Annotated in this window: 75 protein-coding genes, 2 tRNA genes and 2 pseudogenes; 40 read left to right on the plus strand and 39 right to left on the minus strand. The window is 65.9% G+C overall.

Features of this window, described 5'->3' with window-relative positions:
• From ACO1P8_RS20180 to hrcA, 5 genes are all read right to left on the minus strand, one after another.
• On the minus strand, positions 1–799 hold a 799-nt coding region (locus ACO1P8_RS20180), incomplete at its 3' end, for an Hsp70 family protein (RefSeq protein WP_486297657.1).
• 94 nt (positions 800–893) lie between these two features.
• Positions 894–1,229 (minus strand): thioredoxin family protein, encoded by a 336-nt coding sequence (locus ACO1P8_RS20185; RefSeq protein ID WP_486297724.1) that lies wholly within the window; start codon positions 1,227–1,229, stop codon positions 894–896.
• Between the two features lie 62 nt (positions 1,230–1,291).
• Entirely contained in the window at positions 1,292–1,858 is a 567-nt protein-coding gene (grpE, locus tag ACO1P8_RS20190) for a nucleotide exchange factor GrpE (protein WP_486297658.1), read from the minus strand.
• Between the two features lie 123 nt (positions 1,859–1,981).
• Entirely contained in the window at positions 1,982–3,064 is a 1,083-nt protein-coding gene (hemH, locus tag ACO1P8_RS20195) for a ferrochelatase (protein ID WP_486297659.1), read from the minus strand.
• A 45-nt stretch (positions 3,065–3,109) separates the two neighbouring features.
• Entirely contained in the window at positions 3,110–4,117 is a 1,008-nt protein-coding gene (gene hrcA, locus ACO1P8_RS20200) for a heat-inducible transcriptional repressor HrcA (protein WP_486297660.1), read from the minus strand.
• A gap of 118 nt (positions 4,118–4,235) precedes the next feature.
• Here hrcA and ACO1P8_RS20205 point away from each other — a divergent pair, with 118 nt between their 5' ends.
• Positions 4,236–5,135, plus strand: a complete 900-nt coding sequence (locus tag ACO1P8_RS20205; protein ID WP_486297661.1) for an NAD kinase — start codon at positions 4,236–4,238, stop codon at positions 5,133–5,135.
• A 7-nt stretch (positions 5,136–5,142) separates the two neighbouring features.
• The gene (gene recN, locus ACO1P8_RS20210; protein WP_486297662.1) at positions 5,143–6,789 is read left to right on the plus strand and encodes a DNA repair protein RecN; all 1,647 of its coding nucleotides are present in this window, start codon (positions 5,143–5,145) and stop codon (positions 6,787–6,789) included.
• Between the two features lie 103 nt (positions 6,790–6,892).
• Here recN and fur read toward each other — a convergent pair whose 3' ends face one another.
• Positions 6,893–7,312, minus strand: a complete 420-nt coding sequence (gene fur, locus ACO1P8_RS20215; RefSeq protein WP_094840687.1) for a ferric iron uptake transcriptional regulator — start codon at positions 7,310–7,312, stop codon at positions 6,893–6,895.
• A gap of 212 nt (positions 7,313–7,524) precedes the next feature.
• Here fur and ACO1P8_RS20220 point away from each other — a divergent pair, with 212 nt between their 5' ends.
• Positions 7,525–8,109, plus strand: coding sequence for an outer membrane protein assembly factor BamE (locus tag ACO1P8_RS20220; RefSeq protein WP_486297725.1), 585 nt, complete (start codon positions 7,525–7,527; stop codon positions 8,107–8,109).
• Positions 8,110–8,210: 101 nt separating this feature from the next.
• Entirely contained in the window at positions 8,211–9,002 is a 792-nt protein-coding gene (dapB, locus tag ACO1P8_RS20225) for a 4-hydroxy-tetrahydrodipicolinate reductase (protein ID WP_486297663.1), read from the plus strand.
• Between the two features lie 58 nt (positions 9,003–9,060).
• On the opposite strand, the gene murB is transcribed toward dapB, so the two are convergent.
• A complete protein-coding gene (gene murB, locus ACO1P8_RS20230; protein WP_486297664.1) occupies positions 9,061–10,140 on the minus strand; it encodes a UDP-N-acetylmuramate dehydrogenase in 1,080 nt (359 codons plus the stop codon).
• An 88-nt stretch (positions 10,141–10,228) separates the two neighbouring features.
• Here murB and ACO1P8_RS20235 point away from each other — a divergent pair.
• Positions 10,229–10,304: transfer RNA gene (locus ACO1P8_RS20235), tRNA-Gly, on the plus strand.
• A gap of 313 nt (positions 10,305–10,617) precedes the next feature.
• Here the strand turns inward: ACO1P8_RS20235 and ACO1P8_RS20240 are convergent.
• A complete protein-coding gene (locus ACO1P8_RS20240; RefSeq protein WP_486297665.1) occupies positions 10,618–11,343 on the minus strand; it encodes a GntR family transcriptional regulator in 726 nt (241 codons plus the stop codon).
• A gap of 62 nt (positions 11,344–11,405) precedes the next feature.
• On the opposite strand from ACO1P8_RS20240, the gene ACO1P8_RS20245 reads away from it, so the two are divergent.
• The 5 genes from ACO1P8_RS20245 to ACO1P8_RS20265 are packed head-to-tail and all read left to right on the plus strand — an operon-like array spanning position 11,406 to position 18,132.
• Entirely contained in the window at positions 11,406–13,055 is a 1,650-nt protein-coding gene (locus ACO1P8_RS20245) for a GMC family oxidoreductase (protein WP_486297666.1), read from the plus strand.
• Positions 13,052–14,491: an aldehyde dehydrogenase family protein gene (locus ACO1P8_RS20250; RefSeq protein WP_486297667.1), complete on the plus strand. Its 1,440-nt coding sequence runs from the start codon at positions 13,052–13,054 to the stop codon at positions 14,489–14,491. The genes ACO1P8_RS20245 and ACO1P8_RS20250 overlap by 4 nt, the downstream gene beginning before the upstream one ends.
• The gene (locus tag ACO1P8_RS20255; RefSeq protein ID WP_486297668.1) at positions 14,488–15,642 is read left to right on the plus strand and encodes a mandelate racemase/muconate lactonizing enzyme family protein; all 1,155 of its coding nucleotides are present in this window, start codon (positions 14,488–14,490) and stop codon (positions 15,640–15,642) included. Before ACO1P8_RS20250 ends, ACO1P8_RS20255 begins: the two co-directional genes overlap by 4 nt.
• An 8-nt stretch (positions 15,643–15,650) precedes the next feature.
• The gene (locus tag ACO1P8_RS20260) at positions 15,651–17,111 is read left to right on the plus strand and encodes a sulfatase family protein (RefSeq protein ID WP_486297669.1); all 1,461 of its coding nucleotides are present in this window, start codon (positions 15,651–15,653) and stop codon (positions 17,109–17,111) included.
• A gap of 46 nt (positions 17,112–17,157) precedes the next feature.
• A complete protein-coding gene (locus tag ACO1P8_RS20265) occupies positions 17,158–18,132 on the plus strand; it encodes a Bug family tripartite tricarboxylate transporter substrate binding protein (RefSeq protein ID WP_486297670.1) in 975 nt (324 codons plus the stop codon).
• Positions 18,133–18,188: 56 nt separating this feature from the next.
• Here ACO1P8_RS20265 and ACO1P8_RS20270 read toward each other — a convergent pair whose 3' ends face one another.
• A complete protein-coding gene (locus ACO1P8_RS20270) occupies positions 18,189–19,100 on the minus strand; it encodes a LysR family transcriptional regulator (RefSeq protein WP_486297671.1) in 912 nt (303 codons plus the stop codon).
• Between the two features lie 136 nt (positions 19,101–19,236).
• Here ACO1P8_RS20270 and ACO1P8_RS20275 point away from each other — a divergent pair, with 136 nt between their 5' ends.
• From ACO1P8_RS20275 to ACO1P8_RS20295, 5 genes are all read left to right on the plus strand, one after another.
• A complete protein-coding gene (locus ACO1P8_RS20275) occupies positions 19,237–20,199 on the plus strand; it encodes an isocitrate lyase/PEP mutase family protein (RefSeq protein WP_486297672.1) in 963 nt (320 codons plus the stop codon).
• The gene (locus tag ACO1P8_RS20280) at positions 20,192–21,025 is read left to right on the plus strand and encodes an amidohydrolase family protein (RefSeq protein ID WP_486297673.1); all 834 of its coding nucleotides are present in this window, start codon (positions 20,192–20,194) and stop codon (positions 21,023–21,025) included. Before ACO1P8_RS20275 ends, ACO1P8_RS20280 begins: the two co-directional genes overlap by 8 nt.
• Positions 21,026–21,088: 63 nt before the next feature.
• Positions 21,089–22,045: a Bug family tripartite tricarboxylate transporter substrate binding protein gene (locus ACO1P8_RS20285; RefSeq protein ID WP_486297674.1), complete on the plus strand. Its 957-nt coding sequence runs from the start codon at positions 21,089–21,091 to the stop codon at positions 22,043–22,045.
• A 160-nt stretch (positions 22,046–22,205) separates the two neighbouring features.
• Positions 22,206–23,000 (plus strand): SDR family NAD(P)-dependent oxidoreductase, encoded by a 795-nt coding sequence (locus ACO1P8_RS20290; RefSeq protein ID WP_486297675.1) that lies wholly within the window; start codon positions 22,206–22,208, stop codon positions 22,998–23,000.
• Between the two features lie 204 nt (positions 23,001–23,204).
• Positions 23,205–24,539, plus strand: coding sequence for a DHA2 family efflux MFS transporter permease subunit (locus ACO1P8_RS20295; protein WP_486297676.1), 1,335 nt, complete (start codon positions 23,205–23,207; stop codon positions 24,537–24,539).
• 27 nt (positions 24,540–24,566) lie between these two features.
• Here ACO1P8_RS20295 and ACO1P8_RS20300 read toward each other — a convergent pair whose 3' ends face one another.
• The gene (locus ACO1P8_RS20300; protein ID WP_486297677.1) at positions 24,567–25,466 is read right to left on the minus strand and encodes a LysR family transcriptional regulator; all 900 of its coding nucleotides are present in this window, start codon (positions 25,464–25,466) and stop codon (positions 24,567–24,569) included.
• Positions 25,467–25,594: 128 nt separating this feature from the next.
• On the opposite strand from ACO1P8_RS20300, the gene ACO1P8_RS20305 reads away from it, so the two are divergent.
• Both ACO1P8_RS20305 and ACO1P8_RS20310 read left to right on the plus strand, forming a co-directional pair.
• On the plus strand, positions 25,595–26,077 hold the full coding sequence (locus ACO1P8_RS20305) for a GlcG/HbpS family heme-binding protein (protein WP_486297678.1): 483 nt from the start codon (positions 25,595–25,597) through the stop codon (positions 26,075–26,077).
• A 43-nt stretch (positions 26,078–26,120) separates the two neighbouring features.
• Positions 26,121–27,680, plus strand: coding sequence for an MFS transporter (locus ACO1P8_RS20310; protein ID WP_486297679.1), 1,560 nt, complete (start codon positions 26,121–26,123; stop codon positions 27,678–27,680).
• Between the two features lie 14 nt (positions 27,681–27,694).
• Here the strand turns inward: ACO1P8_RS20310 and denD are convergent, their stop codons facing one another.
• From denD to ACO1P8_RS20350, 8 genes are all read right to left on the minus strand, one after another.
• On the minus strand, positions 27,695–28,699 hold the full coding sequence (denD, locus tag ACO1P8_RS20315) for a D-erythronate dehydrogenase (RefSeq protein ID WP_486297726.1): 1,005 nt from the start codon (positions 28,697–28,699) through the stop codon (positions 27,695–27,697).
• Between the two features lie 22 nt (positions 28,700–28,721).
• Positions 28,722–29,522, minus strand: coding sequence for a 2-oxo-tetronate isomerase (gene otnI / locus ACO1P8_RS20320; protein WP_486297680.1), 801 nt, complete (start codon positions 29,520–29,522; stop codon positions 28,722–28,724).
• Between the two features lie 9 nt (positions 29,523–29,531).
• Positions 29,532–30,206 (minus strand): class II aldolase/adducin family protein, encoded by a 675-nt coding sequence (locus ACO1P8_RS20325; RefSeq protein WP_486297681.1) that lies wholly within the window; start codon positions 30,204–30,206, stop codon positions 29,532–29,534.
• A gap of 63 nt (positions 30,207–30,269) precedes the next feature.
• Complete coding sequence (otnK, locus tag ACO1P8_RS20330; RefSeq protein WP_486297682.1) at positions 30,270–31,604, minus strand: 3-oxo-tetronate kinase; 1,335 nt, start codon at positions 31,602–31,604, stop codon at positions 30,270–30,272.
• Complete coding sequence (gene ltnD / locus ACO1P8_RS20335; RefSeq protein ID WP_486297683.1) at positions 31,601–32,497, minus strand: L-threonate dehydrogenase; 897 nt, start codon at positions 32,495–32,497, stop codon at positions 31,601–31,603. The genes otnK and ltnD overlap by 4 nt, the downstream gene beginning before the upstream one ends.
• Positions 32,498–32,721: 224 nt before the next feature.
• Positions 32,722–33,966: a type II toxin-antitoxin system HipA family toxin gene (locus tag ACO1P8_RS20340; protein WP_486297684.1), complete on the minus strand. Its 1,245-nt coding sequence runs from the start codon at positions 33,964–33,966 to the stop codon at positions 32,722–32,724.
• Positions 33,963–34,340, minus strand: a complete 378-nt coding sequence (locus ACO1P8_RS20345; RefSeq protein ID WP_486297685.1) for a helix-turn-helix domain-containing protein — start codon at positions 34,338–34,340, stop codon at positions 33,963–33,965. Before ACO1P8_RS20345 ends, ACO1P8_RS20340 begins: the two co-directional genes overlap by 4 nt.
• Positions 34,341–34,441: 101 nt before the next feature.
• Complete coding sequence (locus ACO1P8_RS20350; RefSeq protein ID WP_486297686.1) at positions 34,442–35,371, minus strand: LysR family transcriptional regulator; 930 nt, start codon at positions 35,369–35,371, stop codon at positions 34,442–34,444.
• A gap of 478 nt (positions 35,372–35,849) precedes the next feature.
• Between ACO1P8_RS20350 and urtA the strand changes: the two genes are divergently transcribed.
• The 5 genes from urtA to urtE all read left to right on the plus strand — a co-directional run bounded on the left by urtA (position 35,850) and on the right by urtE (position 41,697).
• Positions 35,850–37,103 (plus strand): urea ABC transporter substrate-binding protein, encoded by a 1,254-nt coding sequence (gene urtA / locus ACO1P8_RS20355; protein ID WP_486297687.1) that lies wholly within the window; start codon positions 35,850–35,852, stop codon positions 37,101–37,103.
• An 18-nt stretch (positions 37,104–37,121) separates the two neighbouring features.
• The gene (gene urtB / locus ACO1P8_RS20360) at positions 37,122–38,747 is read left to right on the plus strand and encodes an urea ABC transporter permease subunit UrtB (protein ID WP_486297688.1); all 1,626 of its coding nucleotides are present in this window, start codon (positions 37,122–37,124) and stop codon (positions 38,745–38,747) included.
• 2 nt (positions 38,748–38,749) lie between these two features.
• Positions 38,750–39,916: an urea ABC transporter permease subunit UrtC gene (gene urtC, locus ACO1P8_RS20365; RefSeq protein ID WP_486297727.1), complete on the plus strand. Its 1,167-nt coding sequence runs from the start codon at positions 38,750–38,752 to the stop codon at positions 39,914–39,916.
• 44 nt (positions 39,917–39,960) lie between these two features.
• Positions 39,961–40,773: an urea ABC transporter ATP-binding protein UrtD gene (urtD, locus tag ACO1P8_RS20370; RefSeq protein WP_486297728.1), complete on the plus strand. Its 813-nt coding sequence runs from the start codon at positions 39,961–39,963 to the stop codon at positions 40,771–40,773.
• 225 nt (positions 40,774–40,998) lie between these two features.
• Positions 40,999–41,697 carry an urea ABC transporter ATP-binding subunit UrtE gene (urtE, locus tag ACO1P8_RS20375; RefSeq protein WP_094840476.1) on the plus strand — a complete coding sequence of 233 codons (699 nt, stop codon included), beginning with the start codon at positions 40,999–41,001 and terminating at the stop codon, positions 41,695–41,697.
• A 38-nt stretch (positions 41,698–41,735) separates the two neighbouring features.
• Here the strand turns inward: urtE and ACO1P8_RS20380 are convergent, their stop codons facing one another.
• A complete protein-coding gene (locus tag ACO1P8_RS20380; protein WP_486297689.1) occupies positions 41,736–42,794 on the minus strand; it encodes a DUF481 domain-containing protein in 1,059 nt (352 codons plus the stop codon).
• A gap of 348 nt (positions 42,795–43,142) precedes the next feature.
• On the opposite strand from ACO1P8_RS20380, the gene ACO1P8_RS20385 reads away from it, so the two are divergent.
• A tRNA-Gly gene (locus ACO1P8_RS20385) sits at positions 43,143–43,218 on the plus strand.
• A 302-nt stretch (positions 43,219–43,520) separates the two neighbouring features.
• A complete protein-coding gene (locus ACO1P8_RS20390) occupies positions 43,521–45,197 on the plus strand; it encodes a thiamine pyrophosphate-dependent enzyme (protein WP_486297729.1) in 1,677 nt (558 codons plus the stop codon).
• Here ACO1P8_RS20390 and ACO1P8_RS20395 read toward each other — a convergent pair.
• Together ACO1P8_RS20395 and ACO1P8_RS20400 are read right to left on the minus strand one after the other, a co-directional pair.
• Positions 45,109–46,161, minus strand: a complete 1,053-nt coding sequence (locus tag ACO1P8_RS20395; protein WP_486297690.1) for a LysR family transcriptional regulator — start codon at positions 46,159–46,161, stop codon at positions 45,109–45,111. The genes ACO1P8_RS20390 and ACO1P8_RS20395 overlap by 89 nt on opposite strands.
• A gap of 47 nt (positions 46,162–46,208) precedes the next feature.
• Positions 46,209–46,943, minus strand: a complete 735-nt coding sequence (locus tag ACO1P8_RS20400) for a FadR/GntR family transcriptional regulator (RefSeq protein ID WP_486297691.1) — start codon at positions 46,941–46,943, stop codon at positions 46,209–46,211.
• Positions 46,944–47,007: 64 nt separating this feature from the next.
• Between ACO1P8_RS20400 and ACO1P8_RS20405 the strand changes: the two genes are divergently transcribed.
• From ACO1P8_RS20405 to ACO1P8_RS20445, 9 genes are all read left to right on the plus strand, one after another.
• Positions 47,008–48,465, plus strand: coding sequence for an FAD-binding oxidoreductase (locus ACO1P8_RS20405; protein ID WP_486297692.1), 1,458 nt, complete (start codon positions 47,008–47,010; stop codon positions 48,463–48,465).
• A 59-nt stretch (positions 48,466–48,524) separates the two neighbouring features.
• Positions 48,525–49,415 (plus strand): LysR family transcriptional regulator, encoded by an 891-nt coding sequence (locus ACO1P8_RS20410; protein WP_486297693.1) that lies wholly within the window; start codon positions 48,525–48,527, stop codon positions 49,413–49,415.
• A gap of 154 nt (positions 49,416–49,569) precedes the next feature.
• Positions 49,570–50,493, plus strand: coding sequence for a TauD/TfdA dioxygenase family protein (locus tag ACO1P8_RS20415; RefSeq protein WP_486297694.1), 924 nt, complete (start codon positions 49,570–49,572; stop codon positions 50,491–50,493).
• 41 nt (positions 50,494–50,534) lie between these two features.
• Positions 50,535–51,506 (plus strand): tripartite tricarboxylate transporter substrate binding protein, encoded by a 972-nt coding sequence (locus ACO1P8_RS20420; protein ID WP_486297695.1) that lies wholly within the window; start codon positions 50,535–50,537, stop codon positions 51,504–51,506.
• A 255-nt stretch (positions 51,507–51,761) separates the two neighbouring features.
• Positions 51,762–52,988, plus strand: a complete 1,227-nt coding sequence (locus ACO1P8_RS20425; RefSeq protein ID WP_486297696.1) for an alpha/beta hydrolase family protein — start codon at positions 51,762–51,764, stop codon at positions 52,986–52,988.
• A 99-nt stretch (positions 52,989–53,087) separates the two neighbouring features.
• The gene (locus tag ACO1P8_RS20430) at positions 53,088–54,338 is read left to right on the plus strand and encodes an MFS transporter (protein ID WP_486297697.1); all 1,251 of its coding nucleotides are present in this window, start codon (positions 53,088–53,090) and stop codon (positions 54,336–54,338) included.
• A 28-nt stretch (positions 54,339–54,366) separates the two neighbouring features.
• Entirely contained in the window at positions 54,367–55,902 is a 1,536-nt protein-coding gene (locus ACO1P8_RS20435) for an LVIVD repeat-containing protein (RefSeq protein WP_486297698.1), read from the plus strand.
• Positions 55,903–55,912: 10 nt separating this feature from the next.
• Positions 55,913–56,902, plus strand: a complete 990-nt coding sequence (locus tag ACO1P8_RS20440; protein ID WP_486297699.1) for an amidohydrolase family protein — start codon at positions 55,913–55,915, stop codon at positions 56,900–56,902.
• Between the two features lie 91 nt (positions 56,903–56,993).
• The gene (locus ACO1P8_RS20445; RefSeq protein WP_486297700.1) at positions 56,994–57,926 is read left to right on the plus strand and encodes an IclR family transcriptional regulator; all 933 of its coding nucleotides are present in this window, start codon (positions 56,994–56,996) and stop codon (positions 57,924–57,926) included.
• A 514-nt stretch (positions 57,927–58,440) separates the two neighbouring features.
• Here ACO1P8_RS20445 and ACO1P8_RS20450 read toward each other — a convergent pair.
• Both ACO1P8_RS20450 and ACO1P8_RS20455 read right to left on the minus strand, forming a co-directional pair.
• Positions 58,441–58,764 (minus strand): annotated as a pseudogene (locus tag ACO1P8_RS20450) (MAPEG family protein); the annotation flags it as partial.
• A gap of 226 nt (positions 58,765–58,990) precedes the next feature.
• Positions 58,991–59,851 (minus strand): IclR family transcriptional regulator, encoded by an 861-nt coding sequence (locus ACO1P8_RS20455; protein WP_486297701.1) that lies wholly within the window; start codon positions 59,849–59,851, stop codon positions 58,991–58,993.
• A 113-nt stretch (positions 59,852–59,964) separates the two neighbouring features.
• On the opposite strand from ACO1P8_RS20455, the gene ACO1P8_RS20460 reads away from it, so the two are divergent.
• From ACO1P8_RS20460 to ACO1P8_RS20475, 4 genes are all read left to right on the plus strand, one after another.
• A complete protein-coding gene (locus ACO1P8_RS20460) occupies positions 59,965–60,948 on the plus strand; it encodes a Bug family tripartite tricarboxylate transporter substrate binding protein (RefSeq protein WP_486297702.1) in 984 nt (327 codons plus the stop codon).
• Between the two features lie 81 nt (positions 60,949–61,029).
• Positions 61,030–61,470, plus strand: a complete 441-nt coding sequence (locus tag ACO1P8_RS20465) for a GlcG/HbpS family heme-binding protein (RefSeq protein ID WP_486297703.1) — start codon at positions 61,030–61,032, stop codon at positions 61,468–61,470.
• A complete protein-coding gene (locus ACO1P8_RS20470; protein WP_486297704.1) occupies positions 61,463–62,473 on the plus strand; it encodes an aldo/keto reductase in 1,011 nt (336 codons plus the stop codon). The genes ACO1P8_RS20465 and ACO1P8_RS20470 overlap by 8 nt, the downstream gene beginning before the upstream one ends.
• Complete coding sequence (locus ACO1P8_RS20475) at positions 62,463–64,595, plus strand: beta-galactosidase trimerization domain-containing protein (RefSeq protein ID WP_486297705.1); 2,133 nt, start codon at positions 62,463–62,465, stop codon at positions 64,593–64,595. The genes ACO1P8_RS20470 and ACO1P8_RS20475 overlap by 11 nt, the downstream gene beginning before the upstream one ends.
• Positions 64,596–64,611: 16 nt before the next feature.
• Here the strand turns inward: ACO1P8_RS20475 and ACO1P8_RS20480 are convergent, their stop codons facing one another.
• From ACO1P8_RS20480 to ACO1P8_RS20545, 14 genes are all read right to left on the minus strand, one after another.
• Entirely contained in the window at positions 64,612–66,300 is a 1,689-nt protein-coding gene (locus ACO1P8_RS20480) for a thiamine pyrophosphate-binding protein (RefSeq protein ID WP_486297706.1), read from the minus strand.
• Entirely contained in the window at positions 66,297–67,523 is a 1,227-nt protein-coding gene (locus ACO1P8_RS20485) for an alpha-hydroxy acid oxidase (RefSeq protein WP_486297707.1), read from the minus strand. The genes ACO1P8_RS20480 and ACO1P8_RS20485 overlap by 4 nt, the downstream gene beginning before the upstream one ends.
• Before the next feature lie 4 nt (positions 67,524–67,527).
• Positions 67,528–68,904 carry an MFS transporter gene (locus tag ACO1P8_RS20490; RefSeq protein ID WP_486297708.1) on the minus strand — a complete coding sequence of 459 codons (1,377 nt, stop codon included), beginning with the start codon at positions 68,902–68,904 and terminating at the stop codon, positions 67,528–67,530.
• 34 nt (positions 68,905–68,938) lie between these two features.
• Entirely contained in the window at positions 68,939–70,651 is a 1,713-nt protein-coding gene (locus ACO1P8_RS20495; RefSeq protein WP_486297709.1) for a GMC family oxidoreductase, read from the minus strand.
• A 4-nt stretch (positions 70,652–70,655) separates the two neighbouring features.
• A complete protein-coding gene (locus ACO1P8_RS20500; protein WP_486297710.1) occupies positions 70,656–71,462 on the minus strand; it encodes an enoyl-CoA hydratase/isomerase family protein in 807 nt (268 codons plus the stop codon).
• Complete coding sequence (locus tag ACO1P8_RS20505; protein ID WP_486297711.1) at positions 71,459–72,097, minus strand: UbiX family flavin prenyltransferase; 639 nt, start codon at positions 72,095–72,097, stop codon at positions 71,459–71,461. Before ACO1P8_RS20505 ends, ACO1P8_RS20500 begins: the two co-directional genes overlap by 4 nt.
• Positions 72,094–73,542, minus strand: coding sequence for a UbiD family decarboxylase (locus ACO1P8_RS20510; RefSeq protein ID WP_486297712.1), 1,449 nt, complete (start codon positions 73,540–73,542; stop codon positions 72,094–72,096). Before ACO1P8_RS20510 ends, ACO1P8_RS20505 begins: the two co-directional genes overlap by 4 nt.
• Positions 73,543–73,582: 40 nt before the next feature.
• A complete protein-coding gene (locus ACO1P8_RS20515; RefSeq protein WP_486297713.1) occupies positions 73,583–75,181 on the minus strand; it encodes an AMP-binding protein in 1,599 nt (532 codons plus the stop codon).
• Between the two features lie 3 nt (positions 75,182–75,184).
• A complete protein-coding gene (locus ACO1P8_RS20520; protein WP_486297714.1) occupies positions 75,185–75,709 on the minus strand; it encodes a (2Fe-2S)-binding protein in 525 nt (174 codons plus the stop codon).
• Entirely contained in the window at positions 75,706–76,524 is an 819-nt protein-coding gene (locus ACO1P8_RS20525) for an FAD binding domain-containing protein (RefSeq protein WP_486297715.1), read from the minus strand. Before ACO1P8_RS20525 ends, ACO1P8_RS20520 begins: the two co-directional genes overlap by 4 nt.
• Positions 76,521–79,523, minus strand: a complete 3,003-nt coding sequence (locus ACO1P8_RS20530; RefSeq protein WP_486297716.1) for a xanthine dehydrogenase family protein molybdopterin-binding subunit — start codon at positions 79,521–79,523, stop codon at positions 76,521–76,523. The genes ACO1P8_RS20525 and ACO1P8_RS20530 overlap by 4 nt, the downstream gene beginning before the upstream one ends.
• Positions 79,524–79,535: 12 nt before the next feature.
• Positions 79,536–80,516 carry a tripartite tricarboxylate transporter substrate binding protein gene (locus ACO1P8_RS20535; RefSeq protein WP_486297717.1) on the minus strand — a complete coding sequence of 327 codons (981 nt, stop codon included), beginning with the start codon at positions 80,514–80,516 and terminating at the stop codon, positions 79,536–79,538.
• Between the two features lie 74 nt (positions 80,517–80,590).
• Complete coding sequence (locus tag ACO1P8_RS20540) at positions 80,591–82,081, minus strand: aldehyde dehydrogenase family protein (RefSeq protein ID WP_486297718.1); 1,491 nt, start codon at positions 82,079–82,081, stop codon at positions 80,591–80,593.
• A gap of 13 nt (positions 82,082–82,094) precedes the next feature.
• Entirely contained in the window at positions 82,095–83,282 is a 1,188-nt protein-coding gene (locus tag ACO1P8_RS20545; RefSeq protein WP_486297719.1) for a mandelate racemase/muconate lactonizing enzyme family protein, read from the minus strand.
• Positions 83,283–83,643: 361 nt separating this feature from the next.
• On the opposite strand from ACO1P8_RS20545, the gene ACO1P8_RS20550 reads away from it, so the two are divergent.
• Entirely contained in the window at positions 83,644–84,621 is a 978-nt protein-coding gene (locus ACO1P8_RS20550) for a tripartite tricarboxylate transporter substrate binding protein (RefSeq protein ID WP_486297720.1), read from the plus strand.
• A gap of 50 nt (positions 84,622–84,671) precedes the next feature.
• Here the strand turns inward: ACO1P8_RS20550 and ACO1P8_RS20555 are convergent, their stop codons facing one another.
• On the minus strand, positions 84,672–85,418 hold the full coding sequence (locus ACO1P8_RS20555; RefSeq protein ID WP_486297721.1) for an IclR family transcriptional regulator: 747 nt from the start codon (positions 85,416–85,418) through the stop codon (positions 84,672–84,674).
• A 161-nt stretch (positions 85,419–85,579) separates the two neighbouring features.
• On the opposite strand from ACO1P8_RS20555, the gene ACO1P8_RS20560 reads away from it, so the two are divergent.
• Together ACO1P8_RS20560 and ACO1P8_RS20565 are read left to right on the plus strand one after the other, a co-directional pair.
• Positions 85,580–86,839, plus strand: a complete 1,260-nt coding sequence (locus tag ACO1P8_RS20560; protein WP_486297722.1) for a CaiB/BaiF CoA transferase family protein — start codon at positions 85,580–85,582, stop codon at positions 86,837–86,839.
• A 22-nt stretch (positions 86,840–86,861) separates the two neighbouring features.
• A complete protein-coding gene (locus ACO1P8_RS20565; protein WP_486297723.1) occupies positions 86,862–87,944 on the plus strand; it encodes a TauD/TfdA family dioxygenase in 1,083 nt (360 codons plus the stop codon).
• A 150-nt stretch (positions 87,945–88,094) separates the two neighbouring features.
• On the opposite strand, the pseudogene prpD reads toward ACO1P8_RS20565, so the two are convergent.
• Positions 88,095–88,347: pseudogene (gene prpD / locus ACO1P8_RS20570) on the minus strand (2-methylcitrate dehydratase); the annotation flags it as partial.

Consider the following 88,347-nt stretch of genomic DNA (forward strand, 5'->3'; position numbering starts at 1 on the left):
CCGCTTCCTTCAGGCGCTGAAGGGCGAGCTTGTCGCTCTTCAGGTCCATGTTTTCCTTCTTCTTGAACTCGTCCGCCAGGTATTCGACGATCGCGCCGTCAAAGTCCTCGCCGCCCAGGAAGGTATCGCCGTTGGTGGACAGCACCTCGAACTGCTTTTCACCGTCGACGTCGGCGATCTCGATAATGGAGATATCGAACGTGCCGCCGCCCAGGTCATACACCGCGATCTTGCGGTCGCCCTTTTCGGCCTTGTCCAGACCGAAGGCCAGCGCGGCCGCGGTCGGTTCGTTGATGATGCGCTTGACTTCCAGACCGGCGATGCGGCCGGCGTCCTTGGTCGCCTGGCGCTGGCTGTCGTTGAAGTACGCCGGCACCGTGATCACGGCTTCGGTGACTTCCTCGCCCAGGTAGTCCTCGGCGGTCTTTTTCATTTTGCGCAGCACTTCGGCCGACACCTGCGGAGGCGCCAGCTTCTTGCCATGCGCTTCGACCCAGGCATCGCCGTTGTCGGCCTTGGAAATCTTGTAGGGCATCAGGTTGATGTCCTTCTGGACTTCCTTTTCGTCGAACTTGCGGCCGATCAGGCGCTTGACGGCGTACAGGGTGTTCTTGGGGTTGGTCACGGCCTGGCGCTTGGCAGGCGCGCCCACCAGGGTCTCGCCGTCGTCCATGTACGCGATGATGGAAGGCGTCGTGCGGGCACCTTCGGCGTTTTCGATAATGCGGACCTGGCCACCGTCCATCACAGCTACGCAGCTGTTGGTCGTACCCAGGTCGATGCCGATGATCTTGCTCATGATGGATTACCTTGAATTAGGTCGGTTCTAGGATTGGTAAAAAACTCGGTTAGCGAATAAGTGGGGCTGCCGCCAGGGTTTTCAAGCGTGGAATTCACCGCTTTTCCGCTTGCAGCCGTCCAATGGCCGCGGAAAACTCCGGCAAGCCCGGCCACCCCGTAATCCGGCCCAGCCGCTTGCCGGACCGGTACATCACAAAAGTGGGGACGCCATGCAGCGAAAACCGCCGGCCCAGTGCCACGTCGGCATAAACATCCGCCTGGAACCAGGTCAGGCCCAGATCCCGCAATGCATCCTGATGCAGCAGGGCGGCTTGCTTGAAGCGATTGCAGTTGTAGCAATCGGTGCCCCACAGGAATACGCAGCGCAGGTCATCGCCCGGCGCCTGGACGACCTCCCGGTCGAATCCGTCGCTGTCGACGGGGCGCATGGCGAAGACCTGGAACACCTGGCCGGGATCGAAAGCCTGGGCGGCGGTCACGACGCGCTCCGTCAGCCCTGCTGTCCCGCCGACACCACGACCAGGGCCGGCCGCAGCACGCGGTCGACGATCAGATAACCCTTCTGCAGGGTCTGGACCACGGTATTGGCGGGCTGGTCGGACGGCACCGACGAGATGGCCTGGTGCTGATGCGGGTCGAACTTGTCGCCGGCCACAGGGGCGATCTCCATCAGCCGGTTGCGCTCGAAGGCGGAGACCAGTTGCTTGAGCGTGGCTTCCACGCCTTCACGCAGGAACTGGACAGTCTGGTCCTGCTGCGCGAGCGCCGCCTCGAGGCTGTCCTTCACGGGCACCAGGCTTTCGGCGAATGACTCGATGCCGAACTTGTGCGCCTTGGAGACATCCTCCTGCGCGCGGCGGCGGATGTTCTCCGCGTCGGCGCGTGTGCGCAACAGCTGGTCGTAGTGCTCGGCGGCCTTGGCCTGGGCCGCTTCCAATTCAGCGCGCAGGGCCGACAGCAAATCCTGCTGCCCATCCGCGCCGTTCGCGGGCGTTGCGTCCGCCGCCGGCGACTCGTGGTCGGGCCTTTTCTCGGCAGGCTCGTTCTGTGCCGTCATGGATACATCCTCCGGGTGACAAATAACGTTTGCCATCCACTATGGGGGCCGATGCCCCCATTTCAAGGCGGGTTAAAGGGAAACGCCCGCCTGGCGCCCAAATAATTGAAATTATTCGTGTTTTTAAACAGTGCTGGGCCAGCCCTGCAGATTGCGCTGCACCAGGTCGGTCAGGGCGCGGATCCATGCCTCGTCGTCGTTGACGGCCGGGATATACCGCAGGCGCTTGCCGCCGGCGGCCAGAAACGCATCGCGGGCCTCGACCTGGATCTCTTCGAGGGTTTCCAGGCAGTCCGCCAGGAAGCCGGGGCAGACCACGTCGACCTCCGTCACGCCGTCCTGGGCCAGACCGATCAACGTGGGCGCGGTGTAGGGCTCCAGCCAGCGGGCCGAGCCGAAGCGGCTTTGGAAGGTGACCAGCGCCTGTTCCGGCATCATCCCCAGGCGTTCGCGCAGCAGGCGGCCGGTACGCAGGCAATCCTGATAATAAGGATCGCCCAGCTCCACCGAATAGCGCGGCAGGCCATGAAAGCTCATGACGAGCTTCTGCGGCCGGCCATGCTCGCGCCAGTAGTCCTCGATGCGACCCACCACCGCCTGCAGGTATCCGGGATCATCGTGGAAACGCTTGACGAAGCGCAGCTCCGGCTGATCGCGCAGGCGGGCCGCATGCCGGGCCACCGCGTCCACGGCAGTCGCCGTGGTGCTGGCGGCGTATTGGGGGTACATGGGCACGGCCAGGATGCGCTCGCAGCCGCGCCGGCGCAGATCGTCGATCGCATTGGCCACCGATGGCGACCCGTAGCGCATGCCCAGCGCCACTTCCGCCTGGATACCCCGCGCCGCCAGTTGCCGCCCCAGTCCTTCGGCCTGCCGGCGGCTGTAGACCATCAAGGGCGAGCCGCCGTCCATCCAGATGCCACGATAGCGCGGCACCAGTTTCTTCGGGCGCAGGGTCAGGATCAGGCCATTCAGGATGGGCCACCACAGGTAGCGCGGGATTTCGATCACGCGCGGATCGGCCAGGAATTCGCCCAGGTAGCGTCGGATTTCCTTTGCCGTGGGCGCCTCCGGCGTGCCCAGATTGATCAGCAGCACGCCGGTCTTGCCGGGCCCGGCATGGGCCTGCTCCGAAAACGGATCGGCCTGCTCGGGTTCCGGCAGGAAACGCTCGGGCCAAAGATACTTGAACGCACGCAGGAACACGCGGATACCTCGCCAGCCATGCCGTCCCCCGCAGGGACCGCCGGTTTATTTGTGGTTATGACTCAGGGCGTTGGACAGCAGGCGCGCCGTAATATCAACGATGGGAATAACGCGCTCGTAGGACATGCGGGTGGGACCGATCACGCCCAGCGTGCCGACCACCTTGCCGTCGACGCCATAGGGCGCCGTGATGACGGAAACTTCCTCCAGCGGCATCAGTTGCGAATCGCCGCCGATATAGATCTGCACACCCTGCGCGCGGCTGGAGACATCCAGCAGCTGCAGCAGGTCGGTTTTCTTCTCGAAAAGCGCGAACATCTTGCGCAGCCGGTCCATGTCCGAGGCGATGTCCGTCACGTCGAGGAGCTTGCGTTCGCCCGAGATCACCACCGCATCGCCATCCTCGACGGCCTCGGTGCCGGCCTCTACCGCCGCCTGCATCAGGCGCGAAATGTCGTCGCGCAGTTGCGCAAGCTCGGTAGCCAGCGTGCGCCGCACCGCATCGAAGGACTTGCCGGCGAAATGGACGTTGAAGAAGTTCGCGGCCTCCAGCAGTTCGTGTTCGGCGTAGTCGCGTTGCACGAACAGGATACGGTTCTGCACGTCGCCATCGGGGGTAACGATGATCAGCAGGACGCGCTGGTCGGAGAGCCGGATGAATTCGATTTGCCGGAACACCTGGGCCCGCTTGGGCGTCAGCACCACCCCCGCGAACTGCGTCAGGTTGGACAGCAGCGCCGCCGCCGCGTTGACCGCACGGGCGGGTTCGGCCGCCGGCAGGCTTTCGCGGATATGTTCCGGCTGGATGTCGTAGCTGCGCACCGCGAGCAGGGAATCGACGAACAGGCGGTAGCCACGCGGCGTGGGGATGCGTCCCGATGACGTATGCGGGCTATGGATGAGGCCGGAGTCTTCCAGATCCGCCATCACATTCCGTATCGTGGCGGGCGACAGGTCGAACACCTTGGAAAGGGTGCGCGATCCGACCGGCTGGCCGTCGGCGATATAGCGTTCAATCAACGCCTTGAGCAGTGCGCGTGCGCGGTCGTCCATGTCGCTATTTTATGGAATCTTTTTTACAACGGTGCCAATTTTGTCCCGCAAAGGCAAATATGGCCCCATATAATCGTTGAATCCTAGCCTAAACCCACCCCGGAAGCTCGCCTCCAGCATGCATTTCCCCACCGTCGCCCTCATCGGCAGGTACCAGGACACCGGCCTGGATGCGCCGCTACGCGCCTTGGCCCAGATGTTGACCGAGGAAGGCCGTGGCGTGCTTATCGAACGCGACACCTCCCACAATACAGGACTGGCGGAATTTCCCGTCGCCGGCATCGACGAGATCGGCCAGAGCGCCAGCCTGGCCGTGGTCATGGGCGGCGACGGTACCATGCTGGGCGCGGCCCGCTACCTGGCGCCCTACGGCGTGCCGCTGATCGGCGTCAACCATGGCCGCCTCGGCTTCATCACCGACATCCCCCTGCATGACGCCAAGAACGCCCTGGCGCGCGTCCTGGAAGGCAATTTCGAGGCCGAAGACCGCATGCTGCTGGAAGGCAGCATCTGGCGCGGCGACACCCAGATGTTCAATGCCTCGGCGGTGAACGACGTGGTGCTCAACCGGGCGGGCCGCGGCGGCATGATCGAAGTCCGTGTCGAACTGGATGGCGTATTCATGTATACCCAGCGGGCGGACGGCCTGATCGTGGCGACGCCGACCGGCTCCACCGCCTATGCGTTGTCGTCCAACGGCCCCATCCTGCATCCCGGCCTGCAAGCCATGGTGCTCGTACCCGTCGCCCCGCAAACGCTGTCGAACCGCCCCATTGTCATTCCGGACAACGGCGAACTGACCATGACGCTGACCGGCATGGGCCGCGTCGAACACGGCGCCTCCTGCCATTTCGACATGCAGACCTGGTCGGACCTGCAGCCGGGCGACCGCATCGTCGTGCGGCGGGCGCCGCACACCATCCGCTTTCTGCACCCGGAAGGCTATAACTTCTTCACCACCCTGCGCCGCAAGCTCCACTGGAACCTGATGCCGCAGGCCACGGACAGCGGAGAATGACGCTGCCATGCTGCGCACGCTGCATATCCGGGATTTCGTCATCGTTGAAAAAGCCGACATCCATTTCGGTGCCGGTTTCACCGTCTTTTCCGGCGAAACCGGCGCCGGCAAGTCCATCCTGATCGACGCGCTGGCGCTTACCCTCGGCGAACGCGCCGATGCATCCGTCCTGCGCGAAGGCGCGGCGCGCGCGGATGTCAGCGCGGTCTTCGACACGCCAGCCCATCTGCGCGAGTGGCTGGCCGAACGCGAAATCGATGCGGAAGAAGAACTCGTCCTGCGCCGCGTGGTCGACCCGCAAGGCCGCAGCCGCGCATTCATCAACGGCGTGCCGGCCACCATGGCGCAGTTGCGCGAATTGGGCGACAGCCTGGTGGACATCCATGGCCAGCATGCGCATCAAAGCCTGATGCGGCCGGACGCCCAACGCGACCTGCTGGACGCCCAGGGTGGCCATGGCGAACTGCGCCAGACGGTCGCGCAGGCCTGGAAGCGCTGGCGCCAGCTTGCCAGGCAGTTGGAAAGCGTGGAACGCGACAGCGTCTCGCTGGAGGCGGACCGCGAGCGCCTGCAATGGCAGCTCGACGAACTGGACAAGCTCGATCCCCATCCCGGTGAATGGGAAACCCTGCAGACCGAACACACCCGCCTCGCGCATGCGCAATCCCTGCTGGATGGCGCGTCGCGCACCCTTCAGGCGCTGGACGGTGACGACGAATCGGCGCACAACCGCGTGGTCTCGGCGGTTCATGTGCTGGAGCAACTGCGCCGCCACGACCCTGCCCTGGCTGGCGTGTGCGAAGAACTGGAATCCGCCCGCATCGCCATTGCCGAGGCCGTCTCGGACCTGAACAACTATGTCAGCCGGGTCGAACTGGATCCCGCCAGGCTGGCGCAGGCCGAGCAAAGACTGGGCGCGGTTTTCGAACTGGCGCGCAAATTCAAGACAGAGCCGGAAACCCTGCCCGCCCTGCGCGAATCGTTGCGCGGCCAATTGGCGGAGATGTCCGCGGCGGCCGACATCGATGCACTGCGTGCGCAGACCGAAGCGGCGCAGGCCGACTACGCCAAGGCGGCCGGCAAACTGTCGGTGGCCCGCCGCAAAGCGGCCAAGGAGCTCGGCAAGATCGTGACGGAAGCCATGCAGACGCTGGCCATGCAAGGCGGTCGCTTTGAAGTATCGGTCGAAAAAGCGGCGGCCGCGTCGGCGCAGGGCGACGACGCGGTGGAATTCCTGGTAGCCGGCCACGCCGGCACCACGCCCCGCCCGCTGGCCAAAGTGGCGTCCGGCGGCGAACTTTCCCGCATTTCCCTGGCCCTGTCCGTGATCGCCAGCCGTGCCGCGCGCGTGCCGACGCTGATCTTCGACGAGGTCGACAGCGGGGTGGGCGGCGCCGTGGCGGAAGTCGTCGGCCGCCTGCTGGGGGAACTCGGCCAACGTCACCAGGTGCTTTGCGTGACCCACCTGCCCCAGGTGGCGGCGCGCGGTGGCGCGCACTATCAGGTAAGCAAGGCGGAGAAAGCCGGCACCACGCATTCGCGCATCGTGGAGCTCGATGCCGATGCACGCGTGGAAGAGATTGCGCGCATGTTGGGCGGGATCAAGATCACGGCCACCACGCGGCAGCACGCCCGCGAAATGCTGGGCGCCTGATGAAGGCCGGGGTGGACTCGGGGCGCCCCCTGGTCGGGCACGAGGCGGCCGGCAGGGCCCCGCGGGCCACTACCGGCCCCGCAAGGCCCGGGGGCCGTCAAGGCTAGCGCCGACTGCCGCAGTCGCCGCAGGTGCCGTACAGTACCATCGCGTGGCTTTCCAGCAGGAAGCCGTTGTCCTTGGCGATTTTGTGCTGGCGCTTTTCGATATCGATGTCGTTGAATTCAACGACCTTGCCGCAGTTCGTGCAGATGAGGTGATCGTGATGATCCCCATCGTTCAGTTCGAAAACGGCCTTGCCGCTGTCGAACTGGCTGCGCGCCAGGATACCCGCCTGCTCGAACTGCGTGAGCACGCGATAGACCGTGGCCAGCCCGATTTCGACGTTTTCGCCGATCAGGGCGCGGTAAACGTCTTCCGCGCTAAGATGGCGCTGCTCCGCTTTGCGGAAAATGTCCAGGATCTTCAGGCGCGGAAAGGTGGCCTTCAAACCCATGGTCTTGAGGTCGCTTTGATCGGTCATGGTCCAGTAGAGAGAGTTCCGCGCCGTCGACCCGGCGGGAACCTGGGCGGCGTAGCCGCCGACCCGATTCCCCTGCGCTTTCGCGCCCTGTCGCCTACGCCACGCGGAATGACTTGATAAACCTTTATGATAACGGTTTTGCCAGTATCCATTACGGGGAACCCCGAGTGTCCAGAATCGTACGATCCACATCCCGCTGCCTGAGGGCGGCCATCGCCGCTACGGCGATCGCTGCCGCTCTCGCGGGATGCTCCTCCGGCAAATGGGGTTTTCCGTATATTGCGCCGGTCCAGCAAGGCAACTGGATCACCAGTGAACAGGTCGCCCTGCTGCGCCCCGGCATGACACGCGAACAGGTGCGCTTCGCCCTGGGCAGCCCCACGCTGACCAGCGTGCTCCACGGCGACCGCTGGGATTACCCCTACTACTTCAAGCCGGGCTACGGTCCCAGCCAGGAACGCAAGTTCACCGTTTTCTTCGAGAACGACAAGCTCACCCGCTGGGAGGGCGACAAACAGCCGGACGTCCAGCCCTTCCAGCTGGCGAACGAGCAGGCCACGCAGGCCAAGGCCCCCGGCAATGGCGGCGCCGCGCCGCAGAATCCGGCTCCGGCCAGCACGGGGCCTGTCGCCCCTGCCGGTGGCGGGCTGCCCGTGGGGGTTACCTCGTCCGGCAACAGCCCCGCGGCCGCCAGCTCGTCTGGCAATACGCCGGCCCAGGCTTCGCCCGCCGGGTCCGCACCCGCGGGCACGTCCCGCACCACGCAGCCCGGGACGCCTGCCGGGGCGGCGCAGTAGGCCGCGGCCGCTGCCCACGCAGCCGGCGGAACCAACGCCAATGCCGGCGGATTCCGGCAGATGCACGTAACGCGATAACTCACCAACGACAAGGAATTTCCATGCGCATCGCCATTGCCGGCGCAGGCGGCCGGATGGGCCGCATGCTGATAGAAGCGGTCCTGGAACACCCCGACATGACGCTGGCTGTCGCCCTCGATCGCGCGGGCAGCAGCCATATCGGCGAGGATGCCGGCGCATTCCTGGGACGCAATACAGGGGTCGCCATCACCGACGATATCGAAGCCCTGGCCGGTGCCGATTGCCTGATCGATTTCACGCGCCCCGAAGGCACGCTGCGACACCTCGACGCCTGCGTGCGGCATGGGGTCAAGGCCGTCATCGGCACCACCGGCTTCGATGACGCGGGTCGGGCCGCCATCGCGCAGGCCGCGCAACGCATCGCCATCGTATTCGCGCCGAACATGAGCGTAGGCATGAACGCCACGCTGCGCCTGCTGGAGGTCGCCGCGCGCATCCTGAATTCCGGCTACGACGTGGAGGTCTTCGAGGCGCACCACAACAAAAAAGTCGATGCGCCCTCGGGCACCGCACTGAAGATGGGCGAAACCGTCGCGAAGGCCTGGGGCGTGGACTTGCCGGATGTGGCCACCTGGACGCGCCATGGCGAAACCGGCGTGCGCGAGCCGGGCACCATCGGCTTTTCCGTGGTACGCGGCGGCGACATCGTGGGCGACCACACCGTCTACTTCTGCGGCATCGGCGAGCGCATCGAGATTACGCACCGCAGCAGCAGTCGCTCCACCTATGCACAGGGCAGCCTGCGGGCGGCCGCCTTCCTGCGCGACAAAACGCAGGGATTGTTCGACATGCAAGGCGTGCTGGGCCTGTAGCGCGATCGCGGCGGGTAGCCGCGACCTTGCCGGCACCGCCACGCCAGGCCGCGGCGGATCAAGGACGCACGGGCTCCGGTTCCAGCTCGACGCCATAACGCGCGTTGACGTCGGCCCGAATGGCATCGGCCAGTGCCATGATGTCCGCCGCGCGGGCCCCGCCCCGGTTGACCAGTACCAACGCCTGGCGGTCGTGTACGCCGGCGGCGCCCAGCCTGCGCCCTTTCCATCCGCATTGGTCGATCAGCCATCCGGCCGCCAGCTTGCAACGTCCGTCCGCCTGGGGATAAGCCACCACGCCGGGAAAGCGCTGACGCAAGGCGGCATACCGATCGGCACTGACGATAGGGTTCTTGAAGAAGCTGCCCGCGTTGCCGATTACGGCAGGATCCGGCAATTTTTCCCGACGTATCGCGCAGACGGCATCGAAAACCGCACGGGCGGAAACCCCCGCGCCATTCGCCGGCGGGGCTGACCGGTCGGCCCCGCTGCCCAGCGCAGGATGCCGTTGCAGATCCGGATAGTCCAGCACCGGTCGCCACGGCCGGGGCAGCGCGAAGCGCACGGCGACGATCGCCCAACGGCCCGGGGCGTCATGCTTGAACCGGCTGTCCCGATAGGCGAAGCGGCAATCCCGCGCCGACAGCTCCGCCATCTCGCCGCGCTCGATATCCCAGGCACTCAGGCCCAGGAAGCGCTGGTCCAGTTCGACGCCGTACGCGCCTATGTTCTGCACCGGCGCGGCACCCACGGTGCCCGGTATCAACGCCAGGTTTTCCAGGCCGTCCCAGCCGTGGCGCAGGCAATGCGCCACGAACCCATGCCAGTTTTCGCCGCCCCCGGCTTCGACGATCCAGGCGTCGGGCCGTGTGTCCAGCAGCCTGATGCCGGGGATCGCCATATGCGCGACCAAGCCCGCCATGACCGAAGGCAGGACGACATTGCTGCCGCCACCCAGCACGAACACACGCCCATGGCGCCGCGCCAGCGCCGACAAAGCAGGAAGCTGGCGTAGGGATTCAATGCGCACGTAGGCCTCGGCCGAACAAGCCAGGCCCAGGGTGTTCAAGGCCGTGAGGTCCGCCGCAATCGGCTTGAGCGTGTCCGTATCGGTGGATGACGCCGACGGGTTTGACATTACGTTTGGCAGCCTGATATAGTTTCGTTCTTGACTGATTTTACGCGATGCCGGTGTGCATCGAATGAGATCAGTCGCAAGACAAAACGCGGGAATAGCTCAGTTGGTAGAGCGCAACCTTGCCAAGGTTGAGGTCGCGAGTTCGAGACTCGTTTCCCGCTCCAGAATTCGATCGGCAGGGTTCCATCAAGGTTCAGGAATAACTGCCATCAGCGCCAAAAAAGGCCGCAGCAAGAAAGGAGCGAAATCGCGAGATTCGCTCCTTTTGTCATTCCGCGCTTTTTTCATTCCGCTCTCCTTCGTCCCGCCCTTCCTCGTCCGTCCTTTTTGGTTCCAGCATCCGGCAGGCGTCACCTCGATCCGCCCGCGTCCCGGTGCCGGCATTGCCGGCAGATCGCTCCCTCGCCAGGCAAGAATGGGGCACCCCGGCGCGCTGCCGAGAGCGGCCCCGCGCCCGCCGGGCGCGGCGAACGGCTCTTACGGCTGCAGCTCAATCTCCCACCGCACCCAGTCGCCCCGATAGATCACGTTCGCGTAATAGAGAATCAAACCTTTCTTGTCCAAAAATACGCGCGTCACATTGACCACCGGACTGCCGGCCCGGATGCGCAACAGGCGCGCGGTCTCGGTATCCGCCGAGCCGATGGACATCGTCTGGTGGGCCCGGTCTATCCGCACCGACTTCATCTCCATCAGCGTCGGAATCACCGCGCGTGAGCGGAATTCCTGCGGCGCCCGCTGGAAGATTTCCTGCAGCAGGTACAAAGCGATGACCGCGTAGGGCTGCCCTTCGGTGAAGTGCTGGCGGCGCATGAAGACGTAGCTCTCGCCGAGTTTTCCCACATCGGGGGTAGCGGGCGGTTTGCCATGGGACTCATCGAAGGTCAGCATTTCGGCGCTGGTGGACTCGTACATCGCCGCAAGCGACTGCAGCGAGGTCTTCATCACCACGGTGTTCGGACTTTCCGTCGCCCTTGCCACCACCGTGCCCAGCCCGCGCTTCGGCACCAGCAGGCCTTCCTTGGTCAGCAGCTGCACGGCCTGCCGCACCGTGATGCGCGCGACCTGGAATTCGGCCGCGAGCGCTTCCAGCGTCGGGATGCAAGTACCCGCGGGCCACTCCCGCTTGCCGATGCGTTCGCGCAATATGTCCGCTACCTGCAGATAAAGCGGTACGGGGCTGTCCGGGTTGAGGTTTGACATGGAGACGACTCAAAAGTACTATTAATAGAACTTTAGATTTTTAGATCTTTCACCCAGGCATTATGCAACATCGCACCCGAGAACGTCGTGGCTACGACTACATCATCGTCGGCGCGGGATCGGCCGGCTCCCTGCTGGCCAACCGCCTGACGGCGAATCCGGCCGTGCGCGTCCTGTTGCTGGAAGCCGGGGGACCGGACCGCAACTTCTGGCTGCGCCTGCCGGTGGGCTACTTCAAAACCATTTACGACGAGCGCTTCTCACGGGTCTTCCGAGCCGAAGGCGGGGCCGCGCTTCAAGGGCGCAAGATTGCCTGGCCGCGCGGCCGCGTGCTGGGTGGATCCAGCTCCATCAACGGCCTGATTTACACGCGCGGCCAGAAGGAAGATTTCGACGGCTGGGCCGAGGCGGGCGCCCATGGCTGGGACTATCAGTCCGTGCTGCCCTTCTTCAAACGCTCCGAGTGCTATAGCGGCCCGCCCACGCCCTACCACGGCACCGAAGGGGAATTGGGCGTTTCGCCTTTGCGCAACGACCATCCCTATTGCCAGTCATGGTTGCAGGCGGCGCAGGCCTTCGGGCTGCCCGGCAACGCAGACTTCAATGGCGAAACCGATTACGGCGTCGGCAATTACCAGCTGACGCTGAAGGGCCGTTGGCGCTCGAGTGCCGCGGCCGCCTTCCTCCGGCCGGTGCTCGGCCGCCCCAATCTGACGGTGATCACGCGGGCTCAGGTAAGCCGGGTACTGTTCGAGAACCGGCGCGCAGTGGGCGTGGAATGGATAAGCGATCGCCAGGTGGAGAAAGCCACAGCCGACTGCGAAGTCATCGTGTCCGCCGGCGCCATCCAGTCCCCACAGATCCTGCAGCTGTCAGGCGTGGGGTCCGCCAGCCTGCTGCGCAGGATGGGCATACCGGTGGTGGCCGATGCCGCAGGGGTAGGCGCGAACCTGCAGGATCATTACCAGGCGCGCACGATCGTCAGGCTCAAGACACGGAAGTCGCTGAACAACGATGTGCGCAATCCGCTCAGGCTGGCCTCGATGGGCCTGGACTGGCTGCTGTACGGGCGAGGTCCCCTTACGGTGGGCGCGGGCCAGGCGGGCGGCTTCGCCCGCACCCGGCACGCCGTCGGCACGCGCAGCGATATCCAGTTCGCCATCATGCCCTTGTCGGTGGACAAACCCGGCGAGCCCCTGCACCGGTTCGCGGGATTCACCGCCAGCGCCTGCCAGTGCCGCCCGGCATCGCGCGGCAGCGTGGAAATTACGTCCACCGATCCGTTCGCGGCGCCGCGTATCCAGGCCAACTACCTGGCCGAAGAGATCGACCGCCAGACGCTGGCGGATGGCCTGCGCATGTTGACGGAAATCTATGCGCAAGCACCCTTCCGGGACCTCGTCGACGCGCCGGTGCTCCCATCGCAAAAGCAGTTCTCGAACCGCGATCTGCTGCGATTCGCCTGCGAGCACGGCAGCACCATTTTCCATCCAAGCGGCACGTGCCGGATGGGCAGCGACGGTATGGCGGTGGTGGATCCCTCGCTGCAGGTCAATGGCGTGTCGGGCCTGCGCGTTATCGACGCCTCGGTCATGCCCAGCGTGACATCGGCCAACATCAACGCGCCCACCATCATGATTGCCGAAAAAGGCGCGAGCCTGGTCCTGGCAGCGGCCGGCGCGCATCCAAGCCACTCCGGAAATTCCCAATGAAATACACCTACGGCAACCTCGTCGATGGCGCCTGGCATCAGGCCGGCCCGACATTCACTACCCTGAACCCGGCACGCCCCGCGGAGACGATCGGACAATACAACCTGGCCGATATCGCGCTGGTGGAGAGCGCCGCGGCCGCGGCAGCCCGGGCGGCACGGGAGTGGCGCCGGCTGACGGTCGCCCAGCGCTGCGACCTGCTGTCCCTGTACATCGACGCCATCGAGGCCCGACGCGATGCCCTGGCCGAGGCCATTACGGCGGAACAGGGCAAGACGGTGCAGGAGAGCCGGGGCGAAGTGGCCAAGGCGTGCTCGGAAAGCCGCTACATGCTGCAGCATGCCATGGCCGAGGGCGGCTCCCGCCATGCCGCATCGTTGCGGCCGGGCGTGCGGAACCTGGTGGTGCGCCGCCCTCGCGGGGTCATCGCCGCCATCACGCCGTGGAATTTCCCGGTCATGACGCCCATGCGCAAGATCGCGCCGGCCCTGGCTTTCGGCAATGCCATTATCGTCAAGCCGTCCGAGTTCACGCCCGCCGCCGCTTGCCTGCTGGGCGACATCGCGGCGGACATTCTGCCCAAGGCGCTGGTGCAGGTCATCCATGGCGGTCCGGAGATCGGCCACGCCCTGGTCAGCCATCCCGGCATACACGGCGTGACTTTCACCGGCTCGGTGGCCACGGGCAAGCGCATCCTCGCTGCCACCGCAACCAACCTGGCCGAGGTTTCGCTGGAACTGGGTGGCAAGAACGCCGCGGTCATCCATGACGCGGACGACCTGGAGGCCTGCCTGGACCAGGTCGCGCAGGCCGCCATGATGTGCTCCGGCCAGCGCTGCACCGCGGTCAGCCGCGTACTGGCGCGGCGGGAGCTGCATGCCGGAGTCGCCGCCGGGCTGGCGCAACGCATGGCGGCAATGCGCCTGGGAGAGGGATGCGATCCACGCACCCACATTGGCCCCATGACGCATCGCGCCCAACTGGACCACGTCAGCCGATCGGTGCAGCAGGCGAGACAGGACGGCGCGTCGGTCGTCACGGGCGGCGTCGCGGTCGAGGTGCCGGGCTGCGAGGGCGGCTATTTCTACGCCCCGACCCTGCTGGACCAGGTGCAGCCCGGCTCGGCGGCGGCCCGGGAAGAAATCTTCGGACCGGTCGTCAGCCTGATCCCCTACGACACGCTGGACGAGGCGTTATGCCTGCTCAACGAAGTGGAATACGGCCTAACGGCCGCGCTATTCTCCAATGACGCTCGTGTCATCGCCCGCTTCGTCGATGAGTGCGAGACCGGCATGCTGCATATCAACCATGGCACGACGCCGGACAGCAATATGCCCTTCGGCGGCGTCAAGGCCTCGGGTGTCGGTGCGTATTCGGTGGGTCCCGGCGCCGCGGCCTTCTATACCACCGAACATTCCGTGTACCTGGGACGATGATGGACGGGATCGCGCTTCAATCCATACAGGCATCCGTCTACCGCGTGCCGGTCCCGACGCCCGTGCAGACCTCCTTCGGCGTATTGCGGGACCGCGCCGCGGTCGTGGTGCGCATTCTCGACGAGGATGGCATCGTCGGCTGGGGAGAAGTGTGGTGCAACTTTCCCACGGTGGGCGCCGAGCATCGTGCACGCCTGCTGATCGAAACCGCCGCCCCGCTTGCCCTGGCCGCGCCCTGGGCATCGCCCGCGGATTGTCATGCCACCCTGTCCCGCGCGCTCCATGTGCTGGCGGTGCAATCCGGCGAACCCGGTCCGGTGGCGCAGGTCCTCGCCGGGATGGACATCGCCATGTGGGATCTATGGGCCAAACGGCGCGAACTGCCGCTATGGCGCCTGCTGGGCGGCGAATCGGATCGCGTGGCGGTCTACGCCTCCGGCCTGAACCCCACCGCGCCCGAACGGCTGGCGGCCGAGAAAGCGGCCGCCGGCTACACGGCATTCAAGCTCAAGGTGGGTTTCGGTGCCGACATCGATGACGCCAATCTGCGCAACTTGCGCGGCACCCTGGGCGAGACCGCCACGTTGATGGCCGACGCCAACCAGGCCTGGGACCTGGCACAGGCCCGCGCCATGATCGCGCGGCTGAGCCGGTTCGACCTGCTTTGGATGGAAGAGCCGATACGCGCCGACGCGGCCATGGAAGATTGGCGTGCCCTGGCGCGCGACAGCGAAATCCCGCTGGCCGCCGGGGAAAACTTCCGCGCCGACGATTTCGAACGGTTCATGGATTCAGGCACGTTGAAGGTCCTGCAGCCCGACCTGGCGAAATGGGGCGGCTTCTCGCGTTGCATCGCGCTGCGCGAGCCGGCGAACCGGGCCGGCTCGTGGCTGTGCCCGCATTGGCCGGGCGGCGGGATCGGCATGCGGGCGGCCTTGCACTTCAAGGCCGCCGTCGGCGGCCCAGGTTATGCCGAGATCGACGCCAATCCGAATCCCTTGCGCGAGCGCCTGGCCGGCGGACTGCCCGCCGTGCGGGACGGCGCGATGCAGCTCGGCGACGCGCCCGGCCTGGGCGCCGATCCGGACCTGGACGCCATCGCCCCATTTCTGGTGGCGGAACAGACGGCAGGCCGTACGCACATCCGATGAGGACCGATATGAACAAGCAACCCAACATCATTCTGATCATGACGGACCAGCAGCGCTTCGACACCATAGGCGCGCTGGGCGCGCCATGGATGAAGACACCGGTCCTGGACAAGATGGCGCGCGAAGGCGCTGCCTTCGACAATTGCTACGTGACCTCGCCGGTCTGCGTGGGCTCGCGCGCCAGCCTGTTCCAGGGCATGTATCCGCATGCCACGGGCGTATTCACCAACTTCCATCCCTGGGAACCGACCTGGGTCGACTCGCTGGCGGACGCGGGCTACCACTGCGTGAACATCGGCAAGATGCACATCAACCCCTACGACGCCAAGGGAGGATTCCATCAGCGCTTCTTCGTCGAGAACAAGGACCGCCCGCTGTTCCTGGATGAGCACACGCGCGCGCTGTACGACGAATGGGACAAAGCCCTGCACGCGCGCAAGTTGCAGAAGCCCAGCCGCTATACGCGCCACAAGGCGGATCCGACAGGCTACAAACGCGCCCTGGGGGCTTTCCCCTGGGACATGGACGAAGACATGCATTCGGACATGTTCATCGGCGACCACGCCACATGGTGGCTGAAAGAACGCCAGTCGCAGAACCCGCTGTTCCTGCAGATCGGCTTTCCCGGACCGCATCCTCCGTACGACCCCTTGCCCCGCTACCTGGACATGTACCGGGACGTCGACATCCCCGTGCCGGAACCCACGGCGCGGGAGCTTGCCGCGCAGCCGCCCATGCACGCGACCTTGCGCGGCAACATGATCCGCAGCAACTACGACTCGGTCGCGTGGAAGGAACAGGCCAGCAAAGAGGAACTGCTGCGCGTCCGGCGCCATTACGCGGCGAACGTCAGCATGATAGACAGCCAGGTCGGCCAGATCATGGCGATGCTGGATGAAAAAGGCTACCTGGACAACGCCCTGGTCATCTTCACCTCCGATCACGGCGACGCGCTGGGCGACCATGGACATATCCAGAAATGGACGATGTACGACTGCTCCGTGCGCGTGCCGCTCATCCTCTGGTCGAAGTCCATGGTGAAACCCCGGCAATCCGACGCGCTGGTCCAACTGATGGATCTTGCGCCCACGATCCTGGAATCGGCCGGCGTGCCGGTGCCGCCTTCCTTCGAGGCCCGGTCCTTGTGGCCCATCCTGCGCGACGAGGCGAAGGACATCCGCTCGGCGGTATACGCGGAACTGGCCCGCGACCACATACAGACCGGCGCGGAATACATGGTGATGTGCCGCGATGCGAAATGGAAGATCGTCTACTACCTGGGTGAAACGGCGGGCGAACTCTACGACATGGAGCAGGACCCGGGCGAGCTGAACAACCTGTGGACCGCGCCCGAACACCAGGCCATGAAGGAACGGATGATCAAGGATCTGCTGGAGTGGTCGCTGCGCGGCGCGATCGGCAGCCGGCAACATCCGGCTTTGAAGCCGCAGCAGCCGATGCTCGTCTAGGCCGACGGGCATCGGCAAAAAACAACGAATCGAAAGGAGACAAATCATGAAACGAATCGCACTGGCGGCGCTGCTTGCGCTGATCGCAGGCACAAACGCTGCCGCGGTCCACGCGCAGGCGGCCTTCCCTTCCCGTCCCGTGAGCCTGGTGGTTCCGTTCCCCGCGGGCGGGGTGGTGGATGTCGTGGCCCGCATGGTGGGCCAGAAGATGGCCGACGCCCTGGGCACATCCGTGATCGTGGAAAACAAGCCCGGCGCGGGTGGCACCATCGGCGCGGCCTATGTTTCCCGGGCAAAGCCGGACGGCTATACCGTGTTGATGGGTGGATCCGCGACGCAGGTGTTCGGCCCGGCCCTGTACAAAAACCTGCCCTATAACGCGCAAACCGACTTCGTGCCCATCGGCCAGATCAGCTCGGGCCCGCTGGTCGTGGTGGTCGGACCGAAGGTCAAGGCGGACACCGTGCCGGAGCTTGTTTCCTATTTGAAGTCGCAGCAGGAAAAGGCCTTCTACGGCAGTAACGGCAACGGCACCTTTCCCCATCTGGCAGGGGAACTCTTCAAGCAATACAACGGTTTGTCGACCACGCATATTCCCTACAGTGGCGGCCCCGCGGCCATGACGGCATTGGTCGCCGGAGACATTGCCTTCTCCATCAACCACATTCCCGTCGTCCAGGGGCTCGTGAAGGGAAACAAGATACGCGCGCTGGCCACGACGGGCGCCAAGCGCTCGGTTGCCTTCCCCAACCTGCCCACGCTGGACGAGATCGGCATCAAGGGGTTCGAGGCAAGCGCGTGGTGGGGATTGTTCGCGCCGGCCGATACGCCCGCGCCCATCGTCGACAAGCTGAATACCGCCCTGAAGATGGCGCTGGAGGACAAATCGGTGCAGGCCAGCCTGGCCGCCCAGGGCGACGAGGTGCGCTACAGCAGTCCTCGCGATTTCGGCCGATTCGTCAAGGCCGAGACCGACAAATGGACGCAGGTCGTGAAATCGGCGGATCTGAAGATCGACTAGGGATCGACCGGGTCCTGCCAACACTGGACGGAGCCTCGCGCTGGCGAGGCCCGGCCCTACTCCAGCGGCGCGAAATATCGCGAATCGAGCATGACCCGCCGCGCAATGCCGACCAGGGCCTCTATCCCTTCGGACAGGGACGCGTTGCGGTACGCCGCGCATATCTGCAACGGCTTGAACGGCGTCGCCTGCCGATAGCTCACGACAGAACCGCGCTGGATTTCATTGCGCAGGATGCACGTGGGCAGCACGCCGACGCCCACGCCCGCGGCCACCAGCCGCCCCAGCATGGCCAGGCTATTGCAGGTACTGACCCGCAGCCCCTGCCCGCCTTCCCTTTCCCACCAGTTGACCATCATCTCGTGCAGGGGCGAGGGCTCCGGCATGCAAAGAATGGTGAGTCTCGACAGCGATACAGGATCGACGAACGCGTCCGGCAGCGAGGTGGAGCGGCTTCCCATCCAGGCCAACGGCGCGAGCGCCAACGGCTCCACATGCGTGCCGGTCAAATGGCCGGGGTCGGCCAGGATCGCCAGGTCCAGCCGGTTATGCGCCAGGCCGTCCAGCAGCACAAAACTATTGCTGACCGTCAATTCAACCTTGAGGCGAGGGTAGCGCTCGCCCAGCAGCGTCACGATCTTCGGCAGCACGGCGATGGCGATGGTCTCCGAAGACCCCACTCTGAGCGTGCCGTGCAGAGGGTCGCCCGTGCGCAGGCGGGTTTCCAGTTCGTCCAGCAGCCGCAGTATTTCGTCGGTGTAGTGCACGGCGACGGCACCCGCGGCGCTCAGCCTGGCCGCGCGCCCGTCCCGCTCGAAGAGCTTGGTGCCCAGGGCGTCCTCCAACTCGCGTACCCGTAAAGAGACCGTGGGCTGGGTGACGTTCATGTGCCTCGCGGCCGCCTGGAACGAGCCCAGTTTCGTAATGGCCGCCAATGCCTCGATCTGGGCCAGGGAATACCGACGCATCAGTTTTTCCTATGAAATCTGCCTAAAAACTTTAATTAGTTTAATAAATGACGCGTTGCTAGGATACGCGCACCAGCCTGGAGCATCGATTTCCGACTCTCGATCGCGCTCCGGGCCTGGCTCAGGAGACAAGGCAATGACCAAGACAAAACAACTGCGCGCCGCGATCCAGGCGCCGCAAATCCTCGTGCAGCCCGGAGTATTCGACGGCTTCAGCGCGCGTTTGGTGGAGCACATGGGTTTTCCCACGGCCTTCATTACAGGCAGTGGGGTAAGCGAGAGCCGCCTCGGCCAGGTCGATGTGGGCATCATGGGCATGGAAGAGAATGTGGCCGCCGTACGCAGCATTGCCGCCTGCTCGAATCTCGCGCTGCTGGCCGACGGGGATACCGGCTACGGTAATGCGATCAACGCCTATCACACGGTCCGCGCGTTCGAACGCGCCGGCGCGGCGGGCATCATGCTGGAGGACCAGGCCTGGCCCAAGCGCTGCGGCCACATGCGCGGCAAAGAGGTCATTCCCCAGGACGAAATGGTGCAGAAGCTGCGCGCCGCCTGCGAGGCGCGCACCGACCCGGACTTCGTGATCAAGTCGCGCACCGATACGCTGGCCACCCATGGCCTGGACGAAGTCATCCGGCGCCTGAATGCCTACGCGGAAGCCGGGGCGGACCTGCTGTTCGCCGATGCGCTGCTGGATGCGGGACAGATCCGTACGGTGGCGGCCAATGTGCCCAAGCCGCTTTGCGTGAACATGGGGTTCGGTATTCGCCAGCGCTCGACGACGCCGCTGTTGTCCGCCGCGCAATTGCAGGACCTGGGGGTGGCGGTTGTCATCTATCCGCGCCTGCTGACGGCCTGCGCGTTGGCCGGCATGAAAAAAGGCCTGGAAATACTGGGCCGGTCGCTTGCGACCGGCCAGCCCGAGGATCGCCCGGACGCCGCGCTGAGCTTCGAAGAACTGAACGACATCATGGGGATGGCGGAGGTCAAAGGCCTGGAAGAGAAGTTCCTGACCGACGATCAGAAGGCCGCGAAGTACGGCGGCGAGCCGGTCGGCGCGGTCCACGCCACGACGAAGGCGGCAGGCCATGCATAGCCCGGCCATTGCCTCCGGCGCATTGCCCCCAGGTTCGGTCGACTGCCATGCCCACGTGATCAGGAAGGATCTGCCTTTGGTCAGCGAGCGGCATTCGCAGCCAGGCCGCGATGCAACCGTCGAGGACTATCTGGATACGCTCACCGCCCACGGGGTGGCTTATGGCCTGCTTACCGCGCCGAGTTTCTACGGACCCGATAACCGGGTCCTGCTGGAAGCGCTGCGGGCATCCCAAGGCAGGTTGCGCGGCACGGCGATCGTGCAGCCCGATATCGACGAAGCCTCTCTGGCATCCATGCAGCGGGAGGGCGTGTGCGGCATCCGGCTGAATTGGGTGAAGCGGCACGCGATCCCGGATATCCGGTCCCGGGAATACGAGGGCCTGCTGGCGAAGGCCAGGAACCTGGGCCTGCATATCGAGGTGTATCTGGAAGGCGAATACCTGGCGCCCGTCCTGGCCGCCCTTCGCGCCAGCGGGGTGCGCACGGTGATAGACCATTTTGGCAATCCGCCCGGCAACGAGGGCGAACACAGCGAGGGTTTCGTGGCCTTGCTGGACGCGTTGGAAGCCGGGAATACATGGGTGAAGCTATCGGCGCCATTCCGCCTGCGCGGCAGCGATGCGCGGGTTCTAGCAACGCGTATCGTCGAGCGGTCGAACGGCGAGCGCGCCCTGTGGGCGACGGATTGGCCATGGGTGGGCCATGAGGACGCGGTGACGTACCGGCAATGTATCGAAGGACTTTTCGAATGCGTGCCGGATGGCGGCATCCGCAACCGGATCCTGACGAAGAACGCATACGAAGCGTTTGGATTCGGCGAGTAGCAAGGCGCGCGCCGGCCTGGCGCGTGGCATTTTCAATTCAGTACCCATCGAGGAGACAACACGATGAGAAAGCATAAGCTTCTGGTCGCCGCATTTTTTTCAATGATCCTGGGCGCGGGCAATGCCGCGCTGGCCGGCGACACCATAAAGATGATCATTCCGACCGCGCCCGGCGGCGGGACGGACTCCCTTTTCCGGGCCGCCGCGCGTTACGCGGAACCCTATCTGGATGCGACTATCGTCGTGCAGAATGTCGGCGGCGCGGGCGGCGCGATAGGCGTGGGCCAATTGGTGCGTTCGAAGCCGGACGGCCTGACCATGGCGGGAGTCTGGATGGGCCCCATTACCGTGGCGCCGCATTCCATCCCGACGACCTATGGGCTGGACGACTACATTCCCGTTATCCAGCTGGATGCCGCCCCCTACGTGCTTTGCGTACGCAAGGATTTTCCGGCCAACAATGGCAAGGAAATGCTCGAGCAGCTCAAAGCCCAGCCTGGCCACTACACCTTCGGCACCGACGGGGTAGCGGGCCCCGGCCAGTTGGCGGCCGAGCGCGTCTTCCAGGCCTTCGGGGTGAAGGCGCGCGACATTCCCTACCGCGGCGCGGGTGAGAGCATGACCGCCCTGATGGGGAAAGTGGTCGATATCTACGTGGGCTCGGTCCCGCCCGCGGTTGCGATGGAAAAAGCGGGCGAGGTCAAGTGCCTGCTTGCCACGAGCGCCGATCCCGTGAAGGCCCTGCCGCAGGCCACGAGCTTGACCGCCCTGGGAATTCCCGAGAAGGAAACGCTGCTGTGGCACGGAATCGTCGTACCCGCCGGCACTCCCGATGCACGGGTGGAGCATATCGCCGACGCCTTCGAAAAGGCCGCAAACACGCCGGAAATGGTCAAGTTCTTCGAGACGGCAGGCGTCGAAAAGAAGATCCTGCGCCGCAAGGCGTTCGCCGCGCACATCCGCAAGGAATACGCGGAGCTGGGCCAGCTCGTCAAGGAATTGGGCCTGCAGAAGCAATGATGCGGCATGGGCGCGGCCGCGACGCGCCCATGCGGGTCCCTTCTCCACCTCTCGCCTTGTCGGGAGAATTCGCCTTTCCGCGCGCGGTTTCCTAGAATGGAACGTCACGACATAACAAGCCCGCCCCGAAGGCATGGCGCGGCGAGACAAAGGAGGACGTATGAGCGGAAGATTGTCTGGAAAGGTCGCCGTCGTATTCGGCGCCGGCTCCATCGGGCCCGGCTGGGGCAACGGCAAGGCGTCGGCGGTAAAGTACGCGCGCGAAGGCGCCCGAGTGGTGGTCATCGATATCGAGCTCGCGGCCGCGAGCGAAACCGCCGCGATCATCGACGGCGAAGGCGGCCAGGCACAAGCTCTGGCGTGCGACGTGACGGATCCGGCGCAGGTGGCCGAGCTGGTCCCAGCCATTATCCGTGGCCACGGGCGTATCGATATCCTGCATAACAATGTGGGCGCGCCTATCATGGGCCGCATCGAGGACATCCCCATCGCCGACTGGGATCGCGCCCAGGACCTGAACCTGAGGGGCACCTTCCTGACCTGCCGCGCCGTGCTGCCCCATATGAAGGAAAACCGCGGCGGGGTCATCACGAATATCTCGTCGATCGCGGCGATACGCCACACGGGATATCCGTACGCCGCCTATTGCGCAAGCAAGGCGGGACTGAATCAACTGACCGTATCCATCGCACTGGAATACGCCCCTTTCGGCATACGGGCCAATACCATCATGCCCGGCATGATGGACACCCCGCATATCTACCAGGCCATCGTCGGCCAATACGAGGACGACCGGCAGGCCATGGTGGCGCAGCGTTCCGCCCTTTGCCCGATGGGCCGCATGGGCACGGGCTGGGACGTGGCCAACGCCGCGGCCTTCCTGGCCTCGGACGAAGCGGGATACATCACCGGGGTGAACCTGCCGGTGGATGGCGGCATCACTTGCCGCATATAGCGCCACGGGAGCCGCCGCAGGTCTTTTTAAGCGGAGCACCGCTAGAATTCCGGGGCAAACCCATCGTCGCCGCAAGGCGTCACGTCCGCCCTACTGCCCGTGCCCGCCTCCTTCCCAGGTAAACCCCAAGCAACCCGATCCACCCCGGACCCGCGCCGGGACGACCGCATCGACCCGCAGGTATGGAAAATCGCCGGGGTGGTCATGCTGGCCCCGCTGATGGCGCAACTCGATTCCACCGTGGTCAACGTATCGCTGTCGACCCTGGCGTCCGAACTGAATACCAGCCTGACCACCATCCAATGGGTTTCCAGCGGCTACCTGCTGGCGCTCGCGCTGACCCTGCCGTTGACCGGCTGGCTGGTGGATCGCCTTGGCGCCAAGCGGGTGTACCTGATCTGCTTTTCGATATTCACGCTGACTTCGCTGTTCTGCGGTATCGCGACGGACGCCAACAGCCTGATCGTGTCGCGGGTCCTGCAAGGCATGGCCGGCGGTCTGTTGACCCCCATGTCGCAGATGATGATGGCGCGCACGGCGGGACGCCACATGGCGCGAGTCATGGGGTTCGCGGTCATGCCGGTGATGATCGGTCCCATCCTGGGGCCGACCCTGGCCGGGCTGATCCTGCAGCATGCCGGGTGGCCGTGGATCTTCCTGGTCAACCTTCCCGTGGGCATACTGGCAACCCTGCTTGCGTGGCGCGTGCTGCCGCCGGACCGGGACCTGCGCGTGCGGCGCAACTTCGATGCCCTCGGCTTCATCATGCTCGCGCCCGCGCTGGCGATGCTGCTGCACAGCCTGGAGACCCTGGCCAGCGCGGAGGGTTCATCCAACGGAGACGGCATCCGTGTGGAGCTGGGCGTCGCCGTACTGCTGCTTCTGGCCTTCCTGTGGCACGCCGCGCGCCGCGGCGCGTCCGCCTTGATCGATATCCGCCTATTCCGCGCGCGCTCGTTCGCGCCCTCGGCCGCCACGCAGTTCCTATCGAACTGTATGACCTACGGCGGGCAGTTGCTGTTCCCCCTGTACCTGATCGCCGCGCGCGGCTACAGCCCCTCGCGCGCCGGCATCCTGCTGGCCGCCATGGGCATCGGCCTGCTGTGCGCCTTTCCCTGGATGGGCCGCCTGACGGATCGCTTCGGCTCGCGCCGCGTGTCCACGGCCGGCGCGCTGATCGGGCTGGCGGGCACCCTGCCCTTTGTGCTGGTCAGCGTCTACGACCTGCCGGACATCGTGATTTGCCTGCTGCTTTGGGTCCGCGGCGTGGGATTGGGGTCGATCAATATACCTTCGATGTCGTCCGCCTATGCCGGCATCCCCAAGGACAAGCTGCCGGTCGCCACGACGGCGCTGAACATCGTGCAGCGGCTCGGCGGTCCCATCGCCACGACCTGCCTGGCGATCTGGCTGCACGCCAGCCTGGAGACTCACCGCGCCTCGCAGGGTTCGGCGTTTTCCAGCACATTCGCCGTATTCTGCGCGATACATGCGCTGGGCGTGGTGGCGGCGCTCACGATTCCGGCGCGGCGCGCGTAGTAGTTCCGATGAGGGCCAGCCGCGCACTTAATCGATCAGCAGTGGTTCGGTGTTCCGGATCTGTTCGATGAAATGCCGCACGGCGGGGGAACGCTCGTGGCGGCGGTAAAGCGCGGCAATGGAGGACGGGATGCCAGGCCCGGCGACCTGCCGGAACACCACATCCGGCAAGGCGATGACGCGCTTGACTACGCTCGGCAGAACCGCCACGCCCGCTCCCAGCGATACGTGGGTCAGGACAGACAGCAAAGAACCCGGCACCGCGGCGATGCGCGGTGCGAAGCGGCCGCGCCGTGCAACTTCGCGCAAGCCGAGATCCTGCTCCGGGACAATGAACGCTTCCTTCGCCAGGTCGCGCGCGCGGATCGGCTCGCCGCCTGGGCGCCCGCCGTCGGCCAGCCGGTGACCGGACGGCAATGCCAGACAGAAATCATCCCTGACGAGCACATGACTGGCGATTGCAGCGGGTAGCGATACGGGCAGCCGGACGAAACCGATGTCGACGGTTCCGGCCTCCAGGCGTCCCGGCAATTGGTCCATGGGCAGCTCGCTGGCATTGAGCATGACGTCGGGCCAGGCCGCGCGAAAGCGGCGCATCTGGTCCTGCAGGACGCCGGTAAAGGCGGCCGAGCCTACGTGCCCCAATTCGACCCGCCCCACCTGGCCGCGGCCGGCGCGCCGGCCGACATTGACGGCGCGGTCGTAGCGCTCGAGGACGGCGACGGTTTCCGCCAGAAAAGCCTCGCCCGCCGGCGTCAGGGCGACCGAGCGTTTGGTCCGATTGAACAGGCGGGCCTGCAGCGCCCGCTCCAGTTCCTGGACTTGCAACGTCAGCGTGGACGAGGACACGCCCAGCATTTCCGCCGCGCGCGCGAAATGCAGTTCGCGCGCGGCAACGACGAAGGCACGGAGGTGGCGTAGCTCCAAGGAAGCTCCAGTATTCGATTTTCCTGAATTATTTTGCCGCACTGCTCTATTGAACTCAATTACCGACGGATGATGCAATGGCATGGACGGGTCACGGCATACGCCGTGACGGATGATAAGGAGTTCCCATGTACAAATTCGGTTGTGCCCTCCTGCTGGGGGCGCTTGCATGGCCCATGGGCGCTCGGACAGCCAATGCGGCAGAGCTGGCGACACAGCCCGTCCTGACACTGGCGGCCGCACGGCAAGTGGCCGAGGCCGCCGAGGAAAAAGCCAGGACCTCTGGATGGCCTGGCGTCATTGCGGTGACCGACAGCGCCGGCCTGCCGATCCTGTTGATCCGCATGGACGGCGCCGCCGTGCCGGCCGGCGTCGAACTGGCACCGGGCAAGGCAAGAACCGCTGCCCTATTCCGTCGCGCGACCGGTGCGCTGGAAGATGCGGTCAACGGGCAACGCCCCGCCGCGATCACGGCACGCGGCTTCGTGCTTATGCGCGGCGGCCTGCCGCTCGTAGTCGATGGACAAACCGTGGGCGCTATCGGCGTATCGGCGGATACACCGCAGCACGATGAAGAAATCGCGCGGGCTGGCGTGGCGGCGTTGAAATGAAGCCGGCCGATCCGCCGGCGCCGCATGGACGCGGAGGCCGGTCATGGAAACCGTAATGGAGGGACGGCCCGCCCGGGGCGGAACAGCCGTACTGCTGATCGCCTCGCTCGGTTGCGCGATGACGGTGCTCGACACCAACGTCGTGGGTATCGTCCTGCCGACCATCGCGCGCGACCTGGGGGCGTCTTTCGCCGAGGTCGAATGGGTCATCAGCGCCTATGTGCTGTGTTTCGCGTCCTTGCTGCTGCCGGCCGGAACGATCGCCGACCGCTTCGAACGCAAGCGGGTGTTCCTGTGCGGCATCGCGCTATTCGCGCTGACTTCCCTTGTCTGCGGACTGGCGCCGTCGGCGCCCGCGCTGTACGCGGCCCGCGCGGCGCAAGGCGCGGGGTCGGCTTTCCTGCTGGCGCCGGCGCTGGCGATCGTCGGACATGCGTTCCATGACGAAGGCGCGCGTGGACGCGCGTGGGCAGTCTGGGGGGGCATCATGGGCTTGACCATGGTCCTGTCCCCGCTGTTGGGCGGCATCGTCAACAGCGTGCTGGGATGGCGCTGGGCCTTCTATGCCAACGTGCCGATCTGCGCGATGCTCGGGATCGCGGTGCTGCGCCGGGTGGACGAATCGCGCGACCCGACACCGCGCCCCCTTGATTTTCCGGGGATCGCGCTCTTCGCCGCGGCCATGTTCGCCGTGACCTGGGCCTTGATACTCGGTCCCGGGCAAGGCTGGACCAGCGGCGCGGTGCTGGCGCGCGCCGCCGCCGGGGCGGCGCTGTTCGGGGCATTTTGCCTTGCCGAACGGCTGCGGCCGCACCCCATGCTGGATCTGGACCTGTTCGCCTCCCGGCCCTTCGTGGGAGCGGCCCTCGCCATGTTCGCCTACGCGGCCTCGGCGCAGGTCATGGCGTCCGTGCTGCCGCTGTTCCTGCAGAATGCGCGCGGACAAAGCGCATTGGCGGCGGGCGTCGGCATGCTGCCCTTTGCCCTGGCCATGCTGGTCTTCCCGCAGGTCGGGCGGCGTCTGTCCCCATGGCTGGACGGACCTGGCGTCCTGGCGCTGGGGCTGACCGTCGTTGCCCTGGGGAACATCGTCATGGCCTACGCCGCGCATCACACGGGACAGGCCGCGGTCGTCGCCGGCATGGCCCTGCTGGGTACCGGGGGAGGCTTGCTCAATGGCGAAACGCAGAAAGCCATCATGGGGACCGTGCCGCCGGACCGCGCCGGGATGGCATCCGGCATCAGTACCACCGCGCGTTTTTCGGGCATTCTGCTCGGATTCTCAGCACTGGGCGCCGTTCTGGCCAGCAATGCCGGCGCGGCGATACGGACGGGCATGACCGCTTCGGGCATCCACGTGGACGAGGCCTTCATCGGCCGCATCGTGGCCGGAGATATCCAGAGCGCTATCGCGGCCTATCCGCCAACCCTGTCGCGCACCCTGTGGGCGATCGCGCACGGCGCATACGCGGAAGGGTTTTCGCGCGCGTTCCTGCTGGCGGCGGGCACCGCGATGGGCTGCGCCGTTATCGTTTTCCTGGCCATGCGCAAGCCGCGGCGGCGCGATCGCGCGGGTACCGAGCGACGCGCGCCGGCGCGATAGACCGGTTGGAATGTTCAGGAAGGACTCGAAGGCCGCCCTGATTCGTTTTCCGCAATGTACTGTTCGATCACGGCGCGATAAGAGACATCGGGCTTGAGGCCCAGCGCCGCCGCGCGCGGGCTTTCGAAGCGCGCCGGCCATCCGCCCACGATGCGGGCGATGGCGGCATCGGGTACCGGCGTCACCAGGCCGGCGGTTTGGTCCCCGGCCACGGCCCGCAGAGCATCGAGCATCTGGCGCACACTGACCGTCAATGCGGGAAGATTGATCGCCGTGCGGCCACCCAGGGCTTCACGGTCCGCCTGCGCGACGGCCAGGATGCCCGCCACGGTATTGGCGGGCGACGCCAGCGCGACCTCTGTGTCCAGGCCGACCGGACATACCGCAGGAATGCCCGCCAAAGGCTCGCGGATAATTCCGGACAGGAAACTGGACGCCGCGCCGTTGGGGCGTCCGGGTCGCACGGACACCGTCATCAGGCGCGCCACGCGGCCGTCGACATAGCCCTTGCGGGTGCATTCCGCGATCAATTGTTCGCAGATGAACTTCTGCGTGCCATAACTGGACTGCGGCGTGGGCAGGGTATCGTCGCGGATCACCGCCGGCAGGGGAATGCCGGGATCCGAACCGAACACCGCGACCGAGCTCGAAAAGAACAGCACGGGCGGCCGCCCCGAGCGCAGCGCCTGCGCCCGCAGGCCGTCCAGCAGGGCGCGCGTCGTATCCAGGTTGGATCGCAGCCCCAGATCGAAATCCGCCTCGCATTCGGCCGACACCGCCGACGCGAGATGGAACACCGCGTCGTGCCCGGCCGCCAGCAAGGAGGGCATGCGTTCCAACAGGTCGCCGATGTCCGTCGTGACCCGGGCATCCGTGGCGACATCCGGGTGCGCCGGCGCGACGCGATCGGCCAACGTCAGGCTGGCAATGGGCCGCCCGCGGAAATGCCCCTGCTTCAATAAGGCGCGCGCCAGTTGCGTTCCGAGGAAACCGGCGCCGCCGGTGATCAGTATTTTCATCCCGTTGTCGGTCGCCATGGCGTCAGCTCCCCAGCCCGGCGGCCCGGACATCGCGCAGCCAGCCCAGCCCCGCCCGGGTGCCGGCGGCCGGCCGGTACTCGCAGCCTATCCAGCCGTCGTAGCCGACTTCGTCCAGGACGCGGAACAGATGCGGGAAGTTGACCTCGCCCGCATCCGGCTCGTGCCGGGCCGGCACGCCCGCAATCTGGATATGCCCCACCCGGCCTGTCGGAACATACTGGCGGATGCGCATCTCCAGATCGCCTTCGACGATCTGACAGTGGTAGAGATCCATCTGCACCTTCAGGTTGGCCGCGCCGATCTCTTCGACTACCGCATGCGCGTCGGCCTGGCGATTCAAAAAGTAGCCCGGAATGTCCCGCGTATTGATGGGCTCGATCACGACGTCGCGGCCCGCCCGGGCGGCGGCTTCCGCCGCCCACGCCAGGTTGCGCACGTACGTATCGCGCAAGCGGGCGCGATCCACGCCCTGGGGCGCCAGTCCGGCCATGGCATGCACGCGCGGGCAGGATAGTGCCTGCGCATAGTCCAGCGCCCGTCCGATGCTGTCGCGGAATTCCGCTTCGCGCCCCGGCAGGCACGCCAGCCCGCGTTCGCCGGCATCCTCGCGGCCCGGCGGGGCGTTGAACAGCGCCTGGGTCAATCCGTGCGCGGCCAGGCGCGCGGACAGCTCCCGGGCCGGCCAGGCATAGGGAAACAGGAACTCCACGCCTTTGAAGCCATCCTCGGCGGCGGCCTGGAAACGATCCAGGAAATCGTGTTCGGTGTAGAGCATGCTTAGATTCGCCGCGAACTTGATCATCGTGTCTCCTTACCATTGCGCCGCGAAATGCCGGCGCAGCTCTTCGATGCGGGATTCGGCCAGCGGCTGGGCGCGGCAATCGCCCAACAGCCATAGCCTGGCGGTTTCTTCGAGTTCTTCCAGTACGGCCATCGCGCCGGCCGGTGTTTCATGCCAGACCTGCGGTCCGAGGCGATCGCACATCACAGCGCGCAGTTGGCGGCCCTCGCCCGCATGCCGGGCGACCAAATCGGCGACGATATCCGCCACCGCGGGATCGCCGGGGCGGAGATAAGGCACCAGCGGCACGTGTCCGACCTTCATCACCTGGTACGGTGTCAGCGGCGGCAGGATATCGTCGTCGCGCCATACGCCCCGCAAGGTCAAAGCCACCAGATGGCGCGAATGCGTGTGCAGCACGCAGCCCGCATGGGGTGCCGCCTGGTAGATACGGCGGTGCAGCGCCAGGGTTTTACTGGCGCGGTCGCCGGCGCGCTGGACGCCGTCGTCCCCCACCCAGGCGAGCCGGGCGGGATCCAGGTTGCCAAGGCTGGCGTCGGTGGGTGTGATCAGGAATCCGCCGCCCGCCTGCGCGGAGACGCGCGCGCTGATATTGCCCGTGGTGCCATGCACATAGCCGCGCGCGTACAGGCTGCGGCCGATGCGGCAGATTTCTTCGCGCAGCGTTTTCAGATCGGTGTCCATTGGGTCTCCATGGCGCCGGCCGGCATCCATCCGCATGGGGCGCACTGGGGCCGGACGATCTTATCACCCGCCATCGGCGCCCGCGGGCACTGGCAGGCCCCCACGATGGCCATATCCGGCCGCCAACAATGAAAAAGCGCGGATGAAGAAATCGTCGGCGCCGAAGTTGCCGGACTTCAGCGCCACATGCAGCGCCGGCACGGAAGCATCGGTACCCCGCGCATGGCACCACGGCACCCCCGGATCGATCTGCGCGCCGATCTGCAATTGCGTCAGTCCCAACGCCTGCACGCAGGCACCCGATGTTTCGCCACCCGCCACGACCATCTGCCGCACGCCCGCCTGGACCAGGCCGTGCGCGATACGCGCCAGGGTCTCTTCGACCAGGGCCCCGGCGCGGTCCGCACCCAGGCTTGCCTGCACTTGCCGCACCGCGTCCGGCGGGGCGGAAGAATAGATCAGTACGGGCTCGCGCGCCACGCGCGGACGGGCCCACGCCAGGGCCCGTTCCACTTCGTCCATGGCCGGGTCCGCGCCCTGGAGCAGGCGCGCGGGATCGATCGCCAGGGCCGCGCCGCCGGCATCGATAAAGTGGCGGACCTGGCGCAACGTGGCCTGCGAGCAACTGCCCGAGACGATGGCCCGGGTGCCCACCGGCGGCGGCAGGCGCGCGGCCATGGGCGATGGCCGCAGGCCGAAATTCGCGGGCAAGCCGATCGCCAGCCCGGACCCGCCGGTTACCAGCGGCAGGTCGCGGACGGCTTCACCCAGGCGCAGCAGATCGTCATTGGAGATGGCGTCGACGATGGCCAGCCCGGTGCCGCCATGGCGCAGGTCATCGATACGCGCGTGGATGGCGGATACGCCCGCGGCCACCGTGCGGTAATCGATCAGTCCCACCGGGCGGCTGCTTTGCGCCTGCAGCACGCGCACCAGATTGGCATCGGTCATGGGCGTCAAGGGATGGTCGCGCATGCCGCTTTCGCTCAACAGCGCATCGCCGACGAACAAATACCCCTTGAAGACGGTGCGCTGGTTATCGGGAAATGCCGGGGTGGCGATGGTGAAATCGACGCCCAGCGCGGCCATCAGCGCCTCGGCCACCGGGCCGATATTGCCGCGCGGCGTACTGTCGAAGGTGGAGCAGTACTTGAAATAGATCTGCCCGGCGCCCTGCGCGCGCAGCCATTCGAGCGCGCGCAGCGACTGCGCGACGGCGTCTTCGGGCGGCGTGGTGCGGGACTTCAGCGCCACCACGACGGCCTCCATGCCTTCCATCGCGGGCGCGCCCTCCGGTACGCCGAAAGTCTGCACCGTGCGCATGCCGGCGCGCACCAGGTTATTGGCCAAATCGGTCGCGCCGGTGAAATCGTCGGCGATGCAGCCCAGGCGGATCATGGCTGTGCTCCGGGCAGCTGGATGCCTGGGAATATCTTGATGACGGCGCTGTCGTCTTCCGCCGCGTGGCCGGCGCTCGATGCCTGCATGAACATCTGATGGGCCGTCGCCGACAGCGGCAAGGGAAACTTGCTGGCGCGCGCCATATCCAGCACCAGGCCCAGGTCCTTGACGAAGATGTCCACCGACGACAGCGGCGTGTAGTCCGCCGCCAGGACATGGGCCATGCGGTTCTCGAACATCCAGCTGTTGCCGGCGCTATTCGTGATGACTTCGTACAGCGCTTCGGGATCCACGCCTTCGCGCAGGCCCAGCGCCATGGCCTCGGCGGCCGCGGCGATATGCACGCCGGCAAGCAGCTGGTTGATGATCTTCACCTTGCTGCCCGCGCCGGCGCGATCCCCCAGTTTGTAGACGCGCGCGGCCATGGCGTCGAACAGGTGCTCGCACTTGGCATAGGCCTGCGGCCGCGCCGCGGTCATCATGGTGATCTCGCCGCTGGCCGCGCGCGCCGCCCCGCCGGAAATCGGCGCGTCGACGTACAGCAGGCCCAAGGCCTCCAGGCGCGTTTCCATCGCCGCCGACCAGTTGGGGTCCACGGTTGAACACATGACGAATACCGACCCGGCCGCCATGGCAGCGGCGCAGCCCTGCTCGCCGAACAGCACCGATTCGGTTTGCGCCGCGTTGACGACCACTGAAATCACGGCCTCGCAGTGGCGGGCCAGCGCGGCCGGACTATCGTGCGCCTGGCCGCCTTCGCGGGCAAAAGCCGCCGCCACGTCGGGACGCACATCGTGCACATGCACGTCATGGCCCGCGCGGCGCAGCGAACGCGCCATGCCCGCGCCCATCGCGCCCAGGCCGATGACTCCGACGGACTGTTTTTTCATCGTGGTCTCCTCGTCTTGTATCGCCTTGCGGGGCCGGCGCGGTCGCGTCATCCCACCTGGCGCGGCCGGCTGCGCCCGCCTCCGCGTGCAAACGTAACACAGCACGTCGATCCACGGATGGCTTTGAACAAGACCCCGCATGGCCGACCTTGTCTGCCCTATCGGACAAGCTCGGCCATGCGATACGGCCAGAGACCCGCCGGACGCGGCTGCGTGGAGGATGGTCAGGCAAATGCCTTGCGCTGATCCAAGAGAAATGGCCGATCGATCTGGGCGGCCAATGACTCGATGTCACCGGCGCTCACGTGGGCGTGCGCGAAGTGTTGCTTCCACCCGGAGACGACTTTGCAAACCCGGCGAACCTGCTTCCTCGCCTCGTCTTTGTCGAGGCCGAACAGTTCGCACTCGGATAACGCGTTATCGAGCGTCGAGTCCCCCGCGTCCGCGCCGACTCGCATCTGCTGGAAGCCGAGGGCCTGTCCGGACGGCAGAACGTCGAAAGCGGGAGAGAGTTCGTATTCGCCACTTGGGGTCATCAACAGCACATGGTTTTTCTCATGATCGTCTGTGTTGTCCATCAGGATGTTGAACACCATGCGCCGAAAAATCTCTTGCATCTGCGCGACGTTCCGATTGCCCGCAGTCACCCCGCGCCTGCGCAGCAGCTGGGCGAGTTCCGGATACCCCAGTTCCTGCCTGGCTGCCTTCAGCGCTACATTCGCCGACAGGGCGTGCTTGCGCATGCCGTGTTCCCGATCGAAACGCTTCACGGCGACTGCGTGCCCGTGGCGCACCTTCACCGCTTGCGTAGGCGCAACATGAATGGCGGCGTTTACGGCAAGCGTCATCGTGGCGTGCTCCACCAGCGACATATCATGGAGTTCGCCGGGCTCGTTGAATTTCAATACCCATTGATGACCCTGCAGGTTCAACAGCGCCTTCGGACGCGCGCCTCCCAAGGTGGTACCGGGCGTGATCAGGCGGCGCTTCTGCTCATCCACCGGTTCGCCGTTCATGACCTGGCGCACCAGTTGCTCCATCTCGGCGGCGTCCGCGAGCCCCGGCAACGGGCCGGTGGATCGTGCGATGTATTGATCCGCGGAAACGGACACGCCCAGCGCACCGAAGCGCTCATCGCCCGCGTAGAACAGAAAGTCCAGCACCGAAAGACGGGGTGGCTTGTCCAGAAAGCGGATAAGGCGCTCGCCCCAGCGATCGGGGCGGGCATCGTCGACCGCGCCCGCGGCAGTTTCCTTTTCCCTGGGAGGAAGTTCGGCAGCAATCAGGGGCAGGTCTTCGCTAAGAGGAAAACCCGACTTCAGCCAGGCGGGAGCGTAGGTCAGCGACACGCCCTTTAACGCGCGCACGATACGCAATTCGCCGATCAGGCGCGGCGCATCGGGGTTTGCGAGCCACCACAAGTGGAGCATGTCCCCGGCCTGATAGTTCTTGATATCGAACTCGATCATGGTTCGGCGCCTTCGTCGTGATCGGATGGTCGTGCGACCTCGTACAGGACTGGCCGTTTGCGTATGGACCGGGCCTTGGCTGCGCGTACGGCATCCTCCAGGGCGCCTCGATCGTATTCGGGCGCCGCGAGCTCGACCAGCGCGTCGGATCGACCGACGAGCCACAATGCCGTGGCGTAAACACCCATGGAAACGCTCGGATCGCCCTTCTCCATGCGCATCAGCGTAGGCTCGGAAACGCCGATGCGCTGGGCCCAGGACTTTAATGGCTCGCGACGGCGTTTGCGGGCTATAGCGAGATTCTCTCCGAGCAAGCGCAGGTCCGCCAGCACGCCGGGCGGCATGGAATTGAGGGCGGCAGATCGCTTTGGCATATTTACATTTTAGTAAATTGCCAAAAAAACACAATTTTATGTTTGTTTAGAACGCCAGTCTGTCTATTCACCCATAGCTGGATCGTCCGCGGCGGACGGCTTCAGGCCCAATGCGTGGACGAGCGCGTCGTCACCACCAGCGGATCGTGCATCAATATCGTGGCGAACTGGTGAACCAGCTCGGCCTGCGCCGGCACGCGCTTCATGACAAGGTGCAGCTCGCGAAACGCCCAATGATCGAGCAGGCTTACCGCGCCGACGCGCCCATCGCGCAAGGCAGGTTCCGCCACGCTCATCGGCACCAGGGCCACGCCCACGCCGGCCGACACCAAATGCATCACCGCCGCGAAGTCATGCGCATACACGCGCGCCTTCACCGGCTTGCCGATTTCGGCCGCACGCTCCAACAGGAATTGCGTATTGCTGCTGGCGATGTCGCGGCAAACGAAATCGTTGTCCAGGATATCCTTCAGGCTCGCCCGCGAACGCTGCACCAGCGGATGGGCCGGCGGCGTGACGCATACCAGCCTATCCATGGCATAGAGCTCGCATACCAGGTCCGGGTCGTCGACCTGCCCCGCGAATACGCCGATATCGGCTTCGCCTTCGCGGATATAGCCTGCGATGTCTTCGCTCGCCATCTCCTGGATCTCGACATCGACGCGCGAATTGGCCGCGAGGAATCGCGCCACGCTGGGGATGATGAAACCATGCAGGGCGCTGCTATTGGCCAGCAGCCTTACCTTGCCGTGCAACTCCTGGGCATGCGTGCCCACTTCTTCGTGCATGGCATGCAGGTCCGTGAACAGCACGTCCACATGTTTTGCCATGGCCTCGCCGGCCGGCGTCAGGGTCATTCCGCGCGGGCCCCGCACGAACAAAGGGCAGCCCGCGGTGTATTCGAGGCTTTTCAAGCGATAGCTGGCCAATGACGCCGTCATATTCAGCGTCGCCGCGCCCGCTGCCAGATTGCGGGCCTTGGCCACGGCCTTGAAGAGGCGCAGGTCCTTCAGGTCATAGGCGTAGGGCATCGGTTTCTCCTAACACCGCCCGGAAAGGCGGTCGGTCCCGGTTTGTGGCATTCCCCTAGCGAGCCAGCTGGCTGGCGGGATGCCCCTGTTTGGCTTGCCCCAGAACTGTATTGCACCACCCCGGCTCTTTGCACGCCCCGGGGGCCGTCTCGGGTACCCCCCTTATGGGCGATACGCACCAAGTCAAGGCACATACGCACCATCAGCGTGCCTTTCAGCACCAAGGCCGCTTCGACATGGTGCCGCCCCTCCGGCTGCACCGCCCACGAGGACCGCGCGCCGCGGACCGGTCGATGACGGCCACGCCGCGTTCGCCAACGGCAGAGATCCGGTACCCGCGATCACAAATTGGCACAGGTTTTGCTTTTGGGAAGGATGCCCCTGCGTCATCGCTCCGATGCGCACGTGGCCGCTGCACGAAGCCTTGCCATGCATTCCCGCCGGCACCAGCCGGCTCATCGTTAAGGATCCCGACAACATGAACCGCAGACACGTACTCAAACAATTGACGGCCGCCAGTGTGATGGCAATGACGGGATGGCTGCCGGAGGCCCTGGCCGCCGAAGACACCATCAAGGTCGGCATCCTCCATTCGCTGTCCGGCACGATGGCGATTTCGGAGACCTCGCTGAAAGACGTCGCCCTGATGACGATCGAAGAGATCAACGCGGCCGGCGGCGTCATGGGCAAGAAGCTCGAGCCCGTCGTGGTCGACCCCGCCTCGAACTGGCCGCTCTTCGCCGAAAAGGCGCGCCAGCTGCTGTCGCAGGAAAAAGTCGCCGTGGTGTTCGGCTGCTGGACTTCCGTATCGCGCAAGTCCGTCCTGCCGGTCTTCAAGGAGCTGAACGGCCTGCTGTTCTATCCCGTCCAGTACGAAGGCGAAGAGCTCGAACACAATGTTTTCTACACCGGCGCGGCGCCCAACCAGCAGGCCATTCCCGCGGTGGAATACCTGATGAGCGAAGACGGCGGCGGCGCCAAGCGCTTCGTGCTGCTCGGTACCGACTACGTGTATCCGCGCACCACCAACAAGATCCTGCGTGCCTTCCTGCATTCCAAGGGCGTCAAGGACGACGATATCCAGGAGGTCTACACGCCCTTCGGCCACTCGGACTACCAGACCATCGTTGCCAATATCAAGAAGTTCGCCACCGGTGGCAAGACCGCGGTGATCTCCACGATCAACGGCGATTCGAACGTGCCTTTCTATAAGGAATTGGGCAATGCGGGGCTGAAGGCGACCGACGTACCGGTGGTGGCGTTCTCGGTCGGCGAAGAGGAACTGCGCGGCGTCGATACCAAGCCGCTGGTCGGCCACCTGGCCGCCTGGAACTACTTCGAATCCATCAAGAATCCCGTCAACGCCGAGTTCATCAAGAAGTGGAAGGCCTACGCCAAGGCGAAGAACCTGCCCAATGCCGATACGGTCGTCACCAACGACCCGATGGAAGCCACCTACATCGGCATCCATATGTGGAAGCAGGCCGTCGAACAGGCCAAGACCACCAATGTGGATAAGGTCATCGCGGCCGTGGGCGGCCAGAAGTTCAACGCGCCGGACGGCTACACCATCGAGATGGACAAGACCAACCATCACCTGCACAAGCCCGTGTACATCGGCGAGATCCGCGCCGACGGCCAGTTCAACGTGGTCTGGAAAAGCAAGGGACCGATCCGCGCGCAACCGTGGAGCCCCTACATCCCCGGCAACGAAGGCAAGCAAAACCTGTAAGGAAGGAACCGCATCGCCATGCGCATCGCGCTCATCGCAACCATTCTTCGCCGCCTGCTGGCCGCATGCCTGCTGGCCATGCCCATGGCGGCGGCGCTGGGCGCGGGGCTCGATGCCTCGCTGCTCGCGCCGCTGGCCGGCGACGACACCGACGCCAAGCTTCAGGCGATCCGCCAACTGGGCCAGTCCACCGACCCCGCCGCCGCCGATGTCCTGGCGGCGATGGGCTCGGACCGGCTCTACGCCACCACCGACGGCCGCGTGCTGATCGACACCGGCAAGAGCGCGCTCGACCCGGCCACCGGCCAGAGCCAGCCCATGCCGGCGGATGCGGGCTCCGTCATGATCAATAACCGCCTGCGCCGCGCGATCGAGGGGGCGCTGGCGGAATCGCGCCTGCACGCCGCCGACCCCGCGCAGCGCCTGGCTGCCGCCCAGCGCCTGCAGCAAACGTCGCAGGCCGCCGTCCTGCCGCTGATCGTGGCAGCGCTGGACAAAGAAAAGGACCCGCAGGTGCGCAGCGCGCTGGAAATCGCGCAGGCAAATCTCGAATTGAAAAGTCCGGACGCCAACGTGCGCCGCCATGCCGTCGAGATCCTGGGACGCAGCCTGAACACCGGTTTCATTCCGGTCCTGACCGCGATGACCGGACGCGACGCGCAGGGCAACTACGCAGAACCGGACGCCGGCGTGCGCGACGCGGCCGCGGCCGCCCTGCGCGCCATCGACCGCCACCTTGCCGCCATCGAATGGGCCGGCAATCTTTTCTACGGCATCAGCCTGGGCAGCGTGCTGTTGCTGGCCGCGCTGGGCCTGGCCATTACCTTCGGCCTGATGGGCGTGATCAACATGGCCCACGGCGAACTGCTGATGATCGGCGCCTACGCCACGTTTGCCGTGCAGGGCGCCTTCCGCGCCTGGGCGCCCGCCTGGATGGACTGGTACGTGATCGCCGCCCTGCCCGTCGCCTTTGTCGTGACGGCGTTGGTGGGCATGGCGCTGGAACGCACCGTCATCCGCTGGCTATATGGCCGCCCCCTGGAAACGCTGCTGGCGACCTGGGGCATCAGCCTGATCCTGATGCAGCTGGTGCGTTCGCTGTTCGGCGCCCAGAACGTCGAGGTCAGCAATCCCGGCTGGATGAGCGGCGGCGTCACCGTCATGGGCGGACTGGTGCTGACTTACAACCGCCTGGTGATTGTCGTGTTCTCGCTGCTGGTTCTCTTCTTCGTGTGGCTGCTGCTGAACCACACCCGGCTGGGCCTGTTCGTGCGCGCCATCACGCAGAACCGCCGCATGGCCGACTGCGTTGGCGTGCCCACCGGCCGCATCGATATGCTGGCCTTCGGCCTGGGCTCGGGTATTGCCGGATTGGCGGGCGTCGCCCTGTCCCAGCTGGGCAATGTGGGACCCGACCTGGGCCGCGGCTACATCGTCGATTCCTTCATGGTCGTCGTGCTGGGCGGCGTCGGCCAGCTCGCCGGCACCGTCATCGCCGCCCTGGGCCTGGGCGGACTCAACAAGATCATGGAGCCCTACGCGGGCGCCGTACTGGCCAAGATCGCCATCCTGGTACTGATCGTGCTGTTCGTGCAAAAACGCCCGCAGGGCCTGTTCGCCCCGCGCGGCCGGAGCGTCGAATGAAGATGTCGCCTTCCATGGACCTGGCCGCGATGGCGCGGCCGCCCCTGTATTCCCGGCGCGCCTGGCTGGCCCTGGCGTTGGCCGCGCTGATCCTGGCCCTGCCGCCTTTGCTGAACCTGGCCTTTCCGCCGGGCAGCCCGCTGCACATGTCTTCCTACATGGTGGCGCTGCTGGGCAAGTTCATGTGCTATGCGCTGGCGGCCCTGGCCCTGGACCTGGTCTGGGGCTACGCGGGCATCCTGTCGCTGGGCCACGGCCTGTTCTTTGCGCTGGGCGGCTATGCGCACGGCATGTACCTGATGCGCGCCATCGGCCACGACGGCGTATACAAGAGCGACCTGCCCGACTTCATGGTGTTCCTGAACTGGAAGTCCTATCCCTGGTATTGGTCCTTCACCGAGCATTTCTGGTATGCGGCGCTGCTGGTGGTGCTGGTACCCGGCGTGTTGGCCTTCGTGTTCGGCTACTTCGCCTTCCGTTCCCGCATCAAGGGGGTGTACTTCTCCATCATTACCCAGGCCCTGACCTTCGCGGCGATGCTGCTGTTCTTCCGCAACGACACCGGCTTCGGCGGCAATAACGGCTTTACGGATTTCAAGCGCATCCTTGGCTTCGACATTACCTCGGCCGGCACGCGCGCGGGCCTGTACTGGATCACGCTGCTGGTCCTGGCCGGTTGCCTGGTGGTGGCGCGCGCCGTCACGCAATCCAAGCTGGGCCGGGTATTGACCGCCGTGCGCGACTCGGAAAACCGCCTGCGCTTCCTGGGCTACGAACCGCTGGGATTCAAGCTTTTCGTGTGGACGCTGTCGGCCGTCATGTGCGGCATCGCGGGCGCGCTCTATGTGCCGCAGGTCGGCATCATCAACCCGGGCGAAATGTCCACCGAGAATTCCATCGAGATGGTCATCTGGGTCGCCACCGGCGGGCGCGGCACGCTGATCGGCCCCATCCTGGGCGCCGGCGTGGTCAACGGCTTGAAGACCTGGTTCACCAGCGTGTTTCCCGAGTTCTGGCTGTACGCGCTGGGCCTGATCTTCGTGCTGGTGACGCTGTTCCTGCCGCAGGGCATCGTCGGCCTGGTGCGGCGACTGGCGGCGGCCCGCGGCACGAAGCGCGCGAACCCCGCGGACGAGGCGCCCGGCGGCGACAGGAGGGTTACCGAATGAACGCTGCAACACCGGATCGCGGCCTCGGGGCCGGCGCCGCCACGATGGACAACGATGGCGCCGGCGGCACCGCCAGCTACGGCCGCGTCAATCCCAAAGAGGTCGATACCGCCCACGGCGCCATCCTTTACCTGGACGGCATCACCGTCAGCTTCGACGGCTTCAAGGCGTTGAACAACCTGACGCTGGACATCAGCGTGGGCGAGCTGCGTTGCATCATCGGTCCCAACGGGGCAGGCAAGACCACGATGATGGACGTGATCACCGGCAAGACGCGCCCGACTTCGGGTTCCGCTTACTTCGGCCAGAACATCGACCTGACGACCTTGAACGAGGCGCAGATCGCGCATGCCGGCATCGGCCGCAAGTTCCAGCGGCCCACGGTGTTCGAGAACCATACCGTGTTCGAGAACCTGGAACTGGCGATGAAGACCGACAAGCGCGTACGGCCCACGCTGTTCGCCCGCCTGGACAGCGCGCAAGCCGACCGCATCGCCGAAACGCTGGCCCTGATCCGGCTGTCGGCGCAGGCATACCGGCCCGCCGGGCTGCTGTCGCATGGCCAGAAGCAATGGCTGGAGATCGGCATGCTGCTGATGCAGGAGCCGCGTTTGCTGCTGCTGGACGAGCCGGTGGCAGGCATGACCGACGCGGAGACGGAACGCACCGGCGAACTGCTGAACGAACTGCGCGGCCACCATTCGCTGATGGTGGTGGAGCACGATATGGATTTCGTCACCCGCATCGCCGGCGGCGGCAAGGTCACCGTGCTGCATGAAGGCTCGGTGCTGGCCGAAGGCACCATGGCGGACGTGCAGTCCGATCCACGCGTCATCGAAGTCTATCTGGGCCGCTAGAGATGAAACCCACCCTGAAGAGGCCCACCCCCGAAGCGCTGCGCGCTTCCCCCTCGAGGGGGCGACGCCAGAGGACCGGAAGAAAGGCCCCCCCCCAAGCGCTGCGCGCTTCCCCCTCAAGGGGGCGACGCCGGCGGACCGGCAAAGCCGGCTCCGCGGCGTCTCCGATCTGGCTACATCCGTTTGATGCGTGGGGGCGCGCTCGCGGGATCATGGAAAACTGACATGCTCGATGTACAAGCCATCAACCAATACTACGGCGGCAGCCACACGCTGCGCGGCGTCTCGCTGGACGTGAAGCAGGGCGAATGCCTGGCCCTGCTGGGACGCAACGGCGTGGGCAAGACCACGCTGCTGAAATGCCTGATGGGCGTGCTGCCGCTGGCCAGCGGCAAGGTGCTGTTCGACGGCCAGGATATCTCGCGGATGCCGCCGCACCGGCGCGCGGCGATGGGCATGGCCTACGTGCCGCAGGGACGCGATATCTTCGCCCGTTTGACCGTGGAGGAAAACATCGTGATGGGCATGGCGGCGTTTCCGGGATCGAAGGCGCGGCGCATCAAGGACGAAATCTACGAACTATTCCCCGTCCTGAAGACCATGCTGGCGCGCCGCGGCGGCGACCTGTCCGGCGGCCAGCAACAGCAGCTGGCGATCGCCCGCGCGCTGGTGGCCGAACCGCGCCTGATCATTTTCGACGAGCCGACCGAAGGCATCCAGCCTTCGATCATCAAGGACATCGGCCGCGTCATCCGCCTGCTGCGCGAACGCGGCAATATCGGCATCCTGCTCTGCGAACAGTACTTCGACTTCGCCCATGAACTGGCGGACCGCTTCGTCGTCATGTCGCGCGGCGAAGTCGTGGCCCGCGGCGAACAGGCGGCCATGGGCGACGCGGAAGTGCGGCGGCACCTGTCGGTCTAGGACCGCCCGCGGCTTCGCAGCCCGGATGCGCCGTCTGCTTACCAGCTCACGCCCAGGCCGGTCCCGTAGGTCGATTCGGTCATGCTTTGGCGCGTGCCGCTGACCTGGTCGCGCGCGTACTTCACGTACAGGGACAGCGTCTTGTTGATGTTGTAGCGCAGCCCGACCTCGCCGTTCATCCCGAACCCGGCGGCCCCCAGGGCCCGATATACCTCGCCCATCGTGTACACCTGGAACTGCTTGCCGCTCAGGTAGCGCGAATAGTTCCATCGCAGGCCGGCCGCGTAAAAACCCTCGTGGCCGCCGTCGCTGTAGCCGTATTCCATGCGTCCCGCCAGGGCGGACAGCGAGAACGCCCCCAGTTCGTCGTCCCAGAACTGATAGCCCGGGCCGGTGCCGTAGGCAGTCTGTCGGCTGACGTCTTCGACGAAGTCGCGCTTGTAGCGCAGACGTCCCTGCCAGAACGCCTTGGCGCTGAGGAAACGGTCCAGCGTGTAGTCGCCGCCGTAGTTGTCGGCGCCGATGTCGTCGCCGTCCTTGCTGCGGTGGTAGCCGGCGGTCAGGATGTTGCGCCACAGGCCCCGCCGCGCATCCACGGAAAAGTCGGCCGCATAGTCCTGGGAATTCACGGAGGCCGTCTTCTGGTTCACGGAAAGGTCCAGCTTGCCCTTGACCGCCGTCTCGCCCCAAAGGGGTTTGGGCACGGTCATGCTGTCCAGCGAGGATAAGGACACGCCGGTCTTCACATCGCTTTCGCCATCGGGGCTGCGCTCCACGCCGTCGACAACGACCTTGCCGGTATCGGCGCGCACCAGCTTGGCGTAATAGTCGTGCTGCACCGCCTTGTCGCGGATGACCAGCGCTTTGTCGCTCTGCAGGGTCTTTACGTGTTTGAACTGCAGGCGCACATCGCCGCCGTAAGGCGTATTCACCAGCAGGATGCCGTTGTCCAGGGACAGTATCTCGCCCGTTATGCGGTCGCCGTTGTCCATCCAGACCGTGCCCGCCTGGGCGCAGGCCGCGAACAGGGCCAACCATGAGAGCAGGAAAAATCGGCAAATACGGCGATGCGCCGCCGTGCAAGCGTGTTTCGGCATGGGCGTGAAGGAAGGAGTTGACCAGGAGCGGCGAGCCGCGCGCCGGCTTCGCCATCGACCGAGTCCTCATCCTAGAGATTTCACGCGATTGGATGTAACGATAGGCTGAGCAGGTAAGCGGGCGTAGCGCGACGGACGAGTATCCCCAGGCGCCGCCGGCGGGACCTGATGCGTCTTGTAGCGACACCGCCGCCACGCCAAGGGGCCCGCATCCTCCCCGCCCGGGCCGCCCGAAAGCGGGCATTTTGGTTTCATGTATAATCTCGTTCCTGCTGACGACCGCGGCCTGGTGCCGCGGTAAAAATTTGGCTCAGGCAAATCTTGCTAATGCCATCGTCATGCGGCGACGCGGGAATAGCTCAGTTGGTAGAGCGCAACCTTGCCAAGGTTGAGGTCGCGAGTTCGAGACTCGTTTCCCGCTCCAGAATTTCCTCGACAGGGTTCCGGTAATGTCCATGGAAGCCTGCAAGGCGTTGCTTGAAGGGGCGGAATCGCAAGATTCGCCCCTTTCTTCATTTCGCTGACGTCTCCTGAATCCCCCGCCGGCCACACTTTTCGGTCCACGCTTCCGTCCGGAAATTGGATGGCCCGGATTCCGCATCCGACCTCCCGATTGCCATTCCATCCACCGCGCATCTGCAAGCCTGCTATGCAAGGATTGCGGTGCGCCCGCGGAGAACAGTGTCTAGACTGCTCCGATTCAGCAATCGACGGAGACTCTCACCAATGGACGCAACAGCCCCCGCCACCTCCGCCCCCACCTTCACCGCCGCTCAGGTTCTGGTCGATGCCTTACTCCTGCACGGCGTCGATCGCGTTTTCTGTGTACCGGGCGAGAGCTATCTGGCCGTGCTGGATGCCTTGTACGACGCCCGCGAGGCCATAGACCTGGTGGTGACCAAACACGAGGGCGGAGCATCCAACATGGCCGAGGCCGACGGCAAGATGACCGGCCGTCCAGGCGTATGCATGGTGACGCGAGGACCCGGCGCCACGCACGCCAGTAACGGTGTGCACACCGCGCAGCAGGATTCGACCCCCATGCTGCTGTTCATCGGCCAGATCGCGCGCCACCAAGTGGGCCGGGATGTTTTCCAGGAGGTGGACTACCAGGCCATGTTCGGCAAGATTGCCAAATGGACGGTGGAAGTCACGGACGCCTCGCGCATGGCCGAGATCGTGGCGCGGGCCTTCCATACTGCGGTAACGGGCCGCCCCGGCCCGGTGGTAATTTCGCTGCCGGAAGACATGCTGACCGAATTGACCGACAAGGCAGCCTTTCGCGCCGCGACGCTGCCGCTTGCCTCGCCGCCGGCCGATGCCTTGCAGCAGGTGGCGCAGGCGCTATCCGGCGCCCGGCGCCCCATCGTGGTTGCAGGCGGTGGCGGATGGGACGCCGACGCATCGGCGGCGCTCGCCAGTTTCGCCCAGGCCTGGAATCTTCCGGTGGCTTGCAGCTTCCGCCGGCAGGACGCATTCGACAATCGGCTACCGCAGTATGTGGGCCATATGGGCCTGGGCGCGAGCCCGGCGCTCAAGCAGATGATATTGGACGCGGACGTGATCCTTGCCCTTGGCGCCCGGCTGACCGATACGGCCACCGGCGACTACACCCTCATCGAGGCGCCGGTGCCGAAGCAACGCCTGCTGCACGTGTACCCGGAGGCTGCCGAGATCGGCCGCGTATTCCGTCCGGAGGTGGGCATTGCCGCCCCCGTGGCCGCCGCCGCCCCGGCTTTGGCCGCAATGCCTGCGCCGGCCCAGCGAGCCTGGGATGGCTGGACGGCCAGCGGCCGGGCCGCGCAGCAGGCCTTTATCCAGCCGCCTGCCCGCGCCGCCGAGGCCTCGGGCGTGGACATGGCCGCCGTCATAAGGTATTTGGATGGCACCCTGCGCGACGACGCCATTCTTACCAATGGCGCAGGCAATTACACCGTGTGGCTGCACCGTTTCCGCCAGTACCGTGAATCGCGCACCGAACTGGCGCCGGTCTGCGGCGCGATGGGCTATGGCCTGCCCGCGGCGGTGGCCGCTTCACTGCGCTATCGCGACCGCGAGGTGGTTTGCTTCGCGGGCGATGGCTGCTTTCTGATGTACCCGCAGGAGCTGGCCACCGCCGCCGAGCATGGCGGGCGGTTTGTGACTATCGTTGTGAATAACGGCATGTACGGCACGATCCGCATGCACCAGGAGAATCATTTCCCGGGCCGCGTGAGCGGCACCCGACTGCGGGGGCCGGACTATGTGGGCTTGGCCCGCGCCTTTGGCGGCTATGCCGAGCGCGTTGAGCGCACCGAGGACTTCGCCGCCGCTTTTACCCGCGCGCGCGCGCACGAGGGGCTGGCCTTGCTGGAGCTGATGACCGACCCGAAGCAACTAACGCCGGCTCAACGGCTGGATTGAAGCCACCAGAGCCCATCGGCCCGCCGACTTGGGTAGCCACATATTCGACGCCGGGCCACCGGCCCTTTTTCACCAGATCCGCCACCGTGGCGCGCAGCACGTCCGTTACCTGCGCAAGCCCGGTGGTCGGCGTGCGGTTGCGAGCAGTGGCCAGGGCGATGCTGCGCAACGCGCCCTTGCCCGCCAATGGCGCGGCCTGCAACCGACCTTGGCCTACTTCGTCATGCACGGCGGCCAGGGGCAGTAGCGTGCAACCGAATCCGGCCTGCACCAGGCGGAGCGTGTTGAGATTGGAGCCATCGCACTCCATGACCACGTTCAAGCGCAGGCCCGCCTGGCGCGCCCAATCCTCCGCCAAGGCGCGCAGCCCGTGGGCAGTGCTGGGCAGGATGAGCGGCAGTCCCGCGAACGCCTCCACGGGCAGGGGGGAAGCGGGCATGGTGTGCCCCGCCGGCATGACGCAGTACAGCGGCTCTTGCAATAAAAGGTCGTAGTCGACAATCTGGCTTCGGCTGGGCACATAGAACATAGCGACGTCTATTTGACCGCCTTGCAGCCAATTCATGATTTCGTGGCCAAAACCTTCGCGCAGTTGTAGCTGGATGCGTGGAAACCGTGCGCGCAGCGCCCGGGCCAATGGAACGAAACACATGTGCGCGATAGTGGGCATCACCGCCAAAACGATACGTGCAGGCCCGGCGCCACCCAGATCGGCGGCGATATCTTGTGCGCGCCGCAGCGCTTCGCCCAATTGGTGCGCTTCCTTCAGCAATACCGCGCCGGCGTCCGTCAGCGCCATGCCGCGGCCGCTTCGATGGAATAGGCGTATGCCCACCTCATCCTCCAGGCGCCCAATGTGGCGAGTGAGCGTGGAAGGCTCCATGCCCAACTCGCCTGCGGCGCGAGAGATGCTGCCGCTCTGGGCTACGGCCGCGAAGTACTGAAGCGTGTTGGCGTCTACCATGGCAGGATTGCTTAGAAGGCGGTTCGAGGCTGCGAGCGGGCTGCGGTTTATGGCGCGGCAAGGCGCCGCGCCGCATTACGGATATGCGCCAGGACAGCCTCTTGCGCCGCTTGCGGTTGCTGTGCGGCAATGGCTCGGTAGATGGCCGCATGTTCTTCCTGCGCCTGGTTCGACAGGCTGGGCCGGCTTGCGCTATTGGCCCGGGCGGTGGCGATCGCCACGCTATAGAACTGGCGCAGATAAGCCATGAAGGCGCGGTAGTGATCGTTGCCCGTGGCTTCGGCAATGGTCTGGTGAAAGGCAAGGTCGGCTTCGTTGCCGCTGGTGCCGCTTTGTATGGCTTGCCCCATCTGGGCCAGGTAGTCCGCCAGGCGCGCCAGCTGTGCCGGCGTGCGCCGCTCCGCCGCCAGCGCGGCAGCCATGCCCTCTACGCCCAACCGCAATTCGGCCAGTTGGGCGATGCCGTTCTGCGAGCTGGCCAGCGACGCGTCGAATCGGAACGGCGTGCGCAATGATTGCCGCAATACGAACGAGCCGCGGCCCTGCTGGGCATCGATCACGCCATCGGCACGAAGGCGCGCCACCGCCTCACGCAGCATGGTACGGCTGACCTTGTAATGCACGCAGAGCTCAGCCTCTGGGGGCAAGCGGCTACCCACGGGCCATATCCCCTGGGCAATGTCGTTCGAAATCGCCTGGCACAGGCGGTCGGGCCCGGAGAGCGCAGGCCCTGCGGACCGCCCTTCGGGAAGGTATTTCTCAATGGCCGGTGAGCTGGGCATATGTCATTGTGCCAAAAATATTTGTATGATGTTATCAATTTCCGCACACAAGGGGAATATCCGCATGTCCTTGACCACCTGTACCTCCGCCGGCCGCGCCGCCACGCTGCTGCCGGAACTCCGCGCCCTTCTCGGCGAGGCCGGGATGCTGACTGAACCGGCCGACTGCGCGCCTTTTTGTACCGATTGGCGCGGTCTTTACACCGGCCGTACGCCGGCGGTGCTGCGTCCCGCCGACACCGGGCAGGTGGCCGCCGTGGTGCGCCTATGCCATGCCCATGGCGTGGCCGTGGTGCCGCAGGGAGGCAACACGAGCATGGTGGGCGGCGCCGCGCCATCCGAACAGGCTGACCAGTTCGTACTGACCCTGGGCCGCATGAACCGCGTGCGCAGCGTGGACACCGTGGACATGACCATGGATGTGGATGCGGGCGTCACCCTGGCCGCGGTGCAGCAGGCGGCCACGGATGCGGGCGCGCTGTTTCCCCTTTCCATCGGCTCCGAAGGCACCGCGCAGATCGGCGGCGTGCTTTCCACCAACGCCGGCGGCAATAACACCGTGCGCTATGGCAACGCGCGCGACCAGGTCCTTGGCCTGGAAGTCGTCATGGCCGACGGCACCGTCTGGAATGGCATGCGACGCCTGCGCAAGGACAATACCGGTTATTGCCTGCGCCATTTGTTCATGGGCAGCGAGGGAACGCTGGGCATCATTACCGGCGCCGTGCTGAAACTCGCGCCACGTCCCCAGGTATATGAAGTGGCTTTCTGCGCCCTGCCTTCGGTGGAGGCCGTCATCGAGCTGTTTCAGCGTTTCCAGCGCCACGATGCCTCCGCGGTGCAAGCCTTCGAATATATGTCCGCCCCTGGACTGGAGTTGGTGCTGCAGCGCATTCCCGGCACGGCGCGCCCGCTCGGCACGGCCCAAAGCGCCTACAGGCACTATGTGCTGATCGATCTGGGCACGTCGCGGCCTGGCGCCGATCTGCGTGGAGAAGCCGAACGATTGCTGGAGCAGGCCATGGAAGACGGCGTGGTGGAGGACGCCGTACTGTCGCAGAACGTGGCACAGAGCCGCGCCCTTTGGAAGCTGCGCGAGGAACACTCCGAATCGCAGCGGCTGGCCGGCGCCTCGGTGAAGAACGATGTATCGGTGCCGGTATCCCGCATCCCCGCCTTCATTGCGCGCGCCACCGAGGTGTGCGAGGCGCTGGTTCCAGGCGTGCGCGCCATGCCGTTTGGCCATATCGGCGACGGCAATATCCATTTCAACCTGGTACAACCCGAGGGGGCAGACCGGGCCGCTTTCCTGGCGCAGGCCGATGCTCTCATGCACGCAGTGGACGACGTCGTGGAATCGCTGGGGGGCAGCTTCTCCGCCGAACATGGCATCGGTCGCCTCAAAACGGGGCTGATGGAACAACGCCGCGGCGGCGCCGAGCTGGAGGCCATGCGGCGGATCAAGCACGCACTGGACCCGCTCGGCCTGCTGAATCCGGGGAAAATCCTGGCTAAGAACTGAGCCGCGATCGATGGGGGCCTCGGATATGCTCGCGCGGCACGTATAAGAGGAGACCCTTCTTGGACATAAACAAGCTTGAGCTATTCCTGCGGATTTGCGATCTTGGCAGCCTGAGCAAGGCGGCAGTAGCCATGCAATTGCCGCCTTCGGTGATCAGCAGGCAACTGGCCACGCTGGAGCGCGAGTGGAATGGAGCGCTTTTTTTCCGTACTGGCCGGGGCATGGCCCCAACCGAATTGGGCCTGAGGCTGCTTCCGCGCATCAAGGCGACAGTGAGTGCCTATCACCAATTGCAAAAAGAGGTCCTCGAACAAGACGGCATGCTGCGCGGCGAAGTCCGAATCGGCCTGGTGCCCTCCATTGCGCAAGCGGCGGCTGCCAGCATTTACCGCGAGATCAAAAAAAAGCACCCCGGCATTACGCTGCACATCATGGAGGGGGTTAGCGCGCAGCTGGACTATTGGCGCATGCGCGGCGAAGTCGATCTCACGGTGTTGTTCAGGTCCATCCGAGCCAACCTTCATGGCGAGGATCGTCTTCTGGAGGTCGAGACCTATCTTGTCGGCCCAGGCGATGATGCGCTGACTTCGTCGGCAAGTGTCGATTTTCAAGCGCTGGCGGGCCTCCCCTTGGTGCTGGCGGCAAGACCCAACGGGCTCAGGGAAGACGTGGAGGCCGAGGCCAGGAACCAGGGTATCCCCTTGAATATCGTGGTGGAAACCAGTTCGTTGACGGTCCAGTGCGAACTTGCGGAGCAAGGCGACGCCTATACGATCATGACCGGTCAAGCCGCAGCACGCTGCATCGGCCCGCGATTGCACGCCTCGCGCATCGTTTCGCCCACGATACATCGGTGCATTGCGCTGGGCATGCGCTCGGATATACCTATCAGCGCCGCGGTTAAATTCGCCGCCAGCACCACGCGCAACGTGGTCAAACAGGCGTACTGACCGGATGCTCCGCCAGGGCATGAGGGCGGCGCAAACAAGAAGCTCGTGTTTGGGATTTCGCAAAACCGCAAAGCTGAATTCCGGCGACGAGACTGGCTGGGCTGATTTTTCATAATTAGACTTTCCCCGAATGTCCAATAACAGGGAAAGTGTGATGTCGAATGTCAACGTGCAACCGGTCGGATTCGCTCTGGGAGCGAAGGTCGCCGGGGTTGATCTGTCCAAGGCGTTATCGCAAGCGGATCTCGAGGCCATCAAAGCGGCCTGGATCAAGCATCAGGTGCTGGTGTTCCCGGGTCAAACGATGGATCCGAAATCCCTGATTGAATTCACCAGGCATTTCGGTGAACTGGACAACTACGAAACCCAGCCATTCAATCGCCATCCGGAGCATGACGAGGTCATGCTGCTGTCCAACAAGCCCATAAAGGGCAAGATTCCGGCAGGCGCCAACAATGGCCAGAACTGGCACACGGATCTTTCCTATACCGTAAGGCCCGCCAAGGCGACGCTGGTTTACTGCGTCGAAAAGCCGTCGGTGGGTGGCGACACGATGTTCGCCAATATGTACATGGCCTACGAGACGCTCTCGCCCAAACTGCGGGAGTTCCTGGATGGAATCGAGGCGGTGAATGATGTGAGCCTGATCTCGAGTCGCCGCGATCCTGCGATCATGGAGGCATTCAAGCGGCTCAATCCCCCTGTGGTGCATCCGGCTGTGCGCGTGCACCCCGAGTCCCAGCGCAGGGCGCTGTATGTTAACGATCGTGTCCGCACTTTTGTCGGCCTGACGGAAGCCGAAAGCAAGCCCATCATCCAGTTTCTTTGCGCCCATTCGGCGCAGCCCCGCTTCGTCTATCGCCATCAATGGAGCGTGGGTGACCTGGTGATGTGGGACAACCGATGCCTCACGCATTTGGCTGTTGGAGATTACGACCCGGGCGAATACCGCCACATGATCCGCACGTCGACGATGGGCGACTATGTGGGGCGGTATGAGAATCCCGAAGCGGCGGTCAGCAAGCCGGAGGGGGCTTCTGACGAAATGTTGAAGCAGTTGTCTACCTTGCAAGATTAGGCGTCTTGCACTTGGTTCAGAAATTACCGGATCTGGGACTTATGAAAATAACTACACGTAGAGACATGTTGAAGGCGGTCCTTTCCATCGGGCTGACGGCTGGCGCTTCGGCTTTTGCAAGGGCAGGCGAGCCACCGATCAAGATCGTCGTGGGATTCCCGCCGGGCGGCACGACAGATGTCGTGGCCCGCTTGCTTGCGGCCGAAATGAGCAAACAGCTTGGGCGCAACGTGATTGTCGAAAATCGGCCCGGCGCAAGCGGAAATATCGGCACCCAGACCGTGGCGAAAAGCCCGACGGATGGCAACACGCTGCTGCTGGTGCCCAGCAGCCATGCAACCAATGCCAGCCTTTACAAGGACCTGCCCTTTGACACCCAGCGCGACTTTGCGGCGATCGGCATGGTCGCATCGACGCCTTACGTTCTGGTCGTGCATCCTGACCTACCCGCAAAGAACATTGCGGAATTTATATCCATGCTTAAGGCCAAACCCGGCCAATATATGTATGCGACGGCAAGCCCCGGAACCGGTCAGCACTTGGCGGCCGAGCTGTTCAAGAGCATGGCCTCGGTCGACATGGCCCAGGTACCCTACAAAGGCAGCTCGGCGGCATTCCCGGATCTGGTCGCGGGGCGTACCCCGATCATGTTCGACAACGTGGCTTTGATGGTGCCGCACATCAAGGCGGGAACCCTGCGTCCATTGGGTATCACGAGTACGACCCGTTCACCCTTGTTGCCCGATGTGCCTTCCATATCGGAAACCTTGCCCGGGTATGAGGTTCTGGGGTGGTTCGCACTGCTGGGGCCAGCCGGGATGAAACCGGAGACCGTCAAGACGCTCAACGATGGTCTGAACGCGGCTATCGCCACTGCGGACTTCAAGAAAGCCATATCTGACCTGGGTGGCGAGGTCATGCGCGGCACGCCGGCGAGCGCCGACGATTACATCCGCAAAGAGATTTCGCGCTGGGCTGATGTGATCCATAAGGCCCACATCTCGCTCAACTGAGTCCCAGCCTTCATCGCGCCAGTCGTGGTTGCGGCACGGCCGGGGCGGCGGCGCTCCGGTGGCGCCTCCGCCCCGGCCTATGGTTTTCCCCAGAAATTATTGCTATGTGAGAAAACCCCGGAATCCCGTTTGACCGTCTTTTCAGCACGCGCCTAGGATGCATTCACAGCAGGCGAACGGCTGACGGTCATCCAGGCATGCACATGCGGACAAGCCAGCCTCCCTCCCAAACTATCCAAGTCCCGGAGCCGGCACATGGCGGAAGCGCTTCTGATCGACCAGGTCACGGATGTGACGCATGGCATGTACCAACCTTACGGCTGGCATCACTGGCCGGCTTTCCCCTGGATGAGCTATCAATTCCGCCGCGCCCTGGGCGAGACCCAGGAGGGCGGCGGCGCGGTGTCCGAATGCTTCCTCGCCGCCAGCCGCATGATTCCCGGGGACCGGGAAAGCTGGCACCGGGAATGGAAGCGGATCGCGGATTTCAACCAGGCCCGCGGCGACGAGGCGGCCCGCAAGGGGCACATCCGCACCGCGATGAACTGCTGGCTGCGCGCGGCCAACTACTATCGCCACACCGAATTCTGGCTCGACTACTCTGACCCGCGCCGGCTCGCCGCCTTCACCGACATGGAGGAATGCTCGCGCAAGTTCATCGAGAACCTCAACCCCGCCGGCGAGGTACTGCAGATTCCCTACGAAAACGGCAAGCCGCTGTACGCCTATTTCGTGCGCGCGCCGTTCGACAACGGCAGGCAGCCCGTCCTGATCTGCATGGGCGGATTGGACTCGATCAAGGACGAGATGTGGTTCATGCAGGCGCACGGCGCCCTGCAGCGGGGCATTTCCGTTCTTATGATCGACGGCCCCGGCCAGGGCGGCACGCTGCGCCGCCACAAGATCCCCACCCGGCCGGACTACGAAGTACCGATCGGCAAGTGCATCGACTACCTGCTGACACGCCAGGATATCGACCCCGCCCGGATCGCCGTCTGCGGCTCCTCCCTGGGCGGGTACTACGCCGCGCGCGCCGGTAGCTACGAACCGCGCCTGGCCGCGGCGATCTCGCACGGCGCGATCTGGTCGATATCGGAACTGTGGGCCAACGCCGGGGAAGATCATGGCCTTGCCGATCACATCAAGACTGTGTTCGGTGCCGGCTCGATGAAGGAGGCGCTGGAAAAAGCCCGCCCATTCACGCTCGAAGGCCATCTCGATCACATGCGGTGCCCCTATCTGATCGTGCACGGCGGCCACGACGTCCTGGGTGTGGCCTCGGCGCGCAAGGTCGCCGATTACGCGCAGTCCAAGGGTGTCGATGTGACGCTGCGCTTCGTGACGGAAGATGAGACCGGCGCGGACCACTGCCAGCACGACAACCCGACTATCGGGCAGGAACTGATGATCGACTGGCTCGCCGACGTTTTCGGCATCGACGAGCGCGAGCTTCGCAAGACCGGGATGAATCCACTGATCTAAGGGCGCCGACGTGAAGCCCGTCATCGGGCGCACGACAATCGATCGGCTCACCACGGCGCGGACACCGCGCCGAAGCTCCGCTTCCAAGGGGAAACCATCGTGCAAAACCGCCACACCGCCCTGGCAATGTTTCTTATTTTGCTTGTGTCCTACGTGCTGAACGCCGTTGACCGGACCTTGTTCTCGGTCCTGGCGATCGAAGTGCGCAACGCGATGAATCTGTCGTTGCCGCAAGTCGGCCTCGCCTCGACGGTATTCACGCTGGGCATGGGCCTGGCCGCGATCCCGACCGGCCATCTGCTAAGCATCCGCTCGCGCAAATCGGTCGTGCTGTTGGGCCTGTTCGTCTTTTCCGTGGCAACGCTGCTGACCGCTTACGCGCAGGGCCTGCCGGATCTTCTGATCTACCGCTTCGTATCCGGCCTGGGCGAAGCCATGCAGGCGACGGCGATCATCGCCATCGGCGCCAGCTATTTCCACAAGAACCGTGCGCTGGTGACAGGCTCGGTGTCGTTCGCCTACGGCATCGGTGCCTTCCTGGGCCCCACGACCACCGCCGCGCTCTTGAACGCGTTCGATTGGAAGAAGCCGTTCGTGGTCTTCGGCCTGGTGGGCGCGGGGGCAATGGTGCTGGTCTGGCTGTGGATCAAGCCATGGTTCAGCGAAAGCCGGGACAACGAAGCGGCGGCGAACGTCGCGGGCACTGGCGGCGCGCAACTGGGGAACGAAACGATCTGGAACCCGACGTCCGTCACATTGGGCATCGCATCGATCTGCGCCGGCGTTGCAGTCTACGGCTTTTCCGGCCTATACCCGACCTACCTGCGCAACGAACTCGGCTTCACGCCGGCGCAGGCCGCCTATGTGATGAGCGCCATCGGCATCGGTGGCTTCGCCGCTCCGCTCAGCGGTTGGCTGGGCGATCGTCTCGGCTATCACAAGGTGCTTTTCCTGGCGCTTCCGCTCGTGGCGCTGGCGGGCGGGATATCCTTCACGGAGCTGAGCCGGTCGGTGTTCCTGCATGCCCTGGCCGCCGGTGTCTTCGGCGTGTCGGTCCTTAGCCTGCTGTACTCGAACCTGTCCGCCATCATCATCGAATCGATGAGCCCCTCCAAGACCGCGCAAGGCTCCGGCCTGTTCATCGCCAGCTACTACATTCCCGCGGCGTTCGCGGGCTACCTGCTGGCGGAACTGAAGGAACTTCTGGGCTGGACGGTCGCCGGCATTGTGCAGACGTCCGGCTTTGCCATACTTTCCGTGATCCTGATTCTGATCGCGACCACGATGCGCCGCAAAGCCGCGCTGTCGACCCCGGATGTCGATCTCGACGCTCACAGGCTTAAAGCCTAGGCAGCCCTTCACCCAAAGGAGTCCCGCAATGGCAGGAAACAACGCGCACACGCCTTCCATGGCATCCCCGGACGAGGCCGGAAGAATCGTCGGCGTCATGCCCGGAGGCGGCACGGTTCCGTTACGGCTGCCGGCCGGTGCCTTGGACTATCTCGACCGCAACCCGTACATCTCGAATATGGAGGTCATCGACTTTTTCCCGTCGATCAAGCTGACGATCTTCGGGGATGAGCACTCCTGCATGTGGGCGAAGGGCAAGCGCCGACTCATCGCCTTCCAGGGCGGTTGGGTGGATATCACGGATCCCAGGCGGGCGACGGTAATTCCCGAACCGGACCTCGCCACGTTCCAAAGCTGCGTGTACAACACCAGGCTGCGGAAATGGATCCGCGTCGTCGCGCACCAGATGCCGCTGACCCCGGGGACGATGCAGTATCCGCGCGGCAAATATCACGAGGAATACGCGAAGAAGGCAATCGGCGATCCCGGCTTTCGCGGCATCAAGACGTACGACGTCACCAACCCCGAGAAGCCCGTGCTGCTGAACGAATTCGAAACCGGGAAAACCGGCCACGGGGTGCACCTGCCCTTCTATGACGGCGGCCGGTACGCCTACCTGGCCTGCGGCTGGGACGACCAGCTGCGCATGGAAAGCACGGAACGCGTCTACAGCAACGGCCTGATGATCGTCGATATGTCCGATCCCGCCAATGTGAAGGAGGTTTCTCGCTGGTGGGCGCCGGGCCAGAGGCTCGACGAGGAAGCCTACTATCGCGCGACCTATCCCTTTGCCGGCGATCGATGCTCGTGGACCTGCAACCGCACGCCATGCATCGTGCCCGTCAGGGTCGAGGACGGAGGCACGGTCGGCTATGGCGGCTGGGGCCACTTCGGCATGTATGTTCACGACCTGTCCGACATCCGCAACCCCAAGGTGTATGGCAAGGTGACGCATCCGCTCGAGGCCATCGGCGGGATTCCTTACCATCATGTGGTGCCCGTGACCGCGGACCCGCAACGCTATCCGCGGTTGCAGAATCTGGTTATCGCGATACCCGAAGCACTGGAATCCGACTGCCGCGAGCCGTTTCACACGAGCTACGTCGTGGACGTCAAAGACCCGGCGAACCCGCGCATCGTCGGCCTCTTCCCCCGTCCGCTGCCGCACCCGGACGCGCCGTACAAGGATTTCGCCATGGCGCGGGGCCGGTTCAGCTCGCGCGTCATGCAGCACTGGATCGCCCCGGGACAATCCCGCCCCGACATCGTGGCCCTGTCGTATCTGAATGCCGGACTGCGCGTTTTCGATATTTCGGATCCGACCGCGCCGAAAGAGGTGGCCTACTTCGTTCCGCCGCGCGACGGCGATATCGACGACTACATGAGCTGGCGCCGCGGCACGTCGGAAGCCGTCTTCATCGAATGGGACCGCAAGCTGATCTGGCTATCCACGCATGCGGGTCTCTATTGCCTGTCCGCGCCGTTCCTGGGCACACCGGTGCTGGAGCCCATGGCCGTCAGCGCATGGTCGGTCCCCCACGTCAACGCCGGCTGGGAACGATAAGGCCATCCTTATGCTGATCGATATCCATAGCCATGTCATTCCCGACCGCATCGTCGCGGCGATGGCGGCCGACCCCGACCGGTTCCAGGCCCGGATCGCCGGGGAAGGCGCCGCGCGCAAGGTCATTCACGACCAGGGGTACGCCTACCCGCTGTTCGATGAATTCCATAAGGTAGAGGCCAAGATCGAGGCCATGGACCGCAAGGGCGTCGATATCTCCGTGATCTCGCCGGCGCCGCCGATGTTCTATTACTGGGCCGATGCCAACCTGGCGCTGGAGGTCGCCAGCCTGGTCAACGACGGCGTTGCCGACATGGTCGGCGACAAGCCGGAACGGCTCCGTGGCATGGCGACCGTCCCGATGCAACACCCCGATGCCGCGGTGACCGAATTGGAACGCGCGGTGCGGGAGTACGGCTTCAAGGCGGTTGAAATCGGCACTTCCATCGAGGGCGCGCAGCTATCCGAAGAACGCTTTCGCCCTTTGCTGCGACGCGCCTCCGAGCTGGGCGTCTTCGTGTTCGCGCATCCCTATTACGTCGGCGCCAAGAGCGGCCTCGAAAGCTTTTACCTCACCAATCTGATCGGTAATCCGCTCGACACCACGGTGATGATCGCGAACCTTATGTTTTCGGGCCGGCTGGACGAACTGCCGGACCTGAAGATCGTGCTCGCCCACGGCGGCGGTTTTGTCCCGTACCAGATCGGACGGCTGGTGCACGGACATGCGGTACGCGGCGAGACGCATGGCATGAGCAAGTCCTCGCCGAAGGAATTGCTCAAACGCATCTATTTCGACAGCCTTGTTTTCGAGCCGCAGGCGCTGCGTTATCTTATCGATCTCGTCGGTGCCGACCAGATCTGCATCGGCACGGACGCGCCCTTCGACATGGCCGACGAACATCCCCGGGCTACCGTCGATGCGGTCCCGCGCATCACCGCCCCGGAGCGACAGTGCGTCTGCTGTCGCACGGCGCTGAAGCTGCTTCGCGAGGGGTGAGTCCATCGAGGAACCCCTGCCGGGATCGAAGGTCCAATGGCATACCGGCGAGGGCGCGCGAGCCATTCACGGACGGACGAGGAAGAAAATCGTGACCAACGCCACATCGACGTCACAGACGGTCGGCAGGGCCATCCAGCTGATCCGCCTGGTTGCATCCAGCAAATCGCACAACTTGCGACTGGTCGATATCGCCGAAATGGCTTCGCTGGATAAATCCACCGCGCATCGCCTGCTGCAGCGCCTGGTGCAGGAACGCATGCTGGCGCGCGATCCGGGCCGAAGGGGGTACAGGCTGGGCCCCCTGCTTCACGAACTGGGCCTCGGGGCGCTACCGGAAACCAACGTGGAGGAAGCCGCGGAGCCGGCGCTGCGCATGCTGGCCCGGACGACGGGGGACATGGCATTCCTGAGCGGCCGCAGCGGGCTCGAGATCGTCTGCCTGAAACGGATCGCCGGGCACTTCGAAATCCAGACCTTGGCACGTAACGTGGGCGACCGGCATCCGCTGGGCATCGGCGCCGCCGGTCTCGCCATCCTGGCCGCGATGAACGATCGAGACGCGGATGCCACGATCCGGGCCATTGCCCCCCAGCTCGGGCGCTACACGCTGACGGAGGCGGTATTGCGCGAACGGCTGTCCCAGACCCGCCGGCGCGGTTACGCGCTGGACGAGGGCAGCGCGGCGCTCGACATCGTCGCGCTCGGCAGAGCCGTGCGCAACCGCGGCGGCGTGCCCAGCGCGGCCGTGTTCGTGGCCTCCATCAGCGGCCGCATGACCGAGGCGCGGCAGCGCCTGATCGACAAACACGTCGCGGATTGCGTGGAAGCCATCGAGGCGACCCTGTGGCGCTGCGGCCATCCCGCGCCCCACGCGCTTCGCGGGCAGGCCGCTCGCGCCGGCGACCGTGCCGCGGAGGCTCGCGCCGCCACGCAGTCATCGAGCCTGCTGGCGACGGGCACATCGGATCGATCCCTATCTCCAGGACTGGGACGAACGAGACTGACGCCTGCCGGGCGATAGGACTGGCGCACCCCTTCCGGCCCAGGCACGGCCGTCCGCAGTAAAACGCCGCGCAACCGCGATGGGCGGCACTTTCCGGGAACCGGCACGGAATTTATTCTTGACGGTATCCCGCACGGCCTTTACTTTTTTGACCGGTCCGTGCCCGTTGCGCGGCTGCGGCGATCCGATCGAAGCACCGCGCGTTGGCGCGTCAGGCCCGGGAAAATGAGCCATCTCGTCCTATTGCTGCTGGGTGTCGACTATCTGCGCAAGCGCGCGCAAGCCCGGGGGCGCCGCCCGCTCCCTGTTCCTGTCGTATGTAGACATGGCTACCCGCCTGGCGGCAAAGGCACATGTCGACCCGTCCCGAATCCTGGGAACACGACACCCGCGGTTTATTTGGCGGCCGCCATCTGCGCCCGATTTGCGACGGTATTCGACCGCCCCGCCTGCCGTACCGCGGACGCGAGCGCCATCGCGGGGCGCGTCCGGCGGCAAGACGCAAATTCGGCCGGCACGCCGGTCCGATCCCCTATTGCTGCGTCATCAGGTAGATGATCCGCCCCAGCGCGCCCAACACCAGCACCGTGGTGGCAAGCGCCTGGATGGCGAAGCCGGGGAAGCGCTTTTCGGCGGCCGCCACATAGCCGGCGAAATAGATCAAGCGGCCAACGATCCAGACCAGGCCCAGGATGGCGGCCCAGAACGGACTCCAATAGATCGCGAACAACCACAGGGCGGGCAGGAAGATCATCATCCATTCCAGCGTGTTCGCGTGCGTCCGCACCGTGCGATCCAACAGCGGGTCTCCGGTCATCGCCGGCGGCGCGATGCCGGTTTTCATATGCGCGCGCGCTGGCCAGCGCCATACCGAAACAAAGCAGTCCGGACAGTAGCGTCACGAGGGCGACGCTGTAATAGGCATCCATACGAGGCTCCTGTTCATGTCTACACCACACCGTTCCGCATCCCGGCAAACGCCGGGCCGGCGACCGCGCCGATGGCGCCCGGCCCGGTTGCGCGGTCCCTGCACGAGGCGGCCGACGCCCAGTGTATGACGGCCGCACGGCACCCGCCGCGTGTCAATAGTCCGCGCTCGTCCGCCCGATGCCGAGCTGGCCGGCGATGTCGTCGGCCTCGCGCCGTAGCAGCGCCGCGATCGCCCGGTAACGGTCACCCTTCATGACGCGGCTGCTCAAGGCCGCCACGCTCAAGGCGGCGTAGGGGCGCCCCGCCCGGGTGGGGATCGCCACGCCGACCGCGCTGACTTCCGGGAGGATGTTGTCGTGATTCAGCGCGAAACCCAAACGGCGGGCATTCGCCACCATGCGGCGCACGACGTCGGCGTCGAGCATGCCGTAACGGGCGATGCGTGACGCATTGCGCTCGATATAGGCCTCGCATTCCGGGGCCGGCATATGCATCAGCAGCGCCAGGCTGGCGGCCGCCGCGCCCAGCGGCCGCCGGTTGCCGACGTCGATCGTCAGCGCGCGTACCGGGTAGCCGCCTTCATGGCGGGCGATGCATACCGCATCGGCGCCGCTGCGCACCATCAGAAAACAGGTATCGCCGGTTTCGGTGGAGATGCGCGCCATCGAGGCTGCGGCGATTTCGCGCAGGGGGAATTGCTGTTCCGCGGCCAGGCCGAGCTCGAATGCCAAGCCGCCCAGATAGTGCCGTCCATCGCCATCCCGCATCGCCAGTCCTTCCGCGCACAGGCCGCGCAACAAGCGATGCACGGTGGCGCGCGGCAAGGCGGTGCGCGCCACGAGGTCGACGATGCGCGCGCCCTCTCGCGTGTTCTCCGCCAGGGCACGCAGGACCCGCGCCGCGAAGCTGACCAATTGCGCCCCGCGCACGGGCTCGCGCGCCTCGTCGGCCGGATCCGCCGCATCGGACGGCGCGGCGGCGCCCACCATGTTCACATAGTGTTTGTTATTCAATGGTTTTCACCGATTTCATGGCCCGTCCGGTTTTCAGCACTTATTATTTCCTGGCAGGCGGCATAGACCGCCGCGCTATGAATATACACATAGTGATCACAAGGAGGAAGACAATGAAGCTTACGCGTCTCTATACGCTCGGCCTGGGGGTGGCGACCGCCTTATCGCTCGGATCGCCCTCCGCCCATGCGGCCGAGCCCTATCCATCCAAGCCGATCCGCTTGATCGTGCCCTATGCGCCCGGCGGCGGCACCGATATTTCGGCGCGCGCGCTGGCGCAGCATATGGGGCAGGAGCTGGGACAGCCGGTCATCGTGGAGAACCGGCCGGGCGCCGGGACGCTGGTGGGCACGGCCTTTGTCGCCAAGGCGGCACCGGACGGCTATACGCTGGTCTACGGTTCGGTGACGCACACCATCGCGCCAGCCCTGTACAAAAACAAGATGCCCTTCGATGCGATCAAGGACTTCACACCGATCTCCCAGGTCGCCACCTTCCCTTTCGTATTCCTGGTCCAGTCCACTTCGACGATCACGTCCATCCCGCAACTGGTCGCGGACCTGAAGGCCAGGCCGGGCGCATTGAATTACGCATCCGTCGGCAACGGCACCGGCACCAACCTGTCTGGCGAAATGTTCAAGCTGATGACCCATACCAGGATGACGCACGTGCCGTACAACGGTTCCGGTCCGGCCATCACCGCATTGCTCGGCGGCCAGGTCCAGGTCGCGATCAGCGACCCGCCCCCGGCCATGGGCTTCATCAAGGACGGCAAGCTGCGCGCGCTGGCCGTGACGACCGCGCAACGTTCGTCCGCCCTGCCCGGCGTGCCCACGCTGGCCGAAGCGGGCGTACCGGGATTCGAGTTCACCTCCTGGTGGGGCGTGTTCGGCCCCGCGGGACTGCCGGCGGACGTCACCCGGCGGCTGAACCACGCCATCGTGAAGTCCCTGCAATACCCGGACGTGAAAGCCGCCCTGGCATCGTTCGCCGCCGAACCCGTCGGCAGCTCGCCATCGGACTTCAGTGCCACCGTGCGCAGCGAGGTCGCCAAATTCGCCAGGATCGTCCAGGACGCGCACATCTCGATCGACTGACTCTTATGGGAAGCACGGCGGGGATCGCCGTGCCTCCGGTTTTGCCCATTCGTTCCCACGTGTCATGATTTTTCGCCGCCCATGCAACCCTCATTCCATCCACCCATGAAGCCCGTGCTGACACTGGACGCCGCCAGGCGCGTCGCGCAGCATGCCCTGGATACCGCGCGCCAATACGCGCTGAAGGTAGCGGTCGCCATCGTCGACGACGGCGGACGGCTGCTGTATTTCGAACGCATGGACGAAGTGCCCTGGGGCAGCGGCGAGGTCGCCCTGGCCAAGGCCGCCAGCGCCGCCGCCTACCGGCGCGATACGGCCGTCTTCGACGACCGGCTGGCCAGCGGCCGCCTGGCGGTGCTGGGCCAGCCCGAGGCATTTCCCATCCAGGGCGGCGTGGCCCTGCGCATCGGCGGCCTGTGCGTGGGCGCCATCGGCGCCAGCGGCGCCCTGGCGTCGGAAGACACCATGCTGTGCCAGGCGGGCGCCGCCGCCCTGGCTTCCGTGGAGAATGACCTTGGCTGACACGTCCGCGACATCCGCGCCGCTGGAGCGGCGTCCTTTCGGTTCAACCGGCCTGCGGCTTTCCCGCCTGGCCCTGGGCGGCCACGAGTACCTGCCCGACGGCAGGTCGCGCGGGTTCAACGAAAACATGAAGCAGGCCGTCTCGCCGGGCTACGTGGGCGAGGGCTATGGCGGCCCCAAGCGGCGCCAGGTCCTGGCGGCCGCCTACGACCTGGGCATCAACATCTTCGACGTTACGATCGACTCGGAAAAGGAAGCGCTGGGCCGCAACCTGCGCGAGATGCCGCCCCCTTACGACATCCACATCCAGACCCGGCCGGAAGGCATGTGCTACGGCTACGACGAGAACAACCGCAAGCTGCTGGACTACGCCCTGTTGCGCGCCGAAGTCCAGCGCGGCCTGAAACTGATGGGCCGCGATTGCATAGACCTGTTCAACGTGGGCCTGCTGAACGGGTCCATCGACAACGACCCGGACTACATGGCCACCCTGGCGGGCAATCTGGCTGCCTTGAAGCGAGAAGGCCTGATCCGCCATGCCGTGGCGGATTCGTTCTCCGGCGAACGGCTGTACCTGGCCATGATGCGCAGCGGCGGGTTCGACGCCGTCAACGTGGACCTGAACGTCGGCGACGCGCAAGCCCTGCAAACGGTATTGCCGGCGGCGCGCGCGGCCGGCCTGGGCTGCGTCGCGCGCGAAGCTTTCTTCAAAGGGGCGTTGTTCCGGATCGGCGCCCAGGCGGGCATCCCGGACAAGGCGCTGCTGGCGCGGATGGCGTTGAAATGGGTCGACCTGCACCGTCCCGACGTGTTGATCGTAGGCGTGGACAACGCCGATCAGCTGCGCACGAACGCCCACAGCTTGCAGGCCGGTGTGTGGACATCGGAAGACGAGGATCTGCTGATGCGGCTGCGCGCCTCGCCCGCCTTTCGCCGCTACGAGGCCGACAAGTTCCGTGAATTCTTTCCCCATCCCGTGGAGACGAATAGCCATGACGCCTGACCTGGACCATCGTTGGCTGAAAGACAGCCTGGCCATGATCACGACCATGCGGGCGGACGATGCCTCGCGGTGGGATCCCGGCAAACTGGTCGCGCTGGCGCGCTCGTTCTCGCTCGGAGCGCTGGGCTTCAGCGTCGGCGGCGTAACCGCGTTCTACCCGACGCGCTTGCCGGACCACCCGGTCAGTCCATCCCTGAATGGCCGCGACCTGGTCGGCGAAACGATAGCCGCGCTGCACGCCGCCGGCATCCGCGCCATCGGCCGCATCGACCCCAGCCTGGGCAGCCCCCAGGCCTACGCCCGGTATCCGGAACGCTTCGCGCGCGACGCGGACGGCCAGCCCGTCAAGCTGCACGATTTCTATCTGACCTGCCCCAACGGCGACCATTTCCGGGTTTTCATGATCGACGTCGTGCGCGAGATCGTCGAGCGCCATGCGCTGGACGGACTGTGGGCCAATGCCGCGCAGTTCTCGCCGTGGAGTACCGGACGCTGCTATTGCGACCGCTGCCGCACCTTGTTCCGCGAGACCTTCGGCACGGAATTCCCCGCACGCGAAGACTGGAACGATCCCGTCTGGAAGCAATACAACGAGTGGCGCTACACGCGCATCGCGGATTGGAACCGCATGGTGAAGTCCGTCATCGACGAGGTCCGCCCCGCGTGCGCCTGGCTGCCCTTGAGCCAGGTCATCGAATCCTGGGACCACACGCGCAAGGGCGGCTGGGACATCGACATGACGATCCCGCACGCCGACGGCGTGGTGCTGGAGGCGCAGCGCCGCTACTGCAATCTATGGTGGCCCGGCATGGAAGCGCGCTACGCGCAAGGCATGGACGATCGGCGCGGGTCGGGCATCACCATCAGCTATTTCTATCCGTGGTGGCGCTTCACCCACGCGCCGGTCGCGGAGAACCGCGTGTGGGCCGCGCAGATGGTCGCCAACGGCGCGCGTCCGTGGCTGCACCTGACCGGCTATTTTTCCGAACACTTCGACCGGCGCGGGCTGGAGCCCATGCGCGCGCTGTTCCGGTTCTTCCACGAGCGCGGCGACGTCTATCAAAATCGCCGTTCCGCCGCCGAAGTCGCACTGGTGTATTCGCGCACCTGCCTGGACTACACCGGCGCGGCGCAACCCGACCTGAACTACCTGGACGGCTTTCGCGGCGCCTACAACGCCTTGATGGACGGCCGCCTGCCCTTCGACCTGCTATCCGACAAGAACCTGTCGGCGCGATCGCTTGCCCGCTACAAGGCCGTGCTGCTGCCCAATCTGGCATGCATGGACGAGGCCCTGGCGCGGATTCTGCAGGACTATATGGACGGGGGCGGCCACGTCGTCGCGACCTACCGAACCGGCTTCTGCGACCGCTGGGGCAATCCCCGCACGGAACCGCTGATCTCGGGCCTGCTGGGCGCCCGCTATACCGGCGAAACCCGTACCGACCTGAAAGCCGCCTATGCGCTCATCGGCCGCCGGGATCATCCGGTACTGGCGGAGACGGGCGACACCGACCTGCTGCCCCTGGCCGGCGGTGTGTGCCGCTTCGAACCCGGCCTGGCGGACGATGCCGACGTACTGCGGCTGGTGCCGCCCGTGGAGGCGCGGCCCGGCAGCGGCATGAGCGTGCCGGAATTCAATGCCGCGGCAGGCATCACGGATATCCCGCTGTTGCTGAGCCGCAGGATCGGCGCCGGCAGCCTGGTGTATTTCCCATGGGAGCCCGACCGCATCGGCTTTCATTTCGGCCTGCGCGACCCGATGCGCCTGATCGCGCAGGCCTTGCGTGCCGCGCCCGGATGGTCGGAACTGGTGACGATCGACGGCCCGGGGCTGATCGATACCTCCGTCATGGACACACCCGGAAGCCGCGTGGTCACGCTGGTGAACTTCAACACCCACGGCGGGATGCGCAGCGGCAATCGCCGCGCGGTCGAGGAAGTCATCCCGCTGCACGAGCTGCGGCTGGCCGTACGGCTGCCCGCCGGTGCGCGCTGCGTGGGCGCCGAGCTGGCGGTAGCCGGCAGGCCTGTCGCTTACCTGCAGGAGGGCGAGCGCGTGCGCGTGACGATACCCCGCATGACGGAGTTCGAATCGCTGGTACTGTCCTGGGAGACATAGTCGCGCGTTACCGGCATTACCCGCCCTTCTTCGCGGCGCTGGCGCGCAGCGCCGCGATAGTGGTGCGCGGGGAAAGCGCATCCTGGCTGACCGGCAGTTCGAGCAACGCGGGCCGACCCGCCTTCGCGGCGCGGTCGAAGGCGGCCGCGAAGTCCCCGGTGCGTTCGACGCGCTCCGCATGCAGGCCGTAGGCCTGCGCCAGCGCAACGAAATCGGGATTCGTCAGGTCCGTGGCGCATACCCGCCCGGGGTAATGCCGCTCCTGGTGCATCCGGATGCTGCCGTACATCGCGTTGTTCACGACGATGACGATGATGTTCAGCTTGTAGTGCGCCGCGGTGGCGAGCTCCTGGCCATTCATCAGGAAGCAGCCGTCGCCCGCGAAGCAGACCACCGTGCGCTCCGGGTGGCGCAGCTTGGCCGCAACCGCGGCGGGCAGGCCGTATCCCATCGTGCCGCTGGTGGGCGCCAGCTGCGTGCGTACGCCCCGGTACTGGTAAAAGCGTTGGACCCACAAGGTATAGTTGCCCGCGCCGTTGGTGATGATGCTGTCCGGCGGCAGCGTCTCGCGCAAATGCGCGACCACGGCGCCCAGGTCCATGCCGCCCGGCATGGAGCCGGGTTGCAGATTGTCCAGGTAGTCGGCGCGCGCGGACTCCGTCCATGCCGCCCAGCGGCGCACGGCCGGTGCTTCCAGGCGCGCGGCTTCCCTGGCGAAAGCCGCCACCCCGGCGTTGATGGGCAGGTCCGCCTGGTACACGCGGCCCAGCTCTTCGGGATCCGCATGCACATGCACGAGCTTCTGGCGTGGCCGCGGCACGTCCAGCAGGGCATAGCCGTTGGTGGTGGTTTCCCCCATGCGCGGTCCGATCGCCAGGATGAGATCGGCCTGGCGGATGCGGTCGGCCAGCCTGGGGTCCATGCCCAGCCCCGCCTCGCCCACATAGCAGTCATGCCGGTTGTCCAGCAGGTCCTGCCGGCGGAAGGCGCAGGCGACCGGCAGTCCGTGAGCGTGCGCGAACGCCGCCACGTCTTCGCTGGCCTGCCGTGTCCAGGCGCCGCCGCCGAGCAGCGCCAGCGGCCGTTGCGCGGCGGCCAGCAGATCGCGCAGTTCTGCCATGGCCTGCGGCGTCGGACCCGCCTGGGCGGTGCGGTAGGGCGGCGCATCGTCGACCTGCACGGCTTCGGCCAGCATGTCTTCCGGCAGCGCCAGTACCACCGGGCCGGGCCGCCCCGATGTGGCGACGTGAAAGGCCCGGCTGATGTATTCCGGGATGCGGCGCGGGTCGTCGATCTGGTCCACCCATTTGGCGATGTGGCCGAACATGTGGCGGTAGTCGATCTCCTGCCAGGCTTCGCGGCCCATGCAATCGCGCGCCACTTGTCCCACGAACAGGATCAGGGGCGTGGAGTCCTGCCTGGCGGTGTGCACGCCGATACTGGCGTTGGTGGCGCCGGGGCCGCGCGTGACGAAACAGATGCCCGGCTGCCCGGTCAGTTTGCCGTGCGCCTCGGCCATATGCGCCGCGCCGCCTTCCTGCCGGCAGACGATCAGGCGGATAACGTCGCGCGCGTCGTGAAAGGCATCGATGGCGGCGAGGAAGCTTTCGCCGGGGACGCAGAAGGCGGTATCGACGCCGTGCAGGCGCAGCGCATCGACCAGGACCTGGCCGCCAGTACGGGAAGCGAGCGTGGATGCGGTCATGATACGGAAAACTCCTCGGTCAACGGTTCGGGGGCGGACACGCCTTCCCATCGTGAAGCGCCCGGCGCCAGGTCGGCGGCGGGACAGATGAACTCGTGATTCAGCCCTGCGACGTCGGGGCAGCCCAGCAACGCCAGGTCCACATCGATCTCGCGCGACAGCAGGCGCAAGGCATGGTGCACACCCTCCCGCCCGCCGGCCGCCAAACCGTACATCGCTGGGCGGCCGATGAAGGCGGCGTGCGCGCCCAGGGCCAGCGCCTTCAGGACATCGGTGCCGCGGCGCACGCCGCCGTCCAGCAGAATGGCCAAGCCCGGCGCGGCCGCGGCGATGGCGGGTAAGGCGTCGAGCGAGGCGACGGCGCCGTCCAGCTGGCGGCCACCGTGATTGGACACGAACAGGCCATCCACGCCGATGCCGCGTGCGCGCCCGGCATCGGCGGCGCGCAGCACGCCCTTGACCAGCAGCCTGCCCTTCCACCGATCGCGTATCCAGGCGATCTCGGCCCAGGTCATGGACGCCCGGCCCGCGCGGTGGTCGCCCTTGGCCGCCGTGATGATGCGGCCGCCGCGCTGTACCGTGAAGTTCTCGAAGCGCGGGATACCCTGCCGCCACAGCGTGCGCGCGAACGTGGCCGCCATCCAGCGCGGCCGGGTCAGGCCGCCCCAGACCAGTTTCGGACTCAGGCGCAGGGGGATGCTGAAGCCGTTGCGCAATTCGTTTTCGCGGGTCGAGGCGATCGGCACGTCGACCGTGACGACCAGCACGCGCACGCCGGCGTTCGATACCCGCTCCAGCAAAGGCTGTATGACCTCCGGACGCGCCGGCAAATAGGCCTGGTACCACGTATCGGGATTGGCCTGGACCACGCGCTCCAGCGGCGTGGTGGACGCCGCGCTCAATACGTAGGGTACCTGGGCCTGCCGCGCGGCCTGCGCCATGGCGACATCGCCCTGGTAGCCGCATAGCCCGGCCACCCCCATGGGACTGATGCCTATCGGCGCGGCATAGCGCACGCCGAACAGTTGCACCGACTGGTCCCGCGCCGAGACGTCGACCAGCGGCCGGGGCAGGAAACGCCAGCGCGCGAACGCGGCGCGGTTGGCGCGCAGCGACGATTGGTCCTCGCTGCCGCCATGGACATAGCCATAGATGCCCGGCGGCAAGCGCCGCCGCGCCACCGCCTGCAGATCGGCAATGGAAAGGGCCTGCTCCGCACGCATCGCGTCAGGCTCCCTGGCGCGCAGGCACGCTGTCCAGGCGACCGATGGTTTCGGGCACGATAAGCGCGCCCAGCAGGAAGACCAGGCTGATACCGCCGGTGAAGAAGGCCAGTGTCGTGGGCAGGGCCGCGGGCGTGGCCGAGGCCAGCGACACGGCGGTGGGCATCATGCCGCCGATGGCGAAGCCCAGGTTCCATGACAGGCCGGTCCCCGTGGCCCGTATCGCGGTCGGAAACCGTTCGTTCAGGAAGATCAGGATGGGCGCGTAGCCGGAACTGCCCAGCGCGCTCAGGATGATGGCGTACACGCCGAGGGCGAGCGGACTTTGCGCGGACGGCAGCAGGTGATACAGGGCGGGCATCGCGAACAGCTGTATGACGCCCACCAGCAGGAACGTCCGCTTGCGCCCCAGATAGGTGCTGAGATGGCCTACGGCAAGCGCGGCGATGACCACCGCCACGCTGCTGGCCATCAGGATGGCGGCCGCCACGCCGCCCGGGGCCTGGTTGACGACCTTGAGAAACGTGGGCAGGTAGCCGGAGGTCAGGTAATACGCGCTGCCGCCGCCGATGGTCAGCAGCAGGTTCACGAAAAGAATGCCGCGGTAGTCAGCGGAGAACAGCGTGCGCAGCGGCGAAACCGGGACCTGCGTGGACGGTTCGAGACGGGCCTGCGCCGCACGCGCGGCCTTTTCCGCGGCCAGTTTTTTCCATAGCGGCGATTCCTCCAGACGATTGAAAATGAACACGCCCAGCACCGAGCTGACGATGCCGGTGAAGAACATGCAGCGCCATCCCCACTGGTCGAACTGCTCGCCCGGAAAGATCTCCGTCACGATCATATAGGTAAGCGAGGCCATCAAGGCGCCGATGCCCGCCCCGCCGCCGCCGATCAGTCCCGAGACCGCGCCGCGGTATCGCGGCGCGACGGACTCCGTGCCTATGGTATGCGTGGATGCCACCACGCCGCCGACGAATACGCCCTGCACCAGGCGCAGCACCACGAACAGCACCGGCGCCAGCAGCCCCACCTGCGCCACCGTAGGCAGCAGGCCGAATGCCGCGGTAGCGAGACCGACGCCGACCACGGCAACGATCATGGCCCCCTTGCGGCCGTTGCGGTCGGCGTAGGAACCGAATAGCGCGGAACCCAGCGGGCGCATCAGCAGCGTCACGGCGAAGGACGCGTACACCGCGGCCAGCGACAGCATCGCGTGTTCCGACGGGAAGAACAGGCGACCGACCACCGGCGCGACGAACAGCAGGACAAACAGGTCGAACAGATCCAGGGCCCAGCCCAGGCAGGACGCGACGACGGCGCCCATGACCTGCCGGTTGCCCGCCGCCGGCTCGGCGGCCATGCGTTCCACTCCTATGGACATCGCTATCTCCTCTGGTTTTATGCATGCGCGCGATTCAGGTCGAACCGCGCGCCGCCTGCCGCGCCATCGCGTCGGCGATTTTCTCGGCGATCATGATCGTCGGGATGTTGGTATTGGCGGACGGCAATGCGGGCATCAGCGATGCGTCCACGACGCGCAGCCCGGACACCCCGTGCACGCGGCCCTGGACATCGGTGACCGCGCCGGCGTCGCCGGCCGGGCCCATGCGGCAGGTACCGCTGGCGTGCCACACGCCGAAGACCTGGCGGCGCACGAAGGCCGCGAGCGCCGAGGCATCTTCCAGGATGGTTGACATCGTCCGTCCCCCGTTGAAGAAGCGGCCGATCATGGCCCGTCGCAGGGGTGCCGGCGCATCCAGCAGTCCACCCGCCAGCCGGGTAAGCATTGCATTGGCGCGGGTATGGCGGCTCAGCGCCTTCACGCGCGGCGAAAATGCGGCAGGGAAAAAATCCCGCTCGTCCGCGGTCAGCGCCGACGAGCCGACGATGCCGGCCAGCATGCGCACGCCAGCCACCATCCGCGCGACATCGCGCTCGTCGTCCAGCAGATTCAGCTCTACCTTGGGCGGCAAGTCCGGATCGGCCGATGCGAGCGTGACGCTGCCGCGCGAATACGGCCGGTTGCACCACAGAAAGAACAAGCCCAGCCGGTTGCCCAGGCCATGCCACGCCGCGCGGGTTGCGCTGGACAGGTACAGGTCGGAAGGCTCTCCGCCCGGAAGGCCCGAGGACAAACGCGCCGCCAGCATGCTGGCGCGGCGGCGGCTCAAGGGCATGCGCAGGCGCGGCGGCAGGAAATGGCAGAACGTCAGCGTGGGATGGTCCTGCAGGTGACGGCCGACACCCGGCAGATGGGCGACGCAATCCAGCCCGAGCGCCGCCAGGGCCTGGCCGTCGCCGATACCCGCCCGCATCAGCAGCGCCGGCGATTGCAGCGCGCCGGCACACACGATGACTTCGCGCGCCTCCAGCCGCAACGGTGTACCGGAAGCATCGACGGCATCCACGCCGGTGGCACGCGCCCCCGCCATGCGAAGGCGGCGCACCCGGGTATGCGAAAAAATGCGCAGATTGGGACGCGCCCGCGTCGCGGCGTCGAGGTAAGCGGTGGCCGTACTCACGCGCCGGTCATGTTCGTTGGAAAACGCCGCGGGGAAGTAGCCGTCGCCGAACTCCGCGTTCTGGTCTTGCAGCGCCGCCAGGCCGCTGCGCTGCAGGCCTTGCGCGAATGCCTGGCAGAAAGGCGGCCAGTCGCGTGGCGCGATGCGACGGATGGCGATCGGGCCGTCCCCGCCATGCATGGGATGCCCCGGAAAATCCAGATCGCGCTCAAGCTTGCGGAAGTACGGCAGCACGTCGTCCCAACCCCAGCCGGCGGCGCCGGCTGCCGCCCAGCCGTCGTAGTCGCGCGGCAGTCCGCGGTTGGCGGATTGCACGTTGATGCTGGAGCCGCCGCCCATCACGCGTCCCTGCTCGTAGACGCGCGGCGCGGCGCCACGCGTCGCCGTGGCCGCCAGCCCGGGCCAGATCCAGCGGTCGCCGCAGAAAACCGGCATGGGATAGCTATCGAGGATCTCCGCCGGCACGGCGCCGGGCGGGGTGTCCTCGCCTGCCTCCACGAGCGCGACGCGGCAGGCGCGCTGCGCGGACAGCCGATGCGCCAGCACGCAGCCGGCCGAACCGCCGCCCACGATCAGGTAGTCGAACGAACCGCCAACCGAAGACATCTTGCTAGCTGCCCCGGAACTTGGGCGCGCGCTTGCCGTGGAAGGCTTCCACGCCTTCGCGGAAATCGTCGCTGCTGCGCAGGCGGCTGTAGCAATGCCCTTCCAGTTCGATGGAGGCCGAGAGCGAGGCGTCCTCGGTGTCGTTCAGCAGCTTCTTCGCGGTACGCTGCGCCAACGGCGAAAAGGTCAACAGCTCGGCCACCAGCCGGTCGGTCGCCGCTTCCAGTTCGCCGTCGGGCACGACCTCGGTGGCCACGCCCCAATCGTAGGCCTGGCGTGCGCCGATACGGCGCGAGCGCATGACGATGTCCTTGGTGCGCGTAATGCCCACCATCTTCTGCAGCCGCGCCGAACCGCCCGAACCCGGGATCTGGCCCAGCTTCTGTTCCGGCAACGCATATTGCGCCGTCTCGCTGACGAGGCGGAAGTCGCAGGCCAGCGAAATTTCGAAACCCACGCCGAAGCAATAGCCTCGCGCGGCGGCGATCACCGGCTTGGCGCAGCGCGCGGGCGCGGCAATATTCCAGGCCAGCTTGGACACGTGCTCGGGCGATGCCTCCAGAAAGCCCTTGATATCGCCGCCGCTGGAAAAGTGCTGCCCCTCGGCGCGCAGCACGATGACGCGCACGCGCGCATCCTCGTCCAGCGCTTCGAATACCAGGCGCAACTGGTCGCGCTGCGGCATGGAAACGATATTGAACGGCGGACGGGCCAGCACGATGTCGGCGCGCTGGCGGTCGGCGTCGATCTCGACGCGGAACCCGTCCAGCTGGGCGGGCAGGTCATGGGCGGGATGCTTGAGAGTCGTCACGGGTTTGCTCCTTCGGAATGGGAAAATCCGGATGCCGGCGCGGCGGCGGACTTGCGCAGCCCTTCCCATCGCTCCAGCAGATCGTCATGGTGGATGCCGAACAGGTCCAGCACCCTTCCCACGGTATGGTTGACCACATCGTCCAGCGTGGCGGGCTGGTTGTAGAACGCCGGCACGGGCGGGAAGACGATGCCGCCCATTTCGGTCACGCTGGTCATATTGCGCAGGTGCGCCAGGTTCAGCGGCGTTTCGCGCGCCAGCAGGACCACCCTGCGCCGCTCCTTGAAGGCCACGTCGGCCGCGCGGCTGACCAGATTATCGGCCAGTCCCAGGGCAATGGCCGCCAGCGTCTTCATCGAACATGGCGCGACAATCATGCCTTCGGTGCGAAAGGATCCGCTGGCCAACGAGGCGCCGATGTCCTTGACGTTGTGCACCACATCGGCAAGGTCCTCGATCTCGCCGCGCTTGAGGTCCAGCTCCTGCGCCGCGGTCAACGCGCCCGAGTGGGACAGCACCAGGTGGCTCTCCCAGTCCGGGCAGCGGCGCAGGTATTGCAGGATGCGCACGCCGTAGATGGCGCCGCTGGCACCGGTGATCGCGACGACCAGCCGTTTGCGAGGCGTCCCGTTCATCGATCGGACACCGCATCGAAGTCCACGCGGGCATCCGCATCGATCCAGGTTGCCAGATCGATCTCTTCCTCGCCGGGGATCCGGACCTTGGTGAACACGTGTTCGTGATAGGACACGGGGCGGGTGGCATCCAGCCCCATCTTGGCGCTGATGCCCTGCAAATGGGCGGGCACGGTATCGGCGCCCGCGCCGGCGGCCACCGTGGTCGACGGGTCCAGGACCGACCCCTGCGCGCCCGATATGACGACCAGGTCGCGGTCGGCCTGGAAGCGCGTGGCCACGGCCCACTCCACCTGCTGCGGATCGTGTACCTCCACATCCTCGTCCACCACCACGACCTGCTTGATGTCGTAGTGCGCGCCGAAGGCGCAGAGGATGACGTTCTTGGGCTGGCCCTCATGCGCTTTGCGCAAGCGCACGAACAGGTGATAGCGCCCCACCCCGCCGATCGACAGGTGCACGTCGGACACGCCGGGGAAGCTGCGCTGCAGGTGCGCCAGCAGCGTCGCTTCGCGCGGGATGGACCCCAGCAGCAGGTGTTCCATCTCGGCGGGAACAATGGTATGGAATACCGCGTCGCGGCGGTGGGTGACCAGGTCCACCGCGATCACTTCCCGCTGTTCGCGCGCGCTGTAGTAGCGGGGAAACTCGCCGAACGGCCCTTCCGCTTCGCGCACGTCGTGCAGGATGCGGCCCTCGATGACGATTTCGGCGTCGGCGGGAACGTGGATATCGCTGGTCATGCAGCGCGCCACCGGCAGGGGTCGCCCCTGCAGCGCGCCGGCGATTTCCAGCTCGTCGTGGTCGATCGGCATGATGGCCTGCGAGGCCAGCAGCGTCAGCGGATCGGCGCCGATGACGATGGCCACCGGCAAGTCCTGGCCGCGCTTTTCGGCCTCTTTGTAGAAGGCATGCAAATGCCGCGGCAGCAGCAGGATGGCCATGCGGTTGCCGGCATGCACCTGGATGCGGTTGATCGAGACGTTCTGCACGCCCGTCACGGGATTGCGCGCGATGACCATGCCGGCCGTGATGTAGGGACCGTTGTCGTGTTCGCTATGCGTGGGCACGGGCAGCAGGGCGCGCACGTCGGGGTCGCGATGCACGACCTGCTGGCAGGCCGCCTGCCCCGCCGGCACTTCCTCGCAGGGCAGTGGCGCCTCGGCCGCGCGGCGGTAGGCCGCCAGCAGGCCGGATTCCGGCACGCCCATGGCCTCGGCGATCCACGCGCGGCGCGACATGAAGCCGGACACCACCGGCATCGGGTGGCCTCCCGGCTGCTTGAAATAGGCGGCCTGTCGGCCGTCCAGCCTTTTGGCGATGGCCGCCACCTCGTGCTCCAGCGCGGCGCCGTCGCGGATGACGGCCACGCGCCCGGTGGCGGCCAGGTTGTTCAGCCACGCGCGCAGGTCGGTGTAGGGCGTAGCCGGGGTGGAAGTTGTCATGGAATGCAGCTCCGGGACGGATAAGGTTCGGTAATGCCGGTCAGGCAGACTTGCCGCCGGCAGGTGCGGACGCGGCGGACGGTTCCGCCGATGCGGACGGCCCCGCCGTCGCGGCACGGTCCGCGTCGTACTCGCCGGCGACCAGCTTGCGCCGCAGCACCTTGCCCACCGGCGATTTGGGGATGGCCTGCACAAAGACGTATTCGCGCGGGCGCTTGAAGTTCAGCAGGTCGGATTGCCGGCAGTGGGCATCCAGCGCCGCCTCGTCCACCGGCGCATGCCGCTTGACGAACGCCACGACGCGCTGGCCCCAGCGTTCGTCGGGCAGCCCGGCGACCGCCACTTCGTCCACCGCCGGGTGCAGGGAGAGGACCGATTCGATATCCACCGGCGATATGTTTTCGCCGCCGCTGATGATCATGTCGTCGACCCGGCCGGTCACGAACAGATCGCCCTCCTTGTCGATGTAGCCGGTGTCTCCGGTGCGATACCATCCGTCCAGCATGGACTTGGCGTTGGCATCCGGGCGGTTCCAATAGCCTTCGAAGGCCTCGTCTCCCATCAGGTCGGCAATGATCTCGCCTTCTTCGCCGCGCGGCGCGATGGCGTCGGGCGACGAGGCACCCAGCCGCATGACGCGCAGGCGTGTGTTGATGCCCGCCCTGCCCGCGCTGCCCGGCTTGCGCGACGCGTCGGGATCCACCGCGCAGGTATAGACCTCCGACGACCCGTAATGGTTGACGAACAGCTCGGGCGCGAAGACCGCCTTCAGGCGCTGCAACAGGGCGTCGTGCATGGGCGCCCCGGCAAAACCCAGCTTGGTCACCGACGATACGTCGCCGCCATGCCGTTCGCGATGCGCCAGCATGTCGTGGTACAGCGTGGGCACCAGATACAGGCAGGTCAGGCGGTGCTCGGCGATCGCCGCCAGCGCCAGCCCGGTATCGAATTTCGGCAGGCAGGCGAACAGGCCGTCCACCATCGCCATCGACAGCAGCGAACGCACCCCCATGGTGTGGTACAGCGGCATCACGCCCAACGTGCGTTCGCCGCGCCGGTACAGGTTCTGCGCGACATGCGCCAGCGCCGCGGCGCGCTCGTGGCGGTGGCGGCGCGGCACGCCTTTGGGCTTGCCGGTCGTACCGGACGTGTACAGCATCAGCGAGAAATCTTCCGCCTGCGCCTGCGGCACCAGTGCCGCTCCCGCATGCGCGGCAAGCAGCGCCTCGAAGGTGACCAGGGCGCCGGGGGCACCGCCGGCCGTCACTTTGGGCAGGCTGGCGGCGGCCGGGCTGCCCAGTACGGATTCGGCGCTGACCGGCTCGTAGAACACCGCGCGCACCTGCGCATCGCGCGCGCAATACTCGACCTCGTCGGGTTTCGCGCGCCAGTTCAGCGGCGTGACGACGATGCCCTTGAACTGGCATGCCCAATGCAGCGTCGCCATCTCGAAGCGGTTCTGCAGTATCGCCAGCACGCGGTCGCCGCGCCGCAATCCCAGCGCATCCAGGCCCGCCGCGAGCGCGGCGATGTCGGCGTGCCATTGCCCATAGGAGCGCACGCGCGCCCCGTCGGCGATCGCCGGCGCATCGGGGCTGCGCTCCACGCTTTGCAGAAAAGTTCTACCGAGATCCAGCATGCCTTATTCCCCCTGGGGCGATTCGAGTGCGCCCGCCGCGCGCCGGGCGGCGGCGGTTTCCATGACCGCGTTGACGATGTTGGTGTAGCCGGTGCAGCGACAGAGATGGCCGGACAGCATGTCGCGCACATCCTGCTCGGTCGGGTCGGGCTGGCGGCGCAGATAGTCCTGGCAGGACATCAGGATGCCCGCCGTACAGAAGCCGCATTGCAGGGCGTGATGCCGGCGAAAGGCCTGCTGCAGGTCGTTGAGCATGCCGTCGGCATCGGCCAGGCCTTCCACCGTATCGACCTGGCGGCCCTCTACCTGGACGGCCAGCGTCAGGCAGGCGCGCGAGGCGACGCCGTCGATCAATACGGTGCAGGCGCCGCAGACGCCGTGTTCGCATCCCACGTGCGTGCCGGTCGCGCCGAGTTCATGCCGCAGGAAATCCGACAGCAGCATGCGCGGCGGGCACGCGCCGCGGCGCGACGTGCCATTGAGGACCACGTTCAGCACGTGCTCACGATCGTGTTCGAGTCTTTTCATGCCATCACCTTGCGCAGGACGCCGGCGCCCAGGCGCCGCACCAATTGGCGGCGGAAGGCCGCGCTGACGTGGGGGTCGTCCTGCGCGCCCAGGTCCCACGCGAAATCGTTGACGGCCGCTTCCAGTTCCTTGCCGTCCAGGCGCGGCCAGCGCCGCGCCATCGGCCGATCGGCGACCCCGCCAACGGCCAGCACGATCCCGCGCGCATCGGCCAGCGCGGCCACGGCCACCAGCGCGAAATCGCCGTGGCGGGCCGAGAACTCGTCGAACGCGTAGCGCGTTCCCGCCTGGGCCAGCGGGAACCGCACTTCCTCGATCAGCTCTTCGGGGCCGCGCGCGGTCATCAGCATGCCCTGGAAGAACTCGGCGGCCGGAACGGTCCGGCGCCGGCGCCTGCCGCGCAGCACCACCTGGCCTTCCAGCGCGGTCAGAACCAGGGGAAGCTCGGCGCTGGGGTCGGCGTGCGCGACCGAGCCGCATACCGTGCCGCGGTTGCGGATCTGGAAGTGCGAGATGAAGGGAAACGCCTGTGCCAGCAGGGGCACCGCGTCGGCCAGGCCGGTGCGCCACTCCACACTGGCCTGCGTGGCCGCCGCGCCCACGGCCAGCCAGCCGTCCTGCTCGCGTACGTAATCCAGGTCGCCGGCGCGGGATATATCGATCAACGCCGCCGGCTGGGCCAGCCGCATGTTCAGTACCGCCATCAAGGACTGCCCGCCCGCCAGGATGCGGCCATCGCTGCCCAGCTGCGCCAGCGCATCCACGGCGTCCTGCGCCGATTCGGCGCGGATATAGTCGAATGCCTGTGGTTTCATTGCCGCGACTCCCGTCGGCCCAGCAGGCGCCGCCACCAGGAAAGGCGCTTGCCTCCGCCCGCCTGCTGCCCCAGTTGTTCAAACAGCTGCCGCAGGACGACGCGCGCGGCGCCCTCCAGCATGCGGCTGCCCACCGCGGCAACCTTGCCGGAGACCTGTGCCTCGTAGTCGTAGGTCAGCCGGGTGCCGGCGCCTTCCGCGTGCAGCGTGACCAGGCCGCTGCCCTGCGCGGTGCCCACGCTGGAAAGGCCGGTGCCCGCCAGCCGCAGGCTGCGCGGCGGATCCAGCTCGGACAGCGCGACCTCGGCTGCGTAGCGGGCCTTGATCATGCCCACGCCCACGGTGACGTCGGCGCGATAGCGATGCTCGCCGATCGGCGTAAGCGCATTGCAGCCGGGGATCACCCTGGCGAGCGCCTGCGGATCCATCAGGACGGCAAATACCTTGTCCGGCGGCGCGTCCAGGCGTACCTCGCCCTGCGCGGACAAGGAACGGCCGGCACGTTCGCCCCCTTCGCGGGCCTGCCCCGCCGGCACATGTCCGCTGGACGGCGGCGGATCCTGCACGCCGATCAGGTCCATGACGCGCGCCGGCGTCAGCGGCAGGGTCACATCGTCCACGCCCAGCGCGTCGGCGACGGCGTTGGCGATGCATACGGGCGTGCTCATATTGTTGCCCTCGCCCAGGCCCTTGGCGCCCAGCGGCGTAAAGGGGCTGGGCGTTTCCATGTGCAGGATGACCGGTTCGGGCACCTCGCAGGTCGTCGGCACGAGGTAATCGGCGAAGGTGCCGGACAGGAAGCTGCCATCCGGCCCATATCGGAATTCCTCCATCAAGGCCGCGCCCAGACCTTGCGCGAACGCACCGCGTATCTGGCCGTCGGCCAGGGCCGGATTCAGGATGCGGCCGGCATCGTGCGTGGTCACGTAGCGGTCGATGCGCACGCGTCCCGTATCCCGATCGACCTCCACCGCGCAGACATCGAAGGCGAAGCCATAGGCGGCCGACGTATTGATGCGGTCCTGCCCGTCGGGCGGAGTCAGCGATTCGGGCGACCAGAAGACGGTCTCCCGCAGTCCCGGCTCGATGTCCTTGGGCAGCAGGCCGGGCGCCCAGTGCGGATTCGCGGCCAGGCGCGTGAACGGCACGGCGGCCTGCGGCGCATGGCGCGGCGCGATCGTGCCGCCGCGGAACACGATGTCGCCCGGCGCACAGTCCATTTGCGCCGCCGCGATGGCGGCCAGCTTGTCGCGCAGCCGGCACGCCGCCAGGTGCACCGTCCCGGCCACCGCACCGGCGAAACGGCTGGAATAATTGCCCGCGGCCACCGACCAGGCATCCTTCTGCGTATCGAACTCGATGCTGACCATGATGGTATCGGGATCCACCCCCAGCACGTCGGCGACGACCTGCGCGCAGACGGTGCGGTGTCCCTGCCCTGCGGGCGCGGACGCGATCACGACACCGACCCCGCCCAGCGGGTCCACCGATACGGTTGCCGCGGCAATGCCGCCGTTCTTGGGCCCGGCCTTGTCGCGTGCTTCGCGTGGCATCACCGTGGTGATGTAGCCCATGTTGGAAATCGAGGGCTCGACAATGGCGGCGTAGCCGATGCCGTACAGCCCGCCGCGCGCGCGGACTTGTTCGCGCCGCGCGTACAACGCTTCCAGGCCGCCCTGCCGCCACGCCAGGTCCAGCGCGCCCTGGTAGTCGCCGGAATCGATCAGCGCGCCCGCGGCGGCACGGTAGGGAAAGGCATCCCGGCCGATGAAGTTACGGCGATACAGCTCCGGTGGATCCAGCGCCAGCTCGCCCGCGATGCGCTGCATCAGCCGCTCCAGCGCGAAGTACACCTGGGGTCCGCCGAACCCGCGCACCAGGCCCGCCGGGGTCTTGTTGGTCAGCACCACCCGGTTGCGCACCGCCAGGTTGGGAATGTCGTACGCCCCCGTCAGACAGCCATGCATGCGATAGAAAGTCGCCGGTTCGGGCGCGCGCAGATAGCCGCCGCAATCGTCGTACTGGTCATAGGACAGCGCCTGGATACGCCCATCCGCCGACACCGCCGCCTCGATGCGGCACAGCCGCCCGGTGGCCGAGGTGGCGCCGGCCAGATGCTCCAGCCTGTCCTCCACCCACTTGACCGGCGCGTTGGCCTTGCGCGCGGCCAGACACATCAGTACCGCATACGGAAACACCGCCTGCTTGACGCCGAAACTGCCGCCCGAATCGGCGAAGGTACGATGCCGCAGCCGGTTGCCCGGCACTTTCAGCGCCAACGCCATGACGGTATGCAGAGAAAACGGCCCCATGAAATTGGAACGGACGTCGTAGCCATCCTGCGCCGACACATATTCCGCGATCACCACGGCGCACTCGATGGGCGTGCAGGAATTGCGCGGGTAGCGCACGGTCAGGCCGATACGATGGTCCGCGCCGGCGAAGGCGGATTCCGGATCGCCATAGCGGAAAGAGCGGTCGCTGACAATATTGCTCCCCACCTTATCGTGCAGCACGGCCGCGTCGGCGGCGATCGCATCCTCGATGGACACGGCGGCCGGCAGCGGTTCGTATGCCACGTCCACCAGGTCCACGCCATCCTCGGCCGCATAGCGCGACTCGGCGATCACCACCGCCACCGGCTCGCCGACGTAGCGTACCTTGTCCATCGCCAGCGCCCACTGCTCCATCGGCTGCTTGACGCCCACGACGAAGGGCCGCGACCAACCCGCCACGTCGTCGGGCGTCAGCACGGCCCGCACCCCGGGCAGCGTCATGGCACGCGCGCCGTCGACACGCGTCACGCGGGCGTGGGCATGCGGGGAACGCACGATTGCCGCATGCAGGGTGCCGGGATGCGTGGCCGCATCGTCGCCGTACTGGCCGCGCCCGGTCAGGATGGCCTGGTCCTCCACACGCACGCGGGGCGATCCCACGTGCGCGCGCGGCGCCGCTTCGTCCATCGTGGAGGTGTCCCGAGTTTCAGCCCTGGCGTCCATGCCCTGCTCCCATCAGTCCGCGTGTATGCCCGCCGTCTGGATCACCTTGGACCACTTCGACATCTGGGCATCGAAGAACCGGCGGAAGTCCTCCAGCGATCCTCCCACCGGCTCGACCCCTTGCTCGGCGAACGTCTTGCGTACGTCCGGCGCCTGCAATGCCTTGTTCAACTCGGCGTTCAGGCGCTCCACGATGGGGCGCGGCGTGCCCGCCGGCGCGGCCAGCCCGTACCAGACGGAAACTTCGAAACCGGGGTAACCCTGTTCAGCCATGGTCGGCACGTCCGGCGCCAGCGGCGAGCGCTTCGCGCTGGTGACACCCAGCGCGCGCATCTTGCCGGCCTTGATGTGCGGCAACACATTCGGCGTGTTGTCGAACATCGTGTCGACCTGGCCGCCCAGCAGATCCGTGACCATGGGCGCGCTGCCCTTGTACGGCACCTGCACCAGCTGGATGCCGGCTTCCTCCTGGAAGTAGGCCATGGTCAGATGATTCGACGTGCCGGTGCCCGCGGTGGCGTAGTTCAGCTTGCCGGGCTGCGCCTTGGCCCGCTTGACGAGGTCCGCCAGCGACTGCACGGGCGAGGACGCCTTCACCACCAGGAAATTCGGCGTCTGCGCGCCGACGATGATGGGCTCGAAATCCTTCCTCGCGTCATACGGCAGCTTGCGATACAGGAACTGGTTGGACACCAGGGGAAATCCGACGATGACCAGGGTGTAGCCATCCGGCGCCGCGCGGGCGCCTGCCTCCGTGCCGATCACCGTACCCGCTCCGGGTTTGTTCTCGACAATGAAAGGCTGCCCCATCGTCTCCTGCAGCTTCTTGGCGAAGATGCGCGCCATGGTGTCGTTGAAGCCGCCTGGCGTATACGGCACGATGATGCGCACGGCCTTGTCCGGATACCCGGCATGCGCCGCTCCCGTCATCGCGGCCGCGGACGCGGCCGTCAGTGCTGCCGTCGCCAGGTACTTCCCCAGTTTTTTTATCATCCTTGTCTCCACGTTTCTACGTTGTCATGCGCGAGCCTGCGCCATCCGGATACCGATGGCGCAGGCGCCGCGCCTTAGCGGCCAGGCTGCCCGCCGTCCAGCGGACGCGGCGCGACCACGCCGGCGTCCTGGTAAATGTGCTTCACTTCCGTGAAGTCGATCAGCGCGTCGTAGCCGTGCAGGCGGCCCAGGCCGCTGCGGCGGTAGCCGCCGGTCTCGGCTTCGGCATACAGCTTGTTGTGATCGTTGATCCATACCGTGCCGTTGCGCAGCGCCCGCGCCACGCGCATGGCGCGCGCCCCATCATGCGTCCATACGCTGGCCGACAAGCCGAACTCCGTATGGTTGGCCCGCGCGACCGCCTCGGCCTCGTCCTGGAATGTCTCCAGCACCAGCAAGGGCCCGAAGATTTCCTCCTGGATGAAGAAAGCACCGGTGTCGCGGTGCGCCACCAGCGATGGCGACATAAAGCAGCCCGCGGCCAGTTCGCCGCCCGGGCGTTGCGCCGCCAGCACGACTTCGTCGGCGCATTGCTGGGCCTGCTCCACGCGCGCCCAGACCTGCTCCCGCGCGGCCTCGTCGATCAGCGGCCCCATCTGGGCCTGCGGCTGCATGCCCGGACCCAGGCGGATCGCCGCGAGGGCATCCCGCAAGGCGCGTTTCATCGCGTCGTAGCGCGATGCGTGCACCAGTACCCGGCGCGCGGCGGTGCACTGCTGCCCCGAGATGATCGTCGCGGCGGCCGCCAGCCGGGGCGCGGCCCAGTCCGGGTCGATGTCCTCGAACACCAGGCAGCACGATTTGCCGCCCAGCTCCAGCGACAGCTTCTTCATCGTGGGCGCGGCCGCGGCCATGATGCGCTGCCCCACTTCGTTCGATCCGGTAAAGCTGATGACATCCACATCGGCGGAAGCCACCAGCGTCCGCGCCACGTCGCTGCCGGTCTCCGTCAGCATATTGACCACCCCGGCGGGGATATCCGCATCCTCGGCAAGCGCGGCGATGATGGCCGCGCTCAGGCCCGCCGTCTGCCATGCGGGCTTGACCACCACGCTGCAGCCGGCCGCCAATGCCGGGGCCAGGGCACGCACCAGCAGCACCGCCGGCGCATTCCAGGGGATGATCAGGCCGGCCACGCCGGCAGGCTCCTTGATCAAGGTGGAAAACACGCCGGGCTCCACTTCGAAAGCGTGCCCGGGGATGTAGCGCGCCAATCCGGCGTAGTACCTGATTTCCGAAATCGCCGCCGCGATCTCGCCGCGGGACTGCGCCAGGACCTTGCCGTTCTCGCGGGTCAGGGCTTGCGCCAGCGCGTCGGCCCGCGTTTCCATGCGATCGGCCCAGCGCAGCAACGCCATCTGCCGCACGCGCGGGCTTTGCGCCCAGGCTGTGGCGTCGAAGGCGCGGCGCGCGGCGGCGATGGCAGCGCGCGCGTCCGCCTCGCCGCTTTCGGCGAAGCTGCCTAAGGCCGTGCCGTCGGCGGGATCGCGACGTTGGCCGCTTTCACCGGCGGCTGCCCGCACCCATTGCCCGCCGATCAGGTTCCTGCTTTCGATATCAGCCATGTGTGTTGCTCGCTCAGACATACGCCGGGCCTTCGATGGCCGGATGCGCGGCGATAAAGGCGTCGTCGACCTCCACGCCGATACCGGGCTTGTCCGACGGACGAACGCAGCCGTCCGTATCGAGGGCGAAGGCGCGGTCCACCAGCGCGTCGCGGAACAGATTGCCCTTGGACACATCGGCCTCGAAGTATCCGGCGTTGTCGATGGCGGCGAGCACGTGCACGGTCGCCGCCATGTTGATACCGGTCATGGATGAATGGATATGGATGGGAAGCTTGCGCACCGACGCCATGGCGGCGATGCGCAGGGTCTCCGTGATACCGCCGGTTTTCGAAAGGTCCGGCTGCCATATCGTGACGATGCGCTCGTCGAACAGTCGCTCGAACTCGAAACGGGTGTAGTGGTTCTCGCCCGCCGCCAGCGGCAGCCGGCCGAAGCGGCGAGCCTGCGCGTAGCTGGCCGCGTCGTGCGCGGGAAACGGCTCTTCCAGCCAGCCGATGTTCAACTCGTCCAGCACCGGCATGACGGCACGCGCGTCGTCGACGCGGTAGGCGGCATTGGCATCCGTCAGGATGGCGATGTCCTCGCCCAGCGCCTCGCGCACGGCGCGCACCCGTGCAAGGTCGCGCTGCACGGTATCGCCCAGCCGCAGCTTGACGGCGCGGTAGCCCGCCTCGACATGGCGCCTGGCCTCCGCCGCCAGCGCTTGCGGATCCTGCCAGCCCAGGGCCACCCCGCCCGCATAGGCCGGAATCGCGCGCCGCGAACCGCCCAGCAGTCGGTAAAGCGGCCAGCCCACCGCCTTGCCGCGGATGTCCCACAAGGCCATATCCAGGCCGCTCATCGCGATGGCAGCGCCGGCGCCCAGGCCATGGCTGGCCAGCTGGCGTTCATAGATGCGCTGCCACACGCCCACGGTATCCGTGGCATCCATGCCCAGCACCATGGGCTTCAGGGCGCTGTTGATGAAGTGCGCCACGGTGGTGTGCGCGCGGCCGTGATGCGATTCGCCGTACCCGACCAGGCCGCCGGCCGTGGTCACCTTCACGATGACCGCGTCGCGCTTGACCGCCCGCCCCACGCCCAGCGTGACGCTGTTCTGCGCGGGCACGGGAAAAGAGACGGCATGGGCCTCGATGTCCCGTATCGCCAGCTCCGACGGCGAAGCCGATGCGCCCGGCTCGCGGTGGGTCTCCTGCATCCTCGTCTCCATTGCTTGTTTCTCGTGCCGTGCCGTTTACCGGCCGGTCGTGTGAAGAAAGTCTAGGGAGGCGGGTATATCAGGTCAATTAATCTTTAATGATCGTCGAAATCATTTTTTATGATGGTATGGGTATGCCGTCAGTTGCACTTACATCGATGTGGGGTCGGTCGCTCGTTTTTCCGCTGCCGCCCTTGCCTATGCAGCATCGCGATGGGCTACGCCTTGGAACATAAGCGTCGTTGATGGAAAACGGCTCGCTCCGCGTCCCCGGCAAGCTGTTGAACGGGTTCTCGACAGCCGGGCGGCAAGCTCCTATACTGAAAATAGACATCATGTCTGAAAACGAGGAGACAAATAAATGAGAATGTCGATACGGCAGGCGTGTGCCTGCCTGGCGAGCCTGTTGTCTATCCTGGGCGCCGGTACCGCACGCGCAGGCGATACCCTGCCCGAGTTGATCAAGGTCATCGTGCCTTTCTCTCCCGGCGCCAGCAACGATGTATTCGGCCGCGCCCTCAGCGCGCGGCTGTCCAAGGAACTGGGGGTGAACGTTATCGTCGAGAACAAGCCGGGAGCCGGCGGTGTCATAGGCGCCGCGGAAGTGGCGCGCGCCAGGCCCGATGGCGCCACGCTGCTGTTCTCGTCGGTGTCCTTCGTGACCAATGCCGCAACCCAGGAGAAGCTTCCGTACGACGCGCTCAAGTCGTTCGAGCCCGTTGCGGTGGTCGCGCGCGGCGCCATGGTCCTGGTGGTCGGCAAATCGACGCCGTACACCAGCGTGCCGCAGTTCATCAAGGACGCGAAAGCACGCCGCGGCAAGCTCAATTACGGTTCGGCCGGCATCGGATCGATCGGCCAGATGGGTGCCGAATTGCTGAACATGCAAACCGGCGCCGATATGGTCCACGTGCCCTACAAAGGCATTTCCAATGCGGTCACCGACATGATAGGCGGGCGCCTGGAATCCATGATCACCACGCCCGCATCGGTGAGCGGTCCCTTGCAGGCCAAGGAAATACGGGTATTGGGAACGACCTCCACCACCCGGTCCCGCTTCTTCCCAGACGTGCCGACGATCGCCGAAACCGTACCTGGCTATTCGGTGGATGTGTGGTGGGGCATCTACGCGCCGGCCGGAACTCCCGCGGCCTACGTGGACAAGCTTAACGCCGCCATCCGCAAGGTCAGCGCCGAACCCGACATGCGCGAACTCTTCGCGCGCGAGGCCACCGAACCGACCGACATGGACCGTAAACAAGCCACCGCCTACGTGGCATCCGAGCTGGCCAAGTGGCGCCGCCTGGCCAGCGAGCGCCATATCGTGGCGCACATGTAGATCATCCCCGCCCGTCCGCGCGTTCCGGCGGGCGCGGCGATCGCCGCCGCTCAGGAAGGGAGTTTGATCCCTTCGAGCTTGGCATAAGGCGGCGCATACATCGCGGCGTCTCCGCCCAGGTCGGCCGTCAGCCGGGCCGCGGCCTTCATCACCAGGGGCAGGGATTGATCGAACACCGCTTTATTGAAGCGGAACAGCGGTATACCCAGCGACACCGCGCAGACCAGGCGTTGCCTGACACCGAACACGGGGCAGGCGATCGCGGCGCTTTCGGACTCGCGCTCCGCCAGCGAGACCGCGTAGCCGGCCTTGCGGATTCGGTCGTAGACAGCGCCTTTTTCCCCGCCGAAGGCCAGCAGCACCTTGCCGGCGGCACCCTTGTACAAGTCGACGCGTTCGCCTTCGCGCACGTGCATCCTGACCGAACGCGGCTGCGCCATGCGATGCAGGCAGATCCGCTCGTCGTTTTCCCTTATGTAGATCGCCGCGGTTTCCTTGGTTTCGCGTATCAGTTCGCGCAGCACCGGCGCCGCGTAGTCCCATAAGCGGAAGGACTCCTGGTACAGCATGCCCAGGTAGAAGGGCGCGGGTCCGAGCCTATAGCGGCCGTCCTCGAGCCGCTTGATGAAGCGGAACTGTTCGAGCGATTCGCAAATGCGCAGGATGGTGCTGTGGTAGAGCCCGGTGGAATTCATCAGGTCGGTCAAGGTCATGCCTTCGACGCTGTCTTCGAATGCCATCAGGATGGACAAGGCCCGGTTGACGGACGCGACGCCCGCGTCGGCGGCTTTCGCCATGATTGACTCCTAGTTTCCGGTGTGGCTACGAGGCGCGGACCCCATATCGCCTGGATCCGTGAAAACGCACGGGGACGACGGAGGCGCGCGTTCCTGAAGCGACGGACATTGTATAGTCACCAAAATAGACGTCATGTCTATTTTCTTGGTAAGCTGGAAAAATGGAATCGACAACCACACATCACGCATCGCTCAAGCGCAAGGATTTCTCCGCCCAGGCGCAGGGCCCCCTGCGCGGGCTGCGCGTCATCGACCTATCGCGGCTGGTTGCAGGCAACATGCTGACGCTGCAGCTGGCGGATTTCGGCGCGGACGTCATCAAGGTGGAGCCGCGCAACGGGGACACCTTGCGGGCATTCAAAACCGCGGGCGTCGAAGCATTCTGGAAGGTCTATTGCCGCAATAAGCGCAGCGTATGCATCGACTTCCGGCATGCGACGGGCATCGATCTGCTGCGCCGCATGCTCGACAAGGCCGATGTGCTCGTTGAAAGCTTTCGTCCAGGCGTGCTCGAAGAGATGGGCCTGGCACCGGATACCCTGCATTCGAGCAACCCCCGCCTGGTGATCGTACGCATTTCAGGATGGGGGCAAACCGGCCCGTTCAAGCGGCGCCCGGGCTTCGGCACCCTGGTCGAGGGCTACTCCGGCTTTGCCAGCATGAACGGTTTCGCGGATCGCGAACCGGTTCTTCCCCCCATGTTCCTGGGCGATATGACCGCGGGCCTGTATGGCGCGAGCGCCGTCATGACCGCCCTGTGGGAAGTCAGGGTCAACGGCGGCAAAGGCCAGGAGATCGACCTTTCGCTGTTCGAGCCGATGATCTCGGTGCTGGGCCCGCAAGCCGCCAACTACCGCATCACGGGCAAGGTCAAGCCCCGCACCGGCAGCCGCTCCAGCACGACCGCGCCGCGCAATACCTACCGTACCGCCGACGGCCGTTGGGTCTGTGTGTCGACTTCCACGCAAACCATGGCGGCGCGCCTGTTCCGTGCCATCGGCCGTCCGGAAATGAACAGCGATCCACGCTACAGCAGCAATGTGGCCCGCCTGGAACATGTGGAGGAAGTCGACGCCATCGTGGCGGACTTCGTCGGACAGCGCACCCTGGACGAAAACCTGCGGGTATTCGAGGCGGCAGACGTGACGGTCGGCCCCATCCATGACGCGTCCGATCTGCTTTCGGACGGCTACGTCATCGCGCGCGAGAGCCTGATCGACGTGTGGGACGAAGCGCTGGGCTACATGCCCATGCACAACATCGTGCCGCGCCTTTCCGCCACCCCGGGCACCCTGCGCCGGCCGGCGCCGCGCAAGGGCCAGCACACCGCCGAATGCCTGACGGAACTGCTGGGTGAAATCGATCTGCGGCCGTTGGTCGATGACGGCGTCATCTTTCCCGAGGCGCCCCCGGCAGCCTGATTTGCTTAATGGAGACGATGGAATGAGCATGATAGGAAAACGCATCGCTTCTCCGGGCGCCTGGAAGGGCCCGGAGATCGACTGGACCAAGGAAGGCTTGCATGTGCTGTCCGACACCGAACAGCGCGAGATCGATCTGGCCCTCAGGCACCTGCTGGCGCAGGGCAACCTGGACTTCCCGGAAATCACCCCCGAGAACTTCCCGCTGGACAAGGTCGGCGAGCTGATGCGCGGCTTGCCGGAGCGCCTGCGCCACGGCCGCGGCTTTCTGATGCTGCGCGGCCTGAATCGCCAGGCGTATACCGATGACGACATGACGCGCATCTACTTCGGCCTGGGCTCGTATCTGGGCAAGCCCATGACGCAGTCCTACCTGGGCGATATTCTGGGCCACGTCATGGACGTGAGCGACTACGAACCGAAGTCGCGCGGCTACCGCAAGGGCGGCGGCCAGCTGATGCATACCGACTCCTGCGACATCATCGGCCTGATGTGCCTGCGTTCCGCCGTCTCGGGTGGTGACAGCCGCATCGCCAGCGCGCTGGCGGTGCACAACGAGATGGCCGAGCGCTACCCCGCACTGCTCGAGATCCTGGCGCGCGGGCTGTTCCTGAAGCGCACCGACGAAGACGGCCGCCGCGCCACGCGTACGTTCAGTGCCGAACGCGTGCCCTTCTTTCATGAAGAGAACGGCGAAGTCACCTGCTACCTGCCCACGGGCTACGCCCGCCTGGCGGAAAAAAGCGGTCAGTGCGGCTACACGCCGGAAGAATCCGAGGCGCTGTATCGCGTGCGCAAGGTCGCCGCCTCGCCGGAACTATATCTGGACATGGGTTTCAAGGAAGGCGATATCCAGTTCCTGAACAACCGCATGATGGTGCACGGCCGCACCGACTACGTCGATGCCAAGCCGCTGGAGCAGCGTCGGCATCTGCTGCGCCTGTGGTTCGAAGTGCCGAGCTGGCCCGCCATGCCGCAAAAGCAGGTTTTCCACACGGCCGAAGACCGGCGCCTGTGGAGCCAATACCGCAAGCCCCTGATCGAGTTGCCGTCCATTCATTATCAGATGCTGCTGGAAGGCAAGCTCGGCGAGATGGTGGAGTAAGCCATGCCCGGCATTGCCGGCGCACTCGATCGAGCAGCCGGCAATGCCGCCTTCCCATGCGCTTTCAGACAAAAGCGCGGCGGGCCGTCCTGGCCTGCCGCGCTCAACCGCCTGGAGCGCCGCCGGCGGCGCTCCGCCGGTGGGGGCCTTTTAAATAACGTACAGATCCACGTACTCGTGGACCGGCATGGCTTCCAGCTTCTTCTGGTCGAGCGACACGTCCAGGATGCGGTTTTGCTGCCGCGCCGGGAACTGGCGGGCCAGATTGGTGCGGAACTTGCCCTCCAGCAACGGGATGCCGTCCTGGCGGCGGCGCCGGTGCCCGATGGGATACTCGCACACCACTTCGCCCAGCGTGCTGCCGTCGTCGAACTCGATGGTCAGCGCGTTGGCGATCGAGCGC

It is taken from the genome of Bordetella sp. (assembly GCF_057362025.1).

Excerpts from the sequence above, each read along its gene's own strand:
- ACO1P8_RS20535 (WP_486297717.1), bottom strand. The coding sequence starts at position 80,516 with ATGATAAAAAAACTGGGGAAGTACCTGGCGACGGCAGCACTGACGGCC.
- ACO1P8_RS20245 (WP_486297666.1), top strand. The coding sequence starts at position 11,406 with ATGCAACATCGCACCCGAGAACGTCGTGGCTACGACTACATCATCGTC.
- ACO1P8_RS20460 (WP_486297702.1), top strand. The coding sequence starts at position 59,965 with ATGAAGCTTACGCGTCTCTATACGCTCGGCCTGGGGGTGGCGACCGCC.
- ACO1P8_RS20485 (WP_486297707.1), bottom strand. The coding sequence starts at position 67,523 with ATGCGTGCGGAGCAGGCCCTTTCCATTGCCGATCTGCAGGCGGTGGCG.
- dapB (WP_486297663.1), top strand. The coding sequence starts at position 8,211 with ATGCGCATCGCCATTGCCGGCGCAGGCGGCCGGATGGGCCGCATGCTG.
- ACO1P8_RS20415 (WP_486297694.1), top strand. The coding sequence starts at position 49,570 with ATGTCGAATGTCAACGTGCAACCGGTCGGATTCGCTCTGGGAGCGAAG.
- ACO1P8_RS20550 (WP_486297720.1), top strand. The coding sequence starts at position 83,644 with ATGAGAATGTCGATACGGCAGGCGTGTGCCTGCCTGGCGAGCCTGTTG.
- otnI (WP_486297680.1), bottom strand. The coding sequence starts at position 29,522 with ATGATCAAGTTCGCGGCGAATCTAAGCATGCTCTACACCGAACACGAT.
- ACO1P8_RS20525 (WP_486297715.1), bottom strand. The coding sequence starts at position 76,524 with ATGAAACCACAGGCATTCGACTATATCCGCGCCGAATCGGCGCAGGAC.
- ACO1P8_RS20290 (WP_486297675.1), top strand. The coding sequence starts at position 22,206 with ATGAGCGGAAGATTGTCTGGAAAGGTCGCCGTCGTATTCGGCGCCGGC.
- ACO1P8_RS20325 (WP_486297681.1), bottom strand. The coding sequence starts at position 30,206 with ATGGACACCGATCTGAAAACGCTGCGCGAAGAAATCTGCCGCATCGGC.
- ACO1P8_RS20380 (WP_486297689.1), bottom strand. The coding sequence starts at position 42,794 with ATGCCGAAACACGCTTGCACGGCGGCGCATCGCCGTATTTGCCGATTT.
- urtC (WP_486297727.1), top strand. The coding sequence starts at position 38,750 with ATGTCGCCTTCCATGGACCTGGCCGCGATGGCGCGGCCGCCCCTGTAT.
- urtD (WP_486297728.1), top strand. The coding sequence starts at position 39,961 with ATGGACAACGATGGCGCCGGCGGCACCGCCAGCTACGGCCGCGTCAAT.
- ACO1P8_RS20350 (WP_486297686.1), bottom strand. The coding sequence starts at position 35,371 with ATGCCCTACGCCTATGACCTGAAGGACCTGCGCCTCTTCAAGGCCGTG.
- ACO1P8_RS20205 (WP_486297661.1), top strand. The coding sequence starts at position 4,236 with ATGCATTTCCCCACCGTCGCCCTCATCGGCAGGTACCAGGACACCGGC.
- ACO1P8_RS20530 (WP_486297716.1), bottom strand. The coding sequence starts at position 79,523 with ATGGACGCCAGGGCTGAAACTCGGGACACCTCCACGATGGACGAAGCG.
- ACO1P8_RS20250 (WP_486297667.1), top strand. The coding sequence starts at position 13,052 with ATGAAATACACCTACGGCAACCTCGTCGATGGCGCCTGGCATCAGGCC.
- ACO1P8_RS20340 (WP_486297684.1), bottom strand. The coding sequence starts at position 33,966 with ATGATCGAGTTCGATATCAAGAACTATCAGGCCGGGGACATGCTCCAC.
- ACO1P8_RS20420 (WP_486297695.1), top strand. The coding sequence starts at position 50,535 with ATGAAAATAACTACACGTAGAGACATGTTGAAGGCGGTCCTTTCCATC.
- ACO1P8_RS20265 (WP_486297670.1), top strand. The coding sequence starts at position 17,158 with ATGAAACGAATCGCACTGGCGGCGCTGCTTGCGCTGATCGCAGGCACA.
- ACO1P8_RS20285 (WP_486297674.1), top strand. The coding sequence starts at position 21,089 with ATGAGAAAGCATAAGCTTCTGGTCGCCGCATTTTTTTCAATGATCCTG.
- grpE (WP_486297658.1), bottom strand. The coding sequence starts at position 1,858 with ATGACGGCACAGAACGAGCCTGCCGAGAAAAGGCCCGACCACGAGTCG.
- ACO1P8_RS20520 (WP_486297714.1), bottom strand. The coding sequence starts at position 75,709 with ATGAAAAGACTCGAACACGATCGTGAGCACGTGCTGAACGTGGTCCTC.
- ACO1P8_RS20490 (WP_486297708.1), bottom strand. The coding sequence starts at position 68,904 with ATGTCCATAGGAGTGGAACGCATGGCCGCCGAGCCGGCGGCGGGCAAC.
- ACO1P8_RS20435 (WP_486297698.1), top strand. The coding sequence starts at position 54,367 with ATGGCAGGAAACAACGCGCACACGCCTTCCATGGCATCCCCGGACGAG.
- ACO1P8_RS20545 (WP_486297719.1), bottom strand. The coding sequence starts at position 83,282 with ATGCAGGAGACCCACCGCGAGCCGGGCGCATCGGCTTCGCCGTCGGAG.
- urtE (WP_094840476.1), top strand. The coding sequence starts at position 40,999 with ATGCTCGATGTACAAGCCATCAACCAATACTACGGCGGCAGCCACACG.
- ACO1P8_RS20465 (WP_486297703.1), top strand. The coding sequence starts at position 61,030 with ATGCAACCCTCATTCCATCCACCCATGAAGCCCGTGCTGACACTGGAC.
- ACO1P8_RS20495 (WP_486297709.1), bottom strand. The coding sequence starts at position 70,651 with ATGTCTTCGGTTGGCGGTTCGTTCGACTACCTGATCGTGGGCGGCGGT.
- otnK (WP_486297682.1), bottom strand. The coding sequence starts at position 31,604 with ATGATCCGCCTGGGCTGCATCGCCGACGATTTCACCGGCGCGACCGAT.
- ltnD (WP_486297683.1), bottom strand. The coding sequence starts at position 32,497 with ATGAAAAAACAGTCCGTCGGAGTCATCGGCCTGGGCGCGATGGGCGCG.
- ACO1P8_RS20395 (WP_486297690.1), bottom strand. The coding sequence starts at position 46,161 with ATGGTAGACGCCAACACGCTTCAGTACTTCGCGGCCGTAGCCCAGAGC.
- ACO1P8_RS20425 (WP_486297696.1), top strand. The coding sequence starts at position 51,762 with ATGGCGGAAGCGCTTCTGATCGACCAGGTCACGGATGTGACGCATGGC.
- ACO1P8_RS20475 (WP_486297705.1), top strand. The coding sequence starts at position 62,463 with ATGACGCCTGACCTGGACCATCGTTGGCTGAAAGACAGCCTGGCCATG.
- ACO1P8_RS20555 (WP_486297721.1), bottom strand. The coding sequence starts at position 85,418 with ATGGCGAAAGCCGCCGACGCGGGCGTCGCGTCCGTCAACCGGGCCTTG.
- urtB (WP_486297688.1), top strand. The coding sequence starts at position 37,122 with ATGCGCATCGCGCTCATCGCAACCATTCTTCGCCGCCTGCTGGCCGCA.
- ACO1P8_RS20270 (WP_486297671.1), bottom strand. The coding sequence starts at position 19,100 with ATGCGTCGGTATTCCCTGGCCCAGATCGAGGCATTGGCGGCCATTACG.
- ACO1P8_RS20240 (WP_486297665.1), bottom strand. The coding sequence starts at position 11,343 with ATGTCAAACCTCAACCCGGACAGCCCCGTACCGCTTTATCTGCAGGTA.
- ACO1P8_RS20185 (WP_486297724.1), bottom strand. The coding sequence starts at position 1,229 with ATGCGCCCCGTCGACAGCGACGGATTCGACCGGGAGGTCGTCCAGGCG.
- ACO1P8_RS20345 (WP_486297685.1), bottom strand. The coding sequence starts at position 34,340 with ATGCCAAAGCGATCTGCCGCCCTCAATTCCATGCCGCCCGGCGTGCTG.
- ACO1P8_RS20480 (WP_486297706.1), bottom strand. The coding sequence starts at position 66,300 with ATGACCGCATCCACGCTCGCTTCCCGTACTGGCGGCCAGGTCCTGGTC.
- denD (WP_486297726.1), bottom strand. The coding sequence starts at position 28,699 with ATGAAAATACTGATCACCGGCGGCGCCGGTTTCCTCGGAACGCAACTG.
- ACO1P8_RS20560 (WP_486297722.1), top strand. The coding sequence starts at position 85,580 with ATGGAATCGACAACCACACATCACGCATCGCTCAAGCGCAAGGATTTC.
- ACO1P8_RS20540 (WP_486297718.1), bottom strand. The coding sequence starts at position 82,081 with ATGGCTGATATCGAAAGCAGGAACCTGATCGGCGGGCAATGGGTGCGG.
- ACO1P8_RS20515 (WP_486297713.1), bottom strand. The coding sequence starts at position 75,181 with ATGCTGGATCTCGGTAGAACTTTTCTGCAAAGCGTGGAGCGCAGCCCC.
- ACO1P8_RS20260 (WP_486297669.1), top strand. The coding sequence starts at position 15,651 with ATGAACAAGCAACCCAACATCATTCTGATCATGACGGACCAGCAGCGC.
- ACO1P8_RS20280 (WP_486297673.1), top strand. The coding sequence starts at position 20,192 with ATGCATAGCCCGGCCATTGCCTCCGGCGCATTGCCCCCAGGTTCGGTC.
- recN (WP_486297662.1), top strand. The coding sequence starts at position 5,143 with ATGCTGCGCACGCTGCATATCCGGGATTTCGTCATCGTTGAAAAAGCC.
- ACO1P8_RS20440 (WP_486297699.1), top strand. The coding sequence starts at position 55,913 with ATGCTGATCGATATCCATAGCCATGTCATTCCCGACCGCATCGTCGCG.
- ACO1P8_RS20305 (WP_486297678.1), top strand. The coding sequence starts at position 25,595 with ATGTACAAATTCGGTTGTGCCCTCCTGCTGGGGGCGCTTGCATGGCCC.
- ACO1P8_RS20255 (WP_486297668.1), top strand. The coding sequence starts at position 14,488 with ATGATGGACGGGATCGCGCTTCAATCCATACAGGCATCCGTCTACCGC.
- ACO1P8_RS20400 (WP_486297691.1), bottom strand. The coding sequence starts at position 46,943 with ATGCCCAGCTCACCGGCCATTGAGAAATACCTTCCCGAAGGGCGGTCC.
- ACO1P8_RS20310 (WP_486297679.1), top strand. The coding sequence starts at position 26,121 with ATGGAAACCGTAATGGAGGGACGGCCCGCCCGGGGCGGAACAGCCGTA.
- murB (WP_486297664.1), bottom strand. The coding sequence starts at position 10,140 with ATGTCAAACCCGTCGGCGTCATCCACCGATACGGACACGCTCAAGCCG.
- ACO1P8_RS20510 (WP_486297712.1), bottom strand. The coding sequence starts at position 73,542 with ATGACAACTTCCACCCCGGCTACGCCCTACACCGACCTGCGCGCGTGG.
- ACO1P8_RS20565 (WP_486297723.1), top strand. The coding sequence starts at position 86,862 with ATGAGCATGATAGGAAAACGCATCGCTTCTCCGGGCGCCTGGAAGGGC.
- hrcA (WP_486297660.1), bottom strand. The coding sequence starts at position 4,117 with ATGGACGACCGCGCACGCGCACTGCTCAAGGCGTTGATTGAACGCTAT.
- ACO1P8_RS20505 (WP_486297711.1), bottom strand. The coding sequence starts at position 72,097 with ATGAACGGGACGCCTCGCAAACGGCTGGTCGTCGCGATCACCGGTGCC.
- ACO1P8_RS20405 (WP_486297692.1), top strand. The coding sequence starts at position 47,008 with ATGTCCTTGACCACCTGTACCTCCGCCGGCCGCGCCGCCACGCTGCTG.
- ACO1P8_RS20295 (WP_486297676.1), top strand. The coding sequence starts at position 23,205 with ATGCTGGCCCCGCTGATGGCGCAACTCGATTCCACCGTGGTCAACGTA.
- ACO1P8_RS20390 (WP_486297729.1), top strand. The coding sequence starts at position 43,521 with ATGGACGCAACAGCCCCCGCCACCTCCGCCCCCACCTTCACCGCCGCT.
- ACO1P8_RS20275 (WP_486297672.1), top strand. The coding sequence starts at position 19,237 with ATGACCAAGACAAAACAACTGCGCGCCGCGATCCAGGCGCCGCAAATC.
- urtA (WP_486297687.1), top strand. The coding sequence starts at position 35,850 with ATGAACCGCAGACACGTACTCAAACAATTGACGGCCGCCAGTGTGATG.
- fur (WP_094840687.1), bottom strand. The coding sequence starts at position 7,312 with ATGACCGATCAAAGCGACCTCAAGACCATGGGTTTGAAGGCCACCTTT.